The sequence below is a fragment of the Streptomyces sp. CB01201 genome (assembly GCF_002803085.1).
Lineage (GTDB): Bacteria > Actinomycetota > Actinomycetes > Streptomycetales > Streptomycetaceae > Streptomyces > Streptomyces hundungensis.
On sequence record NZ_NNBJ01000011.1, the window covers coordinates 213,161 to 317,542 of the forward strand.

The window sequence follows — 104,382 nt, forward strand, 5'->3', positions numbered from 1 at the left end:
GGAAGAGCTGGAAGAGCGGCAAGGACCTGGCCGGCTCCTACGACAAGGGCGGCGCGCCCCAGGTCATCCCGGCCGGCTCGCAGACCTACATCCCGGCGTTCAGCGAGGCCGTGCTCGGCCAGAAGGTCGGCGCCCGGGTCCTGGTCGTCGCGCCGCCGGCCGCCGCGTTCGGCGCCGCGGGCAAGCAGGAGCTCGGGGTCTCCGGCACCGACAACCTGGTCTTCGTCCTCGACGTCGACAGCGTGATGCCGAAGAAGGTCGACGGCACCCAGGCCTCCATCCCCTCCGACCTGCCGCAGATCAAGGCGGACAAGGAGGAGGCCGCCACGATCACGGTCCCGAAGAACGACCCGCCGAAGAAGCTCGTGGACCAGGTGCTCATCGAGGGCAAGGGCGACGAGGTCAAGAGCGGCCAGACCGTCTACATGCAGTACAGCGGCGCCACCTGGAAGCCCAACGAGGGCCTTCCGCAGGCGAAGCTGTTCGACACCTCGTGGAAGACCGGCGCCCCGTTCTCGACGGTGATCGGCCAGGGCCAGGTCATCGAGGGCTGGGACAAGGGCCTCGTCGGCAAGAAGGTCGGCAGCCGTGTCCTGCTGGTCATCCCGCCGGAGCAGGGCTACAAGGACAAGGCCCAGGGCGCGGACATCCCGGCCAATTCGACCCTGGTCTTCGTCGTGGACATCCTCGGAGCAGTGTAAGACTGTCCCGGTTGCCCATAGCGATTAGTAGGAGCATTACGTGAGCATCGACAAGCCCGAGATCGACTTCCCCGAGGGCGAGCCGCCGGCGGACCTGGAGATCAAGGAGATCTGGGAGGGCGACGGCGCCGTCGCCAAGGCCGGGGACTTCGTCAAGGTCCACTACGTGGGCGTGGCCTTCTCCACCGGTGAGGAGTTCGACGCCTCCTGGAACCGCGGCAACCCGCTGGAGTTCAAGCTCGGTGCCGGCCAGGTCATCTCCGGCTGGGACCAGGGCATCCAGGGCATGAAGGTCGGCGGCCGCCGTCGGCTGACCATCCCCGCCCACCTCGCCTACGGCGACCGCGGCGCCGGCAGCGCCATCGCCCCGGGCGAGACGCTGATCTTCGTCTGCGACCTGGTCGCCGTCTGAGACGCACCCGGATCGGTCCCGAGCGATCGGACCTGATCGGACCGAGGGTCCATGCCTGCGGGCATGGGCCCTCGGCTTTTGCCCCGGGAGCCCGGAGCGGTACGGTCAACGGTCGTAGCGCACAACGAGAGAGGGCGTAGGGCATCGATGGCGATCGCCAAGGCAGAGCGGCTGATGAATCTGGCGCTGTGTCTGCTCGGGACACGACGCGCACTCAGCAAGCGAGAGCTGCGCGAGTCCATCGAGGCCTATCTTGAGGCCGGCTCCGACGACTCCTTCAACCGGATGTTCGAGCGGGACAAGGACGACCTGCGGGAGCTGGGCCTGGTCATCGAGACCGTCGAGAACCTCGACGGCGAGACCGGCTACCTCGCCCGCCGCGACAGCAACCGGCTGCCGCCCGTCCAGCTCGACGCCGAGGAGGCCGCGGCCCTGGGGCTCGCCGCCCGCGTGTGGCAGCAGGCCCGGCTCGCCGGAGCGGCCAGCGGCGCACTCCAGAAGCTGCGCGCCGCCGGCATGCCGGAGGCCGACAATCCGTATGAGCACAGCGCGATCGAGCCGCGCATCCCGGTGCACGAGGCGGCCTTCGAGCCCCTGATGCTGGCCTGCCGCGACCGCCGCCCGGTCGTCTTCGACTACCGCAAGGTCACCGCCGTACGCCCGGAGGCCCGCCATGTCGAGCCCTGGGGCCTGGAGTGCTGGCGCGGCCACTGGTACCTGGCCGGATGGGATCGCGACCGGGGCGCCGAGCGCGTCTTCCGGCTCAGCCGCATCTCCGGCAAGGTCCGCTCGCGCGCGGGCGCGTTCACCGCGCCGGTGCCCGATGTCGTCACCGTGCGCGAGACCGTCGAGACGTGGGCGGGCGAGACCGCGACCCGCTCCGCCCGGATCCGGCTGCGCGCCGGCGCCGGCTACCCGCTGCGCTCGCGGGCCACCTCGACCCGGGAACTCGGCGACGGCTGGGACGAGTTGGAGATTCCGTACGGGCACGGGCTCGATGCCCACCTGGTGGAGTTCGGCCCCGATGTGGTCGTGCTGGAACCCGCCGATCTGCGGGCCGACGTGATGGACCGGCTGCGCGCCGTGGCCAAGGGCTGAGGGGGACGGTACGACCATGGCTGCAAACGCCATCGACCAGACGCGGCGGATGCTGTCGCTGGTGACCTATCTGCGCGAGCGCCCCGGCGCCCATGTCGCGGACGTCGCCCGCGCCTTCGGCATCACCGAGGACGAACTGATCTCCGACCTCGATGTGCTGCCCATGTGCGGCACGAGCTTCCGCGGCGGCGACCTCCTGGACATCGACACCGACGGCGACCGCATCTGGTGGCACAACCCGGACGACGTCGCGGCCCCGCTCCGGCTCGCCGCCGACGAGGCGACCGCGCTCCTCGTGGCCGCCCGGGCCGTCTCGACGCTGCCCGGTCTGCGCGAGGGGGACCGGCAGGCGCTGCTGCGCGCCACCGCCAAACTGGAGGCCGCCGCCGGCGAGACCGCGGGGGCCAGCTCCCGGCTCTCGGTCACCTTCGAGTCCGAGGGCAGCGTCTTCGCCGAGGTCGACCGCGCGATCTCCGAGCGCCGCAGGCTGTGGGTGAAGTACTACTCGCCGGCCCGTGACGAGCTGACCGAGCGCGAGGTCGACCCGATCCGGCTGTTCGCCGTCGGCCACACGTACATGGAGGCGTGGTGCCGCCTCTCCGAGGCCCGGCGCACCTTCCGGCTCGACCGGGTCGCCGAGATCCGCCTGCTCGACGAGGCGTCCGCGCCGCCCGAGCTGGAACTGCGCGACCTGTCCGAAGGGCTCGTCCAGCCCTCCGCCGAGGACCCCGAGGTCGTCGTCGAGGTGGGCCCCGGCGGCCGCTGGGTCGCCGAGTACTACCCGCACGACAGCGCCGACGAGCTGCCCGACGGCGGCCTGCGGATCACCCTGCGCACGCCCGACCCGGCGTCCCTGCGCCGCCTGGCCCTGCGGCTCGGCCAGGACGGCCGGATCGTCACGCCGGACGATCTCGCCGAGAGCGCCCGGCGAGTGGCCCGCGAGGCACTGGCCGCATACGAGCAACCGCCGGTCCTGGACCACCGGGACTGAGCGGCGGCACGTACCGGCCCCCTCCGGGAGCCGCACCACCCGCGCCGAACCCGCCGTACCGAACCAACCGCCCGCGCCGAACCCGCCGTACCGGACCACCACAGCTGAGGAGAACTGCGGATCATGTCGGTATTGCCCGGTCTCGCTCGTCCTGTGATCCCGGTCCTCTTCAAGGCTGCCTGTCCGGAGTGCCGCGCCCGCTTCGAGCTGGGCGCGGCCGCGCTGCGGCTCGCTATCGGGGCCAGCCGGCGCACCACCTTCTACTCCTTCACCTGCCCCGAGTGCGGCTCGGCCGTCCGCAAGCCCGCCGGGGAGCGCATCATCGAACTCCTCACCGGGGGCGGCGTCCGCACCCTCCGCCTCCACTCCACCGTCTGAGGTCCGCATCATGTTCTGGCCGATGACCGCCATCACCCTCGGATTCCTCGGGATCGCCGTGCTCGGCGTGCTCGCCATCAAGGTGTTCGTCGAGGCGCAGCGGCTCGGCCGCCAAGTGGCCGACACCACCAGCAAGATCAACCGTGCGGCGGAGGATCTGGAGCGCGCCGCCGTCGACCTCGCGGGGGCCGGCGAAACGCTGAGATGACAGGTGCGCTCTGATGCCGTCCGTTTCGGGACGGTACGCTGCACAACGCGGCCCAGGTAGCGAGGCCCGGTCCGCAAACGGGCGTACGCACGGGGATTGCCCAGCGTTCACCCCCGCGCGTTACGATCGCTGCACGTAAGAACGGTCGGACACCGGTCCGGCCGCCAACCGGCAGCCCCAACCCCGCAGCCTCGGTGAGAAGGTAAACGCTTATGTTCGGAAGGCTCGGCGCCCCCGAGATCATTCTCATCCTCATCGTCGTCGTCCTGCTGTTCGGCGCGAAGAAGCTCCCGGACATGGCGCGGTCGCTCGGCAAGTCGGCCCGCATCCTCAAGAGCGAGGCCAAGGCCATGAAGTCCGAGGGCCAGCAGCCCGCCCCGGCCGACCCGCCGGTTCCGGGCGAGCAGCCGCCGGCCCAGCGCACGATCCAGTCCGCGCCCGGCGACGTGAGCAGCGCCCGTCCGGTGACCGAGCCGACGGACACCACCAAGCGCTGACACCGGGCCCCAGCAGGCGCTGTTCACCTTCGTGACCAGAGCGACCTGCCGCACGAGATGAGGACGTGGGTTGCTCAAGTCTGCCCGCAAACAACAGAGGGACCCCGAGGGCCGGATGCCGCTCTCGGACCACCTTCGCGAGCTGCGCAACCGGCTCGCGAAGTCGGTGTTGGCGATCCTGGTCTGCGCCATCGTGGCGGCGTTCTACTACAAGGACATCGCCGAGCTGATCACGCGGCCGATCAAGGAAGCCGTCAATTGCACCGTGCCGTTCACCGAGCTCACCAGGAAGAACGGTGGCGCTGAGGTCTGCGGCAACATCACGATGTCCGGTCTTATGGGGCCGTTCACGCTGATGATCAAGGTGTCGATGGTGGCGGGTGTCGTGGCAGCCAGCCCCGTCTGGCTCTACCAGCTGTGGGCGTTCGTCTCGCCGGGCCTGCACAAGCACGAGAAGCGGTACTCGCTCAGCTTCGTGGCGGCGGGTTTCCCGCTGTTCGTGGCAGGCGGCTGGTTCTCGTACAACGTGCTGCCCGCCGCGGCCAAGGTGCTCCTGGAGTTCACCCCTGAAGGGGTGGCCAACCTGTTGCCGCTGAACGAGCTCATCGACCTCGTCACCCGCATGATCATCGTCTTCGGCCTCTCCTTCGAGCTGCCGCTGTTCCTCGTCATGCTCAACTTCAGCGGCATCCTCACCGGCCGCCGGATGCTGGGCTGGTGGCGCGGAATGATCATGGGTGTGACGGTCTTCGCGGCCTTCGCGACCCCGACCGTCGACCCGGTCTCGATGCTCTCGCTCGCAACGCCGATCGTCGGGCTCTACTTCGTCGCCGTGATCATCTCGCTGATGAACGACAAGCGCCGCAAGCAGCGCGCCGAGGCGGGACCGGCCGACGACGAGGCCTCGGACCTGGACCTCACCCCCGAGGACATCGGCACCGTCGAGGCCGTGACCTCGCCCCCGGCGCTGCCCGAGCAGTCGGACGGCGGGCGCTCCAGCAAGCTCAACGGGTACGACGACATCACCTGACCTTGACGGGAACGCCGGACCTTGTAGGGTCCGGCGGGTGACCAGCGAGATCACCCTCTTCGTCAATCCCACCGCGGGACGCGGCCGGGGCGCGCACGCCGCGCAGCCGGCCGCTTCGGCGTTGCGGGCCGCCGGATTCTCCGTACGCACCGTGCTCGGCGAGGACGCCGGTGACGCGCTGCGCCGGGCCCGCGAGGCCGTCGAGGGCGGCACCGGGGCCCTGATCACCGTGGGCGGCGACGGCATGGTCAACCTCGCTCTCCAGGCCGTGGCGGGCACCACCACCCCGCTCGGCGTCATCGCCGCGGGCACCGGCAACGACTTCGCCCGCGCCCTGGGGCTTCCGATACGCGAGCCGGCCCGCGCCGGTGAATACGCGGCCCGGGCCCTCAAGGCCGGCCGGCTCACGGACATCGACCTCGGCCGGACCGGCGAGCGCTGGTTCGCCACCGTCCTCGCCTCCGGCTTCGACTCCAAGGTCAATGACCGGGGCAACCGGATGCGATGGCCCTCCGGCCGGTTCAAGTACGACCTCGCGATGCTCGCCGAGCTGGCCGCCTTCCGGCCCATCCCGTACAAGATCACCCTTGACGACGGCGAGACCCGGGAGATCGAGGCGACCCTGGTCGCCGTCGGAAACTCCTCCTCCTACGGAGGAGGCATGCGCATCTGCGCCGACGCCGACCTCACCGACGGGCTCTTCGACGTCACCGTCGTCGGGGACTGCTCCCGGGCGACCCTCATCAAGGTCTTCCCGCGGGTCTACCAGGGCACCCATCTCGGCCACCCCGTGGTCAGCACGTACCGCGTCGCCTCGATCACGCTGGCCGCGGACGGCATCACCGGGTACGCCGACGGGGAGCGGCTCGGCCCGCTGCCGCTCACCGCGGAGTGTGTACGCGGCGCGGTACGGGTATTGGCACCCGTACCGGCGACCGGCCGGAAGGCCGCGGCACCTGGCCTCCAATAAAGATCGCGACCTCTGTCAGAGGCGGCGGGTAGGCTCGAAGACAAGATGACAGAGGACCTCTCACCAGCCGAAGCGTACGCAGCTGCCCGGCTCCGCGCCGTCGAGCAGGCCACCGCGCTCGCACCCTTCCGTGACCTGTACGACTTCGATCTGGACCCCTTCCAGATCGAAGCGTGCCAGGCCCTCGAAGCCGGGAAGGGCGTGCTCGTCGCGGCTCCGACCGGCTCCGGCAAGACGATCGTCGGCGAGTTCGCCGTGCACCTGGCCCTGGAGCAGGGCCGCAAATGCTTCTACACCACGCCCATCAAGGCACTGTCCAACCAGAAGTACGCCGACCTCGCGCGTCGCTACGGCGCCGACAAGGTGGGCCTGCTGACCGGCGACAACAGCGTGAACGCGGACGCGCCGGTGGTCGTCATGACCACCGAGGTGCTCCGCAACATGCTGTACGCGGGCTCCCAGGCGCTCCTCGGGCTCGGATACGTGGTGATGGACGAGGTGCACTACCTCTCCGACCGCTTCCGCGGCGCCGTCTGGGAAGAGGTGATCATCCACCTCCCGGAGTCCGTCACCCTGGTCTCGCTGTCGGCGACCGTCTCCAACGCCGAGGAGTTCGGCGACTGGCTGGACACCGTCCGAGGCGACACCGAGGTGATCGTCTCCGAGCACCGGCCCGTGCCGCTGTGGCAGCACGTCATGGCCGGGCGCCGGATGTACGACCTCTTCGAGGAGGAGACCGACCACGGCGGCCGCGGCGTCTCCCGGCGCGAGGTCAACCCGGACCTGCTGCGCATGGCGCGCATGGAGAACCAGAAGACGTACAACCCGCGCGATCGGCGCCGCGGCAAGATGGTGCGCGAGGCCGACCGCGAGCGGGAGCGCCGCCAGCGCTCCCGGATCTGGACACCGGGCCGCCCCGAGGTCATCGAACGGCTCGACGCCGACGGCCTGTTGCCGGCCATCACCTTCATCTTCAGCCGCGCCGCCTGTGAAGCAGCCGTCCAGCAGTGCATGTACGCGGGGCTGCGGCTCAACGACGAGGAGGCGCGCCAGAAGGTCCGCGAGATCGTCGAGGAGCGGACCGCCTCCATCCCCGGCGAGGACCTGCACGTCCTCGGCTACTACGAGTGGCTCGAAGGCCTGGAGCGCGGCATCGCCGCCCACCACGCGGGCATGCTGCCCACCTTCAAGGAGGTCGTGGAGGAACTGTTCGTCCGCGGCCTGGTGAAGGCCGTGTTCGCCACCGAGACGCTGGCGCTCGGCATCAACATGCCCGCACGTTCGGTGGTGTTGGAGAAGCTCGTCAAGTGGAACGGCGAGCAGCACGCCGACATCACCCCCGGCGAGTACACCCAGCTCACCGGGCGGGCCGGTCGGCGCGGCATCGACGTCGAGGGCCACGCGGTGGTCCTGTGGCAGCGCGGCATGGACCCGGGCGCGCTCGCGGGCCTGGCCGGCACGCGCACCTATCCGCTGCGCTCCAGCTTCAAGCCGTCGTACAACATGGCGGTCAACCTGGTGCAGCAGTTCGGCCGGCACCGCTCGCGCGAGCTGCTCGAAACCTCCTTCGCGCAGTTCCAGGCCGACAAGTCGGTGGTCGGCATCTCGCGGCAGGTCCAGCGCAACGAGGAGGGCCTGGAGGGCTACCGGGAGGGCATGCACTGCCACCTGGGGGACTTCGAGGAGTACGCGCGGATGCGGCGCGACCTCAAGGACCGTGAGACCGAGCTGGCCAAGCACGGCGCGGCCCAGCGCCGGGCGGCCGCCGCGGCCTCCCTGGAGAAGCTCAAGCCGGGCGACATCATCCATGTGCCGACCGGCAAGTTCGCCGGCCTCGCCCTGGTCCTCGACCCCGGGATCCCCGCAGGCCGTACCAACGGCCACCGCGGCGGCTTCGAGCAGCACGACGGGCCGCGCCCGCTGGTGCTGACCGCCGAGCGTCAGGTCAAGCGGCTCGCCTCGATGGACTTCCCGGTGCCGGTGGAGGCCCTGGAGCGGATGCGCGTGCCGAAGTCCTTCAACGCGCGCTCGCCGCAGTCCCGCCGGGACCTGGCGTCCGCGCTGCGCACCAAGGCCGGGCACATCGTTCCCGAGCGGCACCGCAAGGCCCGCTCCGAGGCGGCGGACGACCGCGAGATCACCCGGCTGCGCACGGCCCTGCGCGCCCACCCCTGCCACGGCTGCGACGAGCGCGAGGACCACGCCCGCTGGGCCGAGCGCTACTACCGCCTCCAGCGCGACACCCAGCAGCTGGAGCGGCGCATCGAGGGGCGCACCAACACGATCGCCCGCACCTTCGACCGCATCGTCTCGCTGCTCACCGAGCTGGACTACCTGCGCGACGACGAGGTCACCGAGCACGGCAAGCGCCTGGCCCGCCTGTACGGCGAGCTCGACCTGCTGGCCAGCGAATGTCTGCGCGCGGGCATCTGGGAGGGCCTGAACCCGGCCGAACTCGCCGCCTGCGCCTCGGCGTTGGTGTACGAGGCGCGCCAGTCCGACGATGCCGTCGCGCCCAAGACGCCCGCCGGCAAGGCCAAGGCGTCGCTCGGCGAGATGGTACGGATCTGGGGCCGGCTCGATGCCCTCGAAGAGGACCACAAGATCAATCAGGCCGAGGGCGTGGGCCAGCGCGAGCCCGACCTGGGCTTCGCCTGGGCCGCCTACCAGTGGGCCTCCGACAAGGGCCTGGACGAGGTGCTCCGCGAGGCGGACATGCCGGCGGGCGATTTCGTCCGCTGGTGCAAGCAGGTCATCGACGTCCTCGGCCAGATCGCGGCGGCGGCGCCACGAGAGAACAGCACCGTGGCGAAGAACGCCCGCAAGGCGGTCGACGCGCTGCTGAGGGGAGTCGTGGCCTACAGCTCGGTCGGCTGAGCGGGCGGTACTCGCCGAGCGCCCGGGCCCGGGCCCGGCCGAGCCTGGACGCTCGGCATACGTCCCCCGTACGGGGCCTCCGTACGGGGTCTCCGTACTGGGTCGACGCGCTGGATGAGGGAGCGGCCCCCGCCGGATTGCCCGGCGGGGGCCGCTCCCATGTCGCCCCCTTGCAATATGCCTTCTGTGCAAGAGAGTTGGCGCTGCCCGGGGCGGCCGCCGCCAAGCTGTGGAAAACGGCATGACCCTCCCGGGGGACGTCGGCGGGTGGCTCGGGCCGGGGGATATCCACAGGGGTGGCGGGGTGCCGACGAGTCCGCTTGCATGGACCCATACGCGGCTGATCCGCATCGGCCGACCGCACCAACGGCTGGGTGCCACAGGGAGGGAGACACCTTGACCACCGCCAATGTGTCCGAGAGCGTCCGCACAACTTCCGTGCCACGCAAGGTGGTTGCCGGTCCTCGCGGCCTGCCGTACCTGGGGAGCCTGCCCCGGTTCGGCAAGGACCCGCTCGCCTTCTTCGAACAGCTGCGGGACCGGGGCGACTTCGTGCACTGGCGGTTCGGCCGCGCGACCTCGCTGTTCGTCGCCGACCCGGAGTGCATCGGCGAACTCCTCACCGGGATGGAGCACACCTTCGACCAGCCCGACCTCGGGATCTCCTTCCGCACCCTGCTCGGCAACGGCGTCGTCGTGGCCAAGGGCAAGGACTGGCGCCGCAAGAGATCCTTGGTCCAGCCCTCGGTCCGGCCCAAGCAGGTACGTTCGTACGCGGCGACCATGGCCGCCTGCGCGGTGGACCTCGCCGACGGTTGGACGGACGGGCAGCGGATCGACGTGAAGCGCGAGATGTCCGCGCTCACCCAGCGGATCGCCGTCCGCACCATCTTCGGTGTCGACACCGCCGCGGACGCCGACGCCATCGGCCGGGCCATGGAAGTGGCCCAGCACGAGATCGGGGTGGAGTTCAGTGGGATCGGCGCCCTGCTGCCGGACCGGCTGCCGACCCCCGGCCGGGCCCGCATCAAGAAGGCGACCGCGGTCATCGACGCCGAGGTGAGCCGCGTCGTGGCCCGGCACCGCGCGAGCGACGGCGATCGCCCCGATCTGCTCAGCCGGCTGCTCGCCGCGCAGGACGAGAACGGGACGCGCCTGTCCGACCGGGAGATACGCGACGAGACCGTCACGCTCTACATAGGCGGCCATGAGACCACGAGCAGCACGCTGGTGTGGGCGTGGCACCTGCTGTCCCGCAACCCGCGCGTGCGCGAGGCGCTGGCCGACGAACTCGACCGTGTTCTGGGCGGCACCCGCGAACCCGGCTATGACGACTATGCCCAACTCATCTACACCCAGGCCGTGGTGAAGGAGACCCTCCGGCTCTACCCGACGATCTGGCTCCTCACCGGAGTCGCGAGGGAAGGCGCGGTGCTTGGCGGCCGCGGCATCCCGGTGGGCACCCGGATCTGGGTCAGCCAGTGGGCCACCCAGCGAGATGCCCGCTGGTTCCGCGACCCGGAGGACTTCCGCCCCGAGCGCTGGACGGAGGGCGCCGAGGAGATACCCGAATACGCCTGGTTCCCCTTTGGCGGCGGCCCCCGGGTCTGCCTGGGCACGCGCTTCGCCCTGGTGGAGGCGGTGCTGATCCTGGCGGTCCTGGCCGGCCGCTTCGATCTGGACGTGACTCCCGAGGACCTCACCCCGGTCCCGGGCCTGACGCTCCAGGCGAAGGGGGAGGTGCGGGCGTCGGTGCGGAGGAGAGCGTGAGCGGTCGCCGGCCCCGCCCCGGGCCCGCGCGGCCGCTCCGGAGCTACCCCACCGAGGGCCGTGGGCAACGAGCCGTGCCTGGCTGGGCGTGGCTGAGCGGCCCGTGGCCGGCTGCCTGGCGCGGCAAGCGGGCAGTGGCCGGCGGGTTCGGCTATTGAGCCCTGGCGCCTTCCAACTCCTCGGCCAGCCGGGCTAGTTCAGCAGTCCGAAGGATCCGGTTGCCGAAGCCCGGCAAGGGGACGTGCAGGGGAGCGGTCCATCGGGGCGGGATGGCGTGGAGGCCGTAGTGGGCGCCCGCCAGGCCACCGGTCACGGCCGCCACCGTGTCCGTGTCGCCGCCCAGGTCGATCGCCGCGCCCAGCGCCCGCTCGAAGGAATCCGTCGTACGCAGCGCCCAGAGCGCGGAACCGAGGCAGGGCCAGACCGCGCCGTTGAACTCGGTCGCGTCGTCGGGATGCCAGTCGGGAGCGAGGACCGTCGACCAGCGGGCCCAATGGTCGGGGTGAACGGCGGCCAGCGCGTCCGGCACGGCCGCCAGCGGGTCGGCGCCGGCCAGTGCGGCCCGTATCAGTTCGTGGTAGATCGCCGTGCCCTCCCACGCGGCCCGGTCCCCATGGGTGAGCGCCGCGATACGACGGGCGGCGGCCATCGTCGCCGAGCGTCCCGCGCCGGCGAAGTACACCGCGGCGGTGGTGGCGCGCATCAGTGAACCGTTGCCCGCGGCGCGGCGGTTGACCTGGAAATGGCGGGCCGCCGCAAGATCCCAGGGCTCGCCGTTCGTCAGGACGTCCTCGGTCTGGAGCCCGATGTCCTTGGGCTCCGAGACCGCCCAGCGCTGGAACCGCCGGAAGACGTCGGCCGGTTCGAGGCCACCGCACTCCAGGAGGGAGTCGGCGACCAGCACGGCCATCTGGGTGTCGTCGGTGGCCTCGCCCGGATCCCAGCCGCCTCCGCCGCACATCGTGCCGACGCCGTCGGGGAACCGCCGCGCGTACACCCCGGGCAGGCCGAACTCGAAGGGGGCGCCCAGAGCGTCGCCCACGGCGGAGCCGACCACCGCTCCCGCCGCCCGGCGAGTCGGACGCATGGGTCCTTCTTCGGGGGGCTGGATGCCCGTGCTCCCGTTCATGTCCCGCTCATGCCCGGGCCATACGCCCGTGTCCCGGTCCCGGTCCCCGTCTCTGTCCCCGCCCGCGTTCATGGGCAGGACGTTAGCCAGGGGGCCGCCGGCCGCGCGAACCGAATATCATCCGGCCACCCCCGTCGGAGGATGCCGACCGGTTCGCCTAGGCTCGGATCGTTGTCGCTCTTGGCCGCTCTCGGCGGCTCTGGGAAACGGGGGAAGGTCTGTGACTGAGGATCAGGACGGGGTGGTCCTTTACTGGCGCCCCCTGTGCACGTACTGCATGAAGCTCCGGCTGAGCCTGCTGTTCACGCGGCTGCGGTTCGTCAAGGTGAACATCTGGCGCGACCCCGTCGCGGCCGCGTTCGTGCGCTCGGTCGCGGACGGGAACGAGACCGTGCCCACGGTCACGGTGGCCGGGCGGGCGATGGTGAACCCGTCCAAGAGGGAGCTCTTCGAGGCGGTCCGGGCGCATGCGCCGCGGTCGCTGCCCGGGAGCCGCTGAGCCAACCGTTCGCGAGCCGCCCGGTGCGCGGCGGAAACCGTCGGCTGCCCGCAGGCGGGTCCCCGGCCCGGCCTGCCGTCAGCGGGGATTGCCGTTGGCGGCGAGCCGGTCGCTCATCTCCGCATGCGCCCGTTCGGAGTTGGCGTTCTCCGGGTCGTGCTTCAGGCGCAGGTAGTCGTAGAGCACCTGCACGCACTCGTCCCGCTTGGAGTAGGAGGCGTCCGCGGCCAGTTCCAGGCCCTTGGTGACCTCCCGCAGCTTGCCGTCCGGCGCGGTGTACACCGGGTGCCAGATCAGTTTCACGGCCGGGTTGAGCGCCATCACGACACGGAGTTGGGGCACTTCCTGGGCGATCAGGACGCTGTCGGGGTTGTAGGCGCGCAGGAAGATGTGGACCGGGCCGCGGGCCCGGTTCACGAACGCCTTGGACAGCACGTTCCACATCGGGGTCTTGAGCTTCCAGTCCTCGGTCAGCCGCAGCTTGTCGACCACGCCGCCGAACGGCGTGGCCTCCAGCGGGGTGTGGCCCTTGGAGCGGGCGTACACGCTGGTGTCGATTCCGCCGGACCACAGGGCCATCGTCGGCTTGTCGATCTCCAGGTAGTCCCCGATGAGCTGGACCAGTTCCTGGTACCACGTGTTCGACGCGCGGTGGTCGCGCTGCTCCTGGCGCTCGGTGAACTTCGCCATGGCCTCGTCGTTGAGCCGGCCCTGCTCCGCGAGGCCGCCGAGGACCAACTGCCAGGCGGCGTCCGTGACGCTGTCCGGGAACCCCGCCTGCGCCATCATGTCGCGGAATGTGCTCCACTCCCCGTGCCCGGTCGGATCGAGGGCGTTCTTCCGCGCCGCCTCGTTGGCGCCGGGAACCTCCTGGCGCTGGATCCACTCCGCCACGGCCGCGTTGCCCGCGGTCCCGTGGAGTGCGGCCAGCCCGGCGCGCTGTGCGCCCGTCCTGCCGGACGCCGTCGCGCTCGCGGTTCCGGCCTGTCGCCGGACCGGTGGCACGGCCGCCGGTCCGGTACCCACCGGCGGTGTCCCTGTCTCTCGCACGCTGCCCAGCCCCCCAGCTCGCCGTTCGGTTCCGAGCGCCGAGGCTAGAACCGCGGGCACTCGCCCACCAGGGGCGAAAGGGCAGTCGAGAGGGCACGGCAGCAGGGCGGCGGGAGGGCTGGTGCCGGGCTGGTGCCCGGCGGCCGGGTTCATGCAAGGCACCCTCATATTCGCGATACATCGCGGTTGACCGATACGCGATAGTCGCGATATGTTCGGCTACGAGTATTCGAGAACGAGGGACGAGCGAGGGGCAGGAGGTGACGGCGATGGCGGCAGGGCGGCGCAAGCTCCGCAACCCGTTGGCGCTGGCCGTTCTGGTCCTGCTCGCCGAGCGCCCCGCGATGCATCCGTACGAGATCGCCCAGACTCTGCGCCGGCGCGGCAAGGAGTACAGCATCAAGATCAATTACGGCTCGCTCTACACCGTCGTCCAGAACCTGGAGAAACACGGCTTCGTCGAGGTCGCCGACGTCCAGCGGCAGGGCAACCGCCCCGAGCGCACCCTCTACGCCCTCACCCCGACGGGCCGCGAGGAGATGCTGGACTGGATGGCGGACATCGTCTCGGTGCCGGTGCACGAGTTCCCGGTCTTCGAGACGGCCCTGTCCCTCATCGGCGTACTGCCGCCCGACGAGGTCACCGCGCTGCTGGCGCAACGTGTCAATACGCTGGAGGTGCGGGCCGCCGGGCTGCGGGGAGCGCTGCGGAAGCTGCGCGAGACGCTGCCCCGGTTCTTCCTCGTCGAGACCGAATACCAGCTCCACATGATCGACGCCGAGGCGGAGTGGGTGCGCGGCCTCCTCAAGGAGATCGCGGACGGCACCCTCAGCGGCATCGACGGATGGCGCAGTTGGCAGGCCACGGGTGAAGTGCCCGAGGAATGGAAGCACTTGGAGGGCGAGGACCACTCCCGCGAGTAGTCCGGGGAGGCCGGGACACCACCGGTCTCCGGACGCGCAGGCGACGCGCACGCACCGCGTACGGCGGGCGCGCCGACGCGCGGGACACACGGGACCCGCACGCAGTACCCAGGGACCAGCAGTACGCAGTAGCACAGGGAAAACCCCGGCACGGGCTGTTGCAGCAGCCCCCGCCGGGGTTGCGACCCCGGACCCGACCCGCACGAGGCAGGCCAGGCGATCGAAGGTGCGGCACGCCAAGGATAGCCCGGCGCTCCCCACGCGGATCGGTCCGTCACACCGACCATCCCCGCTCACCCAGGAGAGCTCCGTCATGAATACCCGGAGTACCCGGGCGCCCGCAGTCGAGGCGCACCACCTGATCAAGACGTATCCCGGAGATGTCACCGCCCTCAACGGCATGGGCATCACCGTCGCGGCCGGCACGGTCTTCGGACTGCTCGGCCCCAATGGCGCCGGCAAGTCCACCACCGTCAAGATCCTCACCACCCTCGCCCGCCCCGACAGCGGCACCGCGACCGTCGCCGGGCACGACGTGCTGCGCCACCCCGACCGGGTCCGGCGCGCGATCGGTGTCGTCGCGCAGAAGTCCGGGGCCGATCCCGTGGCCACCGGCCGCGAGAACCTCCAGCTCCAGGGGCGCCTGTACGGGCTCACCGGCGCGGCTCTCAAGCGCCGCGTGGACGAGCTGCTCGAACGCTTCGACCTCGCGGACGCCGGCAAGCGCGTCGTGAAGGGGTACTCGGGCGGCATGCAGCGCCGCCTCGACGTGGCGCTCGGCCTGGTGCACCGGCCCGAGGTGCTCTTCCTCGACGAGCCGACCACCGGACTCGACCCCGAAGCCCGCACCGCGATGTGGGACGAGATCGCGCGGCTCGCCGGGGACGAGGGGCTCACCATCGTGCTCACCACGCACTACCTCGAAGAGGCCGACCGGCTCGCCGAGCGGATCGCGATCGTGGACCGGGGCCGGGTCGTCGTCGAAGGCACCCCCGACGAGCTGAAGGGCGAACTCCGCGGCGACGCCGTCCATGTGGAGCTGCGCGAAGCCGTCACCGGACGCGCCCTGCTGCGCGAGGCCCTCACCGGACTGCCCGGCGTGCACGAGGTGCTGCTGGACGGCCGCCGGGTCAGCGCACGCGCCGACGACGGCGCGGCCGCCGTGCCCGTGCTGCTCGCCGCCCTGGAGCGCGCCGGAGCCTCCGTCGCCGCCGCGACCGTGGCCCGCCCCTCCCTGGACGACGTCTATCTGCGCTATGCCGGACGCCGTTACTCCGAGGCCGAGGCGGCAGCCGACGCCCCCGCCCTCGCCACCGCCGGAGGCACCCGATGACCAGCACCACCGCCACACCCGCGCCGCTGCGCTCCAACGCCCTCGCCCAGACCTGGTACATGACGCAGCGTCAGCTGATGGCGATCTTCCGGCAGCCCGCCTATCTCCTGATCACCCTGGTGCAGCCGGTGATCTGGCTGTTCCTGTTCGGCAACCTCTTCAAGAAGGTCGTCCAGCTCGGCGGCTTCGGCACCACGTCCTATCTGGACTACCTCGTGCCCGGCATCGTCCTGATGAGCGCGCTCGGCTCCAGCATGTGGGCCGGCATGGGCACCCTGGAGGAGATCGAGCGCGGCACGCTCAACCGCTTCCTCACCACGCCCGTCAGCCGCGGCGCCCTGATGAACGCCAACGTCGTGCAGAACGGCATCAGCATCACCGTCCAGACCGTGATCATCCTGCTGCTCGGCAAGCTCGGCGGCGCCCACTACCCGGGCGGCTTCGGCGGTCTGGTCGTCCTGGCCGTCGCCGCGATCCTGCTCGGCACGGTCTTCGGCGCCTTCTCCAACGCGCTGGGCATGCTGGTGCGCCAGCGCGAGTCGATCATCGGCATCAACACCTTTCTGCTGCTGCCGCTGACCTTCCTGTCCTCGGCGTTCATGGCGCCGTCCCAGATGCCGTCCTGGATGCGCCACATCGCCGACTTCAACCCGCTCAACTGGGGCATGGTGGCGGGCCGTTCGGCGATGGCGGCAGAACCGGACTGGGGTCTGGTGCTCGGCCGGGGCGGCGCCCTGCTCGGCCTCGCGATCGTCGCGGTCTGGCTGTCGACCCGTACGTTCCGCTCCTACCAGAAGTCGGTGTAGCGACAACCCGGGCCAACTCCGTCATCGGTGAGCCCGGTTGGGGCCCTGGCGGCCCAGGCGTTCGCTGAACCACGAAACCCCCGGCGGGGCAGGTGCCGGGGGTTTCGCGGGCGGGGGAGCGGGTCAGGCGGCCGGGGCCTCCTGCTCGCGTTCCACCTGCTCGTTCCACTCGCGCTTCGCCGCGCGCCAGGCGTCGTCGTCCTGACCGAGGCGCCAGTAGCCCGAGATCGACAGCCGCTCACGCGGTACGCCGCGCTCGACCCGGAGCAGCGCGCGCAGCTCCTTCACGAAGCCCGCCTCGCCGTGCACGAAGGCGTGCACATCGCCCGCCGGGAACTCCAAGTCCTTGACCGCGCCCACCAGTTGGGAGCCCACCGCATGCTCGCCCCGGTGCAGCCAGGTCACCGCGACGCCGTCCGGGGTGCTGAGCTTCTGCTCCTCCTCGGGGCCGGCCACCTCGACGAAGGCATGCACCAGCGCACCCGCCGGCATCCGCTCCAGGGCCGCCGCGATGGCGGGCAGCGCGCTCTCGTCACCGGCCAGCAGGTGCCAGTCGGCCGCCGGGTCCGGGGCGTAGCCGCCGCCGGGGCCGAGGAAGCGGACCGTCTCGCCGGGCTGCACCCGCAGGGCCCACGGGCCCGCGAGGCCCTCGTCGCCGTGCACCACGAAGTCGACGGTCAGCTCGCCCAGTTCGGCGTCCCAGTCGCGCACCGTGTAGGCGCGGGTGCTGGGCCACTGGGCGCGCGGGAACTCGGCGCGGATCCGCTCCATGTCGAAGGGCTCCGGGTAGCTCACGCCCTGCGCCGGGAACAGCAGCTTGATGTAGTGGTCGGTGTACTCGCCGACGCCGAAGCCGGCCAGCGACTCGCCGCCGAGCACGACGCGCACCATGTGCGGCGTGATGCGCTCGGTGCGCACCACTCGCGCCTCGTTGATCTTCGGTGCCTTGCGAGACGGGCGTTCTGCCACTGTGCGCTCCCCTGATCCACCATTAGTTAGGATTACCTAAGTTAACACCTTCGGTGCCGGAAGGCCCGAGGGGAGCCGGGGGATTCCGAGAGAAATCCGGGTGGGGCCCGAGGGAGGTCCGCGCCGGGGCCCGGGTGGGAGCCGGGCGGGAGCCGGGCGGGAAGGGGAGCACTCCTCCTCGTGGCGTCCGGCGTCCGGCTTCCGGCTTCCGGCTCCGGTTCCGGTTCCCGGGACGCCCTTCTCAGGCGCGCAACGTGGTGAGCAGCCGGCCCGTCGCTCCGGCCAGGCCCCACTGGGCCACCAGCTCTTCGAGGGTGGCCGGATCGAGCGGCTCGGTGGGCAGTGCCGGGTCGAACTTCGGCAGCGGCACGTCCATCGCGACCCGTACCACCTTGGGCGCGACGTCCAGATAGTCGGCCGCCTCCAGGATTCCCCGCCGCTTGGCCGGGGTCAGCTTGGAGAACCGGTCGGCGGCGGCCGCGCGGACGCCCGCCAGATCCCCGTACTCGTTGATCAGCTGGGCCGCCGTCTTCTCGCCGATGCCCTTGACGCCGGGCAGCCCGTCGCTGGTGTCGCCGCGCAGCGCCGCGAAGTCCGCGTACTGATCGGGTCGCACCCCGTACTTCGTACGGATCAGCTCGTCGTCCACCAGGTCGCAGTCGCCCACGCCCTTGCGCGGGTAGAGCACCCGCACCCCGCGCACGTCGTCGACCAGCTGGAACAGGTCGCGGTCGCCCGTGACGATGTCGACCGGGCCGGGCGCGAGGCCCGACAGGGTGCCGATGACGTCGTCCGCCTCGTAGCCGTCGACGCCGACGCGGGCGATGCCCAGCGCGTCCAGCATGTCGTCGATCACCGGGATCTGGGGGGCCAGTGTGTCCGGGGTCTCCTCCTCGTCGGGCTGACCGGCCGGAGTCTCCTCGGCCACCCGGTGCGCCTTGTAGGAGGGGATCAGGTCGACCCGCCACTGCGGCCGCCAGTCCGCGTCCATGCACGCCACCAGGTCGTCCGGGCGGTGGTCGTGGACCAGGCGTGAGATGAAGTCGAGCAGACCGCGCACGGCGTTGACCGGTGTGCCGTCCGGCGCCCTGACGGTGTCCGGGACCCCGAAATAGGCGCGGTAGAAGAGGGACGAGGTGTCGAGGAGCATCAGGCGTCGCGTCACACCCCGATGATGCCGCACCCCACTGACATGCACCCCGCGGCCCGGCCCGGCCCGGCCACGGGCTTCGCGGCGCGGCCCCGTCCCGCGCCTCAGTGCCCGTCCCGCTCGTGAACAAGTGAACTGGATCACTGTTGTGTTTGCTTCCGATCGGGCCGGGCAGGCGCGTCGCCGGAGCGGACCCAAGTATGGTTTTCAACCATTTCTCGGGCTGCGGACCGAATCCGCGCCGCTCCACGGCCCGCCCGCGGGGGATGCGGGCCGTTTTCGGTTCAACCCGTGAGGTGTATGTGTCCAGGCTGCAAGCCGAGCAGCTCTACAAGGTGTTCGGCAGACGACCCGAGGAAGCCGTCCGCACGCTCGAAAGCGGCGGCGACCGCGACGAGCTGCGGGCGGACGGGACGACCGCGGCGGTGATCGACGCCTCGTTCACGGTGGAACCCGGTCAGATCTTCGTTGTCATGGGTCTCTCCGGCTCCGGAAAATCCACCCTGCTGCGCATGCTCAACGGGCTCCTGGAGCCCACCTCGGGCCGTGTCCTGTTCGATGGCCAGGACCTGACCAGCCTGCCCGCCCGTGAGCTGCGTACGGTCCGCTCCAGCAAGATCAGCATGGTCTTCCAGCACTTCGCGTTGTTCCCGCACCGCAGCGTCCTGGAGAACGCGGCGTACGGCCTTGAGGTTCAGGGCGTACCCCGCGCCGAGCGCGAGAAACGTGCCGCCGAGGCCCTGGAGCTGACCGGCCTGGCCGGCTGGGGCGACTCCTGGCCCGACGAGCTGTCCGGCGGCATGCAGCAGCGTGTGGGCCTGGCCCGCGCCCTGGCCACCGACGCCGACCTGCTCCTCATGGACGAGTCCTTCAGCGCGCTCGACCCGCTGATCCGGCGCGACATGCAGGACCAGCTCCTCGAACTGCAGAAGCGCCTCAAGAAGACGATCGTCTTCATCACGCACGACCTCAACGAGGCCATGCGGCTCGGCGACAACATCGCCGTCATGCGCGACGGGCGCATAGTCCAGCTCGGCACCGCCGAGGACATCCTGCTCACGCCGGCCAACGACTACGTGGCCTCGTTCATCCAGGACGTCGACCGCTCCCGGGTGCTCACCGCGCTGTCCGTGATGACCACCCCGCACCGCCCCGACGCGGGCGAGTGCGACTGCGAGAGCGTGCTGCCGGACACCCCCGTCGCGGACGTGTGCACGGTCGCGGCCCGCGTTCCGCACCCGGTCGCCGTCAAGGACACCCACGGTTCCGTGCTCGGCGTCGTGCCGCAGGAGCGGCTCATCGCCTTCCTGGGGGACGACAAGCAGGGCCCGGTCGAATGCTCGATGAAGGAGGTGGCGACGCATGCCTAGGCTGAACCTCGGCGGCTGGGTCGACAGCGCCGTCAACTTCCTCCAGAGCCACCTCTCCTGGCTGTTCGACGCCATCACCCACCTCGTCAACGGCATGTACGACGGCATCAACGCGGTGCTCGACGCGCCGCAGCCGCTGCTTTTCGCGGGCATCCTCGCCGTGATCGCCTGGTGGCTGCGCGGCCTGTCCGCGGGCGTCCTGGCCTTCGTCGGGTTCGCGCTGATCGACTCGATCCAGCTGTGGGACGACACCATGTCGACGCTGTCGCTGGTGCTCGTCGCCGCGATCGTGACGCTGGTCGTCGCCATCCCGCTCGGCATCTGGGCGGCCCGCTCCAAGACGGTCAGCGCCGTCCTGCGGCCGGTCCTCGACTTCATGCAGACCATGCCGGCGATGGTCTACCTGATCCCCGGCATCATCTTCTTCGGCGTCGGTGTCGTGCCCGGCATCATCGCCACCATCGTCTTCTCGCTGCCCCCGGGCGTGCGGATGACGGAACTCGGCATCCGCCAGGTCGACGGCGAGCTCGTCGAGGCGGCCGAGGCCTTCGGCACCACCCCGCGCAACACGCTGATGCGGGTCCAGCTGCCGCTCGCGCTGCCCACCATCATGGCGGGCATCAACCAGGTGATCATGCTCAGCCTGTCGATGGTCGTCATCGCCGGCATGGCGGGCGGCGGCGGCCTCGGCGGCGCCGTCTACCGCGCCATCGGCAACGTCGACATCGGCCTCGGCTTCGAGGCCGGCATCTCCATCGTCGTCCTGGCCATGTACCTGGACCGGATGACCGGCGCGCTCAGCCGCCAGGTCTCGCCGCTCGGCCGGCGCGCGCTCGCCAAGGCGAAGGCCGCCGCCGGCGGTCTCAAGATCTGGAACTACCGTCCGCAGCCCGTCGTCGCGATCGTCGGCGTGGTCGTCCTCGCCGTCGTCGCGGGCGGCATGAACATGTTCGGCTCCTCCGGCTCTGACGCCGTCACCGGCGCCAAGGACGTGGGCAAGGGCAAGAAGATCTCGCTCGGCTACATCCCGTGGGACGAGGGCGTCGCCTCCACCTTCCTGTGGAAGGAACTCCTGGAGCGCCGCGGCTTCACCGTGGACGCCCGCCAGTACGAGGCCGGCGCGCTCTACACCGGCATGGCCGGCGGCCAGATCGACTTCGAGACGGACTCCTGGCTGCCCACCACGCACGCCCAGTACTGGGCGAAGTACAAGGACAAGCTGGAGGACATGGGCTCCTGGTACGGCCCCACGTCCCTGGAGCTCTCCGTGCCGTCCTACGTCAAGGACGTCAACACCCTGGACGACCTCAAGGGCAAGGGCTCCGAGTTCCAGAACCGCATCGTCGGCATCGAGCCGAGCGCCGGTGAGACGGGCATCCTGAAGGACAAGATCCTCAAGGAGTACGGCCTCGACGGCGAGTACAAGGTCGTCGACGGCTCCACGCCCGGCATGCTCGCCGAGCTGAAGCGCGCGTACGCCAAGAAGGAGCCGATCGTGGTTCCGCTCTGGTCGCCGCACTGGGCGTACAACACCTACGACCTGAAGAAGCTCAAGGACCCCAAGGGCGTCTGGGGCAAGGGCGACGGGGTGCACACCCTGGCCCGCAAGGGCTTCGCCTCCGACAACGCCGAGGTCGGCAAGTGGCTGAAGAACTTCAAGATGGACGAGAAGCAGCTCACCAGCCTTGAGGCCAAGATCCAGTCCACCGGCAAGGGCAAGGAGCAGGACGCGGTGCGCGCCTGGCTGAAGGAGAACCCGGGCTTGGCCGACAAGTGGACGCCGGTTGGCTCCTAGCCGCCCCGGGAAACCCCCTTCCCACCTCACCCTTCCGCAGCCGCGGCCGGTCCTCCGGCCGCGGCTGCGGGGCGTTGCGATCCGGCCTGATCCGGTGCCCAACCCTTCGCGATCTTGGCGGGACGGTCCCCTCGGACCGCGAAGCTGCGTAGGGTGACCTGGACGCAGCCGGTGCGTACGCGGACCGAGTGAACGGGGAGGGAGCCCGGGAGATGGACGACAAGGAAACTCTTCGGGTGGGAGTGGCGGTCCGGCGTCTGCGCCGCAGCCTCGGCCTCACCCTCGCGGTGGTCGCCGAGCGCAGCGGGCTATCGGTGCCCTTCCTCAGCCAGGTCGAGAACGAACGCGCCCGCCCCAGCGCCCGCTCCCTCCAGCGCGTCGCGGACGCCCTGAACACCACGGTCGCCGAGCTGTACGACGCCGCCGACTGCACCCGTACGGTCGACGTCGTACGGGCCGAACCCGAGGCCGAGGAGCCGGGCCACGGGGTGCGGGAGCTGCTGCGCGGACACCATCAGCTGCACGCCATGGAGTTCACCGGCGAGCAGGACACCGGGCGTGAATTCCAGCACCGCAACGACGAGTTGATGTACGTGGCCGACGGCGCCGCCGAGGTGGAGGCCGAGGGCCGCGCCTACCGCCTGGAGCGCGGCGACACGCTGTGCCTGTCCGGCGGGGTGCGCCACCGCTGGCGGGCGGCGCTGCCCGGCACCCGCATCCTGGTCGTGGCGGTCGCCGATCACATCGAGGCGATCGAGGAGACCCGCCACTGATGCGGGTGGTCTCCCTCGTCCCCTCGTTGACGGAGGCCGTCGCGGTCAGCGGCCCCGGCCTCCTGGTCGGTGCCACCGACTGGTGCAGCCATCCGGCCGGGCTCGACGTGGTCCGGGTCGGCGGCACCAAGAACCCGGACGTGGAGCGTGTCGTCGCGCTCGCCCCGGACCTGGTCGTCGCCAACGAGGAGGAGAACCGCCCCGCCGATCTGGCCGCCCTCACCGCGGCCGGCCTCGACGTCCTGGTCACCGAGGTCCGCACCCTTCCGCAGGCCTTCACCGAGCTGGAGCGCGTTCTGGTGGAGGGCTGCGGGCTCGCCCGGCCCGACTGGCTGGACGCGGCCGAGCGGGCGTGGGGCGCGGTGCGCCCGGGCCCGCAGCGGAGTGCGGTCGTGCCGGTCTGGCGGCGGCCCTGGATGGTCCTCGGCCACGACACCTTCGCGGGCGATCTGCTGGCCCGGCTCGGCGTGCGCAACGTCTACGCCGATCACGCCGAGCGCTACCCGCGCATCGGCATCGACGAGCTGAACGCGGCGGGCGCCGACCTCGTCGTGCTGCCCGACGAGCCGTACCGCTTCACTCCCGACGACGGCCCCGAGGCCTTCCCCGCACTGCCCGCCGCCCTCGTGGACGGGCGTCAACTCACCTGGTACGGGCCGTCGTTGGCCGAAGCGCCGGCCGTGCTCGGCGCGGCGCTCCGGGTCGGGACCTGAGCGGGGCCGCCCTGCCGGGGCGGCCGCTCGACGCGGCTACTTCTTCACCGGCGCCGCGAGCAGCCTGCCGTCGACCAGCCCCCGTACGGTGTGGAACCCGGCCACCAGCCAGGCCGTCACGAGGAGCGCGTACAGGGCGACCGCCAGCCAGTCGAAGGCGTGCAGTCCGGTGTGCCGGGCGAGGCCCTCGGCGCCGGTGACACAGGTGCCCACGGGGAAGGTGAAGGCCCACCAGGTCATCGCGAAGCCCATCCCGTTCCGGGCCGCCCGGACCGCCATGGCCACCGCGAGCGCCAGCCACATCAGGGCGAAGCCCATCACGGGCACCCCGTACAGGACGGCGAAGGCGGCCATGCCCTGCGCGTAGGCCGCGTCGATGGAACCGCCCGCCACATCGGCCAGTTTGTTCACCGCGGTGGTGGACTGGCCGAGGGGGCCGAGCACCAGGAACAGGGTGGGCGTGAGGAACAGGGGCAGTGCGCCCCGGTGGATCAGGCGGGAGAACACCACGGGCAGGATCACCAGGGTGGCGAGCAGGCTCATCCCGAACATCGCGTACGAGGCGAGCAGCATGGCCTCGCGGGCCTGGCCGGCGGGCAGTTGGGGCACCAGCAGCGGGCCGAGCGTCGCCGAGACCATGGGGGCGACCACGGGCAGCAGCCAGACGGGGGATGCGCTGCCGGGCGCCACGTCGTGCCGCGCGACCATCAGATACGGCACCGCCACCGCGGCGACCAGGCCGATCAGGGTTCCGGCCCCGTACAGCACCCACGCCAGCGGTACGGCCGCGGCCTCGCCGATCACGCCGGCGCCGACGGAAAGGGTGCCGATGCCGACGGCCAGGAACGCCATCGACAGGCAGCCGTAGAAGGGCGCGACGGTGGGGTCCAGGAGATGGGCGCGGGCCTGGTCGCGGTGGTGCAGCCAGTGCCCGGCGCGGGCCACGAGCAGGACGGCGAGCATGGCCAGCGAGAGCGCCCAGATCACCGGAAGGCCCGGGATGTGGAACGGCAGCCCGGCGCCCGCGTTGGCGATGATCGCGGTGCCCATCACCGCGGCGTACCAGTTCGGGCCGAGGTGGCGCAGGGCGGGACGGCGCCGGGCGGCGACGGGGTGGTGGGTGCGGGGGCGCGGTTGCGCGACGGTGGCCATGGATCCAGCTTCTGCCCGCCGATCCGGCCCCGCCACGCCTGCTGGAGCTATGAGCCCATAAGCTGGGTTTATGAGCAGGAACGATTCCGAGGACACCGCCCCCCTCGCCCACCGGGTCCCCGACCTCGGGGCGATGGAGCTGCTGCTCGCGGTCGCCCGGCACGGCAGCCTCGGGCGGGCGGCCCGTGACCTCGGCATCACCCAGCCCGCCGCGAGCAGCCGGGTCCGCTCGATGGAGCGCCTCCTCGGCGTCGCCCTCGTCGACCGCTCCCCGCGCGGCTCCAGGCTCACCGCCGAGGGCGTCCTGGTGACGGACTGGGCGCGGCGGGTCGTGGAGGCGGCCGAGGCGTTCGACGCGGGCGCGCAGGCGCTGCGCGGACGCCGGGACTCGCGCCTACGGGTCGCCGCCAGCATGACCATCGCCGAGTATCTGCTGCCGGGCTGGCTGATCGCGCTGCGCGCGGAACGCCCCGGCACCGCCGTCTCGCTCAGCGCCGGGAACTCGGCGGTGGTCGCGGAGCGGCTGCTCGCCGATGAGGCCGACCTCGGCTTCGTCGAGGGGCTCGGCGTGCCCGTGGGCCTGGACTCGGCGGTCATCGGTCACGACCGGCTCGTCGTGGTCACGGCCCCCACGCACCCCTGGGCCCGTCGGCGGGGGCCGCTGCTGCCCGCGGAGCTGGCCGCGACTCCGCTCATTTCGCGCGAGCACGGCTCGGGCACCCGTCAGGTCCTGGACGCGGCCCTCGCCGCGCACGGCGGCCTCGCCGAGCCCCTCATCGAACTCGCCTCCACCACCGCGGTGAAGGCGGCCGTCGTCAGCGGGGCCGGGCCCTCGGTGCTCAGCGAACTCGCGCTCGGCGAGGAACTGGCCGCCCGCCGGCTCGTGCAGATCCCGGTCGAGGGCGTGCGGCTGCGGCGTGATCTGCGGGCCGTGTGGCGCCAGGGTCCGCTGCCGGCCGGGCCCGCCCGCGATCTGCTCTCGCTGGCCCGGCCGACCTGAGAGCCGTCCGGCACCTCACCTGACGGCTCGTCAGGCAGAGACCAGGCGGCAGCCGTTGGTGTCCGCGTGGGCGTGGACCAGGCGCTGCTCGATGGTGCGCCGGACCGCCGGCCACTCCTCGTCGAGGACCGAGTAGAACGCCGTCCCGCGCACCAGACCGTCCAGGCCCCGGGTGTGCACCCGGCGCACGCCCTCGCAGACCGCGCCGAGCCGTTCGATCGCGGCCCGCGAGCGGGCGTTGCGCGCGTCGGCGCGCAGCGAGATCCGGCGTACCCGCCAGGTGTCGAAGGCGTGCTGGAACATCAGCAGCTTGGCCTCGGTGTTGATGCCGGTGCCCTGGGCGTGCGCGGAGAGCCAGGTGGCGCCGATCTCGGCCGCGTCCGGGACCGCGTCCGCGGCGCCGGTCAGCGGGCCGCGCGGCGCGGGCGGCCACACCACGGGCCCGTCCCAGTAGTCGAGTTCGCAGAACCGGGTGGAGCCCACGACGAGGCCGTCCGCGGCCCTTACGGTCGCGAACGCCAGGCTGCGGCCGGCCTCCTGGTCGGCCAGCGCGCTGTCGACGTAGGCGTACGCCGCGTCCAGGCCGTGCGGCACCGGTGTGAAGGCGTACGAGGTCCGGTCGGCCGCTGCGGCGGCGGCCAGGGCCGGGGCGTGGGAGGGGCTGAGCGGTTCGAGCCGTACGGAACGGCCCGACAGGATGACGGGTGCGGGCACGGGGCCTTCGGTCCTTCGGGGCGTGGCGGAGCTTCCCCACCTGTGGGCGGGGCGAGCGGGGACACGGAGGAACACATGGTCAGGATGTGTCCGTGAAATGGCCAGGGAAGGAACGAGAGCGCGAAGAGGAACGAGCGGCCAGGTGAAGGCGAGGAGTCTCGGGGAATCCGCCCGGTGAGGGGCGGCGAGAGGAAGATACCCGGATGATCGCCGAATCGTCACCCCCTCGCGGGGGCGCGGGTTCCCGGGCGTGTCGGACGGCCCGGGGCGAGGCCTGCTCCCGGGCCGCCGTCACCGGGGAGAGGCCTGCTCCCGGGCCGCCGTCACCGGGGAGAGGTGGGGGTTCAGCGCGCGGAGGCGGCCCGCACCAGGCCCTCGGTGACCCGGGTGTCCCGGCCCATCTCGGGATGCCACTGGACGCCCAGGACCCAGGCGGCACCGGGCAGTTCGGCCGCCTCGACGGTGCCGTCCTCCGCGTACGCCGAGGCCACCAGGCCGGGGGCGAGGCGGTCCACGCACTGGTGGTGGTAGGTCGGCACGTCGGCTGCCTCGGGGACGAGCGAGGCGTACCGGGTGCCCGGCACCGGCTTCACGGTGTGCTCGGCGAAGACGCCCCGGCCGCCGGTGTGCCCGTCCAGGTGCTGGACCAGCGTTCCGCCGAGGGCCACGTTGAGGAGCTGGAGACCCCGGCAGACGCCGAGCAGGGGAGTGCCCGACGCCAGGGCCGCCTCGATCAGTGCCAGCTCCCAGGCGTCCCGCTCGCGGGCCGGGGGCCCGGTCAGCGGCGACGGCTCGGCCCCGTACCTGACCGGCTCCACGTCCGCCCCGCCGGCGATGACCAGGCCGTCCAGGCGCGCCACGACCTCGGCGGCGGCCGCCGAGGTGTCGTCCGGCGGCAGCATCGCGGCCAGGCCCCCGGACGCCCGGACGAGCCGGGGATATCCGGCGGGCAGCAGGGCGGCGGGCAGGTCCCACACGCCCCACCGGGCGGGCTCCAGATACGTACTGATGCCGATGAGCGGCTTGGACACGGCGGCTGTCTCCGTTCGTAGGGGTTCAGTCCCGGGCGAGTTCGGCCTCGGCGGCGGCCAGGGCGGCGAACTCCTCCTCGGGTGCGTGGGCGACCAGTCGGTGGCGACTGTAGAAGGCGAAGTAGGCCAGCGCGATCGCGTAGACGCCGAGCGCGATGAATGCCGCGTCCTTGTCCACCAGGAAGGTGGCGACGAGGGCGAAGAGCGCGAGCACCAGGGCGACGGAGGAGGTCAGGATCCCGCCGGGGGTGCGGTAGGGCCGCTCAAGGCCCGGCTCGCGGCGGCGCAGGACCACGTGCGAGAGGGCCATCAGGGCGTAGGAGATGGTGGCGCCGAACACCGCGACGTTCAGCATCCGGCCGCCGTTGCCGCTCCAGGCGGCGAGCGCGAAGCCGAGCGCGCCGGGGATCAGCAGGCCGAGGTAGGGCGACTTGCGGCGGCTGGTCAGGGACAGGAAGCGGGGCAGGTAGCCGGCCCGGGACAGGGCGAAGAGCTGGCGCGAGCCCGCGAAGATCAGTGAGAAGAACGAGGCCACCAGGCCGGCCAGGCCCGCGTAGTTGACGAACCGGCTCAGGGCGGTGGGGCCGCCGTCGCCCTGGAGCGCCACGACCAGCGGGTTGCCCGCGTCCTTGAGCGCGGCCGAGCCGTGCGCCCCGGTCGCGGCGAAGAAGGTCACGACGGCGAGCAGCACGAGGACCGACAGCGAGATGGCGAGCGCGCGCGGCATGGACCGTACCGGGTCCTTGGCCTCCTCGGCCGCCAGCGGCACCCCCTCGACGCCGAGGAAGAACCACATGCCGAACGGGAACGCGGCCCAGATGCCGAGCACCCCGAACGGCAGCCAGGAGTTGGAGCCGAGTGCGGAGGCGTCCACCGGGATGTCGTTGAGGCGGGAGGCGTCGAAGTCGGTGAAGGCCCCGATGGCGAACACCAGCAGGGCGGCCACGGCGATCGCGGTCACCACGAGGCTGAAGCGCAGCGCCTCGCCCACGCCCCACAGATGGATGCCGATGAAGACGGCGAAGCAGGCGAGGTAGACGGGCCAGCCGGAGGTCAGGCCGAACAGGCCGAGCGATTCGACGTAGTCGCCGATGAAGAGCGAGATCGCGGCGGGCGCCAGGATGTACTCGATGAGGATCGCGGTGCCGGTCAGGAAGCCGCCCCAGGTGCCGAGCGCCCGGCGGGCGAACCCGTAGCCGCCGCCCGCGGTGGGCAGGATGGCCGACAGCTCGGCCAGCGAGAACACCAGACAGGCGTACATGATGCCCATCAGGACGGTGGCGGTGGCCAGGCCTCCGAAGCCGCCCTTGGACAGGCCGATGTTCCAGCCGGAGAAGTCGCCCGAGACCACATAGGCGACGCCGAGCCCGGTGAGCAGCAGCCAGCCGGCGCTGCCGCGCCGCAGGGTGCGCCGGTGCAGATAGTCGTCCTCGGCGGAGGCGGTCGGTGCGGTGCGCAGATCGGTGCCCTCGGCCATGAGCCGCTCCAGATGATCGTCAAGGGAAGATCAGGTCAATGGTTCGGCTGCATACCTTTGCCGGAGGGCAGGGTGATGCGCAAGGGGTGGACGTAAAACCGCGGTTACGGAAAGCGCCGGTGAACGGGCGCCCGGGTGAAGGGAGTTGCCCGCGCGGGGCGGCCCGGTGTGCTCGGATCCACTCAGGTCCGCCCAGGTCCGCCCAGGTCCGCTCAGGTCCGCTCAGGTCAAGAAGCCGCGCAGCAGAGCCGCCGTGCCCCCGCAGTGCTCGCGCATCACCTCGCGCGCGCCGTCCGCGTCCCCGTCCAGGACCGCCTCGACCAGGGCGCTGTGCTGGTGCTGCGAGTGCTCCAGGTTGCGCACCAGGAGCGGGATGCAGTCGAGCAGGTCGTTCACGGTGGCCCGCACCGCTGCGTACTGGGCGGTGAGCGTGGGCGACCCGGAGAGTTCGGCCAGGGTGAGGTGGAGCAGGGTGTCCCGGCGGCGGTAGTCGGTGAGCGGGGCGTCGTGGGTCGCGGTGAGCGCGGCGCGCAGCCGTCCGGCGCCGTCGTCGGTCAGCCCGTGCGCCGCGCAGAGCCCGGCCGCGCCGACCTCCAGGACCTCCCGGAAGCGCAGGATGTCCTCGACGTCCACCGAAGCGACCCGCCGGCGCAGTTCGTCCTCGCCGCCCTCGGCGGCCCGGGGCAGTACGAACGTGCCGCCGTAGCGGCCCCGTCTGCTCTCCACCAGGCCCTGGTCCTGGAGCACCTTGAGCACCTCGCGCAGGGTGACCCGGCTGATCCCCATCCGCTCGGCCAACTCCCGCTCGGCGGGCAGCCGTTCACCGGAGGGGACCAGTCCCAGGCGCAGCAGCTGGAGGATCTGCTCCAGCGCTTCCTCGAAGCCGTTCCCGGCCCGTACGGTCCGTAGCACGGGGACGAGCGTGTCGGCCGTCCGCCCCTCCGCGCGGTCGGCTGTCCGGCCCTCCGCGCGGTCCGCCGAGTCGATCTTCTTCGCCACGTCGTGGATTCCCCTTCCCAATCAATGGTCCTACCCCATACCTTATGGCTCTCGGCTGACCCAAGGAGGAGCTTCCCGTGGCAGACCGCACACCCCCGCTCGCGATCGAGGAGCTGCGCGCTCTGGTCGCGAGCGGTGAGATCGATACTGTCGTCCTCGCCTTCCCCGATATGCAAGGGCGGTTGCAGGGCAAGCGCTTCGCCGCCGGGTTCTTCCTCGACGAGGTACTGGCGCACGGCACCGAAGGCTGCAACTACCTGCTCGCCGTCGACACCGAGATGAACACGGTGGACGGCTACGCGATGTCGTCCTGGGAGCGCGGTTACGGCGACTTCGCGATGCACGCGGACCCGGCGACCCTGCGCCGCGTCCCGTGGAACGAGGGCACCGCGATGCTCATCGCCGACCTCGGCTGGGCCGACGGCTCGCCGGTCGTCGCGGCCCCGCGCCAGATCCTGCGCCGCCAGCTGGAGCGGCTCGCCGAGCTCGGCTACACCGCCCAGGTCGGCACCGAACTCGAATTCATCGTGTTCAAGGACAGCTACGAGCAGGCCTGGGACGCCGGGTACAAGGGCCTCACCCCGGCCAACCAGTACAACATCGACTACTCGGTGCTCGGCACCGGCCGCATCGAGCCGCTGCTGCGCCGCATCCGCAACGAGATGCAGGCGGCCGGGCTGACCGTCGAGTCCGCCAAGGGCGAGTGCAATCCCGGCCAGCACGAGATCGTCTTCCGCTACGACGAGGCCCTGGTCACCTGCGACCAGCACGCCGTCTACAAGACCGGCGCCAAGGAGATCGCGGCCCAGGAGGGCGTCTCGCTCACCTTCATGGCCAAGTACGACCAGCGCGAGGGCAACTCCTGTCACATCCACCTCTCGCTCACCGACGAGGACGGCCACAACGTGATGGCGGGCGACGGGCCCGACCACATGTCGCCCGTGATGCGCCACTTCCTGGCCGGACAGCTCGCCGCGCTGCGCGACTTCTCCCTCCTGTACGCGCCGAACATCAACTCCTACAAGCGCTTCCAGCCGGGCTCCTTCGCGCCCACCGCGGTCGCCTGGGGCCACGACAACCGCACCTGTGCGCTGCGCGTCGTCGGCCACGGCTCCGGAACCCGTTTCGAGAACCGCCTGCCGGGCGGTGACGTCAACCCGCACCTGGCCGTCGCCGGACTCGTCGCGGCCGGCCTCTACGGCATCGAGAACGAGCTGGAGCTGCCCGAGGCCTGCACGTCCAACGCCTACGTCGGCGACTACGCGCACGTCCCGACCACCCTGCGCGAGGCCGCCGAACTGTGGGAGAACAGCCCCATCGCCAAGGCCGCGTTCGGGGACGAGGTCGTCGCGCACTACCGCAACATGGCGCGGGTCGAGCTCGACGCGTTCGACGCCGCGGTGACCGACTGGGAGCTCCGCCGCTCCTTCGAACGCCTGTGAGGAACGACTTGTCCAGCGCATACGAGCTTGAGGTCCTCAACCCGGCCACCGAGGAGGTGATCGCGACCGTCCGCGGAGCGACCTCCGCCGACGTCGACGCCGCGGTCGTACGGGCCCGTGCCGCACAGCAGGTCTGGGCCGCCGCGGCCCCCGCCGACCGGGCCCGCCTGCTGCGCCGCTTCGCGGCCGTGGTCGACGAACACATCGAGGAACTGGCCCGGTTGGAGGTCCGGGAGGCCGGCCACACCATCGGCAACGCCCGCTGGGAGGCGGGCAACGTCCGCGATCTGCTGGACTTCTCCGCCGGGGGAGTGGAGCGCCTGAGTGGCCGTCAGATCCCGGTCGCGGGCGGCCTCGACATCACCCTGCTCGAACCGCTCGGCGTGATCGGCGTCATCGCCCCCTGGAACTTCCCCATGCCGATCGCCGCCTGGGGCACCGCCCCCGCGCTCGCGGCCGGCAACGCGGTCGTCCTCAAGCCCGCCGAGGCGACCCCGCTCACCGCGCTGCGGCTGGCCGAACTCGCCCTGGAGGCAGGGCTTCCCGAGGGCCTCTTCCAGGTGCTGCCGGGCGCGGGCGCGATCGCGGGCAACGAACTCGTCGAGCACCCCGGTGTCGCGAAGATCGTCTTCACCGGGTCGACCCGGGTCGGCAAGCAGATCATGACCAAGTGCGCCGACCGCGTGAAGCGGGTGACGCTCGAACTCGGCGGCAAGAGCCCCAACATCGTCTTCGCGGACGCCGACATCGAGGCCGCGGCCGCCGCCACCCCGATGTCCTTCCTCGACAACTCCGGCCAGGACTGCTGCGCCCGCACCCGCATCCTGGTCCAGCGCAGCGCGTACGACCGCTTCATGGAGCTGCTCGGCCCCGCGATCGAGGAGATCGTGGTCGGCGACCCGGCCGACGAGAAGACCCAGATGGGCCCGCTGATCTCACGCGTACAGCTGGACCGGGTCAGGTCCTACGTCGCCGACGACGCCCCGGGCCTTCGCGGCAGCGCGCCCGAGGGGCCCGGGTTCTGGTTCCCGCCGACCGTCCTGACCGGCCTGGACGCGGACGCGCCCGCCGCCGTCGAAGAGGTCTTCGGACCGGTCGCCGTCGTCCTGCCCTTCGAGGACGAGGCGGACGCGGTACGGCTCGCCAACGCCACCGACTACGGGCTCTCCGGCTCCGTCTGGACCCGGGACATCGGCCGGGCGCTGCGCGTCTCGCGGGCCGTCGAGGCGGGCAACCTCTCCGTCAACTCCCATTCCAGCGTGCGCTATTCGACCCCCTTCGGCGGCTACAAGCAGTCCGGCCTCGGCCGCGAGCTGGGCCCCGACGCCCTCACCGCTTTCACCGAAACCAAGAACGTCTTCATCAGCACGGAGGCCTGAGCACACATGACCGACGACACCATCTGCCGCCGCCTGGTCGGCCGCACCGCCGTCATCACCGGAGCCGGCAGCGGCATCGGCCTCGCCACCGCGAAGCGGCTGGCCGCCGAGGGCGCCGACGTGGTCTGCGGCGACATCGACGAGACGGCGGGCAAGGCCGCCGCCGAAGCCGTCGGCGGCACCTTCGCGAAGGTCGACGTCACCGACCAGGAGCAGGTCGAGGCGCTCTTCAGGACGGCCTTCGACACCTACGGCAGCGTCGACATCGCGTTCAACAACGCCGGCATCTCGCCGCCCGACGACGACTCCATCCTCACCACCGGGCTCGACGCCTGGCGCCGGGTCCAGGAGGTCAACCTCACCTCCGTCTACCTGTGCTGCAAGGCGGCCCTGCCCTACATGCAGCGCCAGGGCCGGGGCTCCATCATCAACACCGCCTCGTTCGTGGCCGTCATGGGCGCCGCGACCTCGCAGATCTCCTACACCGCCTCCAAGGGCGGCGTGCTGGCGATGTCCCGTGAGCTCGGTGTGCAGTTCGCGCGCGAAGGCATCCGCGTCAACGCGCTGTGCCCGGGTCCGGTCAACACCCCGCTGCTCCAGGAGCTGTTCGCCAAGGACCCCGAGCGCGCCGCGCGCCGCCTGGTGCACATCCCTGCGGGCCGGTTCGCCGAGGCGGACGAGATCGCCGCGGCGGTCGCCTTCCTCGCCAGTGACGACTCCTCCTTCATCAACGCCACCGACTTCCTGGTCGACGGCGGCATCTCCGGGGCGTACGTCACCCCCCTCTAAACCCCGCCAACCCCCGCTGTTCACCCGGGGGTCACGCTCCCGGCAGCCGGGCGTCGCACGACGCCCGGCTGTGGTGTCTAACGTCCGCGATGATCGTCCCGACGACAGGAGTCCTCCAGCGTGTCCAAGTCCCCCGCCGTCCGCCGGCTTCCGGTCCTCGCCGCGGCCCTCTCCATGGCCGCCGCCGGCCTCGTCGCCGCCCAGCCCGCCGCGGCGCACCCGGCCCGCTGCCCCCAACTGACCGTCTCCGACGGCTGGTTCGGCGACAACCAGGACCGGATCCAGGATCTGATCGACAGCTACGGCAAGTGCGGCGCGGGCGCGGGGCACGGCAAGAAGCCGGTGGCCGTCTTCGACTGGGACAACACCGTCGTCAAGAACGACGTGGGCGACGCCACCATGTACTGGCTGCTGCGCAACTCCAAGATCCAGCGCCCGGCGCGCGGCGACTGGCACACCACCAGCCGCTATCTGACCGACGCCGCCGCGGGGGACCTCGCCACCGCCTGCCCTTCGGGCCGGTCCACGACGCTGCCGACCGCCACCGACACCGCCTGCGCGGACGAGATCCTCGCGGTCTACGGCGAGGGCACCACCGGCAAGGGCGCCCCCGCCTTCGCCGGGTACGACCGCCGCACCATCGAGCCCTCGTACGCCTGGCTCGCCCAGCTCCTGCACGGCTGGACCCCGGCCCAGGTCAAGGCCTTCGCGAGCGCGGCCCGCACCGAGAACCTCAAGGCCCCCGCCGACGCCGTCCAGACGGTGGGCAGCAACACCAAGGCGACGGCCTGGGTGCGCTACTACGACCAGCAGCGCGATCTGATCCGCACGCTCCAGAAGGCCGGCTTCGACGTCTGGATCACCTCGGCCTCGCCCGAGCCCGTCGTCGACGTGTGGGCGCGCGGCGCGGGCGTCGACCCGGACCACGCCATCGGCATCCGCTCCACCACCGAGCACGGCCGCATCACCTCGCACCTCAAGGGCTGCGGCTCGGCCAAGGACGGCGACGACTCGATGATCACGTACATCGACGGCAAGCGCTGCTGGATCAACCAGGAGATCTTCGGCGTGCGCGGCGCCGCCGCCGAGAAGGTGCAGCCGGCCAAGAGGCGCCAGGTGTTCGCGGCCGGCGACTCCGACACCGATGTGTCCTTCCTGCGGGACGCGACCGGGCTGCGGCTCGTCCTGAACCGCAACAAGAACGAGCTGATGTGCCGGGCGTACGACGACAGCGACGGCCGCTGGATCGTGAACCCCATGTTCATCGAGCCCAAGGGGCAGAAGGCGGCGCCCTACCCCTGCGCCAGCACCGGCTACACCGGGCACGACGGCACCCCGGCCCCGGTACGGCGCGCCGACGGCTCGGTCGTCCCGGACCAGCGGGACTCGGTGTACGCCGGCTGAACACGCGTCCTAGGGTGTGCGCATGACCACGAGGACGCCGCCCGGCTGGTACCCGGACCCGGGAGTGCCCGGCGCCGAACGCTGGTGGGACGGCACCGCCTGGACCGCCCACACCAGGGCGCCGGGCGGGCAGGTCTTCGGGCCGCCGGAGCCCGTCACCGCGGTCGTCGTGCCGCCCGCCCGGCGGCGCGGCCCGCTGATGATCGGTGCGGCGGCCGCGCTGCTGGTGGCCGCGGTCGCCGTCGCCGTCACCCTCCGCGGCGGCGACGGCGGGGGGCCGCAGCCCGAGCGCACCGGCAGCAGCGCCGTGGCCTCCGGGACGGTCGACTCGCCTTCCGCCCGGCCGACTTCGGGGCCTTCACCCGACCCGCACACCCTCGTGGACCAGCTCAACGGCATCACGCTGCCCATCCCGGACGGCTGGGAGAAGACCGACGACGCGGTGTCCGGCCTTCTCACCATGACGACGAAGGACACCTACGACTGCCCCGGTGACGCCGGGTTCTGCCACCGCGGCACGGTCACCACGTCGACGGCCACCATGACCGACCTCACGACCGCCGAGGCCGTCGCCAAGAACGACATCACCGGCGCCGCGAACGCCGCCTACGACCACGACCCGGTCGGCTCCCGCCCCTACAACGGCCTCACCTCGCACCGTGAGGTGAAGTCCGGTCCCGTGGTCGTCGACGGGCGCACCGGATACCTGGTGCGCTGGCAGGTCAGGACCGCCGCCGGGCCCGGCGGTTACGTCGAGTCGCTCGCCTTCCCCTCCACGGTGGGCAGCCAGTCCATGGTCATCGCCAGGTTCGCCCTCGACGCGGGCCCGGACGGCCCGTCGCTCGCCCTCATCGACACCGTCACCCGGGGCATCGCGCCCATCGGCGGCGGACAGAACGGCGGGGTCGGCACCAGCCTGGCCCCGCCGTCCCGGTGACCGCGTCCTACAGAAAGGTGCGGCCCTCGCCGCGGTACGTCGGCACGGTCGCCGTCACCCGGTCGCCCTCGACGAGCCGCAACTCCTCGAAGCGCTCGCACAGTTCGCCCGCCTTGGCGTGCCGGAACCACACCTTGTCGCCGATCAGGAGATCGTCCGCGGCCGAGCCGAGCAGCGGCGTCTGCACCTCGCCCGCGCCCTCCTGCCCGTCGTAGCGCAGCCCCTCCGGCAGATACGGCACCGGCAGCCGGTCCGCGCCGGGCGCGCCGGAGGCCGGATAGCCGCCGCCGAGCACGGTCACCACGCCGACCCCCGGCCGGCGCACCACGGGCTGGGCGAACAGCGCCGCCGGACGCCCGCTGAACGACGTGTAGTTGTCGAAGAGCCGCGGCACATAGAGCCCCGAGCCCGCCGCGATCTCGGTCACCGCCGCCTCGGCCGCGGTGTGCTGCACGCTGCCGGTGCCGCCGCCGTTGACGAACTCCAGGTCCGGGGCGACCGCCCGCACCGCGCGCACCACCTCGGCCCGCCGCGCCGCCAGCTCCCTGCGGGCCGCCGACTGCATCAGCCGGATCGCGCGCGAGCGCACCGGACGCCCCGCCACCGCGTCCCCGACCCCGGCCACATGGCCCTCGTACGCCATCAGGCCCACCAGGCGGAACCCCGGGCGGCGGGCCACCGAGCGCGCCAGGTCGGCGAGTTGGGCGGGAGTGCGCAGGGGCGAGCGGCGGGCGCCGACGCGCACCCGGCCGCCGAACAGCTGGAGCGAGGTGTCCAGTTCCAGGCAGACCCGCACCTCCAGGTCCTGGCGCTCGCGCGCCGCGTCCACCAGGTCGAGCTGCGCCGGGTCGTCCACCATCACGGTGACGGCCGCCGCCAGTTTGGGGTCCGAGGCCAGCTCGGCGAAGGCGGTCCGGTCCGCGGAGGGATAGGCGAGCAGCACGTCCTCGAACCCGGCCCGGGCCAGCCACAGCGACTCGGCGAGCGTGAACGACATGATCCCGGCGAACCCGGGGCGGGCCAGTACCCGCTCCAGCAGGGCGCGGCAGCGTACCGACTTGCTGGCGACCCGGATCGGCTTTCCGGCCGCCCGGCGGACGAGATCGTCCGCGTTGGCGTCGAACGCCTCCAGGTCGACGATCGCCACGGGCGCGTCGAGATGAGCGGTCGCCCGGTCGTACCGGGCACGGTCAGCGGCGCGGGGTGTCATGGCGGAAGCCTGCCAGAACCGGTTACCACAAGGTAGGGGAGCGGGGGTGCGGATGTGGAGGGAGCCCGGCCGGTCTGCACCCGCACAGGATCAACCCGTAGAGTGACGCCCTGGCGGCAACGGGCTGAGCTGGACGGCAAGAGGGGCACGAGGGGGGCGGATGACCACCGACGCACGACCCCCGGGCACCCCTCAACGGCCGCCGCACGCACCGGAGTCGGAGCCCGCGGAGAAGTCCGCGCCGATCCCGCGGCAGCCCGCGCCCGGGGACGCGGCGGCCCGGCTGCGCTCCGCACTCGACCTCGTCGATCCGGGACCCGTCCTGCCGAACACCCCCCTACCGCCCCGCTCTTCGCCCATACCCCCGGCGCCTGCCGTCCCGCGGCCGCCGGAGATACCTCCGCTGCCGGTCGGCCCGCCGAAGCCACTGCTCCCGCCGGAACCGCTGTCCGACGAGACGGGCCCGCTCAGGCCGGTGCCGGTCCGGCGGCCCGGCCGGGTGGCCGCCGCCGCGATCTGCGTGGTGCTCGGCGTCGGACTCATCGGCGGGGCCGCCGCGGGCACCTGGCTGGACGGCGGCTCGGAACCTGCCCGACCCAGCAACTTCACCGCCGCCCGCGACCTGTGGCACAGCACCCCCGTCGACACCCTCTTCCCGCCCACCATCCGGGGCACCGGCGCGGGACCCGGCGGCGCCGACCGCGAGTGGACCCGGGTCGGGGTCGCGCCGGACAGCGGCTGCGCGGGCGCCCTCGACCCCCTCCTGCTCAAGGTCCTCGAACCGGTCGGCTGCGCCCGTATGGTGCGCGCCACCTACACCGACGCCACCGCCAGCAGCGTGATCACCGTCGGCCTCGTCTTCACCCAGGCCGAGCCCGCCGCGATGGCCGCCCTGGCGAACCGGTTCACCACCGAGAAGCTCGCCGAGCGCTCCGATCTGATGCCGCGCGCCTACCCGGTCAAGGCGACCGACGCCGCCGCGTTCGGCGACCAGCAGCGCGCGAGCTGGACGGTACGGGTGCTCACCGACGCCCCCGTGGTCGTCACCGCCGTCTCCGGCTTCGCCGACGGCCGGCGTATCGACGCCCCCCAGTCCGCCGAGCAGGCCACGGCCGACGGCGCGAGCGGGCCGGTGGCCGAGGCAGGCCTCGGCCAGGACGCCAAGGGCATCGCCGACAACGTCGAACGCGGCCTGCGCAAGAAGGCCGCCGCAAGCCCGGAGCCCGCCTCGTGACCGAGCCCCTGCCGACCGCAACCGCCGCGCCCCGCAGGACCCGTACCGGGCCGCGCCGCACCGGCGCCCTCGCCGCGGCCGCGCTCCTGGCCCTGCTCGTCTCCGTCACCCCGGCGCATGCCGACGGCATCCGGGACCGCCAGTGGGAGCTGGGCGCCATGCACACCGAGCAGGCGTGGCAGACGACCAAGGGCAAGGGCATCACCGTCGCGGTCCTGGACACCGGTGTCGACGGCAGCCACCCCGACCTCGCCGGACAGGTGCTGCCCGGCAACGACCTCATCGGCTTCGGCGCCGGGCAGGGCAGCCGCGACTGGGCCCGGCACGGCACCGCCATGGCCGGCATCATCGCGGGCCACGGCCATGGCGCCGGTGACCGCGCCGGAGTGCTCGGCATCGCGCCCGAGGCCAGGATCCTGCCCGTGCGGGTCATCCTGGAATCCACCGACCCGGCCCGCAAACAGGCCCGCGAGACCAAGGGCGGGGCACTCGCCGCGGGCATCCGCTGGGCCGCCGACAACGGCGCCGACGTCATCAACCTCTCGCTCGGCGACGACAGTGCCTCGGCCCATCCCGAGCCCGCCGAGGACGCGGCGATCCAGTACGCGCTCGGCAAGGGCGCGGTCGTCGTCGCCTCCGCGGGCAACGGCGGCGACCAGGGCGACCACATCTCCTATCCGGCCGCCTACCCCGGTGTCATCGCGGTCGCCGCCGTCGACAAGAACGGCACCCACGCCTCCTTCTCCACCCGCCGCTGGTACGCCACCGTCAGCGCCCCCGGCGTGGACGTCGTCATAGCGGACCCGGACCGCAAGTACTACGAGGGCTGGGGCACCAGCGCCGCCTCCGCGTTCGTCTCCGGCGCGGTCGCCCTCGTCCGCTCGGTGAACCACGGCCTCACCCCGGCGCAGATCAAGAAGCTCCTGGAGGACACCGCCCGCAACGCCCCCGACGGCGGCCGCGACGACGCCCGGGGCTACGGAATGATCGACCCGGCCGCCGCCCTGGCCGCCGCCGCCCGCCTCAAGCCCGCGGGCCTGCGCTCACAGTCCGCGGCGACCGGCAGCACGTACTTCGGCCGCGGCCCCGACCAGCCCGCCGCCGCCAAGGACCCGGCCGACTGGCTGGTCCCGCTCTCCGCGGGCGGCGGCGTCCTGCTGCTCGGGACCGGGGTGGCCCTGTGGCGCTCCACCCGGGTCAGGACCCCGCGCGAGTGGCTCTGAGCAGGAGGCCGTGGCCGGGCCGGGGAGCGGGCCCGGTTAGGCTCGTTGCGTGGCGCTCAAGAACATTCCGGATTCCGGCTTCTCCGACGACGACGGCACCGCCGCCCCCGAACTGACCGAGGCGCTCGCCGCCTGGGCGCAGGACAGGTCGGCCGAGCCACGGGTGCTCGCGGCGCTGCGCACCGCGCGGCTGCTCGTCCCCGTGGTCGCGGTGCTGGGCGAGAGCGAGATCGACGAGAACGGCCTCAAGCGCGAGAAGACCAGCGACATGGCCGTCCCCACCCTGAAGGCCGGCGACCGCACCGCACTGCCCGCGTTCACCTCGACCGCGTCCCTGGCCCGGTGGGACCCGGCGGCCCGGCCGGTCGCGGTCCCGCTGCACCAGGCCCTGGCGGCGGCCGTGCACGAGAAGGCGGACACCGTCGTCATCGATCTGGCGGGCCCGGTCGCGTACGAGCTGAAGGGCGCGGCCCTGCTCGCCCTCGCGGAGGGCCGCAGCAGCACCGACCCGCTCCAGGATCCCGCGGTGCTCGACGCGGTGCGCTCGGCGGTGGCCGCGGTGCCCGCGGTGCTGCGCGCCCATCTCGGCCCCGGCAGCGCGGACGGCACGCTGGCCCTGGTACTCGCCGACGGTACGGCGCCCGCGGACGCGGGCCGCGAGGTGGCCGAGCTGATCGCCGCGGACCAGACCCTGCGGGCCCGGCTCGTCCGGGGCCTGGACCTGGCGCTGCTGCCGCCCGGGGCCCCACAGCCGAACGAGCCGCTCTTCACCCGCTGAGGGGAAGGAGCGGCTCGCTCGGGGTCGTTCAGGCGCGTAAGGGCGAGGAGTGGGAACGGGGGCTCAGCCGAAGACGGCGCCCGTGTACTTCTCGCCCGGACCCTTGCCCGGCTCGTCCGGCACGACCGAGGCCTCGCGGAACGCGAGCTGGAGCGACTTGAGACCGTCGCGCAGGGGGGCGGCGTGGAAGGACGAGATCTCGGTGGCCCCCGCGTCCAGCAGGCCGGCCAGGGCGTGCACCAGCTTGCGGGCCTCGTCGAGGTCCTTGTACTGGTCGCCCTCCTCGGTCAGACCGAGCTTCACGGCGGCGGCGCTCATCAGGTTCACGGCGACCGTCACGATCACCTCGACCGCCGGGACCTCCGCGATGTCGCGGGCCATGGTGTCGAAGTCTGCGGGCTGATTGGGGGGCGTCTCACTCATGCCCCCACGATATGCGGTGCCCGGACGCCCTCCTCCCGCGCACTCGATTAGCCCGTCCGTCCGGTTGCTGCTAACCTTGTGTAACGACCGGCCAGGCACGTGTGCCCGGCCCACAAGTGGAGGCTCCGATCTCCCACCCGACCGCCCTCAGGGGAGGCGGGTCATCCGGTCAGGTGGCCACCATCGTTCCGTACGGACGATGGAGCCGCCCGATGTGCGCCCCGCGGTAGACCGTGGTGGTGTTCCGGTTTTCTTGGAGCCCCGCCTGTGTCCGTCCGGGGCATTTTTTGTGCCTCGCGTCGGTTGGTCACGTCACCAGACGTACGCGGCTGTCTGCCAGACAGTCGTGTGGTGCTACCGAGGAGGATCCATCAGCGCCGAGCCCCGCATCAACGACCGGATTCGCGTTCCCGAGGTGCGACTTGTCGGCCCCAGCGGCGAGCAGGTCGGAATTGTTCCGCTTGCCAAGGCCCTGGAGCTCGCCCAGGAGTATGACCTCGACCTGGTCGAGGTCGCGGCGACCGCCCGTCCGCCCGTGTGCAAGCTCATGGACTACGGGAAGTTCAAGTACGAGTCGGCCATGAAGGCCCGTGAGGCGCGCAAGAACCAGGCGCACACGGTCATCAAGGAGATGAAGCTCCGGCCGAAGATCGACCCGCACGACTACGACACCAAAAAGGGTCACGTCGTCCGGTTCCTCAAGCAGGGCGACAAGGTCAAGATCACGATCATGTTCCGTGGTCGCGAGCAGTCCCGGCCGGAGCTCGGCTACCGACTGCTCCAGCGCCTCGCTTCGGACGTGGAGGAGCTCGGCTTCGTCGAGTCCAGCCCGAAGCAGGACGGCCGAAACATGATCATGGTTCTCGGTCCGCACAAGAAGAAGACCGAGGCGATGGCCGAAGCCCGCGAGGCCCAGGCGGCCCGCAAGGCGGAGCGCCAGGGCCAGTCGGCCCAGGCGGACGACTCCGTCGAGGACGAGGCCGTTGCCGAGGCGCCCGTCGCCGAGGCCGCGCCGGCCGAGGAACCTGCCGAGGCCTGATTCCGGGACAGCCTGTTCCGGATGTCAACCGATACATATGACGCTCCCGAGCGCCGGTCCCCGGACCGGCTGGGAGCGCCACTGACGAGGAGATAACGGCGCTATGCCGAAGAACAAGTCGCACAGCGGTACCAGCAAGCGCTTCAAGATCACCGGCTCTGGCAAGGTGCTCCGTGAGCGTGCCGGCAAGCGCCACCTGCTTGAGCACAAGTCGTCCAAGAAGACCCGCTCGCTGACGGGCACGGTCGTCGTGGCTCCGGCCGACGCCAAGAAGATCAAGAAGCTTCTCGGCAAGTGACGTTCCTCCGCCTCCGCGCTGCGGAGGCGGAACGTCGAGACCGGGACCCATTCGATTTCGGGCCGTGTGAGTCCAACCACGGCCCCGCTACAAGGAGTTAAACAAGTGGCACGCGTCAAGCGGGCAGTCAACGCCCACAAGAAGCGCCGGGCGATCCTCGAAGCGGCCTCCGGCTACCGCGGTCAGCGTTCGCGCCTGTACCGCAAGGCCAAGGAGCAGGTCACCCACTCGCTGGTCTACAACTACAACGACCGCAAGAAGCGCAAGGGCGACTTCCGTCAGCTGTGGATCCAGCGCATCAACGCTGCTGCCCGCCAGAACGGCATGACGTACAACCGCCTCATCCAGGGTCTGAAGGCCGCCAACATCGAGGTGGACCGCAAGATCCTGGCCGAGCTCGCGGTCAACGACGCCAACGCGTTCGCCGCGCTCGTCGAGGTGGCCCAGAAGGCCCTCCCGAGCGACGTCAACGCCCCGAAGGCCGCGTAAGCGCCCGACGGCTTGTCGAGCAGGACCGGACCCGCAGGCCGCTGGCCTGCGGGTCCCGGTGCGTTGCGGGGGTCGCTCCGGGGGCTCGGCCCCCCGGACCCCCCTCTCCGGGGGCCGAGCCCCCAGGCCCCCACTCCCTTCCAGAGAGACCGCGAGCACATGCCCTCCCCCGAGCTGATCTCCCCGCGTTCCCCGCGCGTCGCCGCCGCCCGCCGGCTCGCCCGGCGCAACTTCCGGGGCAAGGAACGCCGGTTCATCGCCGAGGGGCCGCAGGCCGTCCGCGAGGCCGTGGAGCACCGCAGCGACGGTGAACCCACCCTGGTCGAGCTGTTCACCACCGTGGAGGCCGCGGAGCGCTACGCCGACATCGTGACGGCGGCCCTGGACGCGGGCGCCCGTGTCCACTACGCCGACGACGAGGTGCTCGCCGAGGTCTCCCAGACCGTCACCCCGCAGGGCCTGGTCGGCGTCTGCCGCTTCCTGGACTCGCCGTTCGAGGAGATCCTCAGGGCCGAGCCCAAGCTGGTCGCCGTGCTCGCGCACGTCCGCGACCCCGGAAACGCCGGCACGGTGCTGCGCTGCGCGGACGCCGCGGGCGCCGACGCGGTCGTCCTCACCGACGCCTCCGTCGACCTGTACAACCCCAAGTCCGTGCGGGCGTCGGTCGGTTCGCTCTTCCATCTGCCGGTCGCGGTCGGCGTCCCCGTCGAGCAGGCCGTCCAGGGACTGCGGGACGCGGGCGTACGCATCCTGGCGGCCGACGGGGCCGGCACGGACGACCTCGACGCCGAGCTGGACGCCGGGACGATGGGCGGCCCGACCGCCTGGATCTTCGGCAACGAGGCCTGGGGCCTGCCCGAGGAGACCCGTGCGCTCGCGGACGCCGTGGTGCGCGTGCCGATCCACGGAAAGGCCGAGAGCCTCAACCTCGCGACCGCCGCCGCCGTGTGCCTCTATGCCTCCGCCCGTGCGCAGCGTGCTGCCGGAGGGTGCCGCTCCGTCACCTCGTACTAGTAGTGTGGCGGGCTCGGGGGCCCACTCAGCGCTTCGGAGAGGTGGGATACGGGGATGGCTGTCGGCATGAGCGGCATCGGCAACAGCACCGCGCTGTATCCGTCCGGCGGTCCTGATGTCCTCGGCTTCGACCCCGACGACCTGCCCGACGGCATCGTGGTCGCCGACGACAAGGGCCGGGTGATCTGCTTCAACGCCGCCGCGGTCAGGATCACCGCGGTCCCCAAGGACGAGGCCCTCGGCCGCCCGCTGGAGCGGGCGCTGCCCCTGGAGGACCTCAAGGGCCGCCGCTGGTGGCAGCTCACCGACCCCTACGGCGGCCTCGCCATCCGGGCCGGTCAGCCCGAGCGCAATCTGCTGCTGCCCGGCGGCCGCGAGGTGCTGGTCTCCGCCCGTTACGTCCGCGAGCGCCCCACCGGCCCGGTCCGCCGGGTCGTGGTCAGCCTGCGCTCCACCGAGGCCCGGCGGCGCACCGAGCGCTCGCACGCCGAGCTGATCGCCACCGTCGCCCACGAGCTGCGCTCCCCGCTGACCTCCGTCAAGGGCTTCACCGCGACGCTGCTCGCCAAGTGGGAGCGGTTCACGGACGACCAGAAGCGTCTGATGCTGGAGACCGTCGACGCCGACGCCAACCGGGTCACCCGGCTCATCGCCGAACTCCTCGACATCTCGCGCATCGACTCCGGCCGCCTCGAAGTGCGCCGCCAGCCGGTCGACATCCCGGCCGCCGTCGGCCGCCACCTCCAGGCCCACGTCGCCTCCGGCCGGGCCCCGGACCGCTTCCTGGTCCGCATCGAGCGCCCGCTGCCCGATCTGTGGGCGGATCCGGACAAGATCGACCAGGTGCTCGGCAACCTGCTGGAAAACGCGGTGCGCCACGGCGAGGGAACCGTCACCATTGAGGTGGCACCAGCGCCCGTCCGTATCGACGAGCACGACGAGAAGGGAACGGCGGTCACCGTGAGCGACGAAGGCCCCGGCATCCCCGAGGAGTCGATGGGCCGTGTCTTCACCCGCTTCTGGCGGGGGAGCAAGCGCGGCGGGACCGGCCTCGGCCTGTACATCGTCAAGGGCATCGTCGAGGCGCACGGCGGCACGATCTCGGTGGGCCGCGGCCCCGGCGGCGGCGCCCAGTTCCGATTTATCCTGCCCGTCGGCGCTCCGGCGTATCTCCAGTAGATCGCCCTCCGAGCCGCCCACGGGCGCAACCGCGTTCCCCCACCCCGTTAGACTCGACCTTTGGCGCGTTTGTGTCCGCGCGCTATCGCGGTATCGCTTCGCGGTCGCGGGGACCCCCAGCCAAGACAATCGGAAGCACGGGAAGAGATGTCGGCACCCAATAAGTCGTACGACCCTGTTGAGGTCGAGGCGCTGAAACCGGAAGAGATCGAGCGGATGCGGGACGAGGCGCTCGCCGCCTTCGCCGCCGCCGGGGACCTCGACGCGCTCGCCCAGGCGAAGACCGCGCACACCGGTGGCACCTCGCCCCTCTCGCTCGCCAACCGCGAGATCGGCGCGCTGCCGCCGCAGGCCAAGGCCGCGGCGGGCAAGCTCGTGGGCATGGCCCGCGGTGCCGTGAACAAGGCACTGGCCGCGCGCCAGGCCGAGCTGGAGGACGAGCGGGACGCCCGGGTCCTGGTCGAGGAGGCGGTGGACGTCACCCTGCCCCACGACCGCGTACCGGCCGGCGCCCGCCACCCGCTGACCACGCTCTCGGAGCGCATCGAGGACGTCTTCGTGGCCATGGGCTACGAGGTGGCCGAGGGGCCCGAGGTCGAGGCGGAGTGGTTCACCTTCGACGCGCTCAACATCGGCCCGGACCACCCGGCCCGCACCGAGCACGACACCTTCTTCGTGCAGGGTCCCGAGGGCGCCGCCAACTCCGGCGTCGTCCTGCGCACCCACACCTCGCCCGTGCAGATCCGCTCGATGCTCGACCGCGAGCCTCCGGTGTACGTGATCTGCCCCGGCCGGGTGTACCGTACCGACGAGCTGGACGCCACGCACAGCCCGGTGTTCCGCCAGGTCGAGCTGCTCGCCGTGGACGAGGGCCTCACCATGGCCGATCTGAAGGGCACCCTCGATCACATGGTCAAGGCGCTCTTCGGCGAGGGCATCGAGACCCGCCTGCGGCCGAACTTCTTCCCGTTCACCGAGCCGTCCGCCGAGATGGACATGGTCTGCTACGTCTGCCGCGGCGAGTCCGTCGGCAACCCGGACCGTCCCTGCCGCACCTGTTCCAGCGAGGGCTGGATCGAGCTCGGCGGCTGCGGCATGGTCAACCCGAAGGTGCTCACCGCCTGCGGCGTGGACGCCGAGAAGTACAGCGGATTCGCCTTCGGCTTCGGCATCGAACGGATGCTGATGTTCCGCCACAACGTAGAAGACATGCGAGACATGGTCGAGGGTGACATCCGGTTCACCCGGCCGTTCGGGATGGAGATCTGATGCGGGTCCCGCTTTCCTGGCTGCGGGAGTACGTCGACCTCCCCGCCACCGAGACCGGCCGCGACGTGCAGGCCAGGCTCGTCGACGCCGGCCTTGAGGTCGAGACCGTCGAGCAGCTCGGCGCCGGGCTCAAGGGCCCGCTCGTCGTCGGCAAGGTCCTCACCATCGAGGAGCTGGAGGGTTTCAAGAAGCCCATCCGCTTCTGCACCGTCGACGTCGGCCGGGCCAACGGCACGGGCGAGCCGCAGGAGATCGTCTGCGGCGCCCGCAACTTCGCGGTCGGCGACAAGGTCGTCGTGGTGCTGCCCGGCGCGGTGCTGCCCGGCGACTTCGCGATCGCCGCGCGCAAGACGTACGGCAAGACCTCGCACGGCATGATCTGCTCAAGCGACGAGCTCGGCATGGGCCCGGACACCACCGGCGGCATCATCGTGCTGCCCCCGGAGCACGAGGTCGGCACCGACGCGATCGCGCTGCTCGAACTCGTCGACGAGGTCCTGGACATCGCGGTGACCGCCAACCGCGGCGACTGCCTGTCGATGCGTGGCGTGGCCCGCGAGACCGCCATCGCCTACGGTCTGCCGCTGCGCGACCCGGCGCTGCTCGACGTGCCCGCGCCCAACTCCTACGGCTACCAGGTCAAGGTCGCCGACCCGATCGGCTGCGACCGCTTCACCGCGCGCACCGTGACCGGTCTCGACTCCGAGGCCCGCTCCCCGATCTGGCTCCAGCGCCGGCTGCAGAAGGCCGGTATGCGTCCGATCTCGCTCGCCGTCGACATCACCAACTACGTGATGATCGAGCTCGGCCAGCCGCTGCACGCCTACGACCGGAGCCTGGTCGACGGTCCCATCGGCGTACGCCGCGCCGAGGCCGGCGAGCTGCTCACCACCCTCGACGGCACCAAGCGCAAGCTGGACGCCGCCGACCTCGTCATCACCGACAACCGGGGCCCCATCGGCCTGGCCGGTGTGATGGGCGGGGCCAACACCGAGATCGCGGACTCCGTCACGGATCCCGAGACCGGCGAGGTCAAGGGCACCACCGAGGTCGTCATCGAGGCCGCGCACTTCGACGCGGTCGCCATCGCCCGCACCGCGCGCCGCCACAAGCTGACGTCCGAGGCGTCCAAGCGCTTCGAGCGCGGCGTCGACCCGCAGGCCGCGGCCGCGGCCGCCCAGCGGACCGTCGACCTGCTCGTGCTGCTCGCCGGCGGCACGGCCGAGGCAGGCGTCACCGAGATCGTCTCGCCGTCCGCGCCGCGCAGCATCTCGATGCGCGCCGACCACCCGGACCGCGTCGCCGGCATCGAGTACGGCCGCGAGACCGTGGTACGCCGCCTCCAGCAGGTCGGCTGCGACGCGTACGGGCAGGACGAGCTCGTCGTCACCGTGCCGTCCTGGCGGCCCGACCTCACCGAGCCGAACGACCTGGCCGAAGAGGTCATCCGCCTGGAGGGCTACGCCAACCTGCCCTCCACGCTGCCGAAGCCGCCCGCCGGACGGGGCCTGACGGAGCGTCAGCGACTGCACCGCCGGGTCGGCCGCGCGCTGGCCGGGGCCGGGTTCACCGAGGCGCCGAGCTACCCGTTCGTCGCCGAGTCGGTCTTCGACCAGCTCGGTCTGGACGCCGGAGACGCGAACCGCGATGTCGTGAAGCTGGTCAACCCGCTCAGCGACGAGGAGCCGGCGCTGCGCACCACGCTCCTTCCGGGCCTGCTCGCCACGCTGCGCCGCAACGTCGGCCGCGGCAGCCACGACCTGGCGCTGTTCGAGACGGGCCTGGTCTTCCACCCGTCCTCGACCCCGGGCGTCGCCGCCCGGCTGCCCGTCGACCGCCGCCCCACCGACGAGGAGATCGCCGCCCTGGACGCCGTGCTGCCCGTGCAGCCTCGGCACGTGGGCGCCGTGCTCGCCGGTGCGCGCGAGCAGGCCGGCTGGTGGGGCAAGGGCCGCCCGGCCGACTGGGCCGACGCCGTCGAGGCGGCGCGTGCCGTCGCCCGCGAGGCGGGGCTCGAACTGGCCGTGGACCAGGGCCAGTACGGCCCCTGGCACCCGGGCCGCTGCGCCGAGCTGTATGTGTTCCCCGAGGGCGTCAAGACCCTCGTCGGGTACGCCGGTGAGCTGCACCCGCGCGTCGTCAAGGCGTTCGGTCTGCCCGCCCGCAGCTGCGCGATGGAGCTGAACCTCGACGTCCTGGAGCGGGCCGCCGAGGGCCCCGTGCAGGCGCCGTCGATCTCCACCTTCCCGGTGGCCACCCAGGACGTGGCGCTCGTCGTCGACGCCGGGGTGCCGGCCGCCGCGGTGGAGAACGCGCTGCGCGTCGGCGCCGGTGAACTCCTGGAGTCCATCCGCCTGTTCGACGTCTACAGCGGCGAGCAGACCGGCGCCGGCAAGAAGTCCCTTGCCTACGCGCTGCGCTTCCGGGCCGCCGACCGCACCCTGACGGTCGAGGAGGCCTCGGCCGCGCGCGACGCGGCGGTGGCCCAGGCGGCCGAGTCCACGGGCGCGGTGCTGCGCGGCGCCTAGCCCCGCGCGGAGCACACCAGAGGGGCGTACCGGCACTGCCGGTACGCCCCTCTCGTGCGTCGCGGTGCTGCGCGCAACGACCGGGTCGGGGTGCCCGCGCGGCAGACGGCCGGTGAGGCGCGGGGTGTTCGCGGCTGGGGGTGGGGCGCCGCCGCCCTGCCGGGAGTGCCGGGCAGCGCGGACAGGGCGGACGGCGCCGGGAGCGGGCCGCCGCACTGTACGAGGGGGAGCCGGCGGCCCGACCGCCTCAACGGGAGGCGGTTCAGAGTCAACCGACTGCGGCCGCCCATGGGCAGAGAGCGCGGCGCATAAATGCGGGTACTCGGTTCGCACCCCGTGTGAACCGGGCTCGTCTACGCTGGCCACACCGAGTCGTTGGAGGGGCCCATGCAGCCCAATACCCTGCTCGACGCCCTGGTGGACGAGGCGGGGATCTCGCACGCGGGTCTTGCGGCCCGGGTGAACCAGGCGGGACGAGCCAGAGGTCTCGCACTCAGATACGAACACACCGCGGTGGCACGGTGGTTGAAGGGCCAGCGCCCGCGCGGCCAGGTGCCCGACCTGATCTGCGAGGTGCTCGCGGGACGGCTGCGCCGCCGGGTCACCCTCGACGACATCGGCCTCGGGGTGCCGGGCGAACCGGCCCCCCAGCACGGCTCGCCGCTCGCCGGCTTCGTCGAGCGGGCCACCGCCCTGTGGCGCTCGGACGAACAGCAGCGCACCCACATCCTCGACGCCCCGGCCGTCACCGGAACCCCGGCCGTCATGCCCGTGTGGGAGTGGGAGAACCCGCCGGAGGACACCGATGTGTCCCGCGACGGCCAGACCGTGGTGGGCGAGTCCGACATCGAGATGCTGCGCTCGGCGCGCGAACACTACGAGCTGATGTACCGCAAGGCCGGCGGCATCGCGACCCGCTCGCGGATCGTCGGTTTCCTCAACGCCGAGACGGCGCCCCTGCTGCGCGGCGGCTACACGGACGCCACGGGACGTCAACTGCACCGCGCCACCGGCGGGTTGGTGGCGGTCGCGGGGATCTGCGCCTACGACTCCAACGCCCAGGGCCTGGCCCAGCGCTACTTCCACCAGGCACTCCGGCTGGCAAAGGCCAGCGGGGACAGGGGACTTGGGGCCTATGTCATCGCGCTGCTCGTCAACCAGGCCCTGTTCATGCGGGACTACCGCCAGTCGGTCGCCTTCGCGGAGGCGGCCCTGCGTGCGGCGGGCGGCAGCCTGAGCCCCGCGCTGGCGTCCGATCTGCACGCCATGCAGGCCAAGGCGTACGCGCACCTCGGCGACGGGCACAGCGCGCTGTCCTCGATCAGGAGCGCGGAGTCGGCGGCCGGCCGGATCCGGCCGGGCCAGGAGCCGGCCGAGACCGGCTATGTGCAGCCGGGCCTGGTCAACGTCCAAGTGGCCGAGGCCCTGCTCAGCCTCGGCGATCTGACGGCAGCGCGCGAACAGGCCGCCCTCGCGGCCGACGAGCCCTCCCACGACAGGGGCAGGGTGCACCGCCTCGCGATGCTCGCTCAGATCGAGCTGCGCCAGGGCGACGCTGACCGGGCCGTGGCCACCGCGGTCGAGATGGCGGAGCGGGCCCGGGGGATGGAGTCGCAGCGATTGCGTGACCGCCTCCGCCTGGTGCGCGAGCACCTGGTCGAGAGCGGTTGCGCGGGCGCCGCCGAGGCCGCCGAGCTGATCGACGGGGCGCTTCGCGTTCCCCTGTAATCGTCAGCCTGCTGCGATATTGCCATCTACTTGTCGGAAGGTGGCAGAAACGTGCAGTGGACGAACCTGAACGAACAAACTGTGTATGAAAATCGCTGGTTTCGGGTCAACCTCGCGGACGTAGCGCTTCCGGACGGGCGACACCTGGACCACTTCCTGATCAGGCTGCGCCCGGTCGCCGTCGCGACCGCCGTCAACGCGGCCAACGAGGTGCTGCTGCTGTGGCGGCACCGCTTCATCACCGACAGCTGGGGCTGGGAACTGGCCGCCGGAGTCGTCGAGGACGGCGAGGACATCGAGGCCGCCGCCGCCCGGGAAATGGAGGAGGAGACCGGCTGGCGGCCGGGACCGCTCAAACCCCTGCTCACCGTCGAGCCCGCCAACGGGCTCATCGACGCCCGGCACCATCTGTTCTGGTCCGAGTCGGCCGAGTACATCGGCCACCCCGAGGACGACTTCGAGTCCTCACGCCGCGAGTGGATTCCCCTGAAGCTGGTGCCCGACATGGTCGCCCGGGGGGAGGTCCCGGCCGCCAACATGGCGGCCGGACTCCTGCTCCTGCACCATCTGCGCCTGGCCGACGGCTAGCCGCGGAAGCGGTCAGCGGCCGATGGCCTGCCATACGGCGAGCGAGAGCGCGCCGAGGGCGGCCAGGGCGGTGAGGGCGGGGAGCGGCCACCTCAGGTGTTCGAGGGCCGCCAACCGTCCCACCGTCTCGGTCAGTTCACGCTCCGTCTGCTCGCCCCGCTGGGCGAGCAGCGCGAGCTGTCCGTCCATGTGGGCCATGCCGACGTCCAGGCGGCGGCGTAACTCCGCCAGTTCGTCGACGGTGGTCGAATGTCCCGGGTGGCTGGACACGGTGGCTCCTTAGTCCTGTCAGGACGTGCCGTTGATGTGTTGGCTCAGAGTCAACTCGCCGTGCACCGGGGGCGGGAGCGTGTGCGATGGGCATATGCGGGCTCGTGCCGCACACCCGGTGTGCGCGGTACGAGCCCGGCTCAGGCCTTTCAGGCGTACACCCGCGTATACAGAAGTACGCCGCTTTACTCAGGCGTAGGAGTAGAAACCGGACCCGGTCTTGCGGCCGAGGCGCCCGGCGTCGACCATCCGCTGGAGCAGCGGGGGAGCGGCGTACAGGGGCTCCTTGAACTCGTCGTACATCGAGTCCGCGACGGAGGCCACGGTGTCCAGGCCGATGAGGTCGCGTTGACCTGCCCAGAAGCCTTCCTACGTCTTTCTTCAATTCTCAACGGTTCTCGGTTTCTTACTCCCTGACGACTCCCTGACTCTCTGGGGACTCCCTGGGAGGCGCATGAGGCGCTAGAAAAGTCGTGCCGCCCCGCACCGATGGTTCCGGTGCGGGGCGGCTGTTGCCCGGTCGGATCGCGCTTCCCATAGCTTTAATCCAACCGGGCGGCTTTGAGGGCAACCTTTAGGTCGGGTTGCCTGCCGAGTTCAACGGATGTCCGCGCCGGCGGTTGTTCACACGATCGAGTGAACAGGCGTTCGAATCAGGGACACTATCCCCAGCCCTGCGGCATATGCCAGCCCGTCGCAGGGTGACCCCGGGATCCACGCTCAGAAGTGCCGCCTGTCGATCCTCCCGTTCATGATCATAAAAAGCATGCCCCCAGAGGCTGACTCAAGATCGTTGGCGAATCAGCGTTTGCTGGGTGCCACGCGAACCCGATCCCGACTCGATCCTCCAGCGGCGCCGGGCGGTCGGTAACCGCGTCCGCGGTGCCCGAATCGACGCAGACCTCACGCAGGAGCGGCTGCGCGACCTATCCGGCGTCGAACGTCTGACGATCCAGCGCATCGAGGCCGGCTCCACCGATGCCCGGCTCAGCTGGCTGCTGCGCATCGCTGATGCTCTGGGAATCCATGTGCGGGACCTCCTGGGTTAGCTGGGCGTCAGGTCGGCGCGGGCCTGGATACGTGAGTGAACCATTGGTTTCGGGCCAGTGGAAGGCGACGGCCAGAACTTGCGCAAACACGCGCTGCTTCCGTCACTCTCCGACGCCACTCAAATACACCCACACCCACACCCTGTACCCCGTATGCAGGTGATCGGTACCGGTGTGCGCTGCATATATGCGTGTGCCTGGCGCGCACGGGGTGTGTTTTGGTGACGCTCCGTCAGGCTCTACCGCGCGCCTGCCTTGTCGCGACTCGGCCATCGCAGGCCTGTGAACCAGTTGAAGTGGTCCCCGCGGTGACCGGGCTCTTCGAGGCAGTGGATCTCGCGGTGCGGGTGGCGGTCCCAGCAGTGCCCCGGCATCTCGGGGCCGTCACTCATGCCCACGGGAACGTCACCACGACGGCCGGGGGCTCCTTGGTCAGCCGGTACAGGGGCTTGACGTCCTTTTCCCTCGCGCACGCCTGGTGCGCAAATACGGGCGGGCCGGCTGTCGGCTGTCGCACGCAGCAGTCCGCGCCCGTCTTGTCGCAGTAGGCGCAGCTGCGCAGCTCTTCGCGGGCGGGTGTGGCATCACTAGAATCCGTCACGGCGGTGCCCCCTACGGCGTCGTCCATGCCCCGGGCCGGTCACACGGTCGCGGGGTTCAATTTGAGCCTCAGTGTACCGAGGTGTACCGCACTGTACTGCGGTCGCGCGGTGTACTACAGGTATCTAGCGTCAACCTCATGAGCGTGGATCTTGACCGGACGAGGCCGGTATGGCGGCAGATCGCGGCGGTAGTTGTCGAGCGGATCGGCGACGGCACCTATCCGGCCGGGAGCAAGGTCCCGTCGGTCGTCGAAATCTCCACCGAGTTCGGCGTGGCGGCATCGACCGCGCAGAAGGTTCTGGCGCATCTCAAGGCCGAGGGCCTGGTGCGCACCGAGGTCGGGCTGGGCTCGTTCGTCGCCGACCAGCCGGCAGAGGACTGATCCGCTCCATCCCCATTGTCAGTGCCCGCGGCTACGCTTGATCCATGCCCATTACACCTGCCACTCCTGGCTCCGCGCGCCCTGCTGCGGTGATCAATGCGGAGATTCGTGGGCTCGTCGAGGGCGGCGGGCTCGGGTCCGACGAGTACCTGCAGCTGCTCGTCGAGTGGGAGGCGGCGGTGCGTAGCGAGGCGACGCAGGCCGATGTCAGTCCTGCCGCTTAGGATCCCGCCTCGTGGCAATTGAACTCACTGATGAACTGATCGAGCTGGAACGTTCCGCCGAGGCGGAGCGGGAGAAGGCGCTGGCCGGGCCGTATTCGGTGGAGGCGTGGCGGCCGTGGCGGGATGCGGCTGAGGCCGTCCAGGCTGCGATCACCGCGCACGCGGAGGCGATCGGCCAGCCTCGGTTCGACGTCGAGGCGGCGCTGAAGAAGCTGGTTCGGCACCCCGAACCCGAGGGCGCCTGAGCTACAGCGAGGACTGGAACGCGGACGCGGACGGCACGTTGTCGGCGGCCGTGGTGATGCGGTCGAGGGCGGCGGGAATGCGTCCGGCGTGCTGGGCTGCGGCCCGGTTGGCGAGCGGGATCCGGCGGGTCTGCGGGGCGGCGGCGGGCTGAGCGGCGGCCGAGACGAGCGTGGTGGTCATGGCTCATTGTGCAGGGAGGTCCCGGCGGACCGCAGGGCCTTGGCCGCGTGCTTGGCGTTGACGAGGGCGGCGGCAGCGGTGCCCGGCTTCGGCTCGATCCCGAAGAGCTCGTGCTCCAGCATGGCGATTCGCGTGTAGTCGGGCCGCACGGCGACGGCCCTCGGCCGCCGCCAGTCGTGGGCGATCCGACTCCAGATCGGAAGCGGCCAGCTCAGCCATAGCGGCGCGCCCGGTTCGGCTCCGAGCGTTCCGCAGGCGATCGCGTACACGACGGTAAGAGCGATGAGGATCGACACGGAAGCCTCCAGGCTTAGCGCTGTCCAGGCACAGGTCAGTGTGGCAGGCCTTCGTCGGGAACGTAGACTCGAACGCGTGTCCGATATGCCCTCCCACCTCGACCTGCTCCGCTTCCTGGAACGCGTGCAGCTCCAGCAGCTCGACCAGACGCGGCGCTGGATCGCGGCCGAGGAAGCCAGGCAGGCCGAGATAGCGGCACGTCAGCCGCCCCCGCCACCACCGGACTGGGTCATCACCGCCGGACGCGGACCCGCCCTCCCGGGCACCGCCGGGGCGCGGACCGTGCACGTCGGCGGCTGCGGCATGGCCCACGGCACCAGCCGACCCGTCACCCGAGACCAGGCGCTGAGGGCCATCACCGTCGAGGACGTCCCGCCGTGCCAGTACTGCCGCCCCGACAGTGAACTCGGAGTGCTGGACTGAGTCTCTAAGCTGTCGCCGGACACGAACGCCGGGGGGGAATCGTGAGTTGGACGACCATCGCGGGCTTGACGTGGACGCTCTTCCTGTTCGGTGTCTTGATCGGCCTGTACCTCGGATGGGCCTACCGGCTCATGGTCGCCATATGCCGGTTCGCGCTGCGCTTGCTGCGGAAATAACGGCACGACAAAGCCCCCGTCGCCCGAAGGCGACGGGGGACGATCAGTCCAGGTCCGGGGTCTCATCCGCCTCGACGGCGGGCTCCAGAAACAGGCCCTGCCACTCAGGCGGCGGGGGCTCGGGCTGCGGCTCCAGAACGTCGATATCGACGAGCGTGCCGGCATCCGCCATGTCTGTATCAGGCGGCGGGGGGAGCTGGCGGGGAGGACGGGTCGGCATCGACGGTCACCTCCGCCAGGGCGACAGGTCGAGTTCCTGAGGCGGTTCCGGCAGCGGCCCGGCCTGCGACGTCGGCTCGACTCTCTGGGCCCACTTCATCAGGTCGAGCACGAAGCTCGTGAGGAGCTTCCGCTGGGTCCGCTCGTCTTTCAGTTCTTGATCGAGGCGTGCTGTGATCGCCGCGAAATCGTCTCGTCGGGCTGCCCGGCGGGTCTGTGACCAGGCGGCCATGCCCCCGAGCGCCCCGACACCGGCCGTGGCGATCACTTCCCAGTCCATCCGTCACCGCCGCTTTCTGAGGTGAGGTGGCAGAGGGTCCTCCATGCCGCTCACACACGTAATGATGATCGCGAAGCTCACCCATCCGGCTGCTGAACCCGACGCCGGTCCGTAGCCCTGGGCCGCCGAGATCGTGAAGGCTGCCGCCCACACGGCGGCTGGGACGGCGAGGGCCGCGAACCCGACGTGCTGCCCTCGGGCAGTGGCGAGTCCGATCAGCGCGGCGACGAGCCCGCAGACGACCCAGCCCCAGCCGAGCGTGGCCAGCGAGATGTGACGCGTCAGGAAGTCCAGGCTCCTCGACGTGCCGTACCTGGGGTTACCGATGATCCCGAAGTAGCCGTAGGAGGCCCAGCCGAGGCCGCCGACGACGAGGACGACGCGGCGGCGCGAGACAGGCCGCCGCGCCCCCGCGCCCCACATCAAACGCCCTGCGGGCCGGCCGGCCGAACAAGAGCAGCGGCGGGTACCGGCGCGATGACCTGAGTGCGGGTGTACGCGGCGACGGCTGCCGAGACGAACGCGAACACCACGGCTTGGGTGTCCGGCGACCAGTGCAGGCCGAAGCCAACTGCTGCGGCGATGGCGGCCTGGGTGAAGCCGAGGAACGCGGCGCCGACTCCGTCATGCACCTGGAACGCAATGATCAGCGCGACGATCGCGGCGGCGACGGTGTTGACGAGCGCCTGCTGGTCAGCGCTGGCGTGCAGCCAGAACGCGCTGATGAGCTTCACGGAGGCGGCGACGAGGCCGAGGACGAGTGCGGGTTCCCTGCCGAAGATCTTCATAGTTGCTCCTAGTTGGCGAGGCGGGCGGCGATGTTCGCGGCGACCTTGGCGGCGATGGCGTCGGCAAGCGCCGGGTTCGAGGCGATCGAGGCTGCGAGCGCCTGCATCTGCGCGTCACTCGCGCCGGTCGTGGTGAGGGCATCGACCTTCTTGCTGAGCGCGGCGACGCCGGCCTGTGCGGCGACGGCCGCGTTCGCGGCGTTGGCGAGGGTCTGGTGTACGTCCGGCTTGTCGCCGTGGGAGTACGACCAGACGTCGGCGGGGGTGGGCATGTCGTCCTCCGGTTGGGGTTGGGTGCCGAGCGCCCACACGCGGAGTGCAGCGGCGTCGAGGTGGCAGTAGTCCTTGTCGACCGGCTGGGATCCGTACTGGTGGAAGAGCCAGTCGGCTTGGATGCGGGGCTGGCCGGCGGGGACGTAGTCGGCGATCCAGAGGAAGTCGCCGGCGTTGGAGTCGGCGTCGACGGTGAGCCAGTTGTTGCGGTCGGCATAGACGCCGACGCGGTGGCCGGGCGCCTTGGCTTTGACGCGGGCGAGCCAGGCGGTCTTGTAGGCGCGGGCCTGGGCGTTGGTGACGTTCTGGCCGTACCACTCCCAGTCGAGTACGAGTAGGTCGCCGGGGGCGAGGTTGATCTGCCGGAGGAAGAAGTCGGCTTCGGCAACTGGGTCGTTGGCGATGTGCGGGTAGTGGTAGAACCCGGTGACCAGGCCGTTGGCCTTGGCGTGGTCGCGCTGCGCTACCCAGACGGGGCTCGTGTATCCGAGCCCCTCAGTGACCTTGGCGAAGACGAAGGAGAGGCCGCTCGTGTCCGGCTGCGCGGACTGGTACGAGGCCCAGTCCTGCCCGTAGGCGCCCATCAGCCCTCCCTGGCGGTGGTCCAGGTGGGGATGGTGACGTCGCCCTGCTGGGACAGGAGCCACCGCAGGTCGGGAGTGGTGAAGTAGCCACTCCCGGAGACGCCCCAGCCGGTGCCCCACGAGTTGGTGATCCAGTAGTCGCCGGTGGTGGCGTCGAATCGGTTCAGCTCGATCTCGTGGCCGCCCGCGACGCCGGAGGAGCGGGCGATGGGGATGCGCCCGTCGGCGTCGGTGTCGAACATGCTGTTCAGCCACGGGATGCCGATCATGACGGGGCCGTGCTGGAGTGCGCTGGTCAGCGCGGTGAGCGAGAAGGCGTGCGTGTAGCCCGATGCCAACCCGAGCGCCTTCAGGGCCTTGGCGACGCCGAGGCCGGACGACCCGGTGTCGGTGGGCGGGTACTGCCCGGATATGGAATCGAGGTGCGTGGCCAGCGAGTAGAGGCGGACCGCGAAGTCCTCGTCGGGCGCGTGGACTCCGGCGGTGAAGAAGCCGTGGGAGGCAGAAGCCCCCGTGGCCGTGATGGTGACGGAGGTCTGGCCGGACCGCGCCGCCGAGTCCGTGCCGATGAGGCCGGTGCCCGCGTTGCCGGTGCACGAGCCGAGCTGGCCCTGGTCGAGGACGGGCGTGCGGCGGGTCCAGGCGACGGAGCGGATCGCGTCGGCCGGAAGCGTCTCGTGCGCGAAGTCGCGGGAGCGCGGGTCGTGCTCGACGTGGCGGCCCATCGGCCGGCCCGGACGAGAGGGCAGCAGTTCAACATGCGGCGTGCACATAGCGCCTCCAGGGCAGAGAGAAGCCCCGGAGCGGGGCGCGGTTGGACGGGGCAGGGTCAGCTGAAGTCGGGCGGAACGGCGTTCATGTTCGTCGTGTAGACCCGGTTTTCGAGGTCCTGCTTGGTGACGGACATGGGATTGACGACCCCGTGCGGCCACGGCTGAGCGTTGAACGCCTGCACGATGCCGAGGGCGATCTCGTCGTTGACCCCGGCCAGCGAGGTCAGCAGAAAGCCTCCGTCGTTCTCCCCGGTTTCGGAGTTGATCGTGAAGCTGAACTGGTACTCGGTGATGGTGTTGACCGAACTCATCAGGCTCTCCTTGTCATCGGCTGATCCAGAGCACGCGCATGGACGCGGTGAAGATGCTGGCGCCGGCGCTGGTGTTCATCGCGCCGCCGGATGCCTGCGCGGCCATGACCTCGATGTAGTCAGTGCTGCCGTTGCAGGTGACGAACGCGCTGGTTTGCATGCCGGACGTCACAGCGTTGGAGGGGTCGAACGACGCACCCGAGCCGATGACGCCGCCGCCGTTGAGGCCGATCTGCAAGCGCCGGTCGCCCGTGACGGTGTTCGGCCAGCCCACCGACCCGAACACCAGGTACAGCCCGGCCACGGTCGGTGTGTAGCGGGACGTGTTGGTGACGGTGCTGTGCCCGCCGTCGGCGTCCAGGGTTTCCGTGTCCAGGTTGAGCGCGACCATCGCGTTGCTGCCCGCGATGGACTGGGCGGTTGTCGCGTACCCGAGGAACACCGGTGGCCCGAGGGCGAAATTGTTCAGGTCTCGAACCTGGGCGTTGAACAGGGCCGCCGTGTCGTAATTTCCGGGGGCCTCATTGACAGGAACGGGAACGATGCGGCCCACGAGGGTCTCCGATCAGTAGGCGAACGCGGAGGCGTCGAATGCCGACACGGCGTCCCAGGTGGTGGCATTGGTGACCCCAGCGGGCAGCACCTCGCAGATCACATCGCTGGCGGTGTGAGCCTTCGTCGTGGCGCCAGTGAACGTGATGACGGCGGAGGTCCACCCTGAACTTGTCGCGCCCACGGCGGACACGGTGACGGTCTCCTGATTCGCTGTACCGAGCCCGAGGACCAGTTGTGTGCCGGCCGGGAGCTGCGCGGCAAGCGGGTTGACGTTGTCCTGGCTGTTGTTGACCGTGATCGACGAAACGCCGCTGGCTGCGGTGGTCTTCAGGGTGGTGTGCCAGGCTGCGAAGAGTTTGTACGGCGTGAGGTCCGCCGGGCTGCACTGGAGCGTGCACCAGGCGTCGTTCTGGTCGCCGAGGTCCCACTGGATCGACTCGACGAAGCATTCGATCTGGATTGGCGGGGCGCCGAACGGCCGCTTCATCACACGCACTCGGGTGCCGATCTCCAGGCCGAGCAGTACCGGCCAAAGCGCCGGGTACGCGCTCGGGTGCAATTTCAAGGCTGCGACCCGGTAGGCGGGCTGCTTGTATCGCGACACCAGATACGACGCCGCGTCCTGGCATTCCTGCGGCGACGTCGAGTTGACGGTCCGCGTCATCGTGCGCGGCCCGTAGGCCGCGATCGACGTCGCATCCTGCGCGGTGAACTTCGACGCAGGCGAGACCTGGCTGACGACGGCGACGTTCGCGAGGCGCGTCGTGTCATAGTCCGGGTCGATGCTCTCGTAGGGGAACTCTCCGCCCGCGACGTTCTCGCCGAACGTGTAGACGGGCACGGTGGCGTTGTAGCGGTCTCCCCGCGATCGGAAGTTGAGCCAGCCCGCCGCGTCAACGAAGTGCGATCCGCCCTCGGTGTCCACAACGGCCTGGAGCGCCGTGAACGCGTCCTGGCCCGCGAAGTCCGCCGGCCCCATCGACCGGGTCAGGCCGGGCTGGATGATCCAGCCGACCTCGTTGCTCGCATAGGCCAGGATGCGGAGATACCGGGCATTGGTCGACTCGCCCGTGAACGAGTTCTTCCAGGCCGCATAGATCGCGTCGGTGTTCGGGTTAAACAGGTAGGTAGTGAACTCCGCCGCGAAGGCGAGGTCGCCCTGCCAGTTGTTTCCTGCCGCGCCGCCGAGGCCGACGTCGTACCAGGCGCCAACCGAGTCGGAGACCAGACCAGTCGGTGTAATCGCCGAAGTGAAGCCGGTGAAGAACCAGTTGGCGCCGTCGAGGGACGTGCGCATCTCGCCGGTGGATTCGTTCCATCCAAAGATCGCAAGGTGCCAGTTGCCGTCGACGACGTTAGGGAAGCTGCCGTTGTTGGCGGTGAAGGTGACGCTCCCGTAGGAGCCTCCCGGGCCGCCGATGGTCAGGTGCAGATGACTGTCCGTGGAGATGAACAGGAAGACCCTGCTTCCCGTAGCGACCGTGCCGGTCGCCGCGTGCTGCCGGTCCATGGACGACCAGATGCACGCGGCATCCGTAGGGGTGGGCCCGGTGTACCGGAACGCGATCGCGCGTGTCCACGAGGCCGGATTGGTCGGCCCGACGATGCCGGCGGTGGGCAGACTGATCACGCTGGACGGAAAGCCCGCACCTTGGCCCGGATGCGGGTTCGTGAAAGTGGTGACCGTGCCGCTGCTGCCCGTGAACACGCCGCCGATCGGGTCGGTCGCCGTGATCTGCGTGCCCGGCGAGATGGCGCCCGCACCATTCTTCGAGTTGATGATGCCGACGACGCCGTTGGCGCCGGTCGCGTCGGCGAACTGCGTGGCGCCCGAACCCTCGTCGAGCCGGTACACGAAGCGGGCGCCGGCCGCCGTGAGGGCCTCGGTCAGGGGGTCGTCGAGGATGTACTGCGACAGCAGCGAGAGAGCGTCCACGCTGTTCGGCGTGACCGTCGAGTACTGGTTGCCGGAGAACGCGGGCTTCCACTGGTTGGTGTACCCGAGGTACATCGGGTACCAGACGCCGGGCTGCGCCCACGCCGATGCTGAACTGCCCTTCTCCAGCTGCCAGGCGTCGACCTGGATCGTGCAGGCCGCGCCCGCGGTCGCCGCGACCGCCACGCCGATGTTCATGCCCAGCGCGCCGGCCGGGCAGGTTGCGGTCGCGGTGATCTGCGTCCATGCCGCGGTGGCCGAACCGGTGAGCGTGACGGCCGAGCCGTAGGCGAATGTGGTGGTCGAGGCGAGCGGTGTCAGGTACCAGCCCTGACTGCCCTTGACCTGGAGAGTCGTGCCGGGCGTGATGTTCCGGATGCGCATTTGCACGGTGTACGTCTGGCCAGGCTGTGCCGCGGTCTCCGGGGTGTAGCAGATCCGTGCGTTTGCGGCTGAGCCGCTTGGCACGGAGAACTGCAAGACGTTGGCGCCCTGGAAGGCCGTGGCAGAGGCGGCGACGATGCCGGAGCTTGAGGGGTCGGTGTCGCTGAAGATGTCCGCGCCCTGCACGTTGGCGCCAACGGCGTAGCCGCCGAGGTCTCCGCCCGTTGCCATGATCTGCGACAGGATGTTGATGCTCGGCGGCCACATCGCGCGGCGGCGCACCGGCTGGAACGGCGCGATCTTTCCGTAGAACGGACTCGCCGTGTTCGCCGGGTCGAGGGTGCCGGTCGAGTTGGACAGGACGGTCGAGGCGGTGCCGGGCTGGATCTGGTCCAGCTCGTACTGCCGCCCCCGCTTACTGTCCGACTTGCCCATCGTGGTGGGCGTGACCTCAACGAACCGGTCCGTTGGGGTGAGCGCCGTGGTGGCGTTCCAATACGGCCCCCACGCCTCCTCGATCACGGGCCAGTTCGGATTGAGGGCCACGGTCACCTCCTGAAGGGCTGGTAGGTCTGCGCCTGAATGGATCCGCGCTGGAGGAACTGCCGCTGGAGCTCGTCCTGGAGATCCTTGTCGGTGAGGATCGAGCCCTGGACATGCAGGTGCACGGTCACCGTGCCCCCGGGCGCCCCGGCCCCGAAGCCGCCGCCCGCGCCGACGCCGGCGCCGGCCATTGCCAGTGACGGAACGCCGACCTGCTGGCTGGCCAGGGTGTCGGACATCGAGATGACGGACCGCACCGCAAGGTGGGCGTTGTCCGTGATGCCCTTGGCGATGCCCTCGGGGATGGCCACGCCCACGTGGTCGGCGAAGAGCCTGGACGGGCTGTTGATGCCGAGGAAGCTCTTGGCGGAGCTGAGGGCGTCCCCGGCGAGGTTCTTCAGGCTGTCGAACAGGCCCCCCGCGGCGTTCTCGACGCCGTTGATGATGCCGTGGACGATCGACGAGCCGATGGACAAGAACCAGGAGCCCACGCCCTTGACGGCGTTCCAGGCGGAGCGGAGCCCGCTGGAGATCGCCGAGGCGATGCGGCTGACCACGCTCATGATGGTGGAGAGTGCGCCCTGAATCGGCGTGATCATGCTGGACTTGATCGCGTTCCACAGAACCGAAGCGACAGCCTTGATCGCTGCCCACTTCTGGCTGAGGTAGATCCCCAACGCCGTCCAAATGATCTTTACATCGGTCCAGACCTCCGTGATCGGATCAATGATCACGGCGTGGATGATCGACCAGACGGCCGACGCGACCGTCTTGATCCCGTTCCAGACCGAGCCGAAGAACGCACTGATCGCGTTCCAGACGGAGATCGCTGTCCCGATGATCTGCGTGTGGAAGTGATTCCAGATCGCGACGATCGCGGCGACGAACGGCATGAAGATCACGAACAGGAGCGGCCACCACTTGCGGAAGAACCCGGCAATGGCATTCCACACGGTTTGCGTGATGCCCCACAGGAAGTTCCAGCCGGCGACCAGTGGATCGACCACCGTGTGCCACGCGGCCGAGAGAAACCCGGCAATGGCATTCCAGACGCCCATCACCGTGCCGGAAATGCTGTGCCACACCGACGTTGCGACGCTCGCGATCGACTGCCACACCGACGCCAGGAAGTGCCCGACACTTTCCGCGACACTCTTGATCGCACCCCACACCGTGGACCAGTGCGTGGCCAGGGCGACGATGGCCGCGACCAGCGCGACCACGCCCAGAATGATCCAGGTCACAGGATTCACAGCGGCGGCGGCAGCCATGCTGTAGAGCGATGCCGTTAGGGCGGCGATCGAGAACACAAGGACGCCGCCGATGATCCCGGCCGCGACCTTCGCCGCCATCGAGTGCTTGGCGATCCACGACGCGCTGGTGGCCAGGACCCCGATGATCTGCTGCACGTAGGGCATGAGGACTTGGCCGATCTGAATGCCCAGTGCCTCCATGGAGGCCTTGCCCTCGGCCACCTTCTGGTTGAAGTTCTTCTGAACGTCCGCCCAGCCCTCAATGCTCTTGCCGCCTGCCTTGACGTGCTCGTCTACGCCCGCGATGTTGGCCTTGAAGGTCTCCATGTGGGAGCCGGTCAGCTGAAGGGCGCCCATCATCGACTTCGTGCCGCCAACCATCGTGGCCAAGGCGCCGATGTAGGTCTTCTGGCTGCCAGAGAGCTTGTTGAGCTGGCCCTGGAAATCCTTGGAGTTCGCCGAGGCTTTTTGCAGGGTGTCGATCAAAACGGTGCCGCTCGGGCCCATCTTGTTCTTGATCGCGTCCGTCAGCGTCGTCAACGTTGCGGCGAGGCCCTGGCTCCCCAGTTCCTTCTCGACGTCGATGGCGTTGAGGCCCAGCCCCTTCATCGTTGTCGCGGCCTTGGGCAAGACATTAGAGAGCTGGCCGATCGTCTGCCGCAGGTACGTCGCGGCGACCGCCGCCGGCGTGCCCTGGGCGGTCATGGTGGCCATCGCGCCCATGACCTCGTTCAGACGCACCCCGGCCGCCGCGGCCACCGGCAGGATGCTGCTCATCGACCCGGCGAGGGCTTCGAGGTTGGTCTTGCCCTCAGCCTCCGTCGCGATCAGCGCGTTCATCGCGGTCGTGGCGTCACCGCTGGACATCTTGTACGCGTTCATCGCGGTCGTGACCGCATCCGTGGTGGTGTGCAAATCGGCGGCGCCGACCTTGGCACCCTCGGCCGACACCTTCAGCACCTTCAGGGCGTCCGCGCCGTGGTAGCCCGCCGACTCCACCATGTAGAGACCGGCCGTGAGCTGGGACGTGGACTGGCCGACCTCGCCCGCCATCGCGAGGATGCCGTCGCCAACCATCTTCATGTTGGAGGCGGCTTCGCCCGCGCCGGTGCGGACGCGGGTCATCTGGACCTGGAAGTCGCCCGCCATCTTGACGGTGGCCACGGCCGCGGCGCCCGCCGCGACACCGAGGCCCAGGAGGGCGGCCTTGCCCATCATTCCGGTGCGGGCGAAAGCTCCGGCTCCTGCCGCGTCGACCTCGGCGAGCTGCGTCTTGACGCCGGTCGCCGCTGCCCTGACCCCGGCGAAGGAGCCGATGAACTCGATGAATACCGGAGGAAGTGCGCCCATGCCGGATCACCCCCGTCCGGCTGGTGCTGCTATCGAGTTGTCAGGCGCGGATCGCTTTCGCCCACGCCAGTTCCCAGGCGGCGGCCATCTTCGGCTCGGCCGCCCTCACACCAGGCTTGATGTATGGGTACTTGTCCTCGACCTGCCGCTTGTACAGGTTCTGGAGCTTTCCGCCCGCACCGACGCCGCCCTGGAAGCCACCCTCGGGTAGCGGCTTGGGCCGTCGGACGCCACCAATGCCGCCTGAGAGACGGCCGGTCAGCCGGCCGGGGCCCCCGGACTTGGAGACGTGGTGCGGCGAGAGGTGGAGTTTCACCGAGTCGCCGGTTCGGGCCGACTTGCCGCGATGGTCCCAGCGGGGACGGCCGCGCATTTTGGCTTTGATCGACGACTTGGCCGCACTCTGCGACGCCTTCAGCGCCTTGAGAGAAGCGAGCTCGATCCGCTTGTCCATCGCGGTGATGGCGGCGATGCCTTCCTTGGTGCCTCGTACAACTGCGCCCAGTTCACCCACGGGCCGCCCGCCTTTCCTGCTCGGCGCGCACCTTGGCGACGGTGTTGTCGATGGCGAGCAGCCAGTCGAGGTCGACGGCCGACTGCTGCTCCAGGTCGGAGGGCAGGCAGTGCAGCATCGTGCACAGCCGCCACGTCCGGTACTCCTCGTCAGGAATCTCGTGTGACCTGTACTCGAACGACCCCTCCAGAACCCCCCTCAGGCGCTGGAGGGCCCGGTAGGGGACGCCGGGTCCGGGTCCGGCTGAAAGTTCGGATTCAGCGCGTGCTGGTACGGCGCGACCGCCTGGTGCAGTTCGTCGAGAGCAGCTGTGGGCAGATCGAGGACGTTCTCCGCCGTGACAGCGAAGTCCCAGCTCCAGCCGCGCACGGCAGCCATCACGAGCTGATCCTGAAGCTCCTGAAGCACGTCGAACGCGTCACCGATCGATGCGGCGATCTTCAGCTGGTCATCGGCCGACAGGTGCTCGGTGCCGCCCCGCGCTTGGGCCTCCTGGATCGCTTCGAGGAATGCGGGGTAGCTCGTGAGGCGCGCGGTGAGGCGCTTGATCGGGCGCCGCATCCGCTCGGTGATGTCACAGACGGGCCGCAGGTCGGCCCACCCGCCAGGCAGCGGGACGCGGTTGGCCTGCGTAATGTCGAGGTCTGTCACTTGTACGTCCCCGTGGCGAGTGCGTTCTGGAGGGTGACCTTGATCGGCGAGTAGCCGCCGCTGCCGCCGACGTCGGTGGTGTTGGCGACCGCCTCGTAGTCCACCGACAAGGCGATGTAGTCCTTGCTGCGTTCGATGTCGGCGGCGGTGAACGCGCACTTCGTCATGTGCAGCTTGACCTGCACGGCGGAAGCGCCGGCGCCCTGGGCATAGTTGATGTCCAGAGCGGGCTGGGAGTTGTTCAGGTAGTTCAGGAGCTGGGTGTCGTCCTCCATGACCAGCGTCAGCTTGCCGCTGACCGACACCGGCCCAGACCATAGGGCGTAGGGCGCCTGGGTGCTGTCGACCGTATTGATCGCGTCGACGGAGCGCTTGATGGTGCACTCGCCATCGATCAAGGTGAGGTTCGACGAGCCACCGATGGTGACCGCGCCGACCCAGCCCGCCAACGGCGTGACCGCTGTGTACGACGGGGTCGGAGCCGACGCCGTAGCGGAGCCAAGTGCGACCGCCTTCGCCGAGTACGTCAGCAGGCCGTCGCCGGAGAACTTCAGCCCGACCTCGCTGATCTTGGCGCCCGCATACTGGCGGGTGGTGATCGCGTAGTAGTCCGACAACGTGTAGGACGGCGGCTGGCCCGTACCGGTGTTCAGGACGGCCATGGCGTGCGTGTACGGGGCGGAGGCCCCGGTCGTCGTCACGTCGCCGAGGACACCCGCGAGCGGGAAGCCGATGGTGTCGGGGAAGACGTCGCCGTCGAAGTCATACTCGGACATCAAGGTCCCGGCGATCTTGTTGTAGGAGTCGACCATCGAGCCGCGCTGGCCCGCGTCCTCAAGGAAGTCCTGCTTGTCCTTCGGCTTCATGCTCTTGACGGGGATGAAGGCCGTCGCGGCCACGGGCGTGCCGAACACCGACTCCTTCGCGATCCCCAGGAATGACCGGAACGTGGGCTGCGGCATCACTCACCATCCTTCGGTGCGGCCTTGGCGGCCTTGGAGCGGGTCGGCTGCCAGCGGCCGTCTCCCGGGTCTTCGTCGAGGTCGGCCGACAGGCCGGGAACGGCCTCGATGCCGAGGCTGGGGTAGTAGCGGGCGTCATCGCCCCGGTACGTGAATGCGGGCATGCCGCCCTCCTAGACGCGCTGGTAGCAGGAGATCTGCATAGGGGTAATGCAGTGGCGGCCCTTATGCTCGTCGTCCCACGCCACTTCGTGGGAGCTGGCCGTGGGCCGCGCCGACAGCACGGCGCCGCCGAGCGTCGGATCGGACCGCACCACGGCACAGACCGCATCGAACAAGGCGACACTGCGGGCGAACACGCGCTGCGGATAGTCGCCGCCGCGGTAGACGTCGATCGTGATGTCGACGTCGTAGGACTCTTCCAGCCAGCCCGGTCCGCCGGAGCCGACCATGCTGGACACGGCGTCCTGCCTGCTGACCTTGCCGATGGCCACGATGTCGGCGGGCTGGAAGGGGCCCGGCTCGTCGAAGCACACCAGCAGCTGCTCGCCGGGAAAGTCCGGATCCGGGGTGAGCATCGCGGTGAGCTGGTCGAAGAGGTACTGGCGTGCGGCGGGCGCCGACGAGGTGGGAATGGTCATCAGGCGATCCCCGGGGGGCGTCGGAAGGGCTGCCACAGTTCCAGCACTCGGGCCGGCAGGGCGAACCCGGTTGGCACGGCGGACACTTCGCCGTCCAGACCGGCGCCCCCGAACTGGGGGCGTCCGCCCTGCTGGGTGAGCTGCCACAGGTGCCGGATCAGTTCCAAGGCGCCGAGGCGGACCGCCGGAGAGACCATGCCGAGGCGGCCGGCCACGTACTGGACGACGATGTTCTTCGACCCGAAGGCGAAGATTGTCGCGTCGCCACCCAGGGCCCGGCGGGTGAGCTGCCCGGTGTCGTAGTCGACGGTGAAGCCGAAAGCGTTGGACTGTCCGCCCAGGGGCTGTTCGGTCAGGGTGTAGCTGGACAGGCCGTAGTACTCGGTGACCGAGGTGACGGAGGCGAGCGGCAGCCAGTCCACGGTGATGCTGGTGGTGCCGCCGTCGAACGCCTGCATATACGACTCGGGGAAAACCGGGCCGATCACGTCCCTGGCAAGGTCCCCGGCAGCGTCGATGAACCCCTGCAATTCGGCGTCCTGGCTCGTGTCGGAGACCGGCATGTTGAGGTGGAGCTTCACCGACGACAGGTCGACGATCGACACCGAAACCCCCTGGCTAGTCGGCCTTGTTGGGGGCCTTGGCGGCAGCGGTGTTGCGCCTGGGGCCGCTGGAGCCGGTGACCTCTTCCAGGCGGCGTCCGGTCTCGCGGATCTCCACCGCGATCGGCGTCGCAACGTGCTGCCCGTCGATCTCGACGGTGGCCGGGTCGACCAGTCCGCGCATCTCCGCGACGGCCTGGAGCACGTCGTCCTTCATGGCGGTGAGGTCGCGCTTGATGCTGTCGGCGAGCTCGTGGTCGATGTCCTTGACCTGGTCCCACTTGTCGAGGAGACCCTTGGCGATGTTGATGGGGTTCATGGGGTGCCCTCCAGGGCGTGAACCGGCGGCGGGCAGCCCTCACTGCCCGCCGCCGGGATCGGGGGGATCAGAACGTCGGAGTGACCGAGCCGGTGCCGGTGATCGTCGCGATCGATGCCGGGTAGCGGCCCGCCTGGAAGCTGACGTAGTTGTAGAGCCGCACGAACAGCGACAGCTGGTTCGCATACGTCTGCTCGAAGGCTTCAGCGCGGACCGAGCCCTCCCACAGGTAGATGTCGGGCATGCGAGCCACCAGGATCACGTCCTGGTTGGTTCCGGCGCCCAGGTTCGTCGCCAGGTTGGCGTCCGTGTACACGGGCAGGCCGAGCATCTCCCCGACGTGGCCCTGAGCGGCCAGCGCCCCGGGCACGCCCGTCGCGTTCATCGGGCCGTTGGCCGTGGGCACCACCAGCGGGCGGTTCGAGGAGTCGGACTGCGCCATCGCCCACGCCCAGCGGCGCGGGTGCATGATGATGTGCGTCGGCGGCAGGAAGCGGGCACCGTGGATCGCGGAGACGGCCGCGCCGATCGACGAGTACATGCCGCCCGCGCCACCAAGCGCCGGCGTCGCCTGAGTCCAGGCCACGCTGTTCGTGCCCGCCAGGGTCGTGATGCCGGTGACCTGGCCGCTGGAGCCAGACCCGGCCAGCACCTGGAGGTCGGCCTTCTTCGCGTAGTCCGCCGCCAGGTCGCCGAGGACCAGGTCGTCGACGTTCAGCGGGGACTGCTCGACCAACTGCATCGACATCGTCTGGCCGCCGGCGATCGTGATGACCGGCGAGGACACCGACGTGGTCGTCATATCGGTGTTCTGGACAGCCGAGTTCTGTGTGGCCTGCACGGCCGCGGCGGTACCGGTGAGCACCTTGGGGATGTTGATGCTGTTGGTGCCCGGCGGGACGTCGCCCTGCACGCACAGGTCCGCAGTCACGCGGCCGGCGCGCGCCAGCGCTACGAATTGGTCTTCCAGCCACAGGGGCGGCACGAACTCGCCGCCCGCGCCCGCGGTGGTGGAGATCGCGCGGGCCTCGGCGACCATGCGGTCGTTACGGCGCAGCCGCTCGATCGCCGCGCTGTCGCCGGTGCGCCGCGCCTGGTACAGGTCACGGAAGTAGGACTGGCCGCCAGTGCCGGAGCGGTAGACCTGCGGCTCGGTGACCGAGGTACCGGCCGCGGCGCGCCGGGTCTCGGGCTCGGGGGCCGCGTACCGCTTGGCGACCTCGGCGGCAGCCTCGTCGGCACGGATCTGCTCATCGAGCTCGCCGATCCGGGCGTCGATGGCACGGATCTCGCCCTCGCCGGTGTCGAACTTGGCCTTCTCGTCGTCGGTGAGCGCGGTGCGCTCCTCGGTGGCTACGGTCTCCAGGATCGCGTCGAGGGCAGCACGCTGCTCGGCACGCTTCTCCTGGAGAGCCTTGATCATGTCCCGCTTGTTCACGGGGGCTCCTCTGGTCGAGATGGGCGTGCCTGCCGTCGAAACGGGTGGTGGTCCGGGTGGTGCCCCAACTGGCGGGGTCCGGCGCGGACTCCGGCGCGTGGCCGGGCAGGCGGAAAACCCGGCAGCCGAACGGCTCCGGGTGGTCTGTGGGGTGCGGCTACAGGGCCAGGGCGCGGGCCCGGCGCCGGTACAGGTCCAGGTCGGCCGGATGCGGCAGCGGCTCGTCCTCGACGGCCGGCGCCTCGCGCTCGGCGAACTCGCCGGCGAGCCGATCGAAGACCTCGCGGCGCTCGTCCGGACCGAGACGCTGGAGATGCCCAGCAAGATCACGGGCGTTGAGCTGTGCGCCCGCCGTGTGCGGGTTCGCGCCGTAGTTGACGACGCTGACGTCGCCCTTGTTCAAGTTCACTTCGAGGATGTCGCGCTGCTCGAAGTCCGGGGACCACTGCTGGCGGGTCACCCAGAACGCGAACGACATCTCGTCGAGGTCGCCGCGCTCCATCGCCGAACGCAGCGACTGCACGGCCGGGTTCGACGGGTCCAGGCGGGCCTCGGTGTGCAGACCACTGGAATCCTCCGCCAGCTGGAGCGTGCCGCTCTTGGTGCGGGCCAGCGTCATCCCGGAGTGATTGACCAGGAACGGCACGTCGGCGGACTCGCTAAGGGTCTTCTTGAAGGCGCCAGACCGCACGACCTCCGTGTACGGGCCAAGCCAGTCCTGCATCTCGTAGGACGCCTCCGTCACGCAGGCGTACCCGGTGAACGTCAGGACGTCGCCGCCCGTCCCGTCGGGCGCCGAGCGCAGCTCGATCCCCTTGAAGGGCATGCCGCGGCGCTCGACGGCGGCGGGCTTCACATCGCGTGCGCTGAGGTCCATCACTTCTCCTGTCCGGACTCGGCCGCCGACTTGGGTGTCTGCGCCCCTGCGTCGCCCTGCGGGGCGTCGGTGTGCGCCGAGTTGAGCGGCGCGAACGGGTCGGTGCCCTTGCCGTCAGGCAGCGGGGCGAGGTTCTCCAGGGCCCGGATCTCGTCCGGCGTCATGAGCGCCGCGTTGCGGGCCATCGAATAGACCGCATACCGGCCCGCGGTGTCGGTCCTCAGTAGCGCGTCCACGTTGAAGCGGGCCGCCTGCGGCTTGGGCAGCATCGCCGACCAGCCATCCTCGAAAGTCCCGATCCAGCTGGCCAGCGTGTAGCGCAGAAAGCCGAGCGACTGCTGCTCGATGCCGGTGCCCCACGACGTGGTGCGGTCGACCTGGCCGAGCATGTGCGGCGGCAGCCCGAACAGCATCGCGATGTCGATGTTCTGCGCTGCCCGCGTCCCCAAGAACTGGGCGTCCTCCGGACTGACGGAAATCGGCGTCCACTTGGCGCCGCCGGACAGCACACCGACCGCATGCGAGTTCTGCAACCCCGAGTGCGAGGCGCTGAACGACTCCTTCAGCTGGCGGGCGCGCTCCTTGTCGAGGTCGCCGTCCAGGCTGATCACGCCGGACAGGTGGGCGCCCTGCCCGTAGAAGCGGGAGCCGAACTCCTCGGCGGCCAGACCGAGACCGATGGACTGGCGGGCGTAAGAGATCACGCTCATACCGGTCGGAGACTCCGGCATGCCCATCCCCATGAGGTGGACCATGTCGGCTGCGTCCACCGGCTTGCGGGAGATCTTGTAGGTGCGCCGGCCCGCGTCGTCGAAACGGCACTGCACCCGGTCCGGATGCAGAACCCTCAGCCGGGTCGGACGCAGCAGTCCGTCCCGCGCGGTGATCGCCGCATAGGCGTTGCCGCGGAGCAGCAGCGACACCATCATCTGCGTGAACCCGGCCCGCCGGGTCGGCATCGACGTGTCGCTCGCCCCGCCGAACGGATCACTGACGATCCCCGGCGGAGGCTCCATCGTCTCCCGCAGCTCCCCGCGCATCCGCACCGCGTCGAACGGCAGCCCGGCCACCGTCGTGGACAGGATCCGCACGCAGGCCGCGACGGCCAGCAGCTGCATCGCCGTGTCCTCGGTCACCGGCACACCCGCGGCGGTCAGCGGGGCCAGGGAGGCGTTCGACGGCACCGACCACGGGTCGCCTGCGCCCGACTGGGGACCGCTGAAGCGCCGTTCGGGGCTGCGGGCGAGCGCTCTACGCATCAGGCTCATTGCCCACCACCCACCCGATCAGCAGCAGGACCAGACCCGTCACAACCAGCCCGACCACCGGCACCCACCACCACGCCGCACCCACCAGACAGCCCAGACCGGCCAGATCGACGACGTCGGACACCGAACTGCGGGGAATGCGGAAGGACAGCTTGGGGAGGCGCACGGCACCTCCTACAGGTCGGCCCAGGAGAAGAACTGCGGCTCGGGCAGCCGTTCCGGCTCGGTACAGGCACGTTCCAGCGCCATCACGGCCGACACGGCGAGGTCAATCTTGCGGGGGCTGCCCTTGGCGTCCTTCGATAGCCGCGAGCCGCGCGAATCAGTCCGCACCACGCAGTTCGCGAGATGCCGGGCCAGCCGCGGATCCCCGGAATGCGTCAGAGACCGGTTCATGACCGCCTCGAAGAACCTGGTCGTCGCCGGGATCATCCGGGCGGGCGACTGAGGAAACTCGACGACCGGGAGCCCTTCGTCCTCCAGGACTTGGTAGGTGCGGCCCCACCGGTACGGGTCACACACGATCTCCCGGACATTCCAGCGCCGGCAGGCCGCCCGGATAGCCGCCTCGACGTCCACGATGGGCACCGTCCAGTCGTTCCCCGCCGTCGATGGGCGCTCCCACGCCTCCACCACGTCCACATGCGGCACCTCGCCGCCACCGGACGGGCAGGACACGACCACCAGGGCCGTGCTGTCGCCATTGAACGACCCGTCGAAGCCCAGGCAGACCTCGACGCCGTCCGGCACGCTCTCTACGCCCATACAGGCGTCCCAGGCGCCCGCCGGAAGCCACGCCGCGGCCGTATTGACCCACTGGTTCAGGCGCTTCGTGCGGAACTCGGCCTCTGGTGTGCGGCGGATCGAGGACTGGAAGTCCTCGACCGACACGATGTCGCCCAGCCCTGGGTTGGCCAGGTGCCAGGTCCGCTCGTCGCGGTGATCGGCGCCTTCCGGAGCGCCCCACCAGGCGAAGTAGAACGCCGGGTCCTCGAACTCGCCCTGGATGACCTGACATCCGTACTGGTACATCGAGTAGCAGAGACTGTCTCTGCCCGTCGTGTCCGACTTGACGCCGGCCGTGGTGATGCCGACCATCAGCGGCTCGACACGAGCCCCCGATGCCAGGGAGAGCGTGTCCCACAGTTCGCGGTTCGGCTGGGCATGGACCTCGTCGGCCACCGTCAGATGCGGGTTGAGGCCCTCCTTGGTGAACGCCTCGCTCGACAGGACCCGGTACACCGACCCCGTCGACGGCATCTCGATCGCGTCCCGGTAGGTCTTGAAGTAGTTCGCGAACTCCGGCTCCAGATCGATCATCTTCTTCGCCGTACCGAAGACGATCCGCGCCTGCTCCTTGTCCGCAGCGATCGAGTACACCTCGCCGCCCGCAGGACCGAAGGCTAGCCCGTACAGCGCGATACCCGCGCCCAACGCGGACTTGCCCTGCTTGCGGGGCATGCCGATGAGCGCCTGGCGGTGCTTGAGCCGCCCGTCCGCACGCCGGGCAAGCAGACCGCCCACCAGGTCGACCTGCCAGGGACGCAGTTTGAGTAGCGACCCGGACGGTCCGCCGATCGAATCCTTCGTGACTCGCAGCAGACGCTCGGCGAAGGTGACGAAGTCTGGGCCGTCACCCCGCTCGACGTCTTCGGGGGCAACTTGAGAAAGCCACAGCGGCGGGTGGGCTCCTACTCCTAGACTTTCAGCATGAGTAACCACAACACACCCCCACCATGCTCTGTAGTGGAGTGCGATCGACGATCTCAGGCGCGGGGGTATTGCCAAACGCACTACGCGCGCTATCGCAAGACAGGGGATGCTGGCGGCCCCATCGAGGAGCGTCAGCCCCGGGCATCCGCATGTACCGCCGAAGACTGCGACCGTCCAGTACTTGCCGTAGGGCTGTGCGGCGCTCACTACCGACGACGGCGTGTCGAGGGAGACATCCAGTCAGCGAGGCCAGTCCGAAGTTACCTACCCGGTAAAGCCTGCACGGCGGAGGACTGCTCCAACGCAGCCTCCGCACGAGGCCTCTGCGGAATGCATTACGCACGCTTCCGCCGGTGGGGTGACCCCAACGCCCGGTACCAACCCAAGGGGCACGTCACCAAGAGCGGCTACCGCATGGCCTACGCCCCCCAGCACCCGATGGCGCAACGCAACGGCCACGTTCTGGAGCACCGCCTAGTGATGGCCGAGCATCTGGGCCGCCCCCTGCTACCCGCCGAAGAGGTCCACCACCTCAACGGCGACAAACTGGACAACCGGATCGAAAATCTGGAGCTATGGGTGAGGAGTCAGCCGGCTGGTCAACGAGCCCGCGACTTGATCACTTGGGCGCGCAGTATCGAAGCCCGATATGGAGCGGCTCACGACGAGGGCCTTCTCTAGCCGACGCGCCCCGACTTTCGGGCCAGCATCTCCTCGAAGGCTGTCTTCGCCTTCACCTCGGCCACCCCGAGCCGGGAGCGGTCCGTCGGCGTCATCCCGAGTGCCGACAGCAGCTTCGAGATCTCCGTCTCCAGCGTGGACAGCATCCCGACCAGCGGATTCGGATACGCATAGCCCTTGTCCGTGAACAGGACCGGCTCCGTCGACTCCAGCCGAGCGAGGAAGTCCTGTCGGCGGTCGAACTTCTCGCAGACCAGCACCAGCGCGGGCCGGTCGGTCTCGGCCAGCCACTTGCACTCGTCGATGACGAGCCGCCACACCGCGCCGCCGGCCGGGCCGAGATGCTTTGGGGTGTCGTCAGCAACCGGAGGCAACGCGACGACCTTTGAGACGTCGGCGATAGGCCGCTTGCCGGGATTACCGAGCTTTCGCTTACGTTCCGTGGGTGTAGGCGGTCTCCCTGCCGTCATGATCACCACCCCTTGCCGAGACCCCCCGGGTCAAAATTCCGCGGCCGTGTTTGGGGGCTGGGGGCCGGGTCCCTTAACGATCTTCGCTTTCGAGATTTTCCCCGCCCCCCTCGCGTGCACGCACAGCAACCCGACTCACGCAGCGTGACGAACGCGCCTCTGTGTGAGGCACCTTGCCCCGAAGCGCCTCCCCGGCTCACGCCGTGCCGCTACGGTGCTGAGCTCTGCTGCTGCGACAGGACGGCAGCCAGTGGCTGGAGGTGGGGCCGTGGGGTTCATCAAGGGTGCCAAGTCCGACGCGATCGGACAGCAGGCAGCGCGTGCGATAGCCGAGGGCCGGCGTGTGTTCGCGTGCCGCGTGAACGAGGGCGGCTGGAACGACAACTGGGGCGGCTCCCTGTCCGGGGTGGCCGAGCAGATCGAAGCAGTGGAAACACAGGGCTGGCGTCTGGACAAGGCATCATTCCTGCCCGGCAAGGGCCAGAACGTCAGCGCATTCCTGATCTTCAGACGGGGGGTATGACCCGACCCCCTTCCGGAAACTGAGCCCACCCCTCGAATCCTCGCCGCCTGAAAACCTGGACCAGGGGGGTCTATGCGCTGTTGTGCTTGCGGGAGTTGCACCCCCGGCACAGCACCTGCACGTTGGCCAGGTCGTCCGTGCCGCCCTTGCTCTTGGGCGTGATGTGGTCGCCGGTCAGATCGCTGGCCGGGTGAGCGGGGACGTTCCAGCCGGGGCACCACTCGCCATACACCTGCCGGTGTGCAACGACGGCCTGCGACCGCACCTGTCGCCACCTGGCCCCGTAGCCGCGCTGGGTAGATGATCCGCGCCGCGCCTCGAAGCTGGCGGTGCAGTCGTCGCAGCGTGACGGGTTGCGGGTGAGGCGCTGGCATTCGAGGCAGGGCCTCGGCCTAGGCATCGGACCAGCCGGGCGGCAACTCGACCGGATCCGGCGCGGGTTCTGGCTGCGGCGCCGGCTCGGGCGTGCAATTGCAGGGCGGCGCCGTGCAGGTCTTCGCGTGGACCAGAGCCGCGGCATCGAGGCTGATCGAGTGGTCGATGCAGGCGTAGACGCTGCGCGCGTTGTCGGACTCGACGGGAAGCGGCCCGAAATCGGGCGGAGGCCCCTGTGGATCGGCAAGCGCCGTAGCCAGGTCGCGCCGGGCCTGCTCCAGAGCCACGAACGCCGCGAACTCATCGTCGGTGAGCCTGCGAGTCCAGTGGACGACGGGAGGCGCGCCGCAACGGATGCAGGCAAGGCCGCTGGCCGGGGTGGTCATCACGATCACTCCTCAGAAGCCGAAGCTATCGAAGCGGTTGAACTCGGACTTGAAGCGCGGGTCGCTCAGGAGATGCGGGCGAAGGATCTCGAACGCTGTGCGTCCTGGGTCCTTTCGCGGACGCAGGGTGTCGGGGATGCCGATCATTTCGCCGGTTCCGTTCCCGGTGACCAGTAGGCGCTCCATCTCTGCCTGGTAGTCCACACACATGCCGCTCAGGAGCTCACGGAGCAGATCCCGTTCCGCCGGAGTGCTTTCGTCGCGGCTCACCATGTCGTCGATGGCGAGTCTTTCCGGACGCCGTTGCTCACCGGCGAGTTGGTTGGCCATGAGATTCCTAGCTGGTGGTCTGGTCGTCGATGAGGCCGAGATTCTTGAGGGCGGCGATCAGCGAGACGAGGGCGGCGCCCGATGCGCGACTGCCGGTGACGGTCGGCCGGGTGGTCGGCGTCTTTCCCCAGAAACCGATGGTCGCGGTGCCGGGGGCGCCGGTGTGGCTGATGTTCCCGCTTGCGGCGATCGGGCCGACGACGTTGAGTCCGGCGAGGAAGGCAGTGCCCTGTTCGACGGCGGTGACCCGGTTGAGGAGATCATCGAGGTAGCCGTTCAGGGTGACGACGGTGCCGTTCAGCCCGGACAGGGCGCCGGTGGTGGCGAAGGTGGCGTTCCCGTAGGCCCGATCACCGTGGGGGTCGCTGGCGCCGGTATGGGCGGACACGGCGCTCGTGGCGGCACCCGAGGCGTCGGCGCCGACATCCGCAGCGGCCAGGACGACCGCGCCGGTCTTCGCGTTGACGGACTGCACGAGGTTGACGACCAGATAGGTCCCGCTCGCGGGACTTGCGGCCGGAGTCGCCGCGGGCAGCGACACGGTGGGCGTCGCCTTGGGCAGGCTCAGCGGGAAGGAGTCGCCAGGCGCATCGGTGAAGGCGATCCGCACGTCGTAGGTGAAGCCGGTCGGGCTGATGCCGGCCGAGTCGGTGGCAACGACCGTCATCGTGAACGACCCCGCAGCGTCGAGGTTTTGGGCCGCGGGGCCTTGCACGACGAGCCCGGACGTCGCCGCAACGATCTTTCCCGGGTGCGGGCAGAGACTGACGGTGCCGCGCATCGGCGTGCCGTCGGGGTGCGTGTAGGTGCCGGACACCGTGACGGTGCTGATTCCGACGGGAAGCGTCACGGGCACCTCCAGACGGCGAGTTGGGCCCGCTCCGGCCCTCGGTGAGTGAGGCCGGAGCGGGTGTCCCGCCGTGAGCCCAGGGAGGCGGCGGGACGTCGGGGCACCGCTGGGGGGATTCCGGCGCCCCGAGACAGGGGGTCAGGCGGCTTTGGGGGCGCGCTGCGGGGCGGGCCGGTAGCGGGCGGCGAGGGGCAGGATCTCGGGGAGGGCGTACATGGTCCGGTACTCGTGACCTTGGCCGGAGTAGCCGTCGCCCGGGTATCGGCGGATCTTGCCCCGCGAGGCCCACTTGCGGATGACCGGGCCGGGGACGCCGGTCGCTTCGGTCGCTTCATGCTCGAAGACGAGATCGTCGGGGTACAGCTCGGCAGGACGCATCTCGCCCCCTGACATGCAGAAAGCCCCCGGCGGAAGCAGGGGGCTCAAGGTGCTGCGGACACAGTTGTGTTCCGACGAACGCACTGTGACATATGGGTGATCCAACGGTCAAGCAGTTCTGGGGGCAATCAGCTCCACTCAACGCTGCCCTTGCCGTTGAGTCGTTCGTAGTCGTCCCAGAAGCGGGCCGATCGCTCCTTGCTGGCCCGCTCTGCGTTCTGCCATCCCTGCTTCAGTGCGGCGTCAATGCGCTCGGAGGTCTCGCGCTGCTTACGGTCCGCCCGGGATTCTCGGCGCAGCGGCTGCGGGTCAGTGCCCGGGGTGTCGGACTTCGGATACTTGGGCGTGAACAGACCCATGGTCACTTCTCCCTTTTGCCGTTGATGAGGTGGAGCGCCGCCTCGGTGAGCCCGGTTGCGGCGGCGTCGTTGCCTTTGTCGTGGGCGCGGGCCGCGGCCTGCGAGAAGCTCTTGATGAGGTCGTCGCGCTTCTGCTCGTCGCTGTCTTGCTGGCGAGGTTCGGGCATGGCTCGGGTCTCCTTCACTGCCGATTGTGGGTCTTGGCCCACAGGCCGCTGGTGCGGGTGTGGACGTTGCGCTGGTCCTGGTGGACGGGCCCGCTGTAGTGCTGGTGGATCTCAGCGGGCGCCGCGGCGACGACTTCCTTGGCGCCGCGCAGCAGTCGGGCGACGGCGAGGATCGGGGCGGCGAGCGCGGCGGGTGCGGCGCAGATGCAGCCGATGACGGTCGGGTTGGCCTGCCCCGAGGCGAGCAGCAGCCCGATCGCGATAAGCCCCGGCGGGACCGTGGCCACCCCGCAGTACAGAGCCGTGCGGCCGATGTCCGTGGAGCGCTGCGACATCGGCGGAACCCCCGGCTGGGGTACGGCCGGTGCGGTGCCGATCTTCGGTCCGTCCGCCCACGACGGGACCGTGGGGTCGGTGCTGCGGTACGAGGTGGGCGCCTGGAGGGCGTCCTCGACGGCGGCGAGGAGCTGCTGGGCTTGATGGCTGAGGTCGGGCTGCCCGGCCGTGACGGTCGGGCGCTGGCCGGGCAGCGGCATGGGGTCAGTCCTCCTGCGGCGTGTAGTCGACGCTGCGGGCGAGGATCGCCATGGCGACGCGCTGCGAGTCGGCGCCGGCGCGGTCACACAGCCGGTCGGCGGGTCCGCTGTCGTTGTTGGCGATGGCGCGGGCTGCGGCGTCGATCTCCGCCCCTGTGACGATGATTTCGGGCTGCTTGCGGCTGAACAGGCCCATGGCGGGCCTCCCTTCGGTCGAGTTCGTTGGTTGTCAGTGCTTCCGGCCGAGGCGGGTCGTCATCGTGGCCTCCAGCAGCTCGGCGGCCTCAGTGCCGTCTGTGGTGCGGGTCTCGAATCGCTCGCCGACCTCGCGGACGATCCGGGAGGTGGTCTCGGTGTCGCCGGCGTGCTTCGCGGCGATGTAGTCGCGGGTGCTCTGGTACTTCGGCTCACTCATGCGGAGTTCCTCTCACTTGGCAATGAGGTGGTCGGGATGGCCGTTGATCATGTGGTCGACGCATTCGGGGCAGTCCTCGCGCGGGGCCAGGTGCGCGTGGACGCGGCGGCTGTCGTAGGCATGCAGCCAGCACTGGCGGCATTCGCCTCGCGGGGCCGGGCGCATCAGAGCCAGCTGAAGCCGGACCGCTTCGTCGCCCGGTCGATGGCCTTCTGCTTCTTCGCTTCGAACCGGGCCCGGTCGCGGGCCTCGACGGCGGCCTGGCGGATCTCGCGCTTCTCCGTCTCGCGGATCTCGGCGCGCTCGATCGTCCGGTCGATGCGCCGCTCCTCGGCGTCCGTGAGGTAGCCGCGGCGGAGGGCCGCCAACAGGCTCGTGCCGAGGATCTTGGCGGCCTCGCGGTGGTTGACGCTGTCGCGGTCGTTGATCGGCATGGCGGTGCTCCTTTTCGTGGTGGGTGGGGTGCGAAAACGCTGTTTCTGGGGGTCGTGGAGGTGTGGGGCGGGGCGCCTCACCTCCTCACCAAAACGCCGTTTGTGCAGGTCGCGGCCGGTGGGGTGGCTTGGTGGGGCGGTTGGTGGAAAGTCACCGCCCCACCTGAGCCTCACCAAGGTCGTTTACGTCGTCCTCGCGGCCGTCGAGGGCCTTCTGGACGTGGCTCAAGTGGATGACGGGGTAGCCCTGATAGGTCCCCGTGTCCTCGCCGTGATCGGTCATCAGGCGCCGCAGCCGGACGCCGTCCCAGTCGGTGTAGACGGCCGGGTTGAGGTTCTTCAGCCGGTGGATGATCTCCGGGGTGCGGACACGCTTCTCACCCGCGAGCACCCGCTCCAGATCGGCGAGATGGTCGACGTCCTCAACGGATTCCAGCGTGGGCAGCGCGGCGACGCGCAGACGGAGGGCCCTGGCACGGTCGGCGACGTCTTGAGCATCGGGCTCGGTGTCCACAAAGTGCGTGCGCACGGTCAGCGACGCCTCGCCGGGAGGGAGCGTGACCCCATCTCCGGCCACGACCAGGGTGCCCTTGTCCAGGCCCTGCCGCAGGAGATGCGGCGCCGCACCACCGTCGACGGCCTTGTCGCCAAGCGCCATCCGTGCCTGCGACTCTGTGCCCACGACCAGAGACGCCCGGATATGGGCGCCCTCGCGCACCAGCTTCGGCAGGTTCTGGTCGGTCGGGTCCTGGGTGCCCTCCCACAGCAGAACATCGACCGCCCTGCCCTGGTTGTGGATCCTGCGGGCAGCCATGAAGTACCTGCTCGTGGACTTGGAACCGCCATACGGGGCGCCGTCCTTGACTCGCCCGTCATCCATGACGATCTGAGTCTTGGCGGGGTTCATGAAGGCGACCTGCGCCTCGTCCACGATGACGATCAGCGGGTCCCATTTCGTGCCCGCCGGAGCCAGGAGGCGGCGGTTCATCTCCTCGACGGCATCCTCGACCATCTCCGTCACATCAACGGCGTGCTCGTCCGTCGGCCCTTCGATCAGGCGGTTCGCCATGCCGGAGAACATGCGCCAGTCGCCGATGCCCTTCAGGTCGCCGATCCAGAACTCGACCGACCGGTCGAAGGCCAACCAGAGAGCCAAGGACCGCAGCGCTGCCGTTTTGCCCTGGTTGGACAGGCCGGTGATCAGGACGTGCCGCTGGTAGAGGCTCAGCGTGACCGGCTCGCCGCGCAGATTCTGCCCCCAAGGGGCGCATCCGCTCTTGTAGTTGGCGGTCGGCTCAGGGTCGGTGACCAGCGGAGACGGCCCGATCGGCTCGTCGAGGGCGCCTGAGTCGGCGATCCACAGCTTCACGGTGCGCGGCTGCGGCGACTTGAGGATGAACACCTCGTGTTCGTGCCGGCCGAGGTTCTCGGCGAGCTTGCGGCGCTTGGGCTGGACCTCATCGGTGGAGACGCTGGAGGGCAGCGTGACGTCGACCTCGACGCCGCACCCGGCCATCGCGATCGGGGACAGCATCGACGCGCCGCCATCCTCCATCGCCAGGATGGCCTTCTTCAGCTCGGAAATCCGCAGGTCACGGAAGGCCTTCACCACGATCGACGGGGTGATCAGCTCCCCTCCGGCGCTGCGCTGCTTCACCGGGAGCGCCCACTGCGGGGCCGTCTCGCGCTGCCGCCCAACTCCCCACAGGGACAGCAGGACCAGCCACGGCGCGGTGACGATGAACGGACCCCACACGACGGACGCGACAACAACCGCCCAATGCACCAAGTCGATGGCCGTGGCGATCGGCACCAGCACCTGAGCTGGGTCTTTCTCCGATATGGCCATGAGGACGCCGAGCCCGATCAGGCTGCCCGCACCGATTCCGGTGGCGACGGCAACACCTTTGGCCGCGTCAACCGGGGACTTGAGGAGGTCCATGCGGCGGGCGTGACGGGCGGCCCGGTACTGGCGCCCCTTCTCCTCCCACTCCTTGATCTCCTCATACTTCCCGGCCGCCTCACAGGACCGAATCATCCGCTCGTAGCGTGCGGCAGTGCGCCCGTCCCAGGCGCGGCGCCCGACGATGCGGGTCCCGCCGACGACGTACATGCCGTGCCGGACCGCGAGACGCCCCAGCGTGCGGGTGCGCTCATCGGTGATGACGTCCCTGGCGTTGCGGGCGGCCCGCCGGTACAGGGCTTCGCGGCGCTCGACCGGCGACGCGGCAGGAGCCGGCACCAGCTTCAGCGCCGGCCGCTCGTTGTCCTTGCTCAGGTTCACGGGTTCGGCGGTCGTGGTCATCAGTTGTATCCCCCTCCGCCTTGGCCGACGGCGGTAGGTCCGGCCGGGCGCTCGGGGCCAGGCGTCGTGTCGAGGGCGGCGCGGCGGACGCGCCGGCCGTAGGAGTCGCCGGTACCGAGCCGGTTGCCGATGGCGGTACCGGACAGGTCCGGGTCGGCTTGCAGCCACCCGGTGGCGGTGCGGACGTGCTCCTCGAAGCTGGCGGTACTCGTCTTCGCGGTACCGGTCTTCTTGGCGGTCTTGCGGGCCGGTACTCGGCTGGAGCGCCGTACCGGTACCGGGGTCGCGGTCATCTCCGGTACGGCGGTGAGTTCCGGGCGTGCCGGTACCGCCTCCGGTACCGGTACTCGCTCAATGTCTGCGGCCGGTACCGCCCCGGCACCGGTACCGGGCTTGGCCTGCTTCTTTGTGGCCGGTACCGCCAGTGCGTGGACCCGCCAGATCGACAGCGGTACCAGCAGCGAAACGGCCGCCACGAGCGGTACCGACACGGCGACAACATGGGCGGCGAGCATGTGCGCGGCGACCTGCGCGGTACCCATCAGCACGAGGGAGAGAGCGATGTCCCGGCCGCGCGCCCGACGGATCGCGGCCACCACATAGACGTCGAGGGCGAGGGGCAGCAGTACCGCCACCGGTACCGCCGCGCCGATCGTGCGGGCGAGATCGTATTCGGCGGTCGCGGTGAACCCGACGCCCGCCACCAGAGAGACAGCGACGAGGGGGTCCCAGCCGGTACCGGTACGAGTACCGGTCTCCTGGGTCGTGCTCATGTCGCCCTCCGGACGCGGTCGATGAGGATGCCTCCGGCCAGCGCGGCGAGCGCCCACGGCTGCTCGGCCAAGACATGGATCGCGGTGAACACGGCGGCCAGCAGCCACGGTTCGTGGCCCAGCAGCAGGGTCAGGACGGCCAGCAGGAGCCAGGTGGAGGGGCGCACGGTCAGCTCCCCTTCACGCCGGGCCGGCGCCGGATCTTGGCGGGCTCGGGCTGAGTGTCGGGACGGTCGCCGGAAGCGCCGCTGGTCGTGACGCCACTGGAGTGGCCGTAGGGACGCCGGGTCTCCCAGCCGCGCTCACCACGCTGACGGAACGCCATCACGCCTCACCACCTGCGGCCTCGTCGTGCGAGCCGGCCGGGCACTGGTCGGTCCAGCAGCGGTGCAGACGGCAGGCTTCGGGGTGCTCGATCGTCAGGGAGTGCCACAGGTCGTCCGACATCGTGATCGGCTCCAGCACGGTCGCCATCACGCCACCGCCGGAGTCTGGATCCCGCGGATCTCGTCCATCAGCCGCGGCCCGCCACGGTGGGCAGCGTCCAACTCGGCCGCGTCGAGGATCACCTCGGTCATGCGGGACTCGTCGCCCCGAGCCCAAGCGGCGCGGAACTCGGTCAGCAGCTGAAGCGCGAGACGGTCCGGGTCGTGCGGGGCGGGCACCAGCGTCAACGCACGGGCCTGAGCAACCAGCGGGCTGCGCCGGGCGAGGTCGGCGTCGGAGAGGGAACGCAGGGTCTGAGTGTTCATGATCAGGCCACCTCGGTCTCGGTAGGGGGCTCCGTCGAATTCAGGACGGAAGCCGGGATGCGGAGCGCGCCAGCAGCACGATCTCCAGGCTTGTAGGGCTGGCCGTTCCTGTAGGCAGGAAGAAAGCCCTGGTGGATCCAGCGGTAGACGGTCGCGGGGTGCACTCGGAAGTGCGTCGCGACGTCTCGAACTCGCAGCATTGCGCCTCCGGTTGCGGGGTTCGCATCTGCCTACAGGTATACAAGCTTGCCGAATAATGTAGCAAGGTGCGTGGCATGAAATTGGCCAGGAGCAACGGCATCGCTCGATACCCAGGGGCTTAAGGTAGGGAGGTCAAGGCACGCTCAACTCATTGAGAGGAGGCGCAGAGGATGGCCGAGAAGCAGCGCCGGAACGACTCAATCGCCTACGCAACGGCCCGAGACCCAGGGCAGCCCGATGCCTGGACGGCGGAGTCGCAGGGACGCGGCAGCCAACGCCTCACAGAGGTCAGCGAGGTTGCACCCCCGCAGGAAGTCGCCACAGCCCTTGCCATGACCCCCGACGAGAAGGCAGTCGTCCGCCGACGAGCCGTCCTACTCAACGACGACGTCATCGAGCTCGCCGACTCGTACTACCCGCTCTCGGTCGCTCGTGGCACGGCACTCGCCGAGAAGCGCAAGATCAAGGGTGGAGCCCCGACCCTGCTCGCCAGCCTCGGCTATCGCGCTACGCGCCTGGTCGAAGACGTGGAACTGCGCGAGGCGCACGAAGCCGAATGTGCTGCGCTCGCCCTACCCGCCGGCTCCAACGTCCTCACGCTGCTACGCGCTACGGCAGGCGAGGACGGCACTCCATACGAGGTTCAGTTCATGGTCATGAAGGCGCCTCGCCGCCTCCACTACGAGATCGAGGTCGACTGACATGCCCGAACCGCATGCGGACAACCGCCCCCTCGCCGAACGGATTGCCGCAGAGATCCGCAAGCAGATCATGTCGGGGGACTGGGAGCCGGGCCGGAGAGTGCCCAAGAACAAGGATCTGCGGGAGCAGTTCAACACTTCCAACGTGACCGTGCAGCGCGCGCTTCAGATCTTGAAGGACGAGCAGTTCCTGGACGGGCAGCCGGGGGTCGGCGTCTTCGTGCGCAGCAAGCCTGCACAGACGATCATCCCCGCTTCCTATATGCCGCCCTCGCAGCCTGGGCAGCCGTATCGCTGGCTCACGGAAGCGGCCAAGCGGGAGCAGGTCGGCAAGTACCGGATGCTAGAGGTCGGCGAGGTCGCGCCTCCGGTCGAGGTCGCTCGCGCGCTCGGCCTGCCGGACGGCGGCACAGCAATGCGTCGCTACCGCATTGGCTTCTTGGACGGCCAGCCTGCCGAGCTCGTGGACTCGTACTACCCGATGGATTTGGCGCAAGGCACGCGCCTTGCGGATAGGCGCCTGATTCCCGGCGGGTCACCGGCGGTACTGGACGAGTTGGGTTACCCGACCCGCTCGCAGGATGACGCGGTCGGTACGCGTCCCGCGACGACCGACGAGTACGTACACCTGGAAGTCCCGCGCGATGTGCCCGTTCTTGAGATCTTTCGCATCGTCTACAGCGACGATCAGCGACCGATCGAGGTCTCGATCCTCGTGAAGCCGGGCCACCGTTTCAAGATGGGCTATCACGTCGACGCCCCCTGACCTGCGCGTCAACCGCCGCCCCCAACAACGATGTTGGGGGCTTTCGCGTATCCACAACCGGGCCCTTGATACATCTCCTTTTACGGGATACGGTCGTTGGCGTGAGGGTGGCCCCGGTCACACCGCGCAATGACGAGGAGTGCCATGAGTGCACCTCCGGAGCGCACCGCGCTCCACGACCTCTACAGCACGCAGGAACACGAGGGTCTCCACCCCTTCCTGGACGAGTTGTACCCGCAGTTCCTCCTGTCCCTCCATTACATGGGCACCGCGGATAGCTGCCCTAACGGAGGGCCTGGAGTCCGCTACGGCTTGTGGGACTTCGAGGAGGTCACGTTGGTGCGCGTCATCAAGTGGGGCCGCCCACAAACTCCTGTTCCGACGGCCCTCTACCGGCTTCGAGGCCAGGACAACTCGCTCCTGTATGTCGGCATCTCCGATGCCCCCAAGCGTCGATTGAAGGATCACGCGGGAGACAAGCCGTGGTGGCCTCTGGTCGCGAGCCATTCCATCGAGTGGTTCCCCACTCGGGCCCACGCCCTCGCTGCTGAGGCGAAGGCCATTCGCGCCGAGCAGCCCGTCCACAACATCCACTTCAACGGACGGAAGCGGGCATCGTGATCTTCTGGGCACCTGTCGCATTTCAGCCACTTCAAATCGCGCGATCGAAGTTCGGTGAATCGGGGCGAAGTGCGCATTGTCGAAACTTGGCCCAGGTCGCCTCATGTGACGTGTACACGAAAGTGAGAATATGTCACCGCAGGTCAGGCCGCTTCTAGTTCTGGCACCGGCCCCGCGCGGCTAAATAGACTTGAGCCATCGCCATGGGCTGCCAGCTCTCGGCATACAAAACTTCGCGACGCCTAGCGTCTGAAACAGAAAAGGCCGGGCGGTCATCACCCGCCCGGCCGGTTCAACCAGCGGGTCATCACCCCGCTGATCAGTAGAGATCCAACCGCGTAGAAGGAGAGCTCTGTCATGAGTTTACCGCGCACGCCCATTGTCGACTTCACTCCGTGGGGTTTTCTGTCCGCCCCCCTCGACGACCTGCTGACTCACCTCGACGTCCGCGTGACGGACCTCGCCACCGCCGAGCCTGATTTCTACGGCGGGCTGCGTCGCCGGGACTGGGGGCTGCAAGTGGTGGTGGCGGCCGGTCTCGTCGGCATCGAGCGGGATCTGGCGGTGCGCGGCCTGTTGGCGTACTGGTTCGACGTCGACACTGCGGACTGGCCGATGGGGCTGCGGTTCGTGGAGTTCGACGAGGCCGCGTGAGGCGGGCGCTGGGTGCGACGCGGGGGGTCACTGGTGTTGGTGAATCCTTCGGTTACTGGTCCTCGTCGCGCAGATGGTCCCCGTACCGTAGGGCGCCCCCCATGGTGAACAGGAGTATCTCGTGGAGTTTGCTGACGAGGCGCGTCCGCGGCGGGCTCACCTGCTGCGCATGGCCCAGTCGCGTGACGACCGGTTCCGTGACTACTTGCTGGCGTATGCGGATGGGACGCCCGATCCGCCGCCGATGGGGCATCACGGGATTGAGACGCGGGGTTGCCCGGAGTGCCGGGGCACGATGTGGCGGCAGCGCAAGGATTTCGTCTGCGCCGGCTGCGGTCACGTCCGGGGAGCCGTCATGGAATGCCCGCACTGCCACATCGACATGAAGCCGCCGGCGCCCGGCTGGGTTGACCGGCACTGGTGTCCTCAGTGTCGCCGTACTGCGGCGTCCACGGATACGGCGGAAGACATTGAGGCCCGGGAGCGGCAGAAGCAGGAGGCGATCGCCCTGCTGGATGCGGTCATCGAGGAACGGCGCCGCGAGGACAAGGTCATCAGTGACCTGGAACAGGACATCTCAGACGCTGAATGAGGGAAGGTCACCATGGGCGGAATACAGACCAAGGGCTGCGGCAAGTGCGGCGGCACCATGTACAAGACCTACGAGACCGACCAGAACGGCAACACCACTAGTGAGAGTCAGTGGATCTGCCAGGGTTGCGGGAACATGGAGTAGCCCCCCCAAACGCACGTCAGCGCCCCCGGCCGTGATGGTCGGGGGCGCTTCGTCATGCCGCGTTCCGCTCGGCCAGCGGCAGCTCGAAGAGGTCGCCGTGCCCGTATTGGATGCCGCAGCCGCTGCATTGCCGTCCTGGGGTGTCGAGGGTGACGCGGAGGACGGTGCCGCAGGGGCAGGCGACGGGGATGCGGCGGGGCCGGGGTTCGCCGCCGAGGATGGCGTCGCATTCGGAGCGGAGCCGGCGTATGTCCTGCGCGTATTCGTAGACGGCGGGGTGCTGGTCGCAGAACCATCCGGTGTTGGCGAGCAGGAAGGCGACGGCGCCGTCGATGGTCTGCTCGATGCTGCCGCGGAACGGTGGGGGCGACCAGCCGAGGAGTTCGCGGGCGTCTCGTTCCCAGCTGGTGACGACGCCTTCGATGCCGCCGCGGGCCCGCAGGTCGAGGACGCGCTCGTTGACGGGCAGGGGTGCGGTGCGGGAGCCGGTGCGGCCGTCGCTGCCGCGCCGTGCCGGTGCGAGGGCGCCGGCCAGGGCCCGGTACAGGCTGGGGAGTTGGGCCAGGTTGTCGTCGAGGCGTTCCTGGCATCCGGCGTGGACGCGGGGCGCGGACGGGCGGCGGCAGATCTCGCAGGGCCAGGAAGCGGGGGTCTCGTTCACGGCGGGCTCCATGGTGCGGTGGGTCAGGGGCTGAGCGGCTCGGGCAGGTTCAGGTCGGTGGTCGTGTCGGGCCTGTCGCGGTAGGCGGGCTGGCGGGTGGCGGGCCAGGGTGCGCCGTGTGCGCCGAGCCCGGAGAGGTAGCCGGGGCAGTCGACGTGGGCCTCCTCGGCCGGGGCGTGGAGGTCGAGGAAGGCTTGTTCGTCGGGGTCGAGGGGCTGGGTCACGCCGCGGCCTGGTCGGCATCGCGGCTCTTGGCCCAGACGGAACTGTCGCCGGGGTTCTGCCACATCTGGCCCCACGGTTTGGTGACGGCGACGAGGCCGATGGTGGCGGGGTCGACGCATTGCCGGTCGATGCCGAAGCGGCCTTGCCTGTGGCGGTCGGCGGCGCTGTCGCAAGAGAAGGTCCGGCAGCAGGCCGGGCAGTGGGAGCGGCTGGGGCCGGTCCACCACTGGCCGCACTGGGGGTGCCGTATGGCCGTGTACGGGAGTTGGGGTTCTTGGGTGTCGCTCATTTCTGCCTCGATTCGCTTGCCGGTGCCGTGTCAGACGGCTCGGTGGGGGTGGGTTGGGGTGATGTGCCGGAGATGGGGGTTGAAGCGCTCAGGGAGTTAACTCGCGGGTAACTGGCGGCGGTTGAGTCGCAGCCCGCCGCTCGGCCTGCCGCCTGGCATTCGCGGCCTTGCACGCCGGACAGGCGATCTCGCCCCGCCGCCAGTGCCTCAGGTAGGCGGCCCGATCACCACAGTCCGCGTACCGGCCGATCAACCCCTCGGCCGTCGCCAGGTGCACGGCGTTGGTGATGTTGGCCGCGTCCAGGGCGTGGACGATGCACCGTTCCCGGTAGTCGATCGTCGACACGGCCAGCGATAGGTGGCGGGCGATCTGCGGCCCCGACAGGCCCTGCGCGCGCAGCCACAGCACCTCCCGCTGCTGCGCCGTGAGTTGCCGCCTCACGTCCGCCTCCCGGTGCGTGGCCCGGTGATGATCCGTCCGGCCGGGTCGAGGTGCCCGTCGGCGGTCGCGAGGAGCCGCACCGCGCGGGCCAGGACGTCGGCCGGGGACTCGTAGCGGTAGCAGCGGCGCAGGATCTCCGCCGTCGACCCGTGCAGCGTCGGGTGCAGCGGGCGCGGGGCGGCGCTCACCGCCCGGCCTCCTCGGGCTGCTGTGCCTCGTCGGCCATGCGGCTCATGTCGTTGGCGACTGCGGCGTAGGCGGCGCTGAAGACGGGGTGAATGGAGTCTTGGGCGTATCGCCGGTACCGGGCCTCCAGTTCCCGCAGCACGGCGGCCCGGTCGACGGGCGCGAGGTGCAACTCCCCGGCCCGTTCCTGGATGGCGTCCCACGGTGCCCCGGTGCCGAGGCCGAGCGCCTGCGACAGGGCCAGGCGGCGGGCCTCGGCCTCGGCGACGGCGGCAGGCCACTTCGTCGCGCACCACGGGTGGTGGTAGATCCCGGCGCCCATGTGCACCTCCGCCTCGCAGTCGCAGGCGGCCCGGTCGACGGGCGCGGGCAGGACGGCCATCACGGCGTCGGCGTGGTCGCCGTATTCGTCGGGCTCCATCCCGTCGTCGTCGAACTCGAAGCCATTGGCCTCGCAGATCGCGCGGCGGATCCGGTCGCGCAGGGTGGGCTGGTCGGTCATCGGGCCCGCTCCTCGTCGTCGGCGTCGCCGGGGGTGACGCAGTGGGCGAGGTCGCCGCGCTGGACGTGGCCAACGGGCTTGATGCAGCCGGAGCCTGGAGCTTCGTCTTCACCGAACGGGCAGACGCCGTCCGCGTAGGGGTCGAAGTCGGTCATGGGGTTCCTCCGGGTCGGGTGGTCGGGACGGTCAGGCGGGGCGGTGGGTGCGGTGTTCGGGGCAGATGGTGCCGCCGTTCGGGTCGTCCCAGCCGAGCTCCACGCGGGCGCTGTCGGCGGCCTCGCGGGTCTCGTAGCGGCCGTCCATGACGCCGAAGCAGACGTCGCACTGGACTTCGTAGGTGGCTGTGATCGGCATCGGGTTTCTCCTCGGTGTGGTGGCAGGTCAGGGGGCTGGCGGGCGGCCACGGCGGTCTCGCATGCGGCCTTTGATCTGGTTGTCGGTCGGCGGTGTCCACGGATGCCAGCCAGCGGCTTCGGTCCACTGGCGGCCGTGTCCGCGCTGGGCAATGCCGCACCAGTGGCAGCCGTGCGGCTCCCGGGCGGACCGGCCCTCGCGGCGGCCGGTCACGGCTCGACACTTCCGTCGATCGCGATCTGCCCGGACATCTGCGGCTCGGCGGGAAGTAGTTCGTCGAGCAGGGCCTGGTGGGCGGCGTCGCGTTCCCGGCAGACGAAGCGGGCGTCGGACAGCACGTACCAGTCCATGCCGCGTGCTACGGCCATGGCTTCGGGCAGGTCGGCGAGGTGCATCACGCAGTCGTCCTCGTTGGTCAGCGTGTCGCCGCAGGCGTCGCAGGTGACGGACAGGCAGGCGTGGGACTTGATCGGCACAGTGGGTCTCCTTCAGGGGCGGCCACGGCGGTCGTCGTGGCACGGCAGGCGGTCAGGCGGCGGTGTCGCGGGTCCAGTTGCCGAATCGTTCGGGCACTGTGAGGCCCAGGGCCTGGTACTCCTCGGCGCAGTAGCGGTTGAACTCGTCGCGGTGGGCTTCGATGAGTCGGCCAACGGCGATCTCCCCGGCGTGGACGCGTAGTTCCTTCGGGGTTGCGCCGGCCGCTGCGGCGATCTCTGCGTCGCGTCGTCGCCAGTCCTGTTTGCGCACTGATTCGGCGTGGGCTTCGGCCCTCAGTCGGCGGCATTCCTCAACCCGAATCTTGATCATGTTGCGGTAGCCGGTGGTGCGCTTGCGCCAGTCGTGGGCTTCCAGGCTGCTGTCGCCCTTGCGTGCCGACATGCGGGTCTCGATGTCGGCGGCGAGTTCGCCGAGCTGCCGCTTCCAACGGCGCTGGTTGAGTGGATGCCTCAGGGCCCCGCGCTCGGCACGGTCGCCGTCGCTGCGGACGTCGTTGGCGACGATCTCTCGGAAGTCGATGTCTGGCAGGGAGGCCAGGCGCTCGACGGTGGCGCGGTCGGCTTCTGCCGCCGTGATGGGTTCTTCCATGGCGCTCTTGGTGAGGTGCCACCAGGTGCAGACGCACTCGTAGGGCGTGAGCTGGAGGTTGGCGCGAAGGTCGACGCGCCGGCTGGAGTTGACGGCGGCGGCTCGGGTGGCGAAGCGGGACTTGGTCGGGGTTGGGCAGGCGGTCATCGGCAGTGCTCCTTTCGGCGGGTGGGGTCAGGCGGCGTCGGCGAGGCGGAGGTGGGGTTCGCCGAGGGCGGCGGCCAGCTCGGCGTAGTGGGCGGCTTGTTCGGCCGCCGTCCAGCGGGGCGGCTGAAGGGCCTTGCGCCGGGGCTGTGCGGGCCGTGAGGCGCCGAACGTGCCGTCGGGGACCCCTTCGGCCATGAGGCGCTCCAGCGGCGTCACGAGGCGCCTCCTGCGGCCTGGACGCTCCAACGGCCCTTCCGGTGCCGGGTGATGGAGTCGCCGAACCGGGCCACCAGACGGTTCTCGCCGGTTCCGATCCGGAGACCGGTAACGACCGTCTTGCCGCCGACGTACTCCCAGTAGCCCTTGGCGTAGACCCCGTCGCAGTCGATGGCGTCATCGATCTCGTTGAGGTTGTCGCGGGTGAGCTGCCAGGTCTGGCTCATGCCGCCACCTGCTCGGCTTCGGTGTACCGGCGAGCGTGGACCGTGGCCCGCTCGCGGCCGTCCTCGTGGCACGGAACGGTCGGCTCGACCTGGCAGGCCGGGCAGCACGCGGTCAGCTGGGCCCAGGCTGAGCGGCGGGCGGGGTGGACGTCGGCGGTCAGGCGGCGGCCGGTACCGCGGACGATGCACGGCGTGTGCGGGGCGGCCTGGCAGTGCGGGCAGGCCACGGACCGGGCGGGCGCCTGGGCGGCGCGCAGAATGTGGCGGATCGAATCGGGCATCGGGGCTTGGGAGTGCTTCACGGGTTCCTCCTCAGGTCGGTGCAGGGCTTGCAGGGGCAGGTCTGGCCGGGGTCGGCGTCGAGCCGGTCGCGGTGCTCGGTGGCGACCACGTGTGCGCGGTACGCCTCCAGGGCCCGGGTCCAGGCGCCGGGTGGCTGCGGGGGCGGCGGGTCCGGTGGCCGGGAGCCGGTGGGCCAGGCGCCGGCCCGGTAGCCGGGTGGCTGCGGCGGAGGCACGGTCGGGGGCTTCTCGCGGCGGGCCCGGCCATCGGCGATCTGCTGGCGTAGGAACGCCGTCAGGTCGCCCTGGGCGCGCATCTCCCGGATGTCGTCGCGTTCGATGTCACTCACCGGACGTCTCCCGCTCCTGGAGCTCTTGGAGCTTGACCATCGACGCGGCGCGGCGGCGCTCGATCTCCGCCGGAGACTCCAGCTGCGCGGGACCGCCGTTGGCGACCCGGGTGCGGGCTGCGTGTGGGGTGCGAAGTTGGCGCGGAGGCCGCTTCTCGTCGAAGCCCCCGATCTTGCAGGGGCGTCCGATCGCAGCCTGGCAGGTCGGGCAGCACACCCCGAGGGGGCCGGCTCGGCGCACCTCGGTGACGGGGTTCTCGCTTGATACGTCCGGTGTTGAACGGCCCACCTGCGCCAGGGCTTTGACGACGTCCGGGTGTGGTCCACCTTCAAGCGCGGGGCATTCGGTGAGCGCGGGGCTGGTGCCGTCGGCGGTACTGGCGATCTGGCCACGCAGGCGAGCCAGATAGTCGGGGTCTTCGTCGCCGGGCGGTGGGTCGTACACGAAGTTTGCGAGCCGCTCGGCACGGATCTTGCGGGCGATGCTGATGACGTCGGGGGTGGTGACGCGGCGGCGCGCTTCGGGTTCGAGGCCAGCCATTTCGACGGCGTAGAACCGGGTGAGGGCTGCGTCGGCGTCCTTGAAGGCGATGACCGCCGCATTGAGGTCGGAGTGCCAGGCGAGGATGTCGGCGTCGCCAACGATTCGTTGGTCTCGGGCTGCGGCCAGACCGAGAAGTCGGCCCGCTTCTTCGTAACTGATCACTTGATCTCCTGGTTCTGGGCGTCGGCGAGGGCTTGGAGGCGGCGGCCGGCGTCGACGGCTTGCTGTACGCGGAGGTCGGAGGTAGCGGGGCGCTGGCCGCCGGGCTGGAGGCGCACGACGTTGTCGGCTACAGCAGCGGGGAGTTGGCCAGGTCCGGCTTGCGGTGTGGGGATGTCGGGTTCGAGGGATTCCCAGTCGGCCAGCCAGGCGCTGGCGCTGCCGGGCGCCCCGCGGTAGCTGGCGTTGCTGTACGCCATGGCGACCATGGGCTCGACGCCGACGCGTTCGACGACTTGGCGGGCTCGTTCGATCTGCGAGGGCTGGAGGTTCCAGCTGACGCCGGTGATGCCGGCCTTGGCGACGGCGCGCTTGAGGTCACCGAGCGTGTCGTAGGAGCGGATGTCCGGCTCGGGCTCGCGCGCTGCTGCAGCCCTAGTACTTCCGAAGGAAGTACTAGGTACAGGCGTGGCAGTGGCTTGGGCAGGCGTGACGCCGTCAGCAGGCGTGCGGTGTGACGAGCCCCCCTGACCTGCGGCACTTGGCAAAAAGTGGGGGTCTTTTCGAACTCGATTCGTCTTCGGTTCGTCCTCGAAACGAATCGTTTTCGAGGACGAATCCTCTTCGATTCCGGAAGCTTTTCGTGTTGCGCGGCTCTTGGCGGCCCGGTCGGCAGCAGCGTTCTTGTTGGCCTCGTACTGCGCTTTGGTTACGTTGCGTCCACCTTCGAAGAAGTCGTGGATCACGTAGTCGCCCGGGGTCGGCTGCGGGCAGCGCGCGCAGTCATGCCCGTGCTCATGCCACAGGCCGGTCTTGACGAGCTTGGCTGCCTGCGGGGCGGTGCCGTACAGCTGGGCGATGACGCCGGACACGATGCCCTCGGTGAGGTGCTGCGCGGAGTACGAGCCGCAGCGCAGCCAAAGGCCGAGCGCCGCGTTCCCGGCCCGCATGAACTTCGGGTGGGAGTGCGCCTTGTCGTCGACCTTGAACCAGGGCATCAGCTCTCCTGTGAGGCTGGGGCAGCCAGGTACCGCAGGAGCTGGGTGTCCATCTGTCCGCCCGAACGTCCTGCGGCGTACATGACGGTGCTCCGCTGGTTGTCAGCGTCGACAAGGACGATCAAGGCGTGGAGGATCGTGCAGAACTCGGCCAGTTCGTCCATGGAGGGGCCCGGCCCTCCGCTAGCTGCCTCCCATCGCTCTGACCAGAGGGTCACGGCGTCTGCGCCAAGGGAAAACTGTCCTTCGCTCAGCTGAGGATTCACGAACCGCGCTATGTCGGTAGAGCGAGCTGAGCCAGCGCGGAAGGCAACCTCGGTGAGGTAGTCCGAAGGCAGGTCGGAGCCGTCCGCGAACAGCGTCAAGCCCTCAAATGCGGCCTGCTCCTGCTCCTCGGTCGGCTCGGTGTGGGCCCACTTGTCCCACGCCCATCGCCATACGGCGATGAGATGTGCATGGAAGGCAACCCGTACCGTGGCCGTTCTCGGCTCGGCCCGCACCAGCTTCAGCTCAGACACCCGCCGAAAGGCCTCCTGGTCGACGTCTTCGACGGGCATCGCGTTCGGCATGCTGCTGGTCTTGCCGGAGTTGCATTGGGCGCACGAGGTAACGAGGTTGGTCGGCTTGTCGCTGCCGCCGAGCGCCTGCGGGATGACGTGGTCGACGTTGAGCTTCACGCCGGGCGCCGTCGCTCCGCAGTACCGGCAAGCGTGGTTGTCCCTGCGGAGGATCTCGTAGCGGAGGCGCTTGGAGACGGCCATCTCGGTCTTCTTCCTGGCGGTACGGGTAAGGGGTGCGGGTGCCGGTTAGCGGGGTCCGGCGCGGGCCGGGCGGGAGGCGGTCACGCGGCGGCCTTGCGGGCTTCGCGGCACAGGTCGTGCGTGTACTGGAGGTCGAGGCCGAGCTTTTTGGCGATGAAGTGCTCGGACTCGCCGGCTTCGACGAGGCGGCGGATTTCGTCGCGGCGCATCGAGTCGCGGCCGTTCGCCGCGATCGGCTCATAGCGGGGCGTCTTCTCCGGCCGGCAGGAGGGGTCGTCGATGTCCTCCCAGGCGAGGGGGCCGTGCCAGCCTTCGCGCGCGGCCAGGTTGCGGGCCATGGTGCGGGCTGCCAGGGGGACGCCGTGCTGTGCGGGATCCCAGGTCTGGACGGTGCGGTAGGCGTCGGCAATCCGGCGGGCCGTGGAGGCCAGGACGCGTTCTCCTCGGGCGAGTTCGGTGAGGCGCCGCGGGTGGAATCCGAGGTGGGGGCCGAGGAGCGTGTACGGCCACCCAATGGTGACGAGGGCCTGGATGCGCCGGCGGGTACCGGTGGCGTCGATGACCGTCGTCGGGGTGATGGGGGCCGGCTCGATGGGGAGGGCGAGGATCCGCTGTGCGACTTCGGTGCGGATGCGCTGGGCTCGCGGGTTGCGTGGCGGGCTGTCGTAGAGGATTCGGGCGATGGTTGCGGCCGAGACCTGCGCGGTCTTCTGGATCCTGGGGAGGCTGTGGCCGGCAGCGCGCAGGGCGGCGATGTGCTGGCGGACGGGTTCCGCGTCGACGAGGGGCTTCCAGGTGCCGTATCCGATCTTCCGGTAGCGGCGCAGATCGTATGCGTTGCTCACGTCCCGGCATTTCCGGCACTTGCACTGGTGGTGCTTGGCCATGGTCAAGGTGCCGTGTCGAGGCGGGGTCGCGGTCGTCATTGCTGCTGCTCTCCCGTCGGGTAGAGGGGGCGGATGCTGGCGGCGTACTGGTCGAGGTGGCGGTCGAGTTCGCCGTCGATGGCGTCGCGGGGGTGGGCATGGAGGCGGTCGCCGAGGTGGCGGATGGCCGCGGTTTCGAGGCGGGTGCGGCGGTCCGCGGTGCGGCGGTCCTGGGTCCGGGCCGCCCGGCGGGTCCGCCAGGCGTCGCCGGTGAGCAGCACGCCGTATGCGGCTCCAGTGAGGAGGCCGAGGGCCGCGATGGTCGGGGCGTAGTCGAGGGGGTTCATGCGGCTGCCCTCCCAGCCCTGGCCGCGGTCGTGCCACGCCACGTCCTTACGCCGCTGTGGTGGGCGGTGGGGCGGTCGGAGCAGGTCCAGCCGGCGGTGCGGACGTAGCCCTCGTCTTTGAGGAGGGTCATGAGCCGTCCCCAGTGGTGGGCGGGGTCGGGCGGGTCCGCGAGGTCACGGTTTTTGGCGACCTCGTAGCAGGTGAACGTCCGTCCGGTTGAGGCGACTTCGAGAAAGATGGGCCAGACTTCGGCGAGCCACGTCTCGTAGTCCTCGGCGCGACGCCGGGCCGCGGTGGTCTTGGGGGCGGGGATGCTGCCGTCGAGGGCAGGCTGGATGAGGGTCATGACGCCGCTCCGTAGCTGACACGGACGGTTGTCGTGCGCAGAACGCGGTTGACGGTGTCGTCTACGGCCTTGGCGAGTTCGGCGATCAGCTCGCTGCGGTTCTCGTCGGTGAGCTGGTCGCCTGTAGCGATGTGCACGGCGGCGTTCCACTCGCCCGTGACCGCACGGAATCCGAGCGAGGGTCCGACCAGCAAGTCGGCGGCGGTGACGGCGGCCTCCCATTCGGCGATGGTCATCGGCCGCATGCTCTGCGGGTTCATGACGTGCTCCCCTCGGTTCCGGCGCGCTCCGCGACGGCCCAGCCGTGCTCGCAGGATTGGTTCCGCAGGAGGTAGCCGCCGGGCTTGCGGACGCCACCGCCGTGAATGACGTCGCCGGCGTCGATGGTGTGGACCGGTGTGGCGTGGAGCTGTTCGCAGAGACCGGCGATCGGGTCGAGGCCGTACTCCTCGATGCGATTGAGGGCGTCGGCTAGATCGGCCCAGAGGGAGTACTCGATGGCGTCGTAGAGGCGGTCCTCGATGGGATCGGTCATGGCGTGTTCTCCTTGGATGGCCGGGGCCCCTGCCTGTTTGCGGCGGGCAGGAGCCCCGAAGGCGGTCAGGCGGTGGGGGCGGGCGGCTGCGCCGCCTCTTGCTCGGCGGACTTGGGCTCGGCGCTCAGCCAGGCGAGGAGCGGGCTGGCAATGTCGCGGGCTCCGTTCGGCCGCTCGATGACCTTGCGGCTGAGGCCGGGACACCGGGACTTGAGGACTTCGAGCCGGTTGTCGAGGTCCATGGAGACGGCGATGTCGAACTCGTACTCGATGCCCTTGCGCTGCTCGGGGCGGGTGCCAACGCGGGTCGGTTCTTTCCGGCCGCGTTCGTTCTCCTGGAGCACCCACTCGGTGTATGAGCGCATCGAGGCGACGACGTGGCCGGGGTAGGCGAGGATCGCGGCGATCATCTCGTTCTGGAGCGGAGTGCCGTCCTTCCAGCCCGCGAACTTGTTGCCGCCGTACTTACTGCTGGCCTTGTCGACTTGGTCGAGGGTGCCGTCTGTGCCGGTCCAGAAGTGGCTCAGGCTGTCGACGAACACGGTCGGGTATCCGGCTTGCGCCGCGGCATCCAGTACGCGGATCAGGTCGCGGGGGTTGTAGGTGTCCATCGGGCAGCTGTCGAACTGGATGCCGCCGATGCCCGCGTAGAGGCTGGCCGCGCCCTTTTCGGTGTCGATGACCGCGAAGGGCTTGCCCTCGGACAGGCCGTGGGCGATGCCGAGGCCGGTCCAGGTCTTGCCGGAGCCGGACACGCCCTGAATGGACAGGCGGGCCTTGCGTCCGGCCTTGGTGGCGGGCCGGAAAGCGAAGCCGTTGTCGGCCGCGGGAGCCTGGCTCTGGCGGCCGGTACGGACCGGCGGGGGAAGCTGGTTCACGGACTGCTCCTAGCTGTACTGGCGCTCGACCCAGGCGGGGAGCGGGATGAGAGCGGTGGTCGGGAAGTAGCCGGGCCAGTTGCCCGTGGCCATGCCGTGGGCGTAGTGGTAGAGGGCCTTCTCGTTGAGGCGCCGGCCGATGTCCATGGCGGTCACGTCGAGTTCGGCGACAGTCACCAGGTAGGGCGGCTGCTTCTCCTGGAAGATGAAGACGAACCTGGCCTCAGGGCCGACCAGTTCGAGCTCCCAGGCGCCCGCGCGGTACCAGTCCGCCTGTTGGTGATAGCCCCACTTGTGGACGGTCTTGGAGATCTCTTCGGGGTCGACGCTGGTGGTGGTCTTGTAGTCGACGATCTCGTTGTCACGGAGCCAGTCGGGGCGGGCCCGCCGCCAGATCCCGTCGGCCTCCCAGAACATCGACTGTTCGGCGACACCGGAGCCGGGCTCCAGCAGGTCCGCGGCCTCCTGATGCTGGCGCAACGCTGCGGCCATGGCCTTGACCTGGTCGAGTTCGGCCTGCTTCAGCGGTACAGCCCCGGCGGCGCGGATCGCGGACACCTCGGCCTTGATGGCGGTCGTGTTCCACTTCTCCGCATCGACGACGACGAGCTCCGGACCGTCTCCGAGGACGAGCTTGTGCGCGGCGGTGCCAACGTCGAAGGCCTTCTTCGGCGGCTGCGGGTTGTCGAGAGCCCACTTGAACCGGGCCGGGCAGTCCGCGAGTTGCCGCGCTCCGGTCGACGAGAGGCTGCCGCCAGGGACCGGATCGGAGTGGTAGACCTCGGCCGGGATGTCGTACAGGCCGGGGATGATCTCGGCCGTCGCTGTCGGGGCGGTCATGAGGCGTACCTCCGAGCGATGCCGGCCACGGCTCGCGCCGCCGTTTCGCAGTCAGGGGCTTGGCGGATGGCCATTGCGGCGGCACTGAGGATGGTGGCGGCGTAAGCGTTCATGAGGCGGGAGGCGTTGTCGTCCAGCCAGCCGCCGTCCTCCAAGGCGCTGCGCAAGGCGGTGGCGGGTTCGCAGCCCTCGCATGTCCCGTCGGTAGTGAAGGGTCCGTCGGTGTCACCGCAGTGGCGGCAGGCGAGCGGGGTCATCAGAACGGCTCCGTCTCGGTGTGACGGGCGCGGGGCCACAACGGAAGCCGGAAGGTGCGGAGTTGGTCGAGGCAGGCGCATTCGTCCCAGCCCGCGTCGGAGCCGTAGGCGATCCAACCCCCGCGACTGCCGGAACAGTCGGGACAGTTGGGGTCGGGCTCTCGGGTGACGTTCACGGCCCGCTGGTACAGCCCTACTGTCCAGCGGCCGATGCGAAGAGTGGTGCTCATGTGCTTGGCCTTTCGGGTGTTGGTGGCCAGGCCGCCCCGGTTAGAGGGGGCGAGGCGGCCTGGCGTGCCGCGGAGCCCGGGGGCGGCTCTACGCGGCGTCTATGGGTGGTGGTGGGGTCCGCGCCACTGGCCGGTGGCATCCGGAGGCGCGGACCGGTCTAGGCGGCGCCCTGCACGAGCCGGTCGGCGAGGACCGGGAGTTCGACGGTGTCGGTGTCCGGCACCCAGCCCGGCACGTGCGTGGGGCTGACGACCGGCCCCGATGCGAAGCGTTCGGTGAGGCTGCGGACGTCGATCTCCTGCGTCCGCGAGCCGGCCGCATCCGCCTTGACCGCGACGGTCAGTCGCTGCTCCAGTTCGCGGAGCTGTCGTTCCAGGTCGCGGATGGTGGCCTGTTGGCAGACGACGACTTTCTCGGCGCTGGCCGACTTGTCTTCGGCGTACTGCCACAGGGCGTGTACGTCGGCGTTGTCGGCCATGATCCGCTCGAAGAAGTCGTCGGCCGCGGCCCGCCATTCCAGCAGGGCGGCGATGTCGGCACGCGCTGCGGCGAGTTCCTGCTTGGCGCGGTGCAGGCGGCCTTCAGGCGTGTGCCGGCCCGGGGTCCGCCACGGCAAGGTGATGGTCATCCCTCGTCACCGTCCTCGGGGCCGCACACGCAGTCATCGGGGTCCGCGCCCTGGCCGATAGCGCAAGCGCAGTAGATGTCGCCGAACGGGCTGCTCACGGTCTGGCCGAAGCAGTGGTCGCACTCGCCCGGCCGCCACTCCGCCTCGTCGTCGGCCATTTGGGCGACACAGCCGTCGCAGCCGTCGCCGTACCAGGTCCCGTCGATGAACTCGCCCTCGCACTCACGCGGGCTCTCGGCCTGGGCTTCCTCGGCCGCGTGGCGCTCCTCGTCGGCGATGTCGAGGGCGATCTCCGCGGCCTTCTCCTCGGCCGCCGTCGGGTACTCGCGCTCCTCGTCGGCGTGCTGTTCGTAGTCGTTCACGGTCGGTCCCCCTGGCGCTGGTGCGGAATGCGGGTGCGGGCGGCTTCGCGGCGCTCTGCGCGCTGGTTGCTGAGGTGCTGGCCCCAGACCGCGAGGAAACCGATGAGGCCGATTAGGCCTGCGGTCCATGCGATGGACGGCCACGGGTTGTCGGTCATGAGGTCACCGGCTCTCGCGGGATGCCGAGTCCGACGCTCAGGTCGTCGTTCTCCTGTCGGAGCCGGGCGTTCTCCTGGAGGAGATCGTCGACCACGGCCATGGGCGTGATCAGCGCGATTGCGTTGCGCCACGGCTGGTTGTCGGGCGTGTGCTCGCCGAGAAGGTCGGCCGGGGCGACAGCGGCGGCGAACTCGTCCAGGAGCTGGCCGAGGTGGCGCCGGTCGCGCTTGACCTCGTCCAACTCGCTGCGAAGGCGGGTGATCTCCTGGACGGCGACGCGGTACGCCTCGGTCATGGCGATCTCGGCGGCGTTGGTGTCGGCGGCGGTGAGGTCAGTCGTCATCGCGCTCACCGGCCTCGGTGGCGACGCCGAACGGTTCCCAGATGGCGGCCATGGTCTTCGCCCGGTCGGCCAGCCACGCCTTCACGGCGGGCTCGTCGGCCTCGGTGACGGTGCACTCGGTGGACCGGATGATGGCCTTGCGCTGGAGGACCCAGAAGACCTTGAGCACGTCCGGGCCCGGCGTCTCGCCCTCCTCCAGGAACTCGCCGCTGTCGCGCTGCCAGTCCCAGCGGAACACGAGGTTCATGTCGTGGTCCGCGTCGCCCCAGTCGGCGTGGAACTGGTCCCACGAGTCGTAGACGTCGTGCAACCCACGCTCGTAGTAGTTGCCTTCGGTGCAGTAGTACGGGTGGTCGATCTCCCACAGGTGCGGGGTCGGTTCAGACATTGTTCCCCCAGGTGCGTCGGCATGCCCAGATCAGGGCGGCGGTGGATGCGGCGAGGTCGAGGGCCGCGAGGACGGCCACGATGCGAAGGCTCGGGCTCACGAGGCGGCTCCGCACGAGTTGCAGGTGAAGCCTCCGGGCGGGCTGCCCTTGCAGGCCGGGCAGGCCACGAGCTGGCAGCGCACGAGCACGGTGAGGAGATCGGTGTTCAACGCCTCGGCGGCCGCGACCAAGTAGTCGACGGAGATCTCCTTACGGCGGCCTGACTCCACGTTGGCGAGCGCCGACCGCTTCGTCGGGTAGCCCAGTTCGGTCATGCGGTCCGCCAAGAGCTGAGCGGAGACGCCTTGCTCGTGGCGCATCGCGCGCAATACAGAGACCACTGCGGAGGACACGAGCAGCGTCATGAGGTCACCGCCCGACGCTTGCTGGCGTGGCCCATGTAGTCGCGGGGCTTCGCGGTCTGTGCCCGCCACGAAGCGAGACCCTCGATCAGCCCGGCGATCTGCGCGGCGGTCTTGCCGTCCAGTCGCGGCTCGTCGCCGGCCTCTGCGCAGGCGCGGCCCTTGATGAAGTTCGCCATGAACGCGGCCGGGTTCTGCGACTTCCGGGACCGGGCTTCGGCGATGGTGAAGGCGCTCATGCTGCCACCTGCCCGGCGTACTGCTCGTGGACCTTCTGGATCGCGTCCAGGTACGTCTCGCGCATCCACGGCTGCCAGAACCGCTCGGGCCCGTAGTAGTCGTGGAACTCCTCGTCGACGGCGGCCAGTTCGGCCTCTTCGACGTCCTCGGCGCGGACCATGCGGATGTCCATCACGCCACCGCCTTCAGCGACTGGCACTCCTGCATGTCGGCGGCGACGGCGAGGAGTTCAGCGGCGCGCCGCAGCGTGTCGGGGCGAGTCTCGGTGAGGTGCAGCGTGGCGGCGCCACTGAGACGGAGGACGAGGTCGCTCTCAATAGCGCCGTCGAGCCTCAGGTCCTCGGGGAGGCCATCGAGAAAGATCGTCGTGTGGATGACGCGGGTCTGCTTCATGACGCCCCTCCACGGGTGCGCTCGGTGCGGGTGTAGTCGCGGCCCCGCAGGTCGGGGTCGATGTCGAGGAACTGGTGCCACTGCTCGGCCAGTCGGCCGTCCGGCACGGGCACGGCGGCGTGAGCGTGTGCGGAGATCTCCGCGATCTGGCGCTCGACGTCCGCCAGCGGCACGTCCAGGCGCTCGATCGGGTTCGTGGGAGTGGTCATGACGCCACCGCCTGGCGGGCCGCGTTGAAGACGGGCGTCTCCTGGTACTTGCGGCGCCAACGCCACGCTGGGAGAGATGCCTGCGTCTCGCGCCACTCGATAGGGCCGTGGCACTTCCGCATCGGGTCGTGAGACCACGCGCGCCTGAAGGCGAGCCGACGGCAGTCGGGGCAGGCGATCTGCGGGCCGATCTTGCTGCCGTGCCCCCGGGAGGCGAAGGCCTCCTTGCGCTCCCAGTTCTCCGGGCGCCGCAGTTCGAGGTCGGACACGAGGGTCTCGGCGTCCCTGAGAGGGATGTCCGACCAGTCGTCGGCGTAGCGACCGAGCGCTTGGTCTTCGTCCTCGGCGTCGACCCAGATCACCCGCGTGACCGTCTCGGTGACGACGATCGGGAAGCTGCGCTCGGTGTAGTCCCAGCAGTTGCGCGGGACCGTCGAGTCCAGCAGTTCATTCACGTCCCAGTCCGGCCGGGCCGGGACCGGGCGCGGCCAGGACTGGTTCAGGTACCGGTGATCCCCGGAGTGGCGGAGATCCTTGTCGCACGTCGCGTAGCTGCTGCCGGGCTGCGGCTCACCGCACTTCACGACATGCCTCCCGTCGTGGAGGCGGTCATCGACGGCTCGGCTTCGCGGATCTCCAGACCCTGCCGCGCGGCCCACCGGCGAGCCGAACGCTCGTCCAGAGCGTCACAGCTGGCGGCGAAGTCGACGTAGCCATAGGCGTGGTGCTGGAGCGGACCGAACTCGCGCGTCGTGGACGCATTGCCCTCGTCGTCGTAGTCGACGGTCTGACCGAGCTTGGCGGCGAACTCCTCGACTGCACCGTTCGTGGTCAAGGGGAGCAGGACCCGGAGACCAACCGGGGCCTCGACGTCCGGGTTCTCCTCCAGCCACGCGGCCAGCTCACGCAGGCCGTCGATGTATCGGGTGCGGTCGTCCATAGGAGTTAGGGCTGTTGTGGGAGATGATGGGTTCACGAGCTTCTCGCTCTCTCTCGCAGTGCATTGCGGTGGAGGGGTGGATCTCGAAGGGCCGTCTGCCGGTGGCCTGGCAGTTACCGGCGGCCGGCCCGCATGGCCGCCTAGGCGGCGTTGGGGGTGGAGGCCTCTACGGGGAGGCCGGCCGCGAGGGGCATGCGCGTCGATGGCTTGTCGTTGGCGAGGCGCTCGGCCTCGAACTTCTCGACCAGAGCCAGCGGAAACAGCACGTTCCGGCCGCTCTTGAAGCCCCTGGGGGCCTTGCCGCGGTGGCGGAGCAGGTAGATGGCCTGGCTGGTCGTGTGCCACCGCTTCGCGAGCTGCGGGACGGTGAGGTGGGGGGACTCATCCACCGGGTGAATCGTCATCACTTCCCTCTGTTTCATGTCGGGCGATCTTGGCGATCGCGTCCCTGACGTCTGGTGCGCTTTGCAGGGCCAGCGCTATGCGTTTGAGCACGTCAGGGCCGGGTCTGGACTTCTCGTTTTCGATCCGGGAGAGGTACGAGGGGGAGATCCCAACCAGGTGGGCAAAGGCCGTCAGGTTGAATCCGCACTCTTCGCGCCTGCGCCGGATGGTTCTGCCTCGCGCTTGCACAGTGGAAAGATTAGGAAAGTAAGTGCAAGATCACAAGGTCTTCGACAGAAAGGAGTGGAAAAAATGAGAAAGAGCAGGTCCGAGGCCTGATCCTGTCTGTGCCGCCTAGCGACTGGTTGGTAGGTTGTTTCCTGACGTTGCTTCCTGTTGCATGCGGAGACTGGGCGGAGACAGGCCATGAACCACGACCCCACGGCGTGGGAGACCCTCGGCAAGGCCCTCAGGAGTGACCGCGAACGACAAGGGCTGACCAGGGGAGAACTCGCTCAACGCGTCATCGACCGGGGCGGGAAGATCACGACCCGCAGCATCGGCAGCCTGGAGACGGGAGTCGTCCCCCGTCGCGGCACCAAGCCCCCTTCTCTTGAACCTGCCGCCGCAGCTCTCGACTGGCGGCCGGGCTGGGTCGACCGGATCCTCGCGGGCGAAGACCCGCACCAGGTGCTCGGATCACACAATCCTGGAGCCGGTGCGGCGCCAGGGCCTCGGGAGATGGCGCTCGAACTCCTGCCGTCCGTCTACGAGTTCAGCCGCGCCGCCGTGTCCGGCGGCGGCGACCCCGTCCTGCGGGACGAGTTCGATGAGATGGCGCAGAGGCTGTTGCAGTCCATTCCGGCAGGGGCTGGCGTGGCTCCGGGTTCCGCCTACGGGCTGGCCGCGTACCGACCGCATGCGGTCGGCGAGGGCGTCCCCGCCGATGATGCCGACCGGATCGCCCGCGCGATGGATCGCAGCCGGTAGTAGGGGAAGCGCAACCTTCTGCGCCCCCTGCCTGTCCAACAAGAAGCCGCGGCGACGCCAGCAAGGCGTCGCCGCGCTTGTCGCTGCCCCGATACGGCGCGACACGAAGGAAGTTGAAAGATTTCTTATCGTTTCCTTCCTCTACCCCCCGTTGCTCGGGTAGACATAGAGCCCACACGGCGCGCTTCCCACACGTACCGACTCCCATGGGGGGCGCATGACTATGTCGCCGGTGCTGCGAATCGCTGAGATGGGGACGCGCTACGCGCCCGCCGAAATCCTGGAAGGCCTGGGGATCCCCGTACAGAGGGCCTGGTTGCGCGACACGTGGGGGGCGTGGTCCGAAGAGAAGCGCTGCGTCGTCGTAGCTGCCGGCCTCAGCCGCGTGCAGGAACGCTGTGTGCTCGCCCACGAGTTGGAGCACGTCCTCGCCCACGATGCTGGCTGCGACGGCACGTTGAGAACTGTGCGCCAAGAGCGCCGCGCCGACATCGAAGCCGCCCGTAAACTCGTAGCCATCTCGGACCTGGCGCAGGTGGCGCAGTGGGCGCCGGACCTCTTCGCGGCAGCGGCCGAACTCGACGTGACGGAGCGCCTCTTGCAGGTGCGATTGAGCGACCTCAAGGGGGAGGGCTGGCCATGGCGGGCTACATTGAAGATCGCTGGCTGAACAAGCGCAAGGACCCCGTCACGGGGAAGCGGGAGCGCACCGCGCTGTGGGGTAAGTGCAAGCGCTACAAGGTATCCGGTATCCCTGGGGTGCGCTCCAGGTCGTTCGACGTGCTCGAAGAGGCGAAGATCTGGAAAGCCAAGGCGATCATCGACAGCAAGCGCAAGGAGTTTGTCGACGACCGCGACGGGGCCATCCTGCTCGGCGACTACATCGAGAACGAGTGGTGGCCGACACGCAGTGACCCCGCCGGAACGGCCATCACGATGAAATCGAAGATCT

At 70.1% G+C, this 104,382-nt stretch carries 151 protein-coding genes and 1 pseudogene (1 of these 152 running past the window's edge); 54 read left to right on the forward strand and 98 right to left on the reverse strand.

Translation table 11 applies throughout. The features are described 5' to 3' along the window. The 11 genes from CG740_RS22795 to CG740_RS22845 all read left to right on the forward strand — a co-directional run. Positions 1–701, forward strand: a 701-nt coding sequence (locus tag CG740_RS22795) for an FKBP-type peptidyl-prolyl cis-trans isomerase (protein WP_234376431.1), incomplete at its 5' end; no start/stop codon positions are given. 40 nt (positions 702–741) lie between these two features. Beyond that, complete coding sequence (locus tag CG740_RS22800) at positions 742–1,113, forward strand: FKBP-type peptidyl-prolyl cis-trans isomerase (protein ID WP_100577089.1); 372 nt, start codon at positions 742–744, stop codon at positions 1,111–1,113. A gap of 147 nt (positions 1,114–1,260) precedes the next feature. After that, complete coding sequence (locus CG740_RS22805; RefSeq protein ID WP_100577090.1) at positions 1,261–2,211, forward strand: helix-turn-helix transcriptional regulator; 951 nt, start codon at positions 1,261–1,263, stop codon at positions 2,209–2,211. Between the two features lie 16 nt (positions 2,212–2,227). After that, a complete protein-coding gene (locus CG740_RS22810; RefSeq protein ID WP_100577091.1) occupies positions 2,228–3,202 on the forward strand; it encodes a helix-turn-helix transcriptional regulator in 975 nt (324 codons plus the stop codon). A gap of 123 nt (positions 3,203–3,325) precedes the next feature. Beyond that, the gene (locus CG740_RS22815) at positions 3,326–3,580 is read left to right on the forward strand and encodes a hypothetical protein (protein WP_100577092.1); all 255 of its coding nucleotides are present in this window, start codon (positions 3,326–3,328) and stop codon (positions 3,578–3,580) included. A gap of 10 nt (positions 3,581–3,590) precedes the next feature. Further along, positions 3,591–3,788: a hypothetical protein gene (locus CG740_RS22820; protein WP_100577093.1), complete on the forward strand. Its 198-nt coding sequence runs from the start codon at positions 3,591–3,593 to the stop codon at positions 3,786–3,788. 212 nt (positions 3,789–4,000) lie between these two features. Then, positions 4,001–4,285 (forward strand): Sec-independent protein translocase subunit TatA, encoded by a 285-nt coding sequence (gene tatA, locus CG740_RS22825; RefSeq protein WP_100577094.1) that lies wholly within the window; start codon positions 4,001–4,003, stop codon positions 4,283–4,285. Between the two features lie 70 nt (positions 4,286–4,355). Further along, positions 4,356–5,315, forward strand: coding sequence for a twin-arginine translocase subunit TatC (tatC, locus tag CG740_RS22830; protein WP_100577095.1), 960 nt, complete (start codon positions 4,356–4,358; stop codon positions 5,313–5,315). A 37-nt stretch (positions 5,316–5,352) separates the two neighbouring features. Beyond that, positions 5,353–6,285, forward strand: coding sequence for a diacylglycerol kinase (locus CG740_RS22835; RefSeq protein ID WP_100577096.1), 933 nt, complete (start codon positions 5,353–5,355; stop codon positions 6,283–6,285). A 45-nt stretch (positions 6,286–6,330) separates the two neighbouring features. Continuing rightward, positions 6,331–9,162, forward strand: a complete 2,832-nt coding sequence (locus CG740_RS22840) for a DEAD/DEAH box helicase (RefSeq protein ID WP_100577097.1) — start codon at positions 6,331–6,333, stop codon at positions 9,160–9,162. A gap of 396 nt (positions 9,163–9,558) precedes the next feature. Continuing rightward, a complete protein-coding gene (locus tag CG740_RS22845; protein WP_442802849.1) occupies positions 9,559–10,932 on the forward strand; it encodes a cytochrome P450 in 1,374 nt (457 codons plus the stop codon). Positions 10,933–11,083: 151 nt separating this feature from the next. Here the strand turns inward: CG740_RS22845 and CG740_RS22850 are convergent, their stop codons facing one another. After that, entirely contained in the window at positions 11,084–12,019 is a 936-nt protein-coding gene (locus tag CG740_RS22850) for an ADP-ribosylglycohydrolase family protein (protein ID WP_100577402.1), read from the reverse strand. 262 nt (positions 12,020–12,281) lie between these two features. On the opposite strand from CG740_RS22850, the gene CG740_RS22855 reads away from it, so the two are divergent. Next, positions 12,282–12,560 carry a glutaredoxin domain-containing protein gene (locus CG740_RS22855; protein ID WP_234376432.1) on the forward strand — a complete coding sequence of 93 codons (279 nt, stop codon included), beginning with the start codon at positions 12,282–12,284 and terminating at the stop codon, positions 12,558–12,560. Between the two features lie 78 nt (positions 12,561–12,638). Here CG740_RS22855 and CG740_RS22860 read toward each other — a convergent pair whose 3' ends face one another. Continuing rightward, positions 12,639–13,586 carry a hypothetical protein gene (locus CG740_RS22860; protein ID WP_100577099.1) on the reverse strand — a complete coding sequence of 316 codons (948 nt, stop codon included), beginning with the start codon at positions 13,584–13,586 and terminating at the stop codon, positions 12,639–12,641. A gap of 293 nt (positions 13,587–13,879) precedes the next feature. On the opposite strand from CG740_RS22860, the gene CG740_RS22865 reads away from it, so the two are divergent. From CG740_RS22865 to CG740_RS22875, 3 genes are all read left to right on the forward strand, one after another. Continuing rightward, the gene (locus CG740_RS22865) at positions 13,880–14,533 is read left to right on the forward strand and encodes a PadR family transcriptional regulator (protein WP_100577100.1); all 654 of its coding nucleotides are present in this window, start codon (positions 13,880–13,882) and stop codon (positions 14,531–14,533) included. A gap of 313 nt (positions 14,534–14,846) precedes the next feature. Beyond that, on the forward strand, positions 14,847–15,866 hold the full coding sequence (locus CG740_RS22870; RefSeq protein WP_100577101.1) for an ATP-binding cassette domain-containing protein: 1,020 nt from the start codon (positions 14,847–14,849) through the stop codon (positions 15,864–15,866). Continuing rightward, positions 15,863–16,672 (forward strand): ABC transporter permease, encoded by an 810-nt coding sequence (locus CG740_RS22875; RefSeq protein ID WP_100577102.1) that lies wholly within the window; start codon positions 15,863–15,865, stop codon positions 16,670–16,672. Before CG740_RS22870 ends, CG740_RS22875 begins: the two co-directional genes overlap by 4 nt. A 123-nt stretch (positions 16,673–16,795) precedes the next feature. Here the strand turns inward: CG740_RS22875 and CG740_RS22880 are convergent, their stop codons facing one another. Next, complete coding sequence (locus CG740_RS22880) at positions 16,796–17,641, reverse strand: siderophore-interacting protein (protein WP_100577103.1); 846 nt, start codon at positions 17,639–17,641, stop codon at positions 16,796–16,798. Between the two features lie 241 nt (positions 17,642–17,882). Continuing rightward, positions 17,883–18,791 (reverse strand): 5'-3' exonuclease, encoded by a 909-nt coding sequence (locus CG740_RS22885; RefSeq protein WP_100577104.1) that lies wholly within the window; start codon positions 18,789–18,791, stop codon positions 17,883–17,885. A 266-nt stretch (positions 18,792–19,057) separates the two neighbouring features. On the opposite strand from CG740_RS22885, the gene CG740_RS22890 reads away from it, so the two are divergent. From CG740_RS22890 to CG740_RS22905, 4 genes are all read left to right on the forward strand, one after another. Then, positions 19,058–20,161, forward strand: coding sequence for a quaternary amine ABC transporter ATP-binding protein (locus tag CG740_RS22890; RefSeq protein WP_100577105.1), 1,104 nt, complete (start codon positions 19,058–19,060; stop codon positions 20,159–20,161). Next, on the forward strand, positions 20,154–21,956 hold the full coding sequence (locus CG740_RS22895) for an ABC transporter permease/substrate binding protein (protein ID WP_100577106.1): 1,803 nt from the start codon (positions 20,154–20,156) through the stop codon (positions 21,954–21,956). The genes CG740_RS22890 and CG740_RS22895 overlap by 8 nt, the downstream gene beginning before the upstream one ends. A 212-nt stretch (positions 21,957–22,168) precedes the next feature. Beyond that, the gene (locus tag CG740_RS22900; RefSeq protein ID WP_100577107.1) at positions 22,169–22,729 is read left to right on the forward strand and encodes a helix-turn-helix domain-containing protein; all 561 of its coding nucleotides are present in this window, start codon (positions 22,169–22,171) and stop codon (positions 22,727–22,729) included. After that, positions 22,729–23,442, forward strand: coding sequence for a helical backbone metal receptor (locus CG740_RS22905; protein WP_100577108.1), 714 nt, complete (start codon positions 22,729–22,731; stop codon positions 23,440–23,442). Before CG740_RS22900 ends, CG740_RS22905 begins: the two co-directional genes overlap by 1 nt. A gap of 36 nt (positions 23,443–23,478) precedes the next feature. On the opposite strand, the gene CG740_RS22910 is transcribed toward CG740_RS22905, so the two are convergent. Beyond that, positions 23,479–24,594: a TDT family transporter gene (locus tag CG740_RS22910; RefSeq protein WP_100577109.1), complete on the reverse strand. Its 1,116-nt coding sequence runs from the start codon at positions 24,592–24,594 to the stop codon at positions 23,479–23,481. 70 nt (positions 24,595–24,664) lie between these two features. On the opposite strand from CG740_RS22910, the gene CG740_RS22915 reads away from it, so the two are divergent. Beyond that, positions 24,665–25,594, forward strand: a complete 930-nt coding sequence (locus CG740_RS22915) for a LysR family transcriptional regulator (RefSeq protein WP_100577110.1) — start codon at positions 24,665–24,667, stop codon at positions 25,592–25,594. A 30-nt stretch (positions 25,595–25,624) separates the two neighbouring features. Here CG740_RS22915 and CG740_RS22920 read toward each other — a convergent pair whose 3' ends face one another. The 4 genes from CG740_RS22920 to CG740_RS22935 all read right to left on the reverse strand — a co-directional run bounded on the left by CG740_RS22920 (position 25,625) and on the right by CG740_RS22935 (position 29,803). Then, positions 25,625–26,308, reverse strand: coding sequence for a GNAT family N-acetyltransferase (locus tag CG740_RS22920; RefSeq protein ID WP_100577111.1), 684 nt, complete (start codon positions 26,306–26,308; stop codon positions 25,625–25,627). Positions 26,309–26,652: 344 nt separating this feature from the next. After that, complete coding sequence (locus CG740_RS22925) at positions 26,653–27,339, reverse strand: gamma-glutamyl-gamma-aminobutyrate hydrolase family protein (protein WP_100577112.1); 687 nt, start codon at positions 27,337–27,339, stop codon at positions 26,653–26,655. Positions 27,340–27,364: 25 nt separating this feature from the next. Next, the gene (gene eat, locus CG740_RS22930) at positions 27,365–28,816 is read right to left on the reverse strand and encodes an ethanolamine permease (protein WP_100577113.1); all 1,452 of its coding nucleotides are present in this window, start codon (positions 28,814–28,816) and stop codon (positions 27,365–27,367) included. A 222-nt stretch (positions 28,817–29,038) separates the two neighbouring features. Further along, entirely contained in the window at positions 29,039–29,803 is a 765-nt protein-coding gene (locus CG740_RS22935; RefSeq protein WP_351677231.1) for a FadR/GntR family transcriptional regulator, read from the reverse strand. 89 nt (positions 29,804–29,892) lie between these two features. Between CG740_RS22935 and CG740_RS22940 the strand changes: the two genes are divergently transcribed. The 5 genes from CG740_RS22940 to CG740_RS22960 all read left to right on the forward strand — a co-directional run bounded on the left by CG740_RS22940 (position 29,893) and on the right by CG740_RS22960 (position 35,766). After that, complete coding sequence (locus CG740_RS22940) at positions 29,893–31,257, forward strand: glutamine synthetase family protein (protein WP_100577114.1); 1,365 nt, start codon at positions 29,893–29,895, stop codon at positions 31,255–31,257. 8 nt (positions 31,258–31,265) lie between these two features. Further along, positions 31,266–32,636 (forward strand): aldehyde dehydrogenase family protein, encoded by a 1,371-nt coding sequence (locus tag CG740_RS22945; protein ID WP_100577115.1) that lies wholly within the window; start codon positions 31,266–31,268, stop codon positions 32,634–32,636. A gap of 6 nt (positions 32,637–32,642) precedes the next feature. Then, positions 32,643–33,425 carry a 3-oxoacyl-ACP reductase gene (locus tag CG740_RS22950; protein ID WP_100577116.1) on the forward strand — a complete coding sequence of 261 codons (783 nt, stop codon included), beginning with the start codon at positions 32,643–32,645 and terminating at the stop codon, positions 33,423–33,425. Between the two features lie 174 nt (positions 33,426–33,599). After that, positions 33,600–34,829 carry a haloacid dehalogenase-like hydrolase gene (locus CG740_RS22955; RefSeq protein ID WP_100577405.1) on the forward strand — a complete coding sequence of 410 codons (1,230 nt, stop codon included), beginning with the start codon at positions 33,600–33,602 and terminating at the stop codon, positions 34,827–34,829. Positions 34,830–34,851: 22 nt separating this feature from the next. Then, positions 34,852–35,766 (forward strand): DUF2510 domain-containing protein, encoded by a 915-nt coding sequence (locus CG740_RS22960; RefSeq protein ID WP_100577117.1) that lies wholly within the window; start codon positions 34,852–34,854, stop codon positions 35,764–35,766. 7 nt (positions 35,767–35,773) lie between these two features. Here CG740_RS22960 and CG740_RS22965 read toward each other — a convergent pair whose 3' ends face one another. After that, positions 35,774–36,976, reverse strand: a complete 1,203-nt coding sequence (locus CG740_RS22965) for an amino acid deaminase/aldolase (RefSeq protein ID WP_100577118.1) — start codon at positions 36,974–36,976, stop codon at positions 35,774–35,776. 160 nt (positions 36,977–37,136) lie between these two features. Here CG740_RS22965 and CG740_RS22970 point away from each other — a divergent pair, with 160 nt between their 5' ends. From CG740_RS22970 to CG740_RS22980, 3 genes are read left to right on the forward strand one after another with little or no spacing between them, the layout of a single operon-like run. Beyond that, complete coding sequence (locus CG740_RS22970; RefSeq protein ID WP_324901145.1) at positions 37,137–38,210, forward strand: hypothetical protein; 1,074 nt, start codon at positions 37,137–37,139, stop codon at positions 38,208–38,210. After that, positions 38,207–39,433 (forward strand): type VII secretion-associated serine protease mycosin, encoded by a 1,227-nt coding sequence (gene mycP, locus CG740_RS22975; protein ID WP_234376433.1) that lies wholly within the window; start codon positions 38,207–38,209, stop codon positions 39,431–39,433. Before CG740_RS22970 ends, mycP begins: the two co-directional genes overlap by 4 nt. A 49-nt stretch (positions 39,434–39,482) precedes the next feature. Further along, on the forward strand, positions 39,483–40,211 hold the full coding sequence (locus CG740_RS22980) for an SseB family protein (RefSeq protein ID WP_100577119.1): 729 nt from the start codon (positions 39,483–39,485) through the stop codon (positions 40,209–40,211). Between the two features lie 63 nt (positions 40,212–40,274). On the opposite strand, the gene CG740_RS22985 is transcribed toward CG740_RS22980, so the two are convergent. Then, complete coding sequence (locus tag CG740_RS22985) at positions 40,275–40,634, reverse strand: DUF1844 domain-containing protein (protein WP_100577120.1); 360 nt, start codon at positions 40,632–40,634, stop codon at positions 40,275–40,277. 346 nt (positions 40,635–40,980) lie between these two features. Between CG740_RS22985 and infC the strand changes: the two genes are divergently transcribed. From infC to CG740_RS23030, 9 genes are all read left to right on the forward strand, one after another. Then, positions 40,981–41,673: a translation initiation factor IF-3 gene (gene infC, locus CG740_RS22990; protein WP_100577121.1), complete on the forward strand. Its 693-nt coding sequence runs from the start codon at positions 40,981–40,983 to the stop codon at positions 41,671–41,673. A gap of 103 nt (positions 41,674–41,776) precedes the next feature. Further along, positions 41,777–41,971: a 50S ribosomal protein L35 gene (gene rpmI / locus CG740_RS22995; protein ID WP_100577122.1), complete on the forward strand. Its 195-nt coding sequence runs from the start codon at positions 41,777–41,779 to the stop codon at positions 41,969–41,971. Between the two features lie 105 nt (positions 41,972–42,076). After that, positions 42,077–42,460, forward strand: coding sequence for a 50S ribosomal protein L20 (rplT, locus tag CG740_RS23000; RefSeq protein WP_003970214.1), 384 nt, complete (start codon positions 42,077–42,079; stop codon positions 42,458–42,460). A gap of 159 nt (positions 42,461–42,619) precedes the next feature. Next, entirely contained in the window at positions 42,620–43,474 is an 855-nt protein-coding gene (locus tag CG740_RS23005) for a TrmH family RNA methyltransferase (protein ID WP_100577123.1), read from the forward strand. A 54-nt stretch (positions 43,475–43,528) separates the two neighbouring features. Further along, positions 43,529–44,653 (forward strand): sensor histidine kinase, encoded by a 1,125-nt coding sequence (locus CG740_RS23010; RefSeq protein WP_100577124.1) that lies wholly within the window; start codon positions 43,529–43,531, stop codon positions 44,651–44,653. Positions 44,654–44,800: 147 nt separating this feature from the next. After that, complete coding sequence (pheS, locus tag CG740_RS23015; protein WP_100577125.1) at positions 44,801–45,922, forward strand: phenylalanine--tRNA ligase subunit alpha; 1,122 nt, start codon at positions 44,801–44,803, stop codon at positions 45,920–45,922. Continuing rightward, positions 45,922–48,450: a phenylalanine--tRNA ligase subunit beta gene (pheT, locus tag CG740_RS23020; RefSeq protein ID WP_100577126.1), complete on the forward strand. Its 2,529-nt coding sequence runs from the start codon at positions 45,922–45,924 to the stop codon at positions 48,448–48,450. Before pheS ends, pheT begins: the two co-directional genes overlap by 1 nt. Before the next feature lie 387 nt (positions 48,451–48,837). Beyond that, positions 48,838–50,178, forward strand: coding sequence for a transcriptional regulator (locus tag CG740_RS23025; protein ID WP_100577127.1), 1,341 nt, complete (start codon positions 48,838–48,840; stop codon positions 50,176–50,178). A 51-nt stretch (positions 50,179–50,229) separates the two neighbouring features. Next, on the forward strand, positions 50,230–50,766 hold the full coding sequence (locus CG740_RS23030) for an NUDIX domain-containing protein (protein WP_100577128.1): 537 nt from the start codon (positions 50,230–50,232) through the stop codon (positions 50,764–50,766). Between the two features lie 12 nt (positions 50,767–50,778). Here the strand turns inward: CG740_RS23030 and CG740_RS23035 are convergent, their stop codons facing one another. Beyond that, complete coding sequence (locus tag CG740_RS23035) at positions 50,779–51,036, reverse strand: hypothetical protein (protein ID WP_100577129.1); 258 nt, start codon at positions 51,034–51,036, stop codon at positions 50,779–50,781. 189 nt (positions 51,037–51,225) lie between these two features. Continuing rightward, positions 51,226–51,381: pseudogene (locus CG740_RS23040) on the reverse strand (3-hydroxyacyl-CoA dehydrogenase family protein); the annotation flags it as partial. 470 nt (positions 51,382–51,851) lie between these two features. Here CG740_RS23040 and CG740_RS23045 point away from each other — a divergent pair. After that, positions 51,852–52,085 carry a helix-turn-helix transcriptional regulator gene (locus CG740_RS23045; protein WP_199846544.1) on the forward strand — a complete coding sequence of 78 codons (234 nt, stop codon included), beginning with the start codon at positions 51,852–51,854 and terminating at the stop codon, positions 52,083–52,085. A gap of 388 nt (positions 52,086–52,473) precedes the next feature. Here the strand turns inward: CG740_RS23045 and CG740_RS23050 are convergent, their stop codons facing one another. After that, positions 52,474–52,686, reverse strand: a complete 213-nt coding sequence (locus tag CG740_RS23050) for a hypothetical protein (protein WP_159030380.1) — start codon at positions 52,684–52,686, stop codon at positions 52,474–52,476. 138 nt (positions 52,687–52,824) lie between these two features. Between CG740_RS23050 and CG740_RS23055 the strand changes: the two genes are divergently transcribed. Genes CG740_RS23055 through CG740_RS23065 form a run of 3 tightly spaced genes read left to right on the forward strand, consistent with a single transcriptional unit; the run spans position 52,825 to position 53,539 of the window. After that, positions 52,825–53,070, forward strand: coding sequence for a GntR family transcriptional regulator (locus CG740_RS23055; RefSeq protein WP_100577131.1), 246 nt, complete (start codon positions 52,825–52,827; stop codon positions 53,068–53,070). Between the two features lie 44 nt (positions 53,071–53,114). Further along, the gene (locus CG740_RS23060) at positions 53,115–53,294 is read left to right on the forward strand and encodes a hypothetical protein (RefSeq protein WP_100577132.1); all 180 of its coding nucleotides are present in this window, start codon (positions 53,115–53,117) and stop codon (positions 53,292–53,294) included. A gap of 11 nt (positions 53,295–53,305) precedes the next feature. Continuing rightward, the gene (locus tag CG740_RS23065; protein ID WP_100577133.1) at positions 53,306–53,539 is read left to right on the forward strand and encodes a hypothetical protein; all 234 of its coding nucleotides are present in this window, start codon (positions 53,306–53,308) and stop codon (positions 53,537–53,539) included. A gap of 1 nt (position 53,540) precedes the next feature. Here the strand turns inward: CG740_RS23065 and CG740_RS23070 are convergent, their stop codons facing one another. Further along, on the reverse strand, positions 53,541–53,720 hold the full coding sequence (locus CG740_RS23070; protein WP_100577134.1) for a hypothetical protein: 180 nt from the start codon (positions 53,718–53,720) through the stop codon (positions 53,541–53,543). Next, positions 53,717–54,016 carry a hypothetical protein gene (locus CG740_RS23075; protein ID WP_100577135.1) on the reverse strand — a complete coding sequence of 100 codons (300 nt, stop codon included), beginning with the start codon at positions 54,014–54,016 and terminating at the stop codon, positions 53,717–53,719. The genes CG740_RS23070 and CG740_RS23075 overlap by 4 nt, the downstream gene beginning before the upstream one ends. Positions 54,017–54,101: 85 nt before the next feature. Between CG740_RS23075 and CG740_RS23080 the strand changes: the two genes are divergently transcribed. Together CG740_RS23080 and CG740_RS41585 are read left to right on the forward strand one after the other, a co-directional pair. Next, on the forward strand, positions 54,102–54,440 hold the full coding sequence (locus CG740_RS23080; RefSeq protein WP_234376461.1) for a DUF6233 domain-containing protein: 339 nt from the start codon (positions 54,102–54,104) through the stop codon (positions 54,438–54,440). A 41-nt stretch (positions 54,441–54,481) separates the two neighbouring features. Beyond that, a complete protein-coding gene (locus CG740_RS41585) occupies positions 54,482–54,616 on the forward strand; it encodes a hypothetical protein (RefSeq protein WP_267895419.1) in 135 nt (44 codons plus the stop codon). Positions 54,617–54,659: 43 nt separating this feature from the next. Here the strand turns inward: CG740_RS41585 and CG740_RS41590 are convergent, their stop codons facing one another. From CG740_RS41590 to CG740_RS23185, 23 genes are all read right to left on the reverse strand, one after another. Beyond that, positions 54,660–54,788: a hypothetical protein gene (locus CG740_RS41590; RefSeq protein WP_267895420.1), complete on the reverse strand. Its 129-nt coding sequence runs from the start codon at positions 54,786–54,788 to the stop codon at positions 54,660–54,662. A gap of 54 nt (positions 54,789–54,842) precedes the next feature. Further along, positions 54,843–55,115 carry a hypothetical protein gene (locus CG740_RS23085; RefSeq protein WP_100577137.1) on the reverse strand — a complete coding sequence of 91 codons (273 nt, stop codon included), beginning with the start codon at positions 55,113–55,115 and terminating at the stop codon, positions 54,843–54,845. Between the two features lie 3 nt (positions 55,116–55,118). Then, on the reverse strand, positions 55,119–55,538 hold the full coding sequence (locus tag CG740_RS23090; RefSeq protein ID WP_100577138.1) for a hypothetical protein: 420 nt from the start codon (positions 55,536–55,538) through the stop codon (positions 55,119–55,121). Then, positions 55,538–55,903: a hypothetical protein gene (locus CG740_RS23095; RefSeq protein ID WP_100577139.1), complete on the reverse strand. Its 366-nt coding sequence runs from the start codon at positions 55,901–55,903 to the stop codon at positions 55,538–55,540. The genes CG740_RS23090 and CG740_RS23095 overlap by 1 nt, the downstream gene beginning before the upstream one ends. Before the next feature lie 8 nt (positions 55,904–55,911). Beyond that, entirely contained in the window at positions 55,912–56,760 is an 849-nt protein-coding gene (locus CG740_RS23100) for a glycoside hydrolase family 25 protein (RefSeq protein WP_100577140.1), read from the reverse strand. Further along, the gene (locus CG740_RS23105) at positions 56,760–57,533 is read right to left on the reverse strand and encodes a C1 family peptidase (protein ID WP_107488371.1); all 774 of its coding nucleotides are present in this window, start codon (positions 57,531–57,533) and stop codon (positions 56,760–56,762) included. The genes CG740_RS23100 and CG740_RS23105 overlap by 1 nt, the downstream gene beginning before the upstream one ends. 56 nt (positions 57,534–57,589) lie before the next feature. Further along, positions 57,590–57,844, reverse strand: a complete 255-nt coding sequence (locus CG740_RS23110; protein WP_100577142.1) for a hypothetical protein — start codon at positions 57,842–57,844, stop codon at positions 57,590–57,592. 13 nt (positions 57,845–57,857) lie between these two features. Then, positions 57,858–58,397: a hypothetical protein gene (locus CG740_RS23115; RefSeq protein WP_100577143.1), complete on the reverse strand. Its 540-nt coding sequence runs from the start codon at positions 58,395–58,397 to the stop codon at positions 57,858–57,860. 12 nt (positions 58,398–58,409) lie between these two features. After that, positions 58,410–61,265, reverse strand: coding sequence for a hypothetical protein (locus tag CG740_RS23120; protein ID WP_100577144.1), 2,856 nt, complete (start codon positions 61,263–61,265; stop codon positions 58,410–58,412). A gap of 2 nt (positions 61,266–61,267) precedes the next feature. Continuing rightward, positions 61,268–63,733 (reverse strand): phage tail tape measure protein, encoded by a 2,466-nt coding sequence (locus CG740_RS23125; RefSeq protein ID WP_234376434.1) that lies wholly within the window; start codon positions 63,731–63,733, stop codon positions 61,268–61,270. Between the two features lie 172 nt (positions 63,734–63,905). Beyond that, on the reverse strand, positions 63,906–64,379 hold the full coding sequence (locus tag CG740_RS23130; RefSeq protein WP_100577145.1) for a hypothetical protein: 474 nt from the start codon (positions 64,377–64,379) through the stop codon (positions 63,906–63,908). Beyond that, on the reverse strand, positions 64,372–64,497 hold the full coding sequence (locus CG740_RS41595; RefSeq protein WP_267895421.1) for a hypothetical protein: 126 nt from the start codon (positions 64,495–64,497) through the stop codon (positions 64,372–64,374). Before CG740_RS41595 ends, CG740_RS23130 begins: the two co-directional genes overlap by 8 nt. A gap of 80 nt (positions 64,498–64,577) precedes the next feature. Further along, positions 64,578–65,030: a hypothetical protein gene (locus CG740_RS23140; RefSeq protein WP_100577147.1), complete on the reverse strand. Its 453-nt coding sequence runs from the start codon at positions 65,028–65,030 to the stop codon at positions 64,578–64,580. After that, positions 65,027–65,992, reverse strand: coding sequence for a phage tail tube protein (locus tag CG740_RS23145; RefSeq protein ID WP_100577148.1), 966 nt, complete (start codon positions 65,990–65,992; stop codon positions 65,027–65,029). Before CG740_RS23145 ends, CG740_RS23140 begins: the two co-directional genes overlap by 4 nt. Further along, positions 65,992–66,156, reverse strand: coding sequence for a hypothetical protein (locus CG740_RS40425; RefSeq protein ID WP_199846545.1), 165 nt, complete (start codon positions 66,154–66,156; stop codon positions 65,992–65,994). The genes CG740_RS23145 and CG740_RS40425 overlap by 1 nt, the downstream gene beginning before the upstream one ends. Before the next feature lie 9 nt (positions 66,157–66,165). Then, complete coding sequence (locus CG740_RS23150) at positions 66,166–66,633, reverse strand: hypothetical protein (protein ID WP_100577149.1); 468 nt, start codon at positions 66,631–66,633, stop codon at positions 66,166–66,168. After that, positions 66,633–67,238: a phage gp6-like head-tail connector protein gene (locus CG740_RS23155; RefSeq protein ID WP_100577150.1), complete on the reverse strand. Its 606-nt coding sequence runs from the start codon at positions 67,236–67,238 to the stop codon at positions 66,633–66,635. The genes CG740_RS23150 and CG740_RS23155 overlap by 1 nt, the downstream gene beginning before the upstream one ends. Before the next feature lie 13 nt (positions 67,239–67,251). Further along, positions 67,252–67,554, reverse strand: coding sequence for a hypothetical protein (locus CG740_RS23160; protein WP_100577151.1), 303 nt, complete (start codon positions 67,552–67,554; stop codon positions 67,252–67,254). Between the two features lie 67 nt (positions 67,555–67,621). Continuing rightward, entirely contained in the window at positions 67,622–68,992 is a 1,371-nt protein-coding gene (locus CG740_RS23165; RefSeq protein WP_100577152.1) for a phage major capsid protein, read from the reverse strand. A gap of 157 nt (positions 68,993–69,149) precedes the next feature. After that, entirely contained in the window at positions 69,150–69,869 is a 720-nt protein-coding gene (locus CG740_RS23170) for an HK97 family phage prohead protease (RefSeq protein WP_100577153.1), read from the reverse strand. Beyond that, positions 69,869–71,128, reverse strand: coding sequence for a phage portal protein (locus CG740_RS23175; RefSeq protein ID WP_234376435.1), 1,260 nt, complete (start codon positions 71,126–71,128; stop codon positions 69,869–69,871). The genes CG740_RS23170 and CG740_RS23175 overlap by 1 nt, the downstream gene beginning before the upstream one ends. Then, entirely contained in the window at positions 71,121–71,303 is a 183-nt protein-coding gene (locus CG740_RS23180) for a hypothetical protein (RefSeq protein WP_100577155.1), read from the reverse strand. The genes CG740_RS23175 and CG740_RS23180 overlap by 8 nt, the downstream gene beginning before the upstream one ends. Positions 71,304–71,311: 8 nt before the next feature. After that, on the reverse strand, positions 71,312–72,859 hold the full coding sequence (locus tag CG740_RS23185; protein ID WP_100577156.1) for a terminase large subunit domain-containing protein: 1,548 nt from the start codon (positions 72,857–72,859) through the stop codon (positions 71,312–71,314). Positions 72,860–73,264: 405 nt separating this feature from the next. Here CG740_RS23185 and CG740_RS23190 point away from each other — a divergent pair, with 405 nt between their 5' ends. Beyond that, positions 73,265–73,531, forward strand: a complete 267-nt coding sequence (locus tag CG740_RS23190; protein WP_199846546.1) for an HNH endonuclease — start codon at positions 73,265–73,267, stop codon at positions 73,529–73,531. Here the strand turns inward: CG740_RS23190 and CG740_RS23195 are convergent. Then, positions 73,528–73,905, reverse strand: a complete 378-nt coding sequence (locus CG740_RS23195; protein ID WP_159030381.1) for a phage terminase small subunit P27 family — start codon at positions 73,903–73,905, stop codon at positions 73,528–73,530. The genes CG740_RS23190 and CG740_RS23195 overlap by 4 nt on opposite strands. 364 nt (positions 73,906–74,269) lie before the next feature. On the opposite strand from CG740_RS23195, the gene CG740_RS23200 reads away from it, so the two are divergent. Next, positions 74,270–74,524: a hypothetical protein gene (locus tag CG740_RS23200; RefSeq protein WP_100577159.1), complete on the forward strand. Its 255-nt coding sequence runs from the start codon at positions 74,270–74,272 to the stop codon at positions 74,522–74,524. Between the two features lie 70 nt (positions 74,525–74,594). Here the strand turns inward: CG740_RS23200 and CG740_RS41095 are convergent, their stop codons facing one another. The 19 genes from CG740_RS41095 to CG740_RS41945 all read right to left on the reverse strand — a co-directional run bounded on the left by CG740_RS41095 (position 74,595) and on the right by CG740_RS41945 (position 82,784). Next, entirely contained in the window at positions 74,595–74,789 is a 195-nt protein-coding gene (locus CG740_RS41095) for an HNH endonuclease (protein WP_234376437.1), read from the reverse strand. Positions 74,790–74,916: 127 nt separating this feature from the next. Next, positions 74,917–75,285, reverse strand: a complete 369-nt coding sequence (locus CG740_RS23210; protein ID WP_100577161.1) for a hypothetical protein — start codon at positions 75,283–75,285, stop codon at positions 74,917–74,919. 12 nt (positions 75,286–75,297) lie between these two features. Beyond that, positions 75,298–75,615 (reverse strand): hypothetical protein, encoded by a 318-nt coding sequence (locus CG740_RS23215; RefSeq protein ID WP_100577162.1) that lies wholly within the window; start codon positions 75,613–75,615, stop codon positions 75,298–75,300. A gap of 7 nt (positions 75,616–75,622) precedes the next feature. Continuing rightward, on the reverse strand, positions 75,623–76,465 hold the full coding sequence (locus CG740_RS23220) for a hypothetical protein (RefSeq protein WP_100577163.1): 843 nt from the start codon (positions 76,463–76,465) through the stop codon (positions 75,623–75,625). A gap of 138 nt (positions 76,466–76,603) precedes the next feature. Beyond that, positions 76,604–76,843, reverse strand: a complete 240-nt coding sequence (locus tag CG740_RS23225; RefSeq protein WP_234376438.1) for a hypothetical protein — start codon at positions 76,841–76,843, stop codon at positions 76,604–76,606. 128 nt (positions 76,844–76,971) lie between these two features. Then, complete coding sequence (locus tag CG740_RS23230) at positions 76,972–77,202, reverse strand: hypothetical protein (RefSeq protein ID WP_100577165.1); 231 nt, start codon at positions 77,200–77,202, stop codon at positions 76,972–76,974. 2 nt (positions 77,203–77,204) lie between these two features. Beyond that, entirely contained in the window at positions 77,205–77,369 is a 165-nt protein-coding gene (locus CG740_RS39810) for a hypothetical protein (protein WP_159030382.1), read from the reverse strand. Positions 77,370–77,383: 14 nt separating this feature from the next. Continuing rightward, entirely contained in the window at positions 77,384–77,905 is a 522-nt protein-coding gene (locus CG740_RS23235; protein WP_100577166.1) for a hypothetical protein, read from the reverse strand. A 4-nt stretch (positions 77,906–77,909) separates the two neighbouring features. Then, positions 77,910–78,101 (reverse strand): hypothetical protein, encoded by a 192-nt coding sequence (locus CG740_RS23240; protein WP_100577167.1) that lies wholly within the window; start codon positions 78,099–78,101, stop codon positions 77,910–77,912. Positions 78,102–78,134: 33 nt separating this feature from the next. Beyond that, positions 78,135–78,320 (reverse strand): hypothetical protein, encoded by a 186-nt coding sequence (locus CG740_RS23245; protein ID WP_100577168.1) that lies wholly within the window; start codon positions 78,318–78,320, stop codon positions 78,135–78,137. Between the two features lie 12 nt (positions 78,321–78,332). After that, positions 78,333–78,485, reverse strand: a complete 153-nt coding sequence (locus tag CG740_RS23250; protein ID WP_100577169.1) for a pRL2-8 — start codon at positions 78,483–78,485, stop codon at positions 78,333–78,335. Further along, the gene (locus CG740_RS23255; RefSeq protein ID WP_100577170.1) at positions 78,485–78,754 is read right to left on the reverse strand and encodes a hypothetical protein; all 270 of its coding nucleotides are present in this window, start codon (positions 78,752–78,754) and stop codon (positions 78,485–78,487) included. Before CG740_RS23255 ends, CG740_RS23250 begins: the two co-directional genes overlap by 1 nt. A gap of 151 nt (positions 78,755–78,905) precedes the next feature. Beyond that, positions 78,906–81,059 carry an ATP-binding protein gene (locus CG740_RS23260; RefSeq protein WP_234376439.1) on the reverse strand — a complete coding sequence of 718 codons (2,154 nt, stop codon included), beginning with the start codon at positions 81,057–81,059 and terminating at the stop codon, positions 78,906–78,908. After that, on the reverse strand, positions 81,059–81,832 hold the full coding sequence (locus CG740_RS23265; protein ID WP_100577171.1) for a hypothetical protein: 774 nt from the start codon (positions 81,830–81,832) through the stop codon (positions 81,059–81,061). Before CG740_RS23265 ends, CG740_RS23260 begins: the two co-directional genes overlap by 1 nt. Next, positions 81,829–81,999 (reverse strand): hypothetical protein, encoded by a 171-nt coding sequence (locus tag CG740_RS39815; protein ID WP_159030383.1) that lies wholly within the window; start codon positions 81,997–81,999, stop codon positions 81,829–81,831. The genes CG740_RS23265 and CG740_RS39815 overlap by 4 nt, the downstream gene beginning before the upstream one ends. A 2-nt stretch (positions 82,000–82,001) precedes the next feature. Then, positions 82,002–82,157 carry a hypothetical protein gene (locus CG740_RS39820; RefSeq protein WP_159030384.1) on the reverse strand — a complete coding sequence of 52 codons (156 nt, stop codon included), beginning with the start codon at positions 82,155–82,157 and terminating at the stop codon, positions 82,002–82,004. Further along, a complete protein-coding gene (locus CG740_RS39825; RefSeq protein WP_159030385.1) occupies positions 82,157–82,306 on the reverse strand; it encodes a hypothetical protein in 150 nt (49 codons plus the stop codon). The genes CG740_RS39820 and CG740_RS39825 overlap by 1 nt, the downstream gene beginning before the upstream one ends. Further along, positions 82,306–82,584, reverse strand: coding sequence for a hypothetical protein (locus tag CG740_RS23270; protein ID WP_100577172.1), 279 nt, complete (start codon positions 82,582–82,584; stop codon positions 82,306–82,308). Before CG740_RS23270 ends, CG740_RS39825 begins: the two co-directional genes overlap by 1 nt. A 2-nt stretch (positions 82,585–82,586) precedes the next feature. Next, positions 82,587–82,784, reverse strand: coding sequence for a helix-turn-helix domain-containing protein (locus tag CG740_RS41945; protein ID WP_100577173.1), 198 nt, complete (start codon positions 82,782–82,784; stop codon positions 82,587–82,589). 171 nt (positions 82,785–82,955) lie between these two features. Here CG740_RS41945 and CG740_RS23280 point away from each other — a divergent pair, with 171 nt between their 5' ends. From CG740_RS23280 to CG740_RS41600, 6 genes are all read left to right on the forward strand, one after another. Then, positions 82,956–83,486 (forward strand): UTRA domain-containing protein, encoded by a 531-nt coding sequence (locus CG740_RS23280; RefSeq protein ID WP_100577174.1) that lies wholly within the window; start codon positions 82,956–82,958, stop codon positions 83,484–83,486. A 1-nt stretch (position 83,487) separates the two neighbouring features. Then, positions 83,488–84,252, forward strand: a complete 765-nt coding sequence (locus CG740_RS23285; protein ID WP_100577175.1) for a GntR family transcriptional regulator — start codon at positions 83,488–83,490, stop codon at positions 84,250–84,252. A gap of 144 nt (positions 84,253–84,396) precedes the next feature. Continuing rightward, on the forward strand, positions 84,397–84,873 hold the full coding sequence (locus CG740_RS23290; RefSeq protein WP_159030386.1) for a GIY-YIG nuclease family protein: 477 nt from the start codon (positions 84,397–84,399) through the stop codon (positions 84,871–84,873). A gap of 357 nt (positions 84,874–85,230) precedes the next feature. Beyond that, entirely contained in the window at positions 85,231–85,527 is a 297-nt protein-coding gene (locus tag CG740_RS23295; RefSeq protein WP_100577177.1) for a hypothetical protein, read from the forward strand. Between the two features lie 121 nt (positions 85,528–85,648). Next, positions 85,649–86,119 (forward strand): hypothetical protein, encoded by a 471-nt coding sequence (locus tag CG740_RS41100; protein WP_234376440.1) that lies wholly within the window; start codon positions 85,649–85,651, stop codon positions 86,117–86,119. A gap of 12 nt (positions 86,120–86,131) precedes the next feature. Then, positions 86,132–86,263, forward strand: coding sequence for a hypothetical protein (locus CG740_RS41600; protein ID WP_267895422.1), 132 nt, complete (start codon positions 86,132–86,134; stop codon positions 86,261–86,263). Between the two features lie 52 nt (positions 86,264–86,315). On the opposite strand, the gene CG740_RS23305 is transcribed toward CG740_RS41600, so the two are convergent. The 39 genes from CG740_RS23305 to CG740_RS41950 all read right to left on the reverse strand — a co-directional run bounded on the left by CG740_RS23305 (position 86,316) and on the right by CG740_RS41950 (position 102,689). Continuing rightward, positions 86,316–86,924: a hypothetical protein gene (locus CG740_RS23305; protein WP_159030387.1), complete on the reverse strand. Its 609-nt coding sequence runs from the start codon at positions 86,922–86,924 to the stop codon at positions 86,316–86,318. Positions 86,925–86,947: 23 nt separating this feature from the next. Then, positions 86,948–87,148 (reverse strand): hypothetical protein, encoded by a 201-nt coding sequence (locus CG740_RS23310; RefSeq protein WP_100577179.1) that lies wholly within the window; start codon positions 87,146–87,148, stop codon positions 86,948–86,950. Next, a complete protein-coding gene (locus CG740_RS23315; protein WP_100577180.1) occupies positions 87,145–87,438 on the reverse strand; it encodes an FDXHR family putative zinc-binding protein in 294 nt (97 codons plus the stop codon). The genes CG740_RS23310 and CG740_RS23315 overlap by 4 nt, the downstream gene beginning before the upstream one ends. 88 nt (positions 87,439–87,526) lie before the next feature. Further along, on the reverse strand, positions 87,527–87,880 hold the full coding sequence (locus tag CG740_RS23320; protein ID WP_159030388.1) for a LuxR C-terminal-related transcriptional regulator: 354 nt from the start codon (positions 87,878–87,880) through the stop codon (positions 87,527–87,529). Next, entirely contained in the window at positions 87,877–88,068 is a 192-nt protein-coding gene (locus CG740_RS39830) for a hypothetical protein (RefSeq protein ID WP_159030389.1), read from the reverse strand. Before CG740_RS39830 ends, CG740_RS23320 begins: the two co-directional genes overlap by 4 nt. Further along, positions 88,065–88,568, reverse strand: coding sequence for a hypothetical protein (locus CG740_RS23325; RefSeq protein WP_100577182.1), 504 nt, complete (start codon positions 88,566–88,568; stop codon positions 88,065–88,067). Before CG740_RS23325 ends, CG740_RS39830 begins: the two co-directional genes overlap by 4 nt. Beyond that, positions 88,565–88,723, reverse strand: a complete 159-nt coding sequence (locus CG740_RS39835; protein WP_159030390.1) for a hypothetical protein — start codon at positions 88,721–88,723, stop codon at positions 88,565–88,567. Before CG740_RS39835 ends, CG740_RS23325 begins: the two co-directional genes overlap by 4 nt. A gap of 31 nt (positions 88,724–88,754) precedes the next feature. Next, a complete protein-coding gene (locus CG740_RS39840; protein WP_159030391.1) occupies positions 88,755–88,922 on the reverse strand; it encodes a hypothetical protein in 168 nt (55 codons plus the stop codon). Between the two features lie 209 nt (positions 88,923–89,131). Then, the gene (locus CG740_RS23335; RefSeq protein ID WP_100577184.1) at positions 89,132–89,398 is read right to left on the reverse strand and encodes a hypothetical protein; all 267 of its coding nucleotides are present in this window, start codon (positions 89,396–89,398) and stop codon (positions 89,132–89,134) included. 52 nt (positions 89,399–89,450) lie between these two features. Then, the gene (locus CG740_RS23340) at positions 89,451–90,155 is read right to left on the reverse strand and encodes a hypothetical protein (RefSeq protein ID WP_100577185.1); all 705 of its coding nucleotides are present in this window, start codon (positions 90,153–90,155) and stop codon (positions 89,451–89,453) included. 27 nt (positions 90,156–90,182) lie between these two features. Continuing rightward, entirely contained in the window at positions 90,183–90,371 is a 189-nt protein-coding gene (locus CG740_RS23345; RefSeq protein ID WP_100577186.1) for a hypothetical protein, read from the reverse strand. Next, positions 90,368–90,598, reverse strand: coding sequence for a hypothetical protein (locus CG740_RS23350; RefSeq protein WP_100577187.1), 231 nt, complete (start codon positions 90,596–90,598; stop codon positions 90,368–90,370). The genes CG740_RS23345 and CG740_RS23350 overlap by 4 nt, the downstream gene beginning before the upstream one ends. Continuing rightward, positions 90,595–90,900: a zinc finger domain-containing protein gene (locus CG740_RS23355; protein ID WP_234376441.1), complete on the reverse strand. Its 306-nt coding sequence runs from the start codon at positions 90,898–90,900 to the stop codon at positions 90,595–90,597. The genes CG740_RS23350 and CG740_RS23355 overlap by 4 nt, the downstream gene beginning before the upstream one ends. Beyond that, the gene (locus CG740_RS23360; RefSeq protein ID WP_100577188.1) at positions 90,897–91,229 is read right to left on the reverse strand and encodes a hypothetical protein; all 333 of its coding nucleotides are present in this window, start codon (positions 91,227–91,229) and stop codon (positions 90,897–90,899) included. Before CG740_RS23360 ends, CG740_RS23355 begins: the two co-directional genes overlap by 4 nt. Beyond that, positions 91,222–91,935 (reverse strand): zinc finger domain-containing protein, encoded by a 714-nt coding sequence (locus tag CG740_RS23365; RefSeq protein WP_100577189.1) that lies wholly within the window; start codon positions 91,933–91,935, stop codon positions 91,222–91,224. The genes CG740_RS23360 and CG740_RS23365 overlap by 8 nt, the downstream gene beginning before the upstream one ends. Then, positions 91,932–92,930: a hypothetical protein gene (locus CG740_RS23370; protein WP_100577190.1), complete on the reverse strand. Its 999-nt coding sequence runs from the start codon at positions 92,928–92,930 to the stop codon at positions 91,932–91,934. The genes CG740_RS23365 and CG740_RS23370 overlap by 4 nt, the downstream gene beginning before the upstream one ends. Beyond that, a complete protein-coding gene (locus CG740_RS23375) occupies positions 92,930–93,691 on the reverse strand; it encodes an HNH endonuclease (RefSeq protein ID WP_100577191.1) in 762 nt (253 codons plus the stop codon). Before CG740_RS23375 ends, CG740_RS23370 begins: the two co-directional genes overlap by 1 nt. A gap of 80 nt (positions 93,692–93,771) precedes the next feature. Further along, positions 93,772–94,536 (reverse strand): hypothetical protein, encoded by a 765-nt coding sequence (locus CG740_RS23380; protein ID WP_159030392.1) that lies wholly within the window; start codon positions 94,534–94,536, stop codon positions 93,772–93,774. A 77-nt stretch (positions 94,537–94,613) separates the two neighbouring features. Then, positions 94,614–94,904, reverse strand: a complete 291-nt coding sequence (locus tag CG740_RS39845) for a hypothetical protein (protein ID WP_159030393.1) — start codon at positions 94,902–94,904, stop codon at positions 94,614–94,616. Continuing rightward, positions 94,901–95,251 (reverse strand): hypothetical protein, encoded by a 351-nt coding sequence (locus CG740_RS23390; protein WP_234376442.1) that lies wholly within the window; start codon positions 95,249–95,251, stop codon positions 94,901–94,903. The genes CG740_RS39845 and CG740_RS23390 overlap by 4 nt, the downstream gene beginning before the upstream one ends. Then, positions 95,248–95,511: a hypothetical protein gene (locus CG740_RS23395; protein WP_159030394.1), complete on the reverse strand. Its 264-nt coding sequence runs from the start codon at positions 95,509–95,511 to the stop codon at positions 95,248–95,250. Before CG740_RS23395 ends, CG740_RS23390 begins: the two co-directional genes overlap by 4 nt. Then, a complete protein-coding gene (locus tag CG740_RS23400; protein WP_100577194.1) occupies positions 95,508–95,786 on the reverse strand; it encodes a hypothetical protein in 279 nt (92 codons plus the stop codon). The genes CG740_RS23395 and CG740_RS23400 overlap by 4 nt, the downstream gene beginning before the upstream one ends. A 65-nt stretch (positions 95,787–95,851) precedes the next feature. Continuing rightward, the gene (locus CG740_RS23405; protein ID WP_100577195.1) at positions 95,852–96,664 is read right to left on the reverse strand and encodes an ATP-binding protein; all 813 of its coding nucleotides are present in this window, start codon (positions 96,662–96,664) and stop codon (positions 95,852–95,854) included. Positions 96,665–96,673: 9 nt separating this feature from the next. Continuing rightward, entirely contained in the window at positions 96,674–97,504 is an 831-nt protein-coding gene (locus tag CG740_RS23410) for a PD-(D/E)XK nuclease-like domain-containing protein (protein ID WP_100577196.1), read from the reverse strand. Between the two features lie 256 nt (positions 97,505–97,760). Then, positions 97,761–97,991, reverse strand: coding sequence for a hypothetical protein (locus CG740_RS23420; protein ID WP_100577198.1), 231 nt, complete (start codon positions 97,989–97,991; stop codon positions 97,761–97,763). 158 nt (positions 97,992–98,149) lie between these two features. After that, positions 98,150–98,620 carry a hypothetical protein gene (locus CG740_RS23425; protein WP_100577199.1) on the reverse strand — a complete coding sequence of 157 codons (471 nt, stop codon included), beginning with the start codon at positions 98,618–98,620 and terminating at the stop codon, positions 98,150–98,152. After that, entirely contained in the window at positions 98,617–98,982 is a 366-nt protein-coding gene (locus CG740_RS23430) for a hypothetical protein (RefSeq protein ID WP_100577200.1), read from the reverse strand. Before CG740_RS23430 ends, CG740_RS23425 begins: the two co-directional genes overlap by 4 nt. Continuing rightward, positions 98,979–99,140: a hypothetical protein gene (locus CG740_RS39850; protein ID WP_159030395.1), complete on the reverse strand. Its 162-nt coding sequence runs from the start codon at positions 99,138–99,140 to the stop codon at positions 98,979–98,981. The genes CG740_RS23430 and CG740_RS39850 overlap by 4 nt, the downstream gene beginning before the upstream one ends. Continuing rightward, positions 99,137–99,484 (reverse strand): hypothetical protein, encoded by a 348-nt coding sequence (locus CG740_RS23435; protein ID WP_100577201.1) that lies wholly within the window; start codon positions 99,482–99,484, stop codon positions 99,137–99,139. The genes CG740_RS39850 and CG740_RS23435 overlap by 4 nt, the downstream gene beginning before the upstream one ends. After that, positions 99,474–99,872, reverse strand: coding sequence for a hypothetical protein (locus tag CG740_RS23440; protein ID WP_100577202.1), 399 nt, complete (start codon positions 99,870–99,872; stop codon positions 99,474–99,476). Before CG740_RS23440 ends, CG740_RS23435 begins: the two co-directional genes overlap by 11 nt. Before the next feature lie 96 nt (positions 99,873–99,968). Continuing rightward, positions 99,969–100,277, reverse strand: coding sequence for a helix-turn-helix domain-containing protein (locus CG740_RS23445; protein WP_199846547.1), 309 nt, complete (start codon positions 100,275–100,277; stop codon positions 99,969–99,971). Next, entirely contained in the window at positions 100,274–100,513 is a 240-nt protein-coding gene (locus CG740_RS23450; RefSeq protein ID WP_100577204.1) for a hypothetical protein, read from the reverse strand. Before CG740_RS23450 ends, CG740_RS23445 begins: the two co-directional genes overlap by 4 nt. After that, positions 100,510–100,686 carry a hypothetical protein gene (locus tag CG740_RS39855; RefSeq protein ID WP_159030397.1) on the reverse strand — a complete coding sequence of 59 codons (177 nt, stop codon included), beginning with the start codon at positions 100,684–100,686 and terminating at the stop codon, positions 100,510–100,512. The genes CG740_RS23450 and CG740_RS39855 overlap by 4 nt, the downstream gene beginning before the upstream one ends. Beyond that, positions 100,686–100,907: a hypothetical protein gene (locus CG740_RS23455; RefSeq protein WP_100577205.1), complete on the reverse strand. Its 222-nt coding sequence runs from the start codon at positions 100,905–100,907 to the stop codon at positions 100,686–100,688. Before CG740_RS23455 ends, CG740_RS39855 begins: the two co-directional genes overlap by 1 nt. After that, positions 100,904–101,116: a hypothetical protein gene (locus CG740_RS23460; RefSeq protein ID WP_100577206.1), complete on the reverse strand. Its 213-nt coding sequence runs from the start codon at positions 101,114–101,116 to the stop codon at positions 100,904–100,906. The genes CG740_RS23455 and CG740_RS23460 overlap by 4 nt, the downstream gene beginning before the upstream one ends. Then, positions 101,113–101,700 carry a hypothetical protein gene (locus tag CG740_RS23465; protein ID WP_100577207.1) on the reverse strand — a complete coding sequence of 196 codons (588 nt, stop codon included), beginning with the start codon at positions 101,698–101,700 and terminating at the stop codon, positions 101,113–101,115. Before CG740_RS23465 ends, CG740_RS23460 begins: the two co-directional genes overlap by 4 nt. Then, positions 101,697–102,056 carry a hypothetical protein gene (locus CG740_RS23470; protein ID WP_100577208.1) on the reverse strand — a complete coding sequence of 120 codons (360 nt, stop codon included), beginning with the start codon at positions 102,054–102,056 and terminating at the stop codon, positions 101,697–101,699. Before CG740_RS23470 ends, CG740_RS23465 begins: the two co-directional genes overlap by 4 nt. 140 nt (positions 102,057–102,196) lie before the next feature. Then, positions 102,197–102,445, reverse strand: a complete 249-nt coding sequence (locus tag CG740_RS23475; RefSeq protein ID WP_234376443.1) for a helix-turn-helix transcriptional regulator — start codon at positions 102,443–102,445, stop codon at positions 102,197–102,199. Beyond that, complete coding sequence (locus tag CG740_RS41950; protein ID WP_100577210.1) at positions 102,438–102,689, reverse strand: helix-turn-helix domain-containing protein; 252 nt, start codon at positions 102,687–102,689, stop codon at positions 102,438–102,440. Before CG740_RS41950 ends, CG740_RS23475 begins: the two co-directional genes overlap by 8 nt. Before the next feature lie 177 nt (positions 102,690–102,866). On the opposite strand from CG740_RS41950, the gene CG740_RS39860 reads away from it, so the two are divergent. From CG740_RS39860 to CG740_RS23495, 3 genes are all read left to right on the forward strand, one after another. Next, on the forward strand, positions 102,867–103,430 hold the full coding sequence (locus tag CG740_RS39860; protein ID WP_159030398.1) for a helix-turn-helix domain-containing protein: 564 nt from the start codon (positions 102,867–102,869) through the stop codon (positions 103,428–103,430). A 217-nt stretch (positions 103,431–103,647) separates the two neighbouring features. Then, positions 103,648–104,100, forward strand: a complete 453-nt coding sequence (locus CG740_RS23490) for an ImmA/IrrE family metallo-endopeptidase (protein WP_100577212.1) — start codon at positions 103,648–103,650, stop codon at positions 104,098–104,100. Then, positions 104,070–104,382: the start of a site-specific integrase gene (locus CG740_RS23495; protein WP_100577213.1), read on the forward strand. 935 nt of this gene lie beyond the right edge of the window; only the first 313 of its 1,248 coding nucleotides appear in the window; the start codon lies at positions 104,070–104,072; the stop codon falls past the right edge of the window. The genes CG740_RS23490 and CG740_RS23495 overlap by 31 nt, the downstream gene beginning before the upstream one ends.

Excerpts from the sequence above, each read along its gene's own strand:
- CG740_RS22805 (WP_100577090.1), top strand. The coding sequence starts at position 1,261 with ATGGCGATCGCCAAGGCAGAGCGGCTGATGAATCTGGCGCTGTGTCTG.
- CG740_RS22810 (WP_100577091.1), top strand. The coding sequence starts at position 2,228 with ATGGCTGCAAACGCCATCGACCAGACGCGGCGGATGCTGTCGCTGGTG.
- CG740_RS22815 (WP_100577092.1), top strand. The coding sequence starts at position 3,326 with ATGTCGGTATTGCCCGGTCTCGCTCGTCCTGTGATCCCGGTCCTCTTC.
- CG740_RS22820 (WP_100577093.1), top strand. The coding sequence starts at position 3,591 with ATGTTCTGGCCGATGACCGCCATCACCCTCGGATTCCTCGGGATCGCC.
- tatA (WP_100577094.1), top strand. The coding sequence starts at position 4,001 with ATGTTCGGAAGGCTCGGCGCCCCCGAGATCATTCTCATCCTCATCGTC.
- CG740_RS22840 (WP_100577097.1), top strand. The coding sequence starts at position 6,331 with ATGACAGAGGACCTCTCACCAGCCGAAGCGTACGCAGCTGCCCGGCTC.
- CG740_RS22850 (WP_100577402.1), bottom strand. The coding sequence starts at position 12,019 with ATGCGTCCGACTCGCCGGGCGGCGGGAGCGGTGGTCGGCTCCGCCGTG.
- CG740_RS22865 (WP_100577100.1), top strand. The coding sequence starts at position 13,880 with ATGGCGGCAGGGCGGCGCAAGCTCCGCAACCCGTTGGCGCTGGCCGTT.
- CG740_RS22870 (WP_100577101.1), top strand. The coding sequence starts at position 14,847 with ATGAATACCCGGAGTACCCGGGCGCCCGCAGTCGAGGCGCACCACCTG.
- CG740_RS22875 (WP_100577102.1), top strand. The coding sequence starts at position 15,863 with ATGACCAGCACCACCGCCACACCCGCGCCGCTGCGCTCCAACGCCCTC.
- CG740_RS22885 (WP_100577104.1), bottom strand. The coding sequence starts at position 18,791 with ATGCTCCTCGACACCTCGTCCCTCTTCTACCGCGCCTATTTCGGGGTC.
- CG740_RS22890 (WP_100577105.1), top strand. The coding sequence starts at position 19,058 with ATGCGGGCCGTTTTCGGTTCAACCCGTGAGGTGTATGTGTCCAGGCTG.
- CG740_RS22895 (WP_100577106.1), top strand. The coding sequence starts at position 20,154 with ATGCCTAGGCTGAACCTCGGCGGCTGGGTCGACAGCGCCGTCAACTTC.
- CG740_RS22900 (WP_100577107.1), top strand. The coding sequence starts at position 22,169 with ATGGACGACAAGGAAACTCTTCGGGTGGGAGTGGCGGTCCGGCGTCTG.
- CG740_RS22905 (WP_100577108.1), top strand. The coding sequence starts at position 22,729 with ATGCGGGTGGTCTCCCTCGTCCCCTCGTTGACGGAGGCCGTCGCGGTC.
- CG740_RS22910 (WP_100577109.1), bottom strand. The coding sequence starts at position 24,594 with ATGGCCACCGTCGCGCAACCGCGCCCCCGCACCCACCACCCCGTCGCC.
- CG740_RS22915 (WP_100577110.1), top strand. The coding sequence starts at position 24,665 with ATGAGCAGGAACGATTCCGAGGACACCGCCCCCCTCGCCCACCGGGTC.
- eat (WP_100577113.1), bottom strand. The coding sequence starts at position 28,816 with ATGGCCGAGGGCACCGATCTGCGCACCGCACCGACCGCCTCCGCCGAG.
- CG740_RS22950 (WP_100577116.1), top strand. The coding sequence starts at position 32,643 with ATGACCGACGACACCATCTGCCGCCGCCTGGTCGGCCGCACCGCCGTC.
- CG740_RS22955 (WP_100577405.1), top strand. The coding sequence starts at position 33,600 with ATGGCCGCCGCCGGCCTCGTCGCCGCCCAGCCCGCCGCGGCGCACCCG.
- CG740_RS22960 (WP_100577117.1), top strand. The coding sequence starts at position 34,852 with ATGACCACGAGGACGCCGCCCGGCTGGTACCCGGACCCGGGAGTGCCC.
- CG740_RS22965 (WP_100577118.1), bottom strand. The coding sequence starts at position 36,976 with ATGACACCCCGCGCCGCTGACCGTGCCCGGTACGACCGGGCGACCGCT.
- CG740_RS22970 (WP_324901145.1), top strand. The coding sequence starts at position 37,137 with ATGACCACCGACGCACGACCCCCGGGCACCCCTCAACGGCCGCCGCAC.
- CG740_RS22985 (WP_100577120.1), bottom strand. The coding sequence starts at position 40,634 with ATGAGTGAGACGCCCCCCAATCAGCCCGCAGACTTCGACACCATGGCC.
- rpmI (WP_100577122.1), top strand. The coding sequence starts at position 41,777 with ATGCCGAAGAACAAGTCGCACAGCGGTACCAGCAAGCGCTTCAAGATC.
- CG740_RS23005 (WP_100577123.1), top strand. The coding sequence starts at position 42,620 with ATGCCCTCCCCCGAGCTGATCTCCCCGCGTTCCCCGCGCGTCGCCGCC.
- CG740_RS23010 (WP_100577124.1), top strand. The coding sequence starts at position 43,529 with ATGGCTGTCGGCATGAGCGGCATCGGCAACAGCACCGCGCTGTATCCG.
- pheS (WP_100577125.1), top strand. The coding sequence starts at position 44,801 with ATGTCGGCACCCAATAAGTCGTACGACCCTGTTGAGGTCGAGGCGCTG.
- pheT (WP_100577126.1), top strand. The coding sequence starts at position 45,922 with ATGCGGGTCCCGCTTTCCTGGCTGCGGGAGTACGTCGACCTCCCCGCC.
- CG740_RS23025 (WP_100577127.1), top strand. The coding sequence starts at position 48,838 with ATGCAGCCCAATACCCTGCTCGACGCCCTGGTGGACGAGGCGGGGATC.
- CG740_RS23055 (WP_100577131.1), top strand. The coding sequence starts at position 52,825 with ATGAGCGTGGATCTTGACCGGACGAGGCCGGTATGGCGGCAGATCGCG.
- CG740_RS23060 (WP_100577132.1), top strand. The coding sequence starts at position 53,115 with ATGCCCATTACACCTGCCACTCCTGGCTCCGCGCGCCCTGCTGCGGTG.
- CG740_RS23070 (WP_100577134.1), bottom strand. The coding sequence starts at position 53,720 with ATGACCACCACGCTCGTCTCGGCCGCCGCTCAGCCCGCCGCCGCCCCG.
- CG740_RS23080 (WP_234376461.1), top strand. The coding sequence starts at position 54,102 with ATGCCCTCCCACCTCGACCTGCTCCGCTTCCTGGAACGCGTGCAGCTC.
- CG740_RS41590 (WP_267895420.1), bottom strand. The coding sequence starts at position 54,788 with ATGGCGGATGCCGGCACGCTCGTCGATATCGACGTTCTGGAGCCGCAG.
- CG740_RS23085 (WP_100577137.1), bottom strand. The coding sequence starts at position 55,115 with ATGGACTGGGAAGTGATCGCCACGGCCGGTGTCGGGGCGCTCGGGGGC.
- CG740_RS23090 (WP_100577138.1), bottom strand. The coding sequence starts at position 55,538 with ATGTGGGGCGCGGGGGCGCGGCGGCCTGTCTCGCGCCGCCGCGTCGTC.
- CG740_RS23095 (WP_100577139.1), bottom strand. The coding sequence starts at position 55,903 with ATGAAGATCTTCGGCAGGGAACCCGCACTCGTCCTCGGCCTCGTCGCC.
- CG740_RS23100 (WP_100577140.1), bottom strand. The coding sequence starts at position 56,760 with ATGGGCGCCTACGGGCAGGACTGGGCCTCGTACCAGTCCGCGCAGCCG.
- CG740_RS23105 (WP_107488371.1), bottom strand. The coding sequence starts at position 57,533 with ATGTGCACGCCGCATGTTGAACTGCTGCCCTCTCGTCCGGGCCGGCCG.
- CG740_RS23110 (WP_100577142.1), bottom strand. The coding sequence starts at position 57,844 with ATGAGTTCGGTCAACACCATCACCGAGTACCAGTTCAGCTTCACGATC.
- CG740_RS23125 (WP_234376434.1), bottom strand. The coding sequence starts at position 63,733 with ATGATGGGCAAGGCCGCCCTCCTGGGCCTCGGTGTCGCGGCGGGCGCC.
- CG740_RS41595 (WP_267895421.1), bottom strand. The coding sequence starts at position 64,497 with ATGCTGCACTGCCTGCCCTCCGACCTGGAGCAGCAGTCGGCCGTCGAC.
- CG740_RS23145 (WP_100577148.1), bottom strand. The coding sequence starts at position 65,992 with ATGCCGCAGCCCACGTTCCGGTCATTCCTGGGGATCGCGAAGGAGTCG.
- CG740_RS40425 (WP_199846545.1), bottom strand. The coding sequence starts at position 66,156 with ATGCCCGCATTCACGTACCGGGGCGATGACGCCCGCTACTACCCCAGC.
- CG740_RS23150 (WP_100577149.1), bottom strand. The coding sequence starts at position 66,633 with ATGACCATTCCCACCTCGTCGGCGCCCGCCGCACGCCAGTACCTCTTC.
- CG740_RS23160 (WP_100577151.1), bottom strand. The coding sequence starts at position 67,554 with ATGAACCCCATCAACATCGCCAAGGGTCTCCTCGACAAGTGGGACCAG.
- CG740_RS23170 (WP_100577153.1), bottom strand. The coding sequence starts at position 69,869 with ATGGACCTCAGCGCACGCGATGTGAAGCCCGCCGCCGTCGAGCGCCGC.
- CG740_RS23175 (WP_234376435.1), bottom strand. The coding sequence starts at position 71,128 with ATGCGTAGAGCGCTCGCCCGCAGCCCCGAACGGCGCTTCAGCGGTCCC.
- CG740_RS23190 (WP_199846546.1), top strand. The coding sequence starts at position 73,265 with ATGGCCTACGCCCCCCAGCACCCGATGGCGCAACGCAACGGCCACGTT.
- CG740_RS23210 (WP_100577161.1), bottom strand. The coding sequence starts at position 75,285 with ATGACCACCCCGGCCAGCGGCCTTGCCTGCATCCGTTGCGGCGCGCCT.
- CG740_RS23215 (WP_100577162.1), bottom strand. The coding sequence starts at position 75,615 with ATGGCCAACCAACTCGCCGGTGAGCAACGGCGTCCGGAAAGACTCGCC.
- CG740_RS23225 (WP_234376438.1), bottom strand. The coding sequence starts at position 76,843 with ATGCGTCCTGCCGAGCTGTACCCCGACGATCTCGTCTTCGAGCATGAA.
- CG740_RS23230 (WP_100577165.1), bottom strand. The coding sequence starts at position 77,202 with ATGGGTCTGTTCACGCCCAAGTATCCGAAGTCCGACACCCCGGGCACT.
- CG740_RS39810 (WP_159030382.1), bottom strand. The coding sequence starts at position 77,369 with ATGCCCGAACCTCGCCAGCAAGACAGCGACGAGCAGAAGCGCGACGAC.
- CG740_RS23235 (WP_100577166.1), bottom strand. The coding sequence starts at position 77,905 with ATGCCGCTGCCCGGCCAGCGCCCGACCGTCACGGCCGGGCAGCCCGAC.
- CG740_RS23240 (WP_100577167.1), bottom strand. The coding sequence starts at position 78,101 with ATGGGCCTGTTCAGCCGCAAGCAGCCCGAAATCATCGTCACAGGGGCG.
- CG740_RS23245 (WP_100577168.1), bottom strand. The coding sequence starts at position 78,320 with ATGAGTGAGCCGAAGTACCAGAGCACCCGCGACTACATCGCCGCGAAG.
- CG740_RS23250 (WP_100577169.1), bottom strand. The coding sequence starts at position 78,485 with ATGCGCCCGGCCCCGCGAGGCGAATGCCGCCAGTGCTGGCTGCATGCC.
- CG740_RS23255 (WP_100577170.1), bottom strand. The coding sequence starts at position 78,754 with ATGCCGATCAACGACCGCGACAGCGTCAACCACCGCGAGGCCGCCAAG.
- CG740_RS23260 (WP_234376439.1), bottom strand. The coding sequence starts at position 81,059 with ATGACCACGACCGCCGAACCCGTGAACCTGAGCAAGGACAACGAGCGG.
- CG740_RS23265 (WP_100577171.1), bottom strand. The coding sequence starts at position 81,832 with ATGAGCACGACCCAGGAGACCGGTACTCGTACCGGTACCGGCTGGGAC.
- CG740_RS39820 (WP_159030384.1), bottom strand. The coding sequence starts at position 82,157 with ATGGCGTTCCGTCAGCGTGGTGAGCGCGGCTGGGAGACCCGGCGTCCC.
- CG740_RS39825 (WP_159030385.1), bottom strand. The coding sequence starts at position 82,306 with ATGGCGACCGTGCTGGAGCCGATCACGATGTCGGACGACCTGTGGCAC.
- CG740_RS23270 (WP_100577172.1), bottom strand. The coding sequence starts at position 82,584 with ATGAACACTCAGACCCTGCGTTCCCTCTCCGACGCCGACCTCGCCCGG.
- CG740_RS41945 (WP_100577173.1), bottom strand. The coding sequence starts at position 82,784 with ATGCTGCGAGTTCGAGACGTCGCGACGCACTTCCGAGTGCACCCCGCG.
- CG740_RS23280 (WP_100577174.1), top strand. The coding sequence starts at position 82,956 with ATGGCCGAGAAGCAGCGCCGGAACGACTCAATCGCCTACGCAACGGCC.
- CG740_RS23285 (WP_100577175.1), top strand. The coding sequence starts at position 83,488 with ATGCCCGAACCGCATGCGGACAACCGCCCCCTCGCCGAACGGATTGCC.
- CG740_RS23290 (WP_159030386.1), top strand. The coding sequence starts at position 84,397 with ATGAGTGCACCTCCGGAGCGCACCGCGCTCCACGACCTCTACAGCACG.
- CG740_RS23295 (WP_100577177.1), top strand. The coding sequence starts at position 85,231 with ATGAGTTTACCGCGCACGCCCATTGTCGACTTCACTCCGTGGGGTTTT.
- CG740_RS41600 (WP_267895422.1), top strand. The coding sequence starts at position 86,132 with ATGGGCGGAATACAGACCAAGGGCTGCGGCAAGTGCGGCGGCACCATG.
- CG740_RS23315 (WP_100577180.1), bottom strand. The coding sequence starts at position 87,438 with ATGAGCGACACCCAAGAACCCCAACTCCCGTACACGGCCATACGGCAC.
- CG740_RS23325 (WP_100577182.1), bottom strand. The coding sequence starts at position 88,568 with ATGACCGACCAGCCCACCCTGCGCGACCGGATCCGCCGCGCGATCTGC.
- CG740_RS39835 (WP_159030390.1), bottom strand. The coding sequence starts at position 88,723 with ATGACCGACTTCGACCCCTACGCGGACGGCGTCTGCCCGTTCGGTGAA.
- CG740_RS39840 (WP_159030391.1), bottom strand. The coding sequence starts at position 88,922 with ATGCCGATCACAGCCACCTACGAAGTCCAGTGCGACGTCTGCTTCGGC.
- CG740_RS23340 (WP_100577185.1), bottom strand. The coding sequence starts at position 90,155 with ATGACCGCCTGCCCAACCCCGACCAAGTCCCGCTTCGCCACCCGAGCC.
- CG740_RS23350 (WP_100577187.1), bottom strand. The coding sequence starts at position 90,598 with ATGAGCCAGACCTGGCAGCTCACCCGCGACAACCTCAACGAGATCGAT.
- CG740_RS23370 (WP_100577190.1), bottom strand. The coding sequence starts at position 92,930 with ATGCCCTGGTTCAAGGTCGACGACAAGGCGCACTCCCACCCGAAGTTC.
- CG740_RS23375 (WP_100577191.1), bottom strand. The coding sequence starts at position 93,691 with ATGGCCGTCTCCAAGCGCCTCCGCTACGAGATCCTCCGCAGGGACAAC.
- CG740_RS39845 (WP_159030393.1), bottom strand. The coding sequence starts at position 94,904 with ATGAACCCCCTCGACTACGCCCCGACCATCGCGGCCCTCGGCCTCCTC.
- CG740_RS23390 (WP_234376442.1), bottom strand. The coding sequence starts at position 95,251 with ATGACCCTCATCCAGCCTGCCCTCGACGGCAGCATCCCCGCCCCCAAG.
- CG740_RS23395 (WP_159030394.1), bottom strand. The coding sequence starts at position 95,511 with ATGAACCCGCAGAGCATGCGGCCGATGACCATCGCCGAATGGGAGGCC.
- CG740_RS23400 (WP_100577194.1), bottom strand. The coding sequence starts at position 95,786 with ATGACCGATCCCATCGAGGACCGCCTCTACGACGCCATCGAGTACTCC.
- CG740_RS23410 (WP_100577196.1), bottom strand. The coding sequence starts at position 97,504 with ATGACCGCCCCGACAGCGACGGCCGAGATCATCCCCGGCCTGTACGAC.
- CG740_RS23420 (WP_100577198.1), bottom strand. The coding sequence starts at position 97,991 with ATGAGCACCACTCTTCGCATCGGCCGCTGGACAGTAGGGCTGTACCAG.
- CG740_RS23425 (WP_100577199.1), bottom strand. The coding sequence starts at position 98,620 with ATGACCATCACCTTGCCGTGGCGGACCCCGGGCCGGCACACGCCTGAA.
- CG740_RS39850 (WP_159030395.1), bottom strand. The coding sequence starts at position 99,140 with ATGACCGACAACCCGTGGCCGTCCATCGCATGGACCGCAGGCCTAATC.
- CG740_RS23435 (WP_100577201.1), bottom strand. The coding sequence starts at position 99,484 with ATGACGACTGACCTCACCGCCGCCGACACCAACGCCGCCGAGATCGCC.
- CG740_RS23440 (WP_100577202.1), bottom strand. The coding sequence starts at position 99,872 with ATGTCTGAACCGACCCCGCACCTGTGGGAGATCGACCACCCGTACTAC.
- CG740_RS23445 (WP_199846547.1), bottom strand. The coding sequence starts at position 100,277 with ATGACGCTGCTCGTGTCCTCCGCAGTGGTCTCTGTATTGCGCGCGATG.
- CG740_RS23450 (WP_100577204.1), bottom strand. The coding sequence starts at position 100,513 with ATGAGCGCCTTCACCATCGCCGAAGCCCGGTCCCGGAAGTCGCAGAAC.
- CG740_RS39855 (WP_159030397.1), bottom strand. The coding sequence starts at position 100,686 with ATGGACATCCGCATGGTCCGCGCCGAGGACGTCGAAGAGGCCGAACTG.
- CG740_RS23455 (WP_100577205.1), bottom strand. The coding sequence starts at position 100,907 with ATGAAGCAGACCCGCGTCATCCACACGACGATCTTTCTCGATGGCCTC.
- CG740_RS23460 (WP_100577206.1), bottom strand. The coding sequence starts at position 101,116 with ATGACCACTCCCACGAACCCGATCGAGCGCCTGGACGTGCCGCTGGCG.
- CG740_RS23470 (WP_100577208.1), bottom strand. The coding sequence starts at position 102,056 with ATGGACGACCGCACCCGATACATCGACGGCCTGCGTGAGCTGGCCGCG.
- CG740_RS39860 (WP_159030398.1), top strand. The coding sequence starts at position 102,867 with ATGAACCACGACCCCACGGCGTGGGAGACCCTCGGCAAGGCCCTCAGG.
- CG740_RS23490 (WP_100577212.1), top strand. The coding sequence starts at position 103,648 with ATGACTATGTCGCCGGTGCTGCGAATCGCTGAGATGGGGACGCGCTAC.